Genomic DNA, 115343 nt, shown 5'->3' on the forward strand with positions numbered 1-115343 from the left:
TACTTGGGCGAGGACACGGCGCTGTGGAGGGAGTGGGACACGTGCGAGTTGGTCGCGACCGCGACCGAGAAGGTGCCGCTCTTGGTGGATCAGGGCACGGCCGACAACTTCCTCGACGCGCAGCTGCAGCCCGAGCGCCTCACGGCCGCGTGCGAGCGCGCGCAACACCCGCTGACGCTGCGCATGCAAGAGGGCTACGACCACAGCTACTACTTCATCAGCTCGTTCGTGGGCGACCACGTCGCGTTCCACGCGCAGCACCTGCGGGGCTGACCGTCTCGGGATGGACGCCGAGCGCGCCGTCGACTATGACGGTATCGGTGTCCACCGCACGAACCCACCAGCGAAGCACCCGCCACTCCGCATCCACTCGGCTCGCCGCCTCCCTCGCGGCCCTGACCCTCGCCTTGTGCGCGGGCTGCGGTGACGACGAAGCCAACCCCGCCGCGGCGCTCGGCGAACCCGACGTGTCCGGCTGGGACAGTACGGCGGCCCTCACCCTCTCCCCCGGCACGCCCCCGAGTGGCTTCGAAGACCTCGACGCCACCTACTACGACGGCGTCCCCTGCGGCCCGTTCGCGGAGACCGTCGTGGACCTCTTCGTGCCCACGGGTCTCACGGCCCCCGCCCCCCTGGTGCTGTTCTTCCATGGCGGCGGGTTCACCGGCGGCTCGCGCACCAACGCCTACGGGGGTAGCGTCGGCGACGACCTGCGCGCCCTGGTGGACGCGGGCGTCATCTACGGCACCGCCGACTACCGCCTGCTGCAAGAGCCCGACGCCGAGGGCGTGATCAAGCCCATGCACGACGGACAGGTGTGCCTGCAGTACCTGCGCCTGCACGCGGAGGAGCTGGGGCTGGACCCCACGCGCGTGGTGGTCATGGGCGTCTCGGCCGGCGCCGGCTTGAGCCTGTGGCTGGGCACGGCCAGCGAGCTCGCCGTCCGGAACCACCCGGAGCCCGTGCTGCGAGAGTCCACGCGGGTCAGCGGGGTGGTCGCGCTCGAGACGCAGGCCACGTACGACCTGGGGCGCTGGGACACCGACGTGTTCGTGGAGTACAACTTCGACCTCCTGGGCCTGGCCGCCGCCATCGGCCTCGACGGAAGGCTGCTCGCGTTCTACGGCATCACCGAGCTCGAGGACTTCGACTCGCCGGAGACGCTGCGCTACCGCGCCGCCGTCGACATGCTGGGCCTGATGAGCCACGACGACCCGCCGATCTTCGTACGCAACGAGAACACCCCCGTGTCGCGCCCGCTCACGCCCGACGTGGCGTTCCACCACCCGGACCACGCACGCGCCGTGCACGACCGCGCCGTCGAGGTGGGCGTCCCCGTGGTGGCGTACGCCCATGGGCGCGACCTGGTGGACCCGAGCGGCGAGACGGTGGTGGACTTCTCGCTGCGTGTGCTGGACGTCCAGGCCCCCTGAGGGGGCTCACGTCGCGGCCGCCGCGTGACCCGCGTCCGCATCGCAGCGCGCGACCAGCGCGCACGGCGCGTCGGTCACGGGCGCCGTGTGACCAGCGCGCCGTCGTGGATGCTGTCGCCGGGGTGGACGATGACCACGTCTCCCTCGTGCAGGCCACTCTGCACCTCGGCCGCGTCGGGGTTCTCGAGGCCCAGGGTGAGCGCGACCTTACGGGCCACGCCGTCGCGCACCACGTAGGCGGCCCACCCGTCACCGTCACGGAAGAGCGCGCTCGACGGAACGCGGAGCACGTCGTCCGCCGCGTCGACCTCGATGCGGGCTTCCACGCGGTAGCCGTCTGCCAGCCCGGCGCGCGCCTCGGGGGTGTCCTGCAGCTCGATCACCACGCGCACGCGCTGCTCCTCCACGCCCAGCGCGCTGCGCGTCGTGAACGCCGAGGGTTCCTTCACGCGCACCCGCCCGTGCAGGCTGCCCTCGCCGCCCCAGCGCACCAGCTCGACCGAGTCGCCGACCTCGACGGCGACGGCCTCCGTGGTGAGCACGTCCACGACCACCTCGAGCCGCCGGGGGTCGCCGATCTCGAGCAGCGGCTGACCCGCCTGCACCACGCCCGCGCTCTCGGCGAAGACGCGGAGTACCACGCCCTCCACGGGCGACAGCAACGGCAAGACGTCTCCGTCCGTGCCCTCACGGCTGAGGGAGGCACGCACCACGCGCACCTCGTGGTCGGCCACGCGCGCGGCGAAGCGGGCGCTCGATAGCGCCTCCTGGGCGCTCGTCGCTTCGTAGTGAGCGCGGTCCACGACGGCGCGCGCCACGCCGCCAGAGTTCACGAGGCCATCCACGCGGGCCTGCTCGCGCTCCGCGAACTGCGCGGCCGTCTCGGCGCGTGCGACCTCGGCCCGCACGCGCGCTTGGCTCGCGACCGCCGCGGCCAGGCTGGCCTCGGCCTGAGCCCGCGCACGGGGGTCCAAGAGGCCCACCTCCATGGCGTTCAGGTGCGCCACCACGTCGTCCGCGGCGACCGCGTCCCCGGGCTCGAGGGCGATGCGCGCGAGCGAGCCCGCGATGGGCGCCGACACGGTGTAGCGGTCGCTGACCCGCGTGCGCCCGTCGTCCTCGACCACGACCACCAGCCGCCCCTGCGTGACCAGCGCCGTATCGACGGGCTGTGGCTTGGGCTGCGAGGCCGTGTAGACGGCGGCCACGAAGCCTACGGCGAGCAGCGCGTAGACGAGGTAGCGGAGGTTGCGGCGGAGGCTTGCGCGTTCACTCATGGGGTCATTCCCTTGTCTTCAGCGTGCCGATCAGGTCGAGCGAGTCGAGCCGACGGCGGACGATGTAGCCCGCCACGAGCGAGGCCACCACAGTGACCACGGCGGCCGTGGCGTAGCTTCCGGAGTCGATCACGGCGGGCATGCGGAAGGCCTCGGGGTCCACGTTGGACATCATGCCGTCCAACATCTTGCGCCCCAGCCACAGCCCGAAGGGCAACGCGAGGCCCACCTGCAGCGTCAGCTCGCCCAGCAGCACCGCGCCGATCTCGGCCTTGGTGAACCCGAGGATGCGCATGGAGGCTAGGTCGCGCTGACGCGCGTTGAGCGTGATGCGCGCGTTGTTGTAGACCACGCCGATGGTGATGGCCGCCGCGAAGAGGGCGATGACCAGCGCAAACACGTCCATCGAGCGGCCGCTCTGCTCGGCGAACTGCCGGATGGCGCGCTTGGCATTGCCCGACGAGCCCACCAACGGCAGCTCGTCGACGCGCGCCTGGACGCTCCCTTCGAGGCGGGCGTCCACGGAGAGCAGGACCTGGTCGATGGTCACCGGCTCGCGCAGCAGGCGGTGCAGCTCCGCCAGGCTCATGTGGCCCGCCATGCCCATCGCCTCGCTCACCACGCCCGCGACCGGAATGTCGAGTGTGCGCCGCGCGCCCGTCAGCGTGCGCACCCGCACGTGCTCTCCCGGTGCCACGCCCAGGCGCTCGGCGAGGATGTCGGTCAGGATCACGCCGTGACGCGGGATGGGCTGCTCGTGCCCTGCCAGGTCACGCAGCGGCCGCAGCCGGTGCGGGTCGGGGTAGCCGTTGATGACCGCCGCCCGCATGCGCGGCCCGGCCTCGAAGCGCACGGGCAGGGCGCGCATCCCCTCCGCGCGTCGCACACCTTCGATCGCGCGGAACGTCGAGAGCTCGGCCTGCGGCACGGGCGAACGCAGGATCACGGTGAGGTCCTCGCGCTGCACGGCGGGCAGCATCTGGTCGATGAGCACCTTCATCGAGTCGGTGATGGACGCGCCAAGCACCAGCAGCCCGACGGAGAGGGCGATGCCCATCACGCTCAGCACGGTGCGCACGGGCTGCCGCACCAGCTCACGTGTGACCATCCGCAGCGAGGGCGACACCACGCGGCGCACCCACATGGGCAGCTGCTGTCCGCCGCGATAGGTGGGAGGCGTCGCGGGGCGCATCGCCTCGGCCGGGGTCATGCGCAGGATGCCGCGCACCGCGCCGAGCCCGCCCACGACACCGGACGCGAGCGCCGTCACGATGGCCATGCCGGCGATGTCCCGGGGGATGGCGAAGGCGAGGCGCGGCAGGTGATAGAAGCCGAGGTACAGCTCCGTCAGGAGGTCGCCCATCAGCGCGCCGAGCAGCAGGCCGAAGACCGCGCCCAGCGCGACGATCACGATCACCAGCTCGAGGTAGTGCCAGGCGATGCTCAGGTCGCGGTAGCCCACCGCCTTGAGGGTGGCGACGATGCCGCGCTGCAGCGCGACGATGCGCGCGAGCACCACGTTCAGCAGGAAGGCCGCCACGGCCAGGAACAGGAACGGCGCGAAGTTGGCCATGCCCTCGAGCTGCGTGAGCTCTTGGTCCAGGTAAAAGTGCGAGGGCTGGCGTGCGAGGCCGTAGGCGCCAGGCGTGCCGTAGGGGTCGAGCAGGCGGTCGACGGCGTCGATGACCGCGGCGGGGCTCTGGTGCGCCTGCAGCTCGAGCACCACGTCGTTGAAGGCCCCCTCGAGCCCCGTGACCGCTGCCAACGCAGGCCGCGGCATCCAGATGACCGCGAAGCGCGCGTCGTCGGGCGCGAAGCTGCCCGCCTGCACCGCGAAGACCCACTCCGGCGAGGTGCCGAGGCCGACGACGCGCAGCGTGCGCTCCTGCCCTTCGATCACGACCGTGAGCGGCGCCCCAGGATGAAGCCTATGCGCGTTCGCGAAGGCCTCGAGCAACAGCACCTCGTCGTCGTGCCCCGGGCGCGGACGTCGGCCGCGGACCAGCCGCACGGCGCCCAGCCGCGCGTCCCCGTCGCGCGGGATGGACACGGCGACTCCGTCGGCCGGGCTGCGCAGGCTCGGCATGGGGACACGCACGCTGGTGGTGATGCGCGTCTGCACGCGGCTCACGCCGGGCAGCTCCGTCAGGCGTGGGGTGACGCTCTCCGGTACGCGCTCGGCGCTCGCGAAGACGTCCCCCATGCGCTGCGCGCCGTAGTAGTGCGTGCGTGCGCTCACGAGCGCGCGGTGCGTCCCGGCCAAGCTGACGAAGGCGCTCACCCCGCAAGCGACCACGACCGCGATGGTGAGGATCGGCCCGCGCAGGTCGCGCAGGTCACGCAGCAGCTTGCGGTGCAGGGGACCGATCACGCGGCGCGTCCCTCCTGCCGTTCGCGCGCAGTCACCAGGACAGGTCCTCGGGGTTCACCTTCGCGAACCCGGTCTCGTTGGTCACCACCTGGCCGTCGGCCACCACGATGCGGCGGTCGGCGATGCTGGCCACGGGCGCGTTGTGCGTGATGATGGCCGTGGTGGTGCCCAGCTCGCGGTTGATCTCGCTCAGCACCGACAGCACGCGCACGCCCGTGTGCGAGTCGAGCGCGCCCGTGGGCTCGTCGCACAGGAGCACGTCGGGGCGCTTGGCGATGGCGCGCGCGATGGCCACGCGCTGCTGCTCGCCACCCGACAGCTGCGCGGGGAAGTGACCTGCGCGCTCGCGCAGCCCGACGCGCTCGAGGGCCTCGTCGGGGCTCATGGCGTGGTCCACCAGGTCGGTCACCAGCTCCACATTCTCGCGCGCCGTGAGGCTGGCCACCAGGTTGTAGAACTGGAACACGAAGCCCACGTGCTCGCGGCGGAAGCGAGTCAGCTCGCTCTGCGTCGCGCGGCTCAGGTCCTTGTCGCGGTAGCGGACCGTGCCCGCGGTGGGCGTGTCGAGCCCGCCCATGATGTTCAGCAGCGTGCTCTTGCCCGAGCCGCTTGCCCCCACCAGCACGGTCATCTCGCCCTCGTGGAGGTCCCAGTCCACCCCGCGTAGGGCGTGCACGTCCACCTCGCCCATGCGGTAGACCTTGGTGACGGCGCGCGCGCTCAGCACCACGCCGTCGGACGGTGCCTTCACAGGCGATGCGGCTCGGGGGCTCATGCGGCGTCTCCCTTGAGGTGTTCCTTGGCCAACGCGAGGAAGCGCTCGCGCGCGGTGGCATGGTCGACCACCGGACGCGGATAGTCACGCCCGAGCGTGACGCCCGCCTGCGAGAGCACGCCTTCGGGCGCCTCGCTGGGCGCGTGGATGTGCTTGCTGGGCATGCGGGCGAGCTCGGGCACGTAGCGGCGCACGTAGTCCCCCTCGGGGTCGAAGCGCGTCCCTTGCAGCGTGGGGTTGAACACGCGGAAGTACGGCTGGGCGTCACAGCCGCAGCCCGCGGACCACTGCCAGCCCGCGTTGTTCTGCGCCCAGTCGCCGTCGGTGAGGTACTTCAGGTAGTGCGCCTCGCCCGCGCGGTACGTGATGAGCAGGTGCTTCGTGAGGAAGCTGGCCGCGATCATGCGCGCGCGGTTGTGTACGTAGCCCTCGGTGAGCAGCTGCCGGGCCGCTGCGTCCACCACGGGGTAGCCCGTACGCCCCTCGGTCCACGCCTGCCACAGCGCGGGCGCTTGCTCGGGGGTCAGCCAGGGGAAGCCCACGAAGCCAGGCCGAAACGGCTCGCGCAGCAGCTCGGGCCGGTCCCACAGCGTGCTGTGTGCGAACTCGCGCCACAGCAGCTCACTCAGGAACTTCTGCCCGGGCTCGGTCTTGCCGTGGGCGCGCTCGATCTCGCTCCACACCTGCCGCACGGAGAGCGTGCCGAACTTGAGGTCCGCGGAGAGGCGGCTGGTGCCCGCCAGGTCCATGCGGTCGCGCTCCGCGGCGTAGCGCGCAGCCCCGTCCAGCCGGAACGCCCGCAGGCGCTGGTTGGCGGCGCGCTCGCCGCCACGCTGGAGGGCGTCGTTGTGCGTGAGGCCCAGCTCGGACAGCGTGGGCAGCGGCTCGCTCGCGACGGCGGCGAGGACGTCGGGGGGCACGGGAGGAAGCGTGCGGGGAGCCGGGATGGGCGCGCCAATCTGGGCCTCGCGATGGAACGCCCGCGCGAACTGGCTGTACACGGCGTAGGGCTTGCCGCCCTGCGTGCGGAGCGTGCCGGGCGGGATGAGGGTCTCGCCCTCGAACAGCTCGAAGCGGGGGCCGAGCGCGGCTGTGACGCGACGGTCGCGCTCGCGCGCAAACGGCTCCACCCAGCGCTGCGCCACCACGTGGTCGATGCGCAGCGCGTCGACCAGCCGTGGGACCACGTCGACGCTGCGTCCGCGCACGACCAGCAGCTGCGAGCCTCGGCGCGCCAGCTCGTCGGCCAGGCCGTGCAGCGACTCCACCAGGAACTGCGCGCGGTGCGGTAGCTGCTGCGCGCGCTCGGGCGCGAAGAAATACGGGTCCACCACGAAGAGGGGCACGACCTCCCCCGCCGCAGCCGCCCACGCGAGCGGTCCATGGTCGCTGACCCGCAGGTCCTTCCCGCGGAACCACACCAGTGTGCGCGTCGGCATGGAGCGGACACTACGCCACGAAGGAAGACTCGCAACCATCCCCGATCGAGGCTAATTTGGGCTCAGTTTCCAATCTCACTGGACACAAATCCCAGCTTGGGGTATCCCCACCTCGTCATGCCCCGCGAGGAGACCGTCCAAATCCGCCACCACAGCGTCGAGCTCGACGCTGTGGCCGTTGGCTTGGAGACGGCCAAGCTCCTCTTTGCGCACCTCGAGCCAGGCTCCGCCGAGGCACAGCACGCGGACCGCGCGCGAGAGATCTACGATCGCATCCGGAAGCTGGCGAGCGACGGCGAGGCGACGGCCACGTCCGAGCGCGCACGCGCCGACACCATGGCGGCCCCCGCGTTCAAGCCCGGCGAGAGCGGCGTGGCCACGAAGGTCCCGCGGCCCGGCTGAGCACGGGCTGTCCGCTCCTGGGCCTCATTCCGCCCCTTGGCCTCAGCAGGCGCCGCGCGCTCTTGGCGGGCCTCCTGTGCCCGTGCTCGTGATACTCGTTGGACGTGCACGAGCTCACCATGCAGACCTTCTGGGGCACGCCGCTGGCTTTGCTCCCCTCCGCGCTGTTGCTGAACTGGGTGGTGCAGCTGCGCGTCGCCGCGCTCTTCCGCGCACGCCGCGAGGGTGAGGCGGGTGCGGACGTGATGGCCCGCGCGCGCTTACTGCGGAAGGCGTGGCTCGCGTCCGGCTTCGCGGTGAGCGCGAGCGCCCTCGCCGCGCTCACCAGCGGGGTGTGCGTGGTGTTTCGTGTCGCGGGGCAGATGCCGCTGTTGGCCATGCAGGCGCTGGCGCTGCTCGCGATGATCTTCACCTCCGCAGCCGCCGCGGTGGAGGGCAGCGCGGCCCTGCGCGCGGTGGTGGAGGCGGAGCGCAGTGCGCCGCACGGCACGGAGCCGGACTGACGCCGCAGCGGGTGTGGCACGCTCACGCCGTGCTGTTCTCGCGTCCACGCGCTCGCCTGCGCACGCTGCTCTCGACACCCGACGAAGCCCACCGTGCGGACGCCGCGCTGCGGGAGGCAGACGCGAGCGCGCTCGCGGAGCTGGCTTGCGACGCCCGTGAGCCCTGGTGGCGGCGGCGCGCCTGTGCACGTGGGCTGACCGGGCGCGCGCCCGAGGCCGCCATGGACGCCATGTGGGAGCGCGTGGCCGACCCCAAGGACACCACCGAGCTGCGGGTGGCGCTGCTGGACGCGCTGGCGTCCACCTGGGGTGCGATGGAGCCGGCGCACGAGGCTCGCCGCGCGCGGGCGCTCGGGTGGCTGCGCGCGTGCACGCCCGAGTCGTCGCCCTACGGCCTGCACGAGGCCGTCGTGCGCGCGCGGGGGCAGCTGGGCGACCTCGAGGCGGCCGACGCGCTCGCAGAGCTGAGCTACGACCCCTGGCGTCACCGAGCGCTCGCCGGCGAGGAGGGCGTGGCCGCGTTGGTGGGCGTTCATGGGCTCGAGGCCGTGCTAACGCGCTGGGGTGCGGACGACCTCGCACAGATGATGCGCCGCGCGCCACAGGCTCGAGCGCGTCACCTGGCCGTGCGCCTGTGCGAAGGGACGGGCGCGCTCGTGGGGCTCGCCCCAGAGGCGGACCACACGGAGGCGCTGCTGCTCGCGCTCGAAGACCCCGCGCCCGCGGTGGCGGACCGCGCGCGACACGCCCTCCGCGCCCGAGCGGTCTCGGCAGACGTCCTCTGGGCGTTCGCCGATGTGCGCCGCGACGCGGTGGTACGCGCCGTCGCCGAGGCCCCACCACCACCACTCGTGGGGCCCGCTGCCGCGGCCGTCTCGGCGCTGGTGCTGCTGCACGATCGGGCTGCGATCGCGGACCACGACCGCAGCGAGGACGGGGCCGTGCAGAAGCGCGACGCCGAGCTCTACGACTGGCTCATGGAGACGGGTCAGCCGATCGTGCCCCTCCCTTCCATCCCTGAGCGCGTCCGCCACGCGGTGCTGCGCGAGTACCTCCCGGGGCAGCGCGAGACCGACCCCCGCTTCCTGCTCGAAGGCATCCTGCTGGCGGTCACGGGCGTCGAGGCCGACCACACCCTGATGCAGCTCGGCCGTGAGGCGCAGCGGGTCCTGCGGGACGCGGGCGTACCCGTCGGCGAGCCCACGCCGGTGGGCGCCGCGCGACAGCAAGGGTACGGCACGTACACGGAGCTCTCCGTCGACGACCGCACGCTCCTGGTGTGCGAGCTCGACCGCTTCGTCCGCTCGTGGGACGCCCTCCCCGACGCGGCCGCGCGTGCCCTCGAATCCGCAGGCTTCACCTTCATCGACGACGACCTGGCCGCGCGTGTGGTGCATGGCCTGCCCGTCTACTTCTTCGGGAGGCGCGAGCCGCTCAGAGTGCACGACCTGCTGTTCTACTGGCAGGACTGACGCCGCCTCACGGGCTGTCGCGCGTCGTGGCCCGCCCGCCGGCCGACCTCACGTGAACACGATCGCGGTCCCCTCGGCCACGCTCACGCGCGCGGCTTCCCACAGCGCAAGGAACACGGTGTGCTCGCGGTGGAAAGGGTTCTCCTCGTCCCAGCCAAGCGCATCGAGACGCGCCGCCTCCGCATCGCTCAGATCGGGGTCGAGCGTCACGCCGAGGTAAGGCGCGACAATGCGCAGCTCGCGCAGCAACCCTTGCGACGACCCGATCAGTCCGCCGCCCGGGACTCCACTGTCGGGCGAGGCAAACACGGGCTCGGCCAGATCGACGGGGACGTATACGCCCTCGGCGTCGGAGTGGCAGAGCAGGTGTGAAGCCAGCATCGCGGACTCGTCCTCCATGCGCTCATGGTCTTCGCTGGTGAGCTGCCCATTGGTCGGTGGCAGGTCGCTCGGCGCCGCGAGCGCCAGCACATAGGCTCGCCGCAGGAAGTGGATGAACGAATAGGGGAACGAGTCCGCGTGCGGTCGCAGGGTGACCTCGACGGCCTCCGGTTCCTCCCACGTGGGCAGCCGCTCGGCGCTCAACGCGCGGTTAACGTTTGCGAGCATGTGCTGTGCCCACTCATAGCCCTCTTCGTCGTTCTCTTTCATGTCGGCGAGGAAGCCGACCGCGATCGCGAGTCCCATACGGACACATCATGCCCGTGCCTGCCTTGGGAAGGCAATCCCGTGGGCCGCACGTCTGGCGCTCCACCGGCGGGCCTCGGCCCCTGCGCCGAGACGCGTCCTACGCGCCGTGCAGCTCGGCGGACAGCGGCGCTTCGGCGACGGCGCGCGCCTCACGCGCGGGCTGGACCAGGTCCGCCGCTTGGAGCGCTCCGCGCCGCGCATACACCGTGTTGAGGAAGTCGCGCACGGCGCGTAGCGTGTGGTGCCCGCGCACCGAACGGAAGATCTCGAACGCGTGCTGCGCGTCGGGGATCTCGGCGTAGCAGACCGGCGCGCGCGACACCTCACGCAGCGTCTCGCTGAAGCGGCGCCCCTCGCCTACGGGCACCAGCGAGTCGTGCGTGCCGTGCACCACCAACCAGGGCGGCGCGTCCGCGCGCACGCGGGCGATGGGCGAGGCGGCCTCGAAGAGCTCCGGTTGCTCGTGGCGCTTGGCCTTCAGCACGGTGCGCTCCACCAAGCCCTCGATGCCACGGTGCGGCCAGTGCCCGAAGCGGTTGGTCAGGTCGTACACGCCGTAGAACGTGACCGCCGCCTGCACGCGTGTGTCGGCCTCTTCGAAGCCCGGCTTGAAGGCGGGGTCGTCCCAGGTGAGCGCGGCGAGGGCCGCCAGGTGCGCGCCCGCCGAGTTGCCGCTGACCGCGACGAACGAGGCGTCCCCGCCGTACTCGTGTGCGTGCGCCTTGGCCCAGGCGATGCCGCGGTTCACGTCGGCGATGTGGTCCGGGAAGGTGGCGCGCGGGCTGAGGCGGTAATCCACGCTGATGCAGACCCAGCCCTCGGCGGCCATGCGGTTGAGCATGGGCAGCGCCTGGAACTCCTTGAAGCCCAGCACCCAGCCGCCGCCGTGCGCGAACACCAGCACGGGCGCGTTCGCGGGCCGGTCCTCGCGGTGGTAGATGTCGGCGCGCAGCTTGCGGCCGCCCACCTCGGCAAACACCACGTTGCGCACGCTGGTGACGCGGCGCTGCTTCATCTGGAACGGTAGCGCGTAGTGACGCAGGCGGACGGGGCCCAGGGTAGGCATGCCCGCGGCCGGATCCAGCGTGAGCGCGACGCCGTCTTCGTCCATGCTGGTCCCGGCGGCAAGCGTCCCATGGACCGCGCCGTGCGCCGCGTCGGCCGCGAGCGCCCCGCGCTGGTGCAGACGCATCAGCGAAGCCCACGAGACCAGACACACCAGCAGGGCCAGCCAGCCGGGCCACTGGTCGAGCGCCCCGTAGTAGACGAAGGCCATGGCCGCCGCGAACTGCCACAGCAGGTGGTGCGCGGCGAGCTCGACGGTGAGCCAGCCTGCGAAGAAGCACGCCGTGGCCCAGGCCGCGGGGCGGCTCGGCGGCCGGTACGCGTTGTAGGTGAACCACGCCCCGACGAGGCTCACGCTCAAGAAGGCCCAGCTCAGCGTGGGTGACATCTCCCCAAGCGTAGGGGTGAACCGGCGCGCGGGCTACCCGTCGCCACGCACTGTGCGATAGTCCCGACCCGATGCCCTTCGAGCCCGTCCGTTCCCCGGCCCGACCGCGCGTGCTGCGCGTGAGCGAGCTCAACCGCGCCGTGCGGCTGAGCCTCGAGGACCGCTTCGGCGACGTGTGGGTCGAAGGCGAGATCACGCAGGCCAAGCGCGCGCCCTCGGGGCACCTCTACTTCAACCTGAGCGACGAGCGCGACCCCGCCCAGGTGTCGTGCGTGATGTTCCGTAGCGACGCCGCCCGCACGCGCGCGACCATCCGCGACGGCGAGCGGGTGCGCGTGCGCGGCCAGCTGACCCTCTACGAGCCCCGCGGCAACTACCAGCTGATGGTGCGCATCGCGGTGCCCGCCGGAGACGGTGAGCTGCGCGCGCGCTTCGAGCTGCTGCGGCGCAAGCTGGCCAGCGAGGGGCTGCTGGACCCGCAACGCAAGCGCCCGCTGCCGCGCCTCCCGCGCACCGTGGGCGTGGTCACCAGCGGCAGCAGCGCCGCCTATCAGGACGTGCTGCGCGTGGCCGGCGAGCGCTGCCCCGTGCGCATCGTGCTGTCGGACTGTCGCGTGCAGGGCGCGGAGGCCCCGGGGTCCATCGTGCGCGCGCTCGCGCGGGTGCAGGCGGAGCCCGACGTGGACGTGGTCATCCTCACGCGCGGCGGTGGCTCGGCCGAGGACCTGTGGTCGTTCAACGACGAGCGCGTGGTGCGCGCGGTCGCCGCGTGCCGTGTGCCCATCGTGGTGGGCGTGGGGCACGAGACGGACGTGACGCTGGCGGAGCTGGTGGCCGATCAGCGCGCCGCCACGCCTTCGAACGCCGCCGAGCTGGTGGTGCCCGCGCGCGACGCGCTGCTGGCCGAGGTGGACGGCTGGCAGCGGCGCTTGATGCGCGCGCTCGAGGCGCGCCTGGACCGCGAGCGCCTGAAGCTGGAGCGCGCCGAGCGCAGGCTGCGCGACCCCCGCAGCGCCCTGGGGCACGCGGAGCGCACGCTGGCGGCGTATCACCGGCGCCTCGAGGACGCCGCGCGGAGGCCGCTCGCTGCGAGGCAGCGTGCGCTCGCCGAGCTGACCGCGCGCCTCGCGCCGCACGACCCCCGCCGCGCGCTCGAGCGGCAACGACGCGACTTCGAGGCGCTCGAGGCCGAGCTGCAGCGCCTGATGACGGCGAAGATCACCCAGGAGCGACGCGCAATCGACCTGCAGCGGGCTGCGCTCGGCCCCGCAGTGAAGCGCGTGCTCGGCGACGCGCAGCACACGCTGGCTCAGCACCTGACGGCGCTCGACGCGCTCTCGCCGCTGCGGGTGCTCTCGCGCGGCTACGCCATCGCCCAACGGGAAGACGGGCGCGCCCTGCGCGACGCAGACGACGTGTCCGTCGGCGACCGCATCTCCGTGCGCGTGGCGCGCGCGCGCCTGCAGGCCGAGGTGCGCGCGGTGCTGCGCGACGACCCGGACGCTCCCCTGCCCGAGAGAGAGACCCCATGACGGCCATCACGTCCGCCACCACGCTGCTCGGCATCTTCGGCTGGCCCGTGCAGCACTCCCGCTCCCCGCTCATGCACCACGCGGCCGCGCAGGCCCTCGGCCTGGACGTCGCGTACATGCCCTTCCCTGTCGCACCGGAGCGGCTGGGCGACGCCGTGCGCGGCATACGCGCCCTCGGGCTGCGCGGTGTGAACGTGACGCTCCCGCACAAGGAGCAGGTCATGGCGTTCTTGGACGACGTCCACCCCGACGCGCGCGCCATCGGCGCGGTGAACACGGTCATCCACGAGCCCGACGGAACGCTGCGCGGCGAGAACACGGACGCCCCTGGGCTCGTGCGCTCGCTCGAAGACGCGCACGTGCCACTGCAAGACGCACGCGTGCTGGTGCTGGGCGCAGGGGGAGCCGCGCGCGCCGCGGTCGTGGGCCTCGCGCGACGCGGTGCCGCCGAGGTGGTCGTGGTAGCCCGCCGTCGCGAGCAGGCCGACGCGCTGGCGGCCGACCTGAACCCTGCGCTGGACGGCCGCGTGCGTCCCCTCGGCGAGGACGACGACGCTGTGCGCGCTGCCTACCAGCAGACCTCGCTCTTGGTGCAAGCCACCAGCGCCACGCTGCACGGCCGACCCGACGCGCAGGCCTTCGCCGACGCGCTCCCGCTCGAGCTGCTGCCCGACGAGGCGCGTGTGGTCGACCTGGTCTATCAACCCCGCGAGACGACGGTCATGCGCCGCGCCGCAGCGCGCGGCCTCGTGTGCGTGGACGGGCTGGGCATGCTGGTGCACCAGGGCGCGCTCGCGTTCGAGCGCTGGACAGGGCACGCGCCGCCCGTGGACGTCATGCAGTGCGCCCTCGAAGCCTCACTGACATAGCCTCAGCGGGGAGATTCTGACATCCTGCGCCAACCAGCGAGCCGCCCCTCCCACGGCCCGCACAAGGATGCCTCGATGTTCGTGCGCTCTCCCCTGCCGACTGTTCTATTGCTCACGGCCAGCCTGTGCGGCGCCTCCCTCGCCTCGTGTGGCGACGGCGGCCCGGGGCCCGCGCCCTCCCTCGACTTCGGCACCTTCGACGCCACCATCGAGGCGTTCCTGACCGAGAACGAGCTCGACGGCGCGAACGTCATCGTCGTGCACCGCGACTGGGGCGTGCTGCACCAGCGTGCCTTCGGGACGTTCGCGCCCGACCGCATCTCGCTGCTCGCCTCTGCGAGTAAGATCATCTCGGCGGGCGTGCTGATGCGTCTCGACGACCTCGGCCTGGTGGACGTCGATGAGCCCATCGCCCAGGTGGGCGCGCAGCAGAACCCTGCGTGGATGCGCGAGCGCACGTTCACGCTCGCACAGATGCTCTCGAACAGCTCGGGCATGGTGGGGCTGATCGACAACCCCACGTACGAGCCGTACCTGTGCCAGTACAGCCTGCTCGGGACGCTGCAGGCGTGCGGGCGCAGCATCTACGAAGCGGACGACTCGGCCGACATCGCCCCGCCCGACACGCGCTTCCGTTACGGCGGGGGGCAGTGGCAACTGGCCGGCGCCATCGCCGAGATCGCGAGCGGGCAGACGTGGGCCGAGTTGGTGCACGACACCTACGTCGAGCCGTGCGAGCTCGGAACGCTGGCCTACACCAACCAGTTCGCGCAGGGCTTCGTCGAAGGAGGTGTGGACGCCGCGCTCAGCTATCCGGACTTCTTCACCGGGGACACGGCGACGCTCACGCCCACACGCAACCCGAGCATCGAGGGCGGTGGGTACACCACGGTCGCCGACTACGGCGAGATCCTGCTGATGCACCTGCGCGGGGGCGTGTGCAGCAACGGCCGCCGCGCGCTCAGCCGTGGCGCCGTCGCGCGCATGCAGGAGGACCGCATCGGCGAGGTCTACGACGGCGACACCATCGACCCGTCGCTGCCTGGCTACGGCTTCGGGTGGTGGGTGAGCCGCGAGGAGCCCGGCGTCGTGGCGGACCTCGGGGCCTACGGCGCGACCCCGTGGTTGGACACGGAGCGCGGCTATGGCGTGATGATCCTGCTCGAGGCCGAGGCCACCTTGGGCGCGGAGATCCGGGTGCTCACGGCCCCCATCCTGAACACGCTGTTCGACGAGGCGCGCTGAACGCGGCGCTCACTCCTCGTCGGCGAGCATCATGAGGCCGAGCGGCGCGCACTCGACCAGGCAGTCTCCGCATGTGTCCGTGCTGTCGAGGCAGGCGTCGCACTCGTTGATGGCGTTCTGCGACTGATCGACGCAGCTCTGGCGGCAGTCGCGCACGCCGAACTCGTCGCCGACGCAGTCTTCGACGTCGGTGCAGATGTCGGTGCAGTCGATGAACTCTTCGGCGCAGCCCGTGGTGTTCAGGGCGAGCAGGGCGATGATGAAGGGCAGTTTGGGCATGGATTCCTCGGGGACGAGTTACGTTCGGTCGGGTCACCTCGACCGCGACTGCCCCGAGCTAGTGCAGCCCGCGTGCCACCTTCGCAAATGGCGCCGCGAGACGGCGCGGCGCGCAGATGATCCGCAGTCTGTCCGCCAATCGCCGGTCTGATGCGGGGCAGGTTGCCCCACGAGGTGCGATACGACACCTCAGCGCGCGTGGAGCGCCCCCGATGACGCGACCATGCCCCCCTACCTTCGGACCCCACTCCCGTAGCATGGTCGTCCACGCGGCGCGCGGCGGCTAGTCGGGCGCGCAGGGGCCGTTGTGGGTCGGCATGGTGACCACGCGCGTCACACGGAACTCCTCGGCCTCTTCCAGCACCTCGACAAACAGCGTGTAGCGTGTCGTGCCATAGGCGTGCACTTCGATGCAGCGCGCCCCCCACTGCACGTGGGTGTGCACGGCCTGGAACGAGCGGCTGTCACGAGCGGCGTTCAACCCGGGGCTGCTCTCCCCGGGTTGCCCGTCGAGCACCGCGAGCGCGTCCCCGGCGGCACGCGTCCGCGCGGTCGGCGCCTCCTGACGTACCTCGTTCAAGAACGCGAGCGCCATGTCGGTCTCGGGCTGGGCGCGGTACTGCGCGAAGCCATACGCCACACCACCCACCACCGCGACGATCGCAGCGAGCCCTAGCAGGCGGTGCGCCATGGGCGCGGGTGGGAGCGCGTCGTCGTCCATACACCGAACAGGGTAGGACGGTTGCCCACCTCCACGCACTGAAATGATGATATTATCAGCACGTGAGCCCACGACCGTCCCGCGTAACGATCACGCCCGCCACGCCAGAGGAGCGTCCGAGTACGCGTCAGAGTGACGTGCACCTACTCGGCGCGGGGCGGCTGACCCCCAGCGCGCCACCCTTCGTGGGCGTGACGGCGGACGCCACGGTGTCTGCGCTGGTGCTACGCGGGCTCTTGACGGCCACCGAGCCGCTGGGCGTGCCGCGTGAGTCGCTGCTGGCGGTGGTCGACTGTGGCCTCGACAAGCTCGACGACCCCGACGCGCGCATCCCGCTGCGGGCCTTCCACGACGCGTGCAGCGTGGCGCTGCGGTTGAGCGGGGACCCCGCCCTCGGTCTGCGCTGGGCGGACAGCTCGAGCGCCACGTCGTTCGCGCCCCTGTCGAACCTCATCGCGCACAGCGCGAGCCTGCGGCAGGGGCTGTCGCTGCTCGCGCAGTACTTCCTGCTGCTCTCCGACCAGGGCAGCTACGAGGTGGTGCCCCACGGTGACCGTCTGCTGCTGCGCTGCGTGCCTGCGCTGGGTGAGGCGCCCGAGCTGCGGCGCTTCTCGGCCGAGCTCATCGTCGGGGGTTTCTGGCGGCTCTTTCACTGGTTCGGTGGGGCAGCGCGCCCTGCGCAGCCCTGCTTCGCGTACCCCGCGCCCGCCTACCGCGACGTGTACGACGGCTTCTTCGGGCAGGCCCCGACCTTCGAGGCGCCGTTCAGCGGCTTCGTGTTCGACGACGTGGTGCTGCAAGCCGCTTCGCCCCTGCGCGACGACGAGGTGCGCGCCGCTCTCGAGGAGGTGGCCGAGCGGCGCCTGCTGCGCGTGACCCAGAGCACGCCGTACGCGCTGCGCGTGCGCGACCTGCTGGTGCAAGACCCCGCGCCGCACCGCGTGGAGATGGAGAGCGTCGCGGGTTGGATGGAGCTCAGCGTACGCTCGCTGCGGAGGCGCCTTTCGGACGAAGGCATGAGCTACCAGGCCGTGCAGAACGAAGCCGCGGCGCTGGTCGCGGGACGCCTGCTGCGGAACACGCGCCGCACCATCGGTGACATCGCGTACGAGATGGGCTTCTCGGAGACCAGCGCGTTCCACCGCGCGTTCAAGCGCTGGACCGGGAAGACGCCGAGCGCCTACCGCGACGCCGAGCTGGGTCGGACGGCAGACGCCGAGCGCTCCGCCTGACGCGGGCGGACACACGGCAGCCGACGACGCGCTCTCTCGCGCGCCCTGCGGCGGGCGCGTGCGTACCGTGCGGCGCACGACCATGGTCGGCAGGTGCGCGGGCGTGGGCGGTCAACGTTTGGCCGAGGTCGGTCATTGGGGCGGCGCGCCACGTTCCTTACCGTCGGCGGCATGTCCACGCGTACCCCTGACACGTTCCAGACGCCCCTCCCCACACCGCTCGCACCCACCATCGGCGCCAGACAACACGCGCACCTGGTCGCGGGCGCGCTCGTGCTGAGCCTCGTCGTCCTCGGCGGCTGCGAAGGCGGACCTGGCGTCGGTGGCGAGCCCCCAGCCAGCTGGGGCGACGGGGGCACCGGCGCGCCCGTCGATGCGGCGAGCCCCGATGGAGCACCTTCCGCGCACCCGGACGCAGCCGCGCCCGCGCCGCACGTCCCGTCGTACGAAGACGCGTTCGAACGAGGCTTCGCGCGCTACGCGGGCACACCGCAGATGGAGGTCACGGACGTCACGCGCTTCGGGCTCGGCGCGGCCGCCATCGACGTGCACCACTTCTCGCCCGAGGACCGCGGCCCGAGCTGCATGTACGGCGACGAGTTCTTCGTGGAGACGCGCGAGGGCAGCTCGGACACGCTCATGATCTTCCTCCAGGGAGGCGGCGTGTGCCTGGACGAGATCTGCGCCGCCACGCCCTCGCCCATCCTATCGCTGCGCCTGTTCTCGGTGGCAGGCGTGCTCGGCATCGGGGGGTTGCTGGACCGCCGCAACTCCGAGAACCCCGTGCGCGACTTCGACGTGGTGAACGCCCCCTACTGCGACGGCTCGCTCTTCCTGGGCGACGTGGACCGCGTGCTCTCGGACGGAAACCCCGACAACGGCACCGAAGACATGGCCTTCCAGCGTGGGCTGCAGAACCTGACGGCCACGCTCGAGGTCGCGCACGAGCGCTTCCCGAACCCGCCGCGCATCGTGCTGGTGGGCTCCAGCGGGGGAGCCTACGGCGTGCTCGCGGGCACGGTGATGACGCGCTACTTCTACCCGGACACCCCGCTGCTGGTGCTCTCCGACTCGGGCGCGCCCATCGTCAACGGCGTCGACACCGACTTCATCCAGCGGGCGGTGGACCAGCTGAACGCGGCAGACATCCTCCCGCGCTCGTGCGAGGACTGCCTCGCCAACGGCCACACCACGGGCCTGCTCGAGTGGGCGCTGGGCTTCGACCGCAACCTGACGGTGGCGTACATGACGCACGCGCGCGACCACGTCATCGGCGAGTTCTTCATGGGCACCACCGCCGCGCAGTTCGAAGCTGCCGTGGTGGGCGAGACCGAGCGCCTGATGCGGCGCTTCCCGGGGCGCGTGTTCCGCTTCGTCATCCCCGGCAGCCGGCACACCCTCGCGATGGGCATGGACCACCTGTCGGAGGATCTCGTCGGCACCCTGCTGGGCGCCGTGGGCGGACTGGGCTTCGGCTTCGTCGGTGAGGACGTGAACAGCGAGGAGCTCTCCACCTGGGCGCTGGGCGGCATGAACGAGACGGGCCTCGACCCGAGCGGCCGCGCCTGGTCGGCGTACGCGTGGGTGCGCACGCTGCTCTCGGATCCGGTGAACACGCCGGACGTGCTGCAGCTCGAGTAGCGTTGCCCAGTCCCGCATCGGCGAGAAGTGGCAAGACCGAATGCGGGGGCTTCGCACAAGCTGGGGCTTCCGCGCATCCTCCTCTGTGCTCTAGGCTGAGGCATGCGCGCGCTGCTCCCCCACACCGGGTTCGCTGGGTTCGTCGCTCTCGTCGTGGTCGCGGCAGGCGCGCTCGGCTGCGCGGGGGACTCGGGCGCGGCGCGCGCGACCGTGCTCTTCGCCGAGCCGGACGAAGACGAGCCGACGTACGGAACGGCCCCGTTCCCAGGGGACCCGTGGCTGGACGCGGACGGACACATCGGCGCGCTGCCGGGGCTCGAAGCGATCATGCCGCGCGGTGCGGTCACGGCACGGCCCCTGCTCGCGACGCTGGACGGGTTCTCCACGCGACCTGCCGTGGAGGTGTTCGTCTCGGCGCCGATCGACCCCGCCTCGCTGCCCGAGGCGACGAGCAGCACGGACGACGCCCTGTTCGTGCTGGACGAGGACGGAGCGGCGCACCCGTTCGACTGGCGCTGGGACGAGGCGCGCATGCGCGTGGTGGGCTCGCCGCGCCCGGGCCACGTGCTGACGCCGGGCGGGCGCTACACGCTCGTGGTCACGCGCGGGCTGCGCGCTGCGGACGGTGCGCTCGCACCCGACGCGGGCTTCACGCGGCTGCTGACGATGTCCTCGCGCGCAGTGCCCGAGCGATACCAGACCACGCGCGCCGCGGCCGACGCGCTCATCGCGAACGGCTTCGCGCGCCGCGACCTGCTCGCCGTGATGGCCTTCCGCGTAGCGCACCACCGCGACGCCCTCTTGGCGGCACGCGCACAGCTGGAACAGCGCCCTGCGCCCACGCTGCGCTTCGACGACCCGGGCGTGGTGTTCGTGGGCAGCGCGGCGCTCGACGACGTGCTCGGCACACCCTCGCTGGACGCAGGAGGCGTGGACGAGGCGCAGGGCTGGGACAACCCGACGGGCATGGCGCACGCGAGCATCGCCGTGCTGGGCAGCGGGACGCTCACCACCACGCGCTTCCGACGCACGGACCTCGCGCCCCCGCTCGCCAACGACCCGCGCAGCGGCACCTTCGCGCTGGACGAGAGCGGCGAGCCCATCGTGCAGGACGGGGCCGACGTCATCCGCATCAGCGTTGCGCTTCCGTCGGCGCCCGCGCCCACGAGCGGGTACCCGGTGCTGCTCTACGGCCACGGCCTCGGCGCGTCGCGCACCCAGATGACCATGATGATGGAGACGGCCGCGCGTGCTGGCTACGCCACCATCGCCATCGACGCGTCCAGCCACGGGAGCCGCTACAGCGACGTGGACGTGGAGCGTGACCTGGCGCAGGCGCTCAGCGCGTTCACGGGCACGGCCACGGGACCGGACGGCTTCGGCGACGTCGAGGGCCTGCAGACCACGTTCCGGCTGTTCCACGAGTTCAGCAACATCCTCGCGATGCGCGACGAGATCGCCCAGACGGTCCTGGACTGGGGCTCGGTGGTGCGCATGATCCGCGACTCCTCGGTGGACCTCACGCCGCTGCTCGGGGGTGGACCAGGGCCAGCCCCCACGCTGGACGGGAGCCGCATCGTGTACTTCGGCGAGTCCTTCGGCGGCATCATCGGCGGGCTGCTCGCGGGGGTGGAGCCGCACCTGCGCGCCATCGTGCTGTGCGGCCCGGGCGGAGGCATCCTCGACCTGTCGGGCGCGCACGGGCCCACGCTCTCCGGCTTCCTCGCCTTCGCGCTGACCACCGTCTACCGCGCGAGCGGCGTGTTCGACCGCTTCCACCCGGTGGTCGCGCTGGGGAGCGCCATGCTGGACGGTGGCGACCCCATCAACTTCGCGCCGCTCGCGTTCGACCGCGCTGGGCTCGGCGCGATCGAGGGGCGCGCGCGCGACGTGGTCATCCTCGAGTCGGTGGGCGACGAGGTGCTCGCCAACGCGGGCACGGAGGGCCTGGCCGTGTCGTTCGGCCTGTCGCAGTTGGCGCCGGTGTACGAGCCCATCGCGGGCCTGCCGCCCGTGACCGGAACCGTGAGCGGCAACGCGCGCGGGCGCACCGGTCTCTTGCTGGCGTTCTCCCCCGCCACCCACGGCGAGGTGTGGAGCCGCACGGCGGTGACGCGCAAGTTCCTGCCGTTCGAGACGTACGACCTCTCGTTCGAGGCCCTTCCTGCGCCCGTGGCCGTGACCAACCCGCTGCCCGAGGTGCGCGCATTCCTCGAGGACCTGCTGCTACAGGCGCTGGCCCCCGAGCCCGTGACGCTCGAACACCCGGCACCCCCACAGCACGACTTCGACGACGACGGCGAGCCCGACGCGACGGACCCGACACCGTACGGGGGCTAGCAACCCCTTCGCGCCAGGCTACTCGGCGGTCACCTGAAAGAGGTCCTCGAGGCAAGCTGTGCCGTCCGGCTGGTACACCGTGGCGGTGTAGTCGGTGCCGTCCAATGTCCCGTCGACGAAGAACGAGTAGTACCAGGGCGGGCCCGCGGCGAGGTAGTCGTCCCAGAGCACCGGCAGCACGGCGAGCCGACCCGAGGTGGCGCTCTCGACGCCGACGACGTCGAACGTACCGACGGTGGTGTCGTCGTCCTCTCCGAAGGTCATGGTGCCGCCGAGGAGCCCATCCGGCTCGCGCGTGAGCGCCAGGGTGACGGGGCGGACGGCGCTCTGGCAGCGGAGCGTGCCGCTGAACGTGAGCGTCCCGTCGACCACGCGCGTGGCGCTCGATGGGTCTGGCGCAGTGGACGGCCTCGCGGAGGTCGAGAGCGAGATCGCCCCTCCGGCGAGCACGTTGTTGTCCCAGAGCGTGCCCTCCCGGAGCCGCCCACGCAGGGTCCCCGCCGCGGGGTCGTACGTCGCAGTGACGCCAAACATCGTGAGTCCCGGCGACTCCCCCACCCAACCGGCGGGCACCAACGCGACCTGTTGAGACTCGTCGTCGACCACTCCGACGACATCGTACGCGAGCGCCTGACCGAGCAGGTCAAAGCTCACGCGCCCTTCGAGAGCGCCACGCCGGTGGGTCAGCGCCACGTCGAGCTCGAGCGTCTGCCCCGAAAGCTCGGCCGTGCCGGTCCACGCGCTGGCTCCGTTCGGGAAGCCGGTACCGGTTCCGGAGCCGTCGTCGTCGGTGCAGCTCGCAACGGCCGAGGTGCAGAGGAGGAGGAGGAGATACGAGGTGTGCTTCATGGGCTCGATGAGCAGCGTCGTCGTCGCATGCCCCGCCGTCGATATGGGGATCGTCATATCGGCGCGCGGGTCGCGCGGGTCAGCTGTGTGAGCTGGCTGCCACCGTGAGCCTGAGTCGCGCCAGCTCTGGCACCACGCGCTCGGCGTGCTCCATCGGCAGGAAGTGGCTCGCGCCGGGCACGCGCACGACGCGGGCCTGCGGCAGCTTGCGGACCAGCTCGCGGCACGAGGAGGGGCGGCACGTGCTGCCGCGCTCACCCACCATGAGCGTGACCGGGCAGCCCAAGGCGGGCACACCACGCAGAGGGTCACGCGGCGTGAGCGCGAACGAACGTGCCTCCCAAGCGGGCGCGCACGCGAGGCGCACGCCGCGTGCATGGGAGGACTCGGGCAGGAACGCCCCTGCCACGTAGGCCTCCAAGAACTCCTGCGGCCACGTGGCGAACGCGCCCCTCCCCTCGTAGCGCGAGAGCGCCTCCGCTGCGTCACGGAAGTCGTTCTTGCGCCGCGCCGCGCCCAGCGCCAGCGGGTGCCGGTGCATCTGTCCGAGGCGCTGCATGAGCGCCACGAACGGGCGCGTGTACCAGGCCGGGATCACCGGCTCGAGCAGCAACAGCCCCGCCACCTTGTCCGGGCGCGCCGCCGCCGCGAGCAGGCTCACGGTGCCGCCCACGCTGTGCCCCGCGAGCAGCACCGGCGCTGCGCGCGCGTCGAGCCAGCTCAGCAGGTCGTCCACGTAGCACTGCCACGAGTCGAAGCGGCTCACGTCGCCGAGCGCGTGGCTCTCGCCATGGCCCCGTAGATCCACCGCGTGCACGTCCAGGTTACGCGGCACGCGCTCGAGCAGCGGCCGATACGTCGCGGCGTGGAAGCCCGTCGCGTGCGTGAAGTGCAGCACTGGGGCGTCGTCGCGCTCGGCAGGGCGCCGCAGGTAGTGCAGGCCGTGCCAGTCGTAGTCTTCGAAGCGTGCCGTGGTCAAAGGGCGTCCGCCCTTCTCACCTCAGGGCATGGTCAGGTGGGACAGGTCCACCGGGTCGGGCGTGGGCGTGGTGACGTAGTGTCCCACGTACTGCTGCTCGAGGCTCTGTCCAGACGTACCGGCGCGGGCACCCACGTGGCAGTTCGAGCAGTTCACCTCGTTCGAGTAGAAGGGCATGGGCCAGCGGAACACCCCCACCCCGTGGTCCCGACCCGACTCGTAGGTGCGCGTGGGGAGCACGGCGCGCAGCTCCTCGATGCGCTCGCGGAAGGGCCAGCCGCGCTCCACGGCCAGCGCGTCGGCGCGGTCGAGCGTGGCGCTCATGGCGTCGAAGTCGCCCGAGATGGCGTACAGCTCGGCCAACATCAGCAGCTGCCCGATGGGCTTGTGCGGCGCGATGCGCGAGGTCCAGTTGCACACGAAGGTGTCGCAGCCCTCGTTCAGATCGATGGCGTACTGCAGCGCGACGGGGTCGTCGATCATCCCGTAGGTGAAGGGCGCCGCCGCGCGACCCTCGCTGCCGGGGATGGTGACGAGCGCGGCCAGGTGGTCGATGCCCTCGGACGCGGGCCCCAGCATGAGCCCGCGCATGGCCGTGTTGTTGTGATAGAAGACCTGCGCCGGGAGGTGGTACGGCAGCGACTCGTGCACGCGGCTGGCGCCGCCGATGATCTGGTCGAGGTGCTGCAGCACCAAGCGCAGGTTCACGTTGTCGCCGCTGAACGACTGCGACACCTGGAACACGGCGCCAGCCGTACGCAGCAGCTCGAGGCGCGGGTCCGCCGCGGCGTTGGCCGCTTGGTAGTCGGCCACCTTCTGGTCCCACGCGGGGTACGCCTCGTGATCCGAGTTGGTGATCAGGTCCCAGAACTCCGCCTCCAGCGCGAGCTCGAGCTCGGCCCCCCACGCCTCGGGGTCTTCGACGCGCGTCACCGGCACCTCGCGCACGACGCCCACCTCGGTCGGCGCGCGCGGATCGGCCGAACCGTCTCCGCAGCTTAGGAGCCCGAGCAGCAGCAGCGCCGCTGCGCACCTTGCCGTTGACTTATTATCCATGTGGCTAATACTAGCCGAGGTCCCTGACGAGAGGCAAGCCCCCATGGAACGAACCGGATCCGAAGCCGCGCCGCACGCGCGCCTGGACGAAGAGCTGGACCTGGACCGCCTGGCCCACTGGCTGAACGAACGACTGGGGCTGCGGCTCGATGGCGCTGGGCTCGTGGTGTCCCGCTTTCGCGGCGGGCACTCGAACCGCACCTACGGCGTGATGGCCAACGCGGGGCGCTGGGTGCTGCGGCTACCGCCCACGGGCGCCGTGGCCCAGGGCGCACACGACGTGTCGCGTGAGTGCCGCGTGCTCTCAGCCGTCGCCCCCGAGCTGCCGCTCGCCCCGCGCGTGGTGGCCACCGAGGACGACAGCGCGGTGCTGGGCGCGCCCTTCTACCTGATGGAGCACCTGACGGGAACCATCGTCCGCAAGGACTTCCCCAAGGAGCACGCGCCGAGCGAGGCCGAGCGGGGGGACTACGCCAACGCGCTGCTCGACGGGCTGGTGGCCGTGCACGCGACCCCCACGGGTTCGCCCGCGCTGCGCGCCATCGGCAAGCACGAGGGCTACACGCAGCGGCAGCTCGAGGGCTGGCACGAGCGCTATCGCCACAGCCAGACGCGCGAGCTGCCGAAGGCCGAGGCGGCGCTGCGCTGGCTGGACGCACACCTCCCGCGCGAAGACGGCGACTGCCTGCTGCACAACGACTTCAAGTTCGACAACGTGGTGTTCGCGGAGGGCTCGGCGCGGCTGATCGGTGTGCTGGACTGGGAGCTCGCGACCCGCGGGCACCCGCTGATGGACCTCGGGACCTTCCTCGCCGCCTGGGTGGAGCCGAGCGACCCCGTGCCGCTGCAGCTCATGCGGCTGGGGCCCACCAACCTCCCCGGCATGCCCACGCGGCGGGCGCTGGCCGAGCGCTATGGGACGCTGACCAGGCGTGACGTGAGCGCCTATCGCGCCTTCTACGTGTTCGGGCTGATGAAGCTGGGTGTGGTCGCGCAGCAGCTCTACTTCCGGTACACGCGCGGCGAGACACGTGACCCCCGCCTGGCTGCGTTGGAGTACGGCATCCCCGCGCTGTTCGACTTCTGCGAGGCGCAGGTGCGCGCGGCGGAGGAGGCGTGAGCGACGCACCCGACGTGCTGGACGCGCACATTCACCTGTGGGACCCGTACCGCACCCCACGCGCCTCGAGCCCGTTCGTACGCGCGCTGGGGCGCCAGGAAGCGCTCATGCAGCGCGTGGTGCAGCGGCTGTCCCCGCCCGAGGCGCTCGCGTTCCTGGGCAACCCGCGCTTCGTGCTCAACCGCTACATGCCCACGGAGCACCGCGCGCGAGCGGGCGCGCGCCTGCGCGACTACGTGCACGTGGAAGCTGGCTACGTGGCGCTCCCTCCGCTGGGCGCAGCGCGGGAGAGCCGCTGGCTGCGGACGCTGCGCGACGGACCGCGCGGTGTCGTGGGCGCCGCCGACCTCACGTCTCGCTTCCTGCCGCAGCTGCTGGACGCACACCAGCGGGAGCACCCCGGCTTCCGTGGCGTGCGCGACAAGCTGGCCTTCTCCGAAGCGCCGGGCGTGAAGAGCTGGGCCGCGGCGCCCGCGCGGTGCGAGCGCCTCGCGTTTCGTCGTGGCTATGCGCTGCTCGGGGAGCGCGGGCTCAGCTTCGACGCGTTCGTGTACAGCCCTCAGCTGGACGAGCTGGCGCGGCTGGTGGAGGCCCACCCCGAGACCCCCGTCGTGCTGTGCCACCTGGGCACGCCCGTGGCGCTCGAGGGGCCCTTCGGCGGGCTGGGTGGCACCCGGGCGGCGCGGCACGAGGTTGCGACACGCTGGCGTGCCGGGCTCCAGCGCTTGGCTGCGTCGCCGCACGTGCGCGTGAAGCTCAGCGGCATGCTCATGCCCGTCGTCGGCTTCGGCTTTCATACGCGCCCCGCGCCGCCCAGCGCGAGCGAGCTGTACGAGCGTCTGGGTCCGCACCTGCGCTTCGCCCTCGAGACGTTCGGACCCGAGCGCTGCATGTTCGGGTCGAACTTCCCCATCGACGCGGTCTCCACCACCTACGACGCGCTGCTCGAAGCGCTGGAGCGGACCATGCGCGACATGGCGCTCGACCCCGACGCCCAGCGCGCCGTGCTGGCCGACACCGCGCGGCGCTTCTACCGGCTCTGAGCGGCGCCCGTGTCCGCAGGGACGCGCAGGATGCCGTCCAACACGATGGTGGCGATGGCCTCCGCGTAGCGCTCGACGTCGTCCGAAGGCGACGCGCCCCCGTCGTCCAGCGCGCGGTCGAGGGGGCTCATCGCGAACACCGCCGGCCCCCCCGTGAACACCAGGAAGAAGATGGCCTGCCACGGCGCGTCGCGCAGGGCCCCCTCCGCCTGGGCGTGCCGCACCATGCCGCGCGCCACCTGCACGAAGGCGCGCACGTGCCGGTCGACGATGTACTGCATGCGCTCGCCGCCCAGCGCGCTCTCGTGCATGAGCAGCGTGAGGTTGTCCGGGAACACCGCCGACAGCCGCACGTACTCCACGATCAGCGACCGCAGCCCCGCGCGCAGGTCGCGCGACGTGAGGGCGTGCTGGAGGCGCGCCGTGAGCTCGCGGTTCATGGAGCCGAAGCTGAAGTCGACCGTGGCCTCCCAGATCTGCTGCTTCGACCCGAAGTGGTGCCGCAGGAGCGCGTGGCTCACCCCCAGGCGGCGCGCGATGTCGCGGATACTGGCGGCCTCGAAGCCCGTGTCCGCGAACACACGCAGGGCCACCCGCAGGCACTCTTCGGTGTCAAGCGCGGGCGCCTCCCCGCTACGGGGGCGCCCGGGGCCTCGCGCGGCTTTCTTCTTGGCGGCCATCAGCGCGTGCAGCCTGTCCCGTGACACGCGCCCGCGCCAGGGCTGGCGCGCCACCACGAGACCGGCGCTCGAATCAGTACGGAACAGGCGGGCCCCGACACGTCACCGCGCCAGGGCCAGCGCGCGCGTCAGCGCAGCTCGGAGGACTTCAGCTCGAGCAGGTTGCGCGCCACGATGAGCAGCTGGATCTGCTGCGTGCCCTCGAAGATGTCGAGGATCTTGCTGTCGCGCGCCCACTTCTCGAGCAGCTCGGTCTCGCCGTAGCCGACGCCGCCGCACAGCTCCACGCAGCGCAGCGTGACCTCGTTGGCCGTGCGCCCCGCCTTGGCCTTGGCCATGGAGGCCTCGACCGAGTTGGGGATGCCGTTGTCCGCCATCCAGGCGGCCTTGATGGTGAGCAGGCGCGCCGCCTCGAGCTCGGCCTTCATGCGGTGCAGCTCGGCCGCCGCCGCGTGCTGTGTCCAGCGCGAGCCGCGCATGCGCGTGTCCACGCCCTGCGCCTTGAGGTACGTCTCGGTCACCTCGAGCGACGCGCGCGCCACGCCCAGCGCCATGGCGGCCACGATGGGGCGCGTGTTGTCGAAGGTCTGCATGACCCCGCCGAAGCCCTTCTTCGTGTCGATCTCGGGGCTGCCGAGGATGTTGTCCTTCGGGATGCGGCAGTCGTTGAACGACAGCACGGCCGTGTCGCTGGCGCGGATGCCCAGCTTCTTGTCCAGGCGCACCAGCGTCATGCCCGGCGAGCCCTGCGGCACGAAGAACGACTTGATGGCCGCGCGCCCGAGGTTGCGGTCGAGCGTGGCCCAGACCACCACGGCCGTGGCGCGCTCACCCGCGGTGACGAAGATCTTCTCGCCGTTGATGACCCACTCGTCGCCCTCGAGGCGCGCCGTGGTGCGCACCGCGGCGCTGTCGCTGCCGGCGCCGGGCTCGGTGATGGCCATGGCCGCCCACACCTGCCCCCAACGGGCCTTCTGCTCGGGCGTAGCCACGGCCGCGACGGCCGCGTTGCCGAGCCCCTGGCGCGGGATGCTGAGCGCGAGGCCCACGTCACCCCAGCACAGCTCCGTCATGCCCAGCACGGTGGACATGTTGGCGCCGTTGCGCACGGTCTTGTCGTTGGGGTCGCGCTTGCCCTGCTTCACGTTGCTGACGCCGCCGCCCGCGCCCGCCTCGCTGAAGCCGTCCATCACGGCGGCCAGCATGTCGAGCTCCTTCGGGTAGGCGTGCTCGGCGGTGTCGTACTTGCGCGAGATGGGGCGGAACACGGCCGACCCGACCACGTGCGCTTGTTCGATGAGGGGCTTGAGCTTGCTCGGGATTTCGAGGTTGATCATGGTCGCTCCTTCACGCGCTGAGCGCGCCCTCCAAGATGCCGACGGCGCGCAGGTGCCTGTACCAACGCTCGACGGGGTGGTCCTTGATGAAGCCGTGGCCGCCCAGCAGCTGGACGCCGTCGGTGCCCACCTTCATGGCCTTCTCGGCGCACAAGAGGCGCGCCAGGTACGTCTGCTCGGCGAAGTCGAGCCCCGCCGTCGCGCGGCTGGCGGCGCGCCACGTGAGCAGGCGCATGCTCTCGATCTCGATGGCCATGTCCGCCACCAGGAACGCCACCGACTGCCGGTGGCTGATGGGGGAGCCGAACGCCTCGCGGTCGTTGACGTACTCCTTCACGTAGTCGAGCACGGCCTGCGACTGGCCCACGCCGAGCGCACACAAGCCGATGCGGCAGAGGTCCAGCACGCGCCCGTGGTCGTACTTGTCGTCGCCCACCAGGTCGATGCCCTCGACGCTCACCTCGTGCAGGTGGAGGTTGCCCATGTCGGCGGCGCGCAAGCCCATGGAAGGCGCGGCCTCCACGGTGACGCCCGCCGCACCGCGGTCCACACGGAAGAGGCGCAGGGTGTCCTCCAGCTTGGCCGCCACGAGGAAGAAGCGCGCGCTCGAGATGAGCGGGACGTTGGTCTTGTGGCCCTTGAGGACGTAGCCGCTGCCCTTCTTGCGCGCGCGGGTGAGCGGCAGCGCGGGGTTCGACAGCGGCGTGCCCTCCATCAGCGCCAGCGCGGCGGGCGTGAACGTGTCGGCGTTGAACGCGGGGAGCCAGGCGGCGCGCTGCTCGTCGGTCGCTTGGTCCACGAGCGTGTTCACCACGCCCACGGGCGCCAGCAGCGCGAGCGCGAGGCCCATGTCGCCGCGGCCCAGCGCCTCGGCCACCAGCGCCGTGGTCATGACCGAGCGGTCACCGCCGCCGCCGAGCGCCTCGGGGATGGCCGCCTGCGCGAGGCCCAGGTCCGCGCCCACCGCGAGCACGTCCTCGGGCGGGGTGCACGCGTCGTCGGCCTCCTCGGCCATGGGCAGCAACAGGTCGTTCGACACGCGCTTGAGCGTGTCCAAGATCATCTGTTGGTCCTCGGTAGGGTTCAGGTCGAACGGCTGCTGCGGGGCGCGGGCCTTCGGCGCGGGGGCGCGCTTCTTCACGGCCTCCACCAGCTTGCCCGCGGCCACGACGCCCGTGCGCGCGCCGGCCTGCACCAAGCGCTGCGCTGGCTCGCGCAGGCCTCGCTCCTCCACCCAATCGGACGTGGCGACCTTCGTCAGCGCACGCAGGCTGCTGTCCATCGCTTGGCGGATCACTTTGTCTCGCATCGGCGTTCCTCGCTTCTGAATGGCGGTTCAGGGACTGGTAGCTTCCTCGTCCGCGCGAGACGCGTCAACCTCGGATGCAGACACGCCCGTCCACCGCCTCGGGTCGTGTACGCTGGGTGGCATGCGCTCCACCTCCCCGCTCTTCGTCGCGTGCTCACTCGGGCTCGCGCTCTCTGGCTGCCACGGCTCGTCCGCCCCCACCACGCCCGCGCTCGAGGACGAAGGCGCACCGCCACCCGCCGATCTGCTGGTCGCGCCCGCAGGCGCGTACGGGAGCGTCATCCTGCACGAAGGCGCGCCCTACCTGTTCGTGTCGTTCGCGTATGTGTACGAGGGCTCGGAGCCACCCGCGCCGGCCGGCCCCGCACCCGCCACGGTAGCCCTGCTGACCCCAGAGGGTTCGTGCACCGCACACGTGGGTGAGCCCGTCTCGCTGAGCACCGGCGAGTGCGAGACCTCCACCACCATCGCGCGGCCGCTCACGGGCTGCGCGGGTCCGGTCGCGCGCGTGGCCCGCGTCCAAGGCGCGTGGCCCGAGGGAGTGCGCTTCATGCCGCTCGACGAGCCCGAGAACCAGGCGTTCACGGCGGCGTCGGAACTGACGGCCCCACGGCACCGCGAGCAGGTTGCGGCGTGGATGGGCGAAGAGGCGATCGCGGGCCGTCCGCTGCAACAGGCCGTCAGCGCACACGCGCGCCTCGACGCCGGCGCAGATCAGCTGGAGACCTCGGCGGCGAGCTTCCTGGTGGGCCCGAGCGACCCCGAGTGCGACCAGCAGGTGGAGGGCCGTACGGCCAGCACACTACGGCGGGGCGGGCAGGTGATCCCCGTTCCGGATCTGGTGCAGTGGCAGGGGGTGGTCACGTATCGCGGCCACGTCGCGGGCATCCTGCTGGGAGCCCCGCACATGGCGTCGCTCGTCACGCTCGGCGCAGGCGGAACCCTGCGCGAGGAGTGGAACGAGCGCGTGTGGTCCGATAACGAGGAGTGCGGACCGTTCGGGTGGGCGCACATCGAGTACCCCTGCGGACCGTGACGGGTCGCCGCAGGTCACTCCACAGGTGCCGGGCAAGTGGCGTCGAGCTCCTCGAGCCCGGTCCCGGGCAGCTCGCCCAAGCCTTCCGTCAACATGGCGCTCCACCGCGTCAGCGCGTGCTCCTCGTCGGAGCTCAGCAGCAACAGCGCGCTCCCGAGGGTGGGCTGGTCCTCGGGCTCGGCCACCAGAAACCGCACATGGCGCGGGGGAGACAGCGCTGCGCCCACGGCGTCCAACGTGCGCATGAGCGCGAGCAGCCCCGCGGGCTGGTCGCAGGGGTAGACCGGCTCCCCTTCCAGCGCGTGACTCGGCAGTCGTAGCTCGGTCGCACCGACGAGCACGCAGGGGTCCCCCGCGCAGGTACCCACCCGCGCGTCGCGTAGACCGCTGAGCTGCAGGCGCGACGCCCACGCCGCTGGACCAACGCGCGTGTCGTCGCGGGCCGCAGTCTGCACCACGAGCGCCCGCGGCCCCAGGAAGAGCGGCACCTCGGCCGGCATCAAACGCATGAAGCGCTGCACCCGCGACCCGTGGATGGGCTCGAGCAGGCGCGCAGCCTCCAGCTCCGCGAACACCGGCTCCAACGCGCGCGCCTGCTCGGCGAACAGCTCGTGCTCCAGCATGACCCCGGCGAAGGCCTCGGCTTCCGCCTCGCTCATGTCGTCGAGGGGCTGCCACCCCGCGTCGCCCGAGCCGTCCCGGAGGACACCCACCACCACGAGCGCGGCGACGACCAGCAACGAGACGGGCACCCACATGGGCACCAGCAGCGAGGCCGGCGCGAGGGGCCCACCGCGCGAAGGCGGGTGCAGCGCGAGTCGGTTCCGGCAGCGCTGCGCGAAGCCCTCGTCCCCGCCGCGGGTCGAGAGGCGGAAGCGGCCGCCCTCGACAGACAGCGTGAGCGTGGCCCGCACCTTCGGAGAGCGTCGCGCCTCGTCGGCCAGCTCGTCGAGTACGGCCTGCGGGACCTGCCCCCGCACCTTCCGGACGCGCCCGTCGGCGATGTCGACCTGACCTCGCATGCGCGGCAGAGTCTGGGAGAGCAAGAGGGGATGGGCAAGCGCAGCGGACTCGGCTACCACTCGGGCCGTGGAGACCAGCTCAATCTACCTCACCTGTCCAGGCTGCGCGGCCACCACCCTGCTCGAGCGACGCGGCGACACCGTGCGCTGCGCCGCCTGCGGCTTCGACTACGGAGCGCTGCGCGCCGACACCACGGCCTACGAGCGCTTCGCGGTGGCCCGCATGCGGGAAGGCGTGGGCGGCAAGCTCGGCATCGCCGCCCTCCACCAGTGGACCTCCAGCGAGGGCGCGGCCGAGTCGGCAGCGTCCCTGCGCGCCCTGGCCGAGCGGAACGGCATCGCGCTTCCGGCGGGCAGGGGCGTCGACCCGGTGCTGCGCGCGGGCCTCGTGGGTGTGGTGCTCATCGTGGTGCTGGTGCTGGGCTCCGTCGGCTACTTCGCGGCCCAGGGCACGCCCTGACGAGCCCGGTGTCGTCCACGTGGCTCATGGGCAACGCGGAGCGCGGCGCCACGACCGCGACCACGATGTCGCTGGTCCGCGCAAAGCGGAGCTGCGAGCGAAGCTCTTCGCGCACGTGGGATACCGCTGACAACGTCCAGGTTCCATAGCGCGTATAGATCTCGCCGTAGTGGATGCTCGACAGGCCGTCCTCGACGACGTCGTCTTTCGTGAACCGACGTCCGCGCGTGAATTCGCCGATCTCGCCGAGCGCTTTGAACGGCACCCCGCCTGGGCAGTGCTTCGCGATGAGGTCGTGGATACGGCTCATGGCTTGTTCTTCGCCTCTAGGCGTCGGACGCCACTGTCGGTGGTCAACACCTTCATCTGCTGAATGGCGGTCTGGTTGAGAAGCGTGAGGCGCTGGCTCTGCGCCACGCCCTGGTGGATGAGGTGCGCGTTCAGCGCCTCCAGGTTGGCCAAGCACACGAGCTGCGCGACGTTGGCCTCATCGCGGATGTTGCCCTTGCTGCTGGGTTGGCCATCACGCCACTCCCGAGCCGTCTTGCCGAACAGGGCCACGTTCAGCAGGTCGGCTTCGCTCGCGTAGACCAGGGAGGCTTGCTGCGGGGTGACCTTGGGTGGAATGAGGTTCTGCTGGATGGCGTCGGTGTGGATGCGGTAGTTGATCTTGGTGAGGTTGCGGCCGACGTCCCAACCGAGCTGTTCGCGCTCTCCCTCCTTGAGGCGTTGGAACTCCTTGATGAGGTAGAGCTTGAACTCGACCGAGATCCAGGCCGCGAACTCGAACGCGATGTCTTTGTGGGCGTAGGTGCCGCCGTAGCGCCCGGCCTTGGAGGTGATGCCAACGGCGCCAGTGCGTTCTATCCACTGCTTGGGCGTGAGGGTGAAGCTGTTCAGCCCCGCTCGGAGTCTAATCCCGTCGAATTCGACGGGGTTGAAGAGGGGGTTGTTGAGCCGCTCCCAGATTCCTAGGAATTCCAGCGTGTTCCGGTTGCGAAGCCAGTTGCGGATTAGGTCGTCGGTGTGCTCGGCGTTCTTGTGACGAGCGATGTCGGTCAGCGAGATGTAGTCGTCTTCGGCGCCGGCCACGACCGAGACTGCGCGCCCCTGTACAGTGATCTGCCGCTTCTTGCTCACGCGGCACCTTCCAGGTCCGCCACGATGGCGTCAATCTCGGTGCGGAGACGCGACTGCCGCGCGACGATGCGGGCGATCTCGGCGTTGAGCTCGCGGATGTCTACCTCCTTGCGGGTATCCTCCCGCTCTACGTATGAGGAGACCGCGATGTTGTACGAGTTTTCCGCGATGACGGAGTGGGGAACGACTTTGGCGAAGTGGTCCACGTTCTGCCGGGCCACATACGCGTCCAACACCTTCGTGTGGTGCTCGGGGGCCAGGTGGTTCTTGTTGCCCACGCGCGTGAACTCAGCGCTCGCGTCGATGAAGAGGACGGCGTCGTCCTGCTTCGACTTCTTCAGCACGATGATGCAGGTGGCGATGGTGGCGCCGAAGAAGAGGTCTGGCGGGAGCTGGATGACGGCGTCCACGTAGTTGTTGTCGAGCAGATACTTGCGGATCTTCTGCTCTGCGCCGCTTCGATAGAGCACACCCGGGAACTCGACGATGGCGGCCGTGCCGTTCACCGCGAGCCACTTGAGGATGTGCATGGCAAAGGCGAGGTCGGCCTTGGACTTCGGGGCCAATACACCTGCCGGCGAGAAGCGCGGGTCGTTGATCAGCGTGGGGTTGGCGTCGCCCTCCCAGTTGATCGAGTAGGGGGGGTTGCTGACGATGGCTTCGAAGGGCTCGTCATCCCAGTGCTTCGGGTCGATCAGCGTGTCCCCATGAGCGATGTCGAACTTCTCGAAGTTGACGTCGTGCAGGAACATGTTGATGCGGGCCAGGTTGTAGGTGGTCAGGTTGATCTCCTGACCGTAGAACCCCTGCCGCACGTTCTCCTTGCCCAGCACCTTCACGAACTTCAGCAAGAGCGACCCGGAGCCGCACGCCGGGTCGTAGACCTTGTTCACCTCGGTCTTGCCGACGACCGTGATGCGCGCGAGCAGCTCGCTGACTTCTTGCGGCGTGAAGAATTCGCCCCCGGACTTCCCCGCGCTGGAGGCGTACATGGTCATCAGGTACTCGTAGGCGTCGCCGAACGCGTCGATGCTGTTGTCGGCGAAGTCGCCCAGCTTGAGGTCGCCGATGGCGTCGAGCAGCTTCACCAGCTTCTCGTTGCGCTTTGCGACAGTCGGCCCGAGCTTCTGGCTGTTCACATCAAGGTCATCGAACAGGCCCTGAATGTCCGCCTCGCTCTCGGTGCCTACCGCGGAGCCCTCGATGTTCTTGAACACCCGCTCCAGGGTCATGTTGAGGTTCTCGTCCTGGTCGGCGCGCTTGCGGACGTTGGCGAACAACTCAGAAGGAAGGATGTAGAAGCCTCGCTCGGCGACGGTCTCCCTGCGGCCGAGTTCGGCCTTCTTGTCCGAGATCGCGGCGTAGTTGAAGGTGCGGTCCCCAGCGGCGCGCTCCTGTTCGTTGACGTAGGCGGTCAGGTTCTCGGAGATGAAGCGGTAGAACAGCATGCCGAGGACGTAGGACTTGAAGTCCCAGCCATCCACCGAGCCACGTAGGTCGTTGGCGATACGCCAGATGGTCTTGTGTAGCTCGGCGCGCTGCGCGTCACGGGTGCTGGGCTGCATGGGGCTTTCGGGTAGGTGAGACGGGCCGCGAGTCTACGGGAAGACCCCATGGCTCGCGGCCATTTTCGACTCCGCGTCGGTGTCCTGACCGATGGAGCGCTCACGGCTCATGTGGACGAGTGCGGCAGCGCCACACAGGGGGGCAGCGCGGCGAGCCGCAGGTGAGCTCCACGAAGGAGTCGTCCTGGTGCACGGCTGACCGGTCCACACAGGTGGAGCGCCGCGCTCAGCCCGCGATCGGCAGGAACAGGCGCTGGATGGCGAGCTCGACGGCGTCGAAGGGCGCGATGCGCGCCACCGTCGTGTCGTCGTAGCTGCCCGCGAGGACCCAGCGTCCGTCCACGAGCTCGAACGCCTCGAGGGTGCGCGCATCCACGTCCACAATCCAGTAGTAGCCCACGCCGTGCTGCGCGTAGAGCGCGCGTTTGGTCACGCGGTCCCGCGCCGCCGTGCTGGGGGACAGCACCTCGCACACCCAGTCCGGAGTGACGTCGATCGGACGCAGCTCGCCAGGGTCCGGCAAGCGCTCGCGACGCCAGCCCGCGAGGTCGGGCCTCACGATGTCGTGCGCACCCAGCTGCACGTCGACCTCCACGAAGATCCACCAGCCCCCGGGCCCCCCGTGTCCGTCGTCGTCATCGTAGGCGCGGCCCACGAAGCTGCGCAGCGCGCCCTGGGCCTTCGAGTGCTTGGGGAGTGGTGCAGGAGCCGTGATGACCTGCCCCGCCAGCACCTCGGCGCGCACGTGGTCGGGGAGGCGCAGCAGGTCGTCGTACGTGGCGAGCTTGGCGACGGGCGCGGACACGCATCGAGCCTAGCACGGGGCCGTGCGTATCCGTCAGCTGCGCCGTGCCGAGCGTCCCCCACGCGAGGGCCGGTACAGGGCCGCCGAACAGCGAGACGAGCGCCGACGCCACAGCACGACCAGGCCAGCGACGAGGAGCGAGCCCAGCGCCCATCCTGTCGACGACCCTGTGGATGCAATCCCGCACGAGCCGCCGGCCAGCCTCCCCGGTGGCACGGGCAACCGACAAGCGCTCGTGCAGGTGCCGCCGTCCGCGCCGTTGTCCGGTCCCTCGTCGCACTCCTCGCCGTCGTCCAGCGCGCCGTCGCCACAACGTGCCGACGTTCGCCCCACGCAGCCCACGGCGCAGCGGCCCGGCATCCCGTTGTCGGGGCCGTCGTCGCAGAGCTCGCCCGCCGCCGCGTTCACCACCCCGTCGCCGCAGGCTGCCGGGCTGCAGTCCCCGTCGCACGCCTCGCTCGGCCCGCCCGTGTCGCAGGTCTCACCCGCCTCCACCACGCCGTTGCCACACACGCTCACCGTCGTGCCCGCGCAGTCCAGGGCGCAGCGGGTCGGCATGCCGTTGTTCGCGCCGTCGTCGCACACCTCGCTCGCCGTGGTGTTGAGCACGCCATCGCCGCACATCGCCATGCTGCAGTCGACGTTGCAGGTCGCGGACTCACCCGCCGTGTCGCAGTCTTCGCCGGCTTCGATGGTGCCGTTTCCACACGTCGCCGGTGTGGTCCCCATGCAGTTCGCGGCGCAGCGGGTCGGCAGGCCGTTGTCCGCGCCGTCGTCGCAGGTCTCCCCCGCGGCGGTGTTCACCACTGCGTCGCCGCACGAGACCATGGTGCAGTCCGCGTCACAGGTGGCGGTGGCCGTCCCGTCGTCGCAGCTCTCGCCCGCCTCCGCGACCGAGTTGCCGCAGGTGGGCGTGGTGATGCCGCCACAGTCCGCCGCGCACTCGTTTGGCATGCCGTTGTCGCCTCCGTCGTCACAGACTTCGCCAGCTTCGGTCACGCCGTTCCCACAGCTCGATGGGGTCAGCCCGCTGCAGGTGAGGTTGCACTGGTTCGGCTGCCCGTTGAGGGTACCGTCGTCGCAGGCGTCCACGCCCGTCTGCACCACGCCATCTCCGCAGCGCGCGCTCTCGCACGTGTTGCGGCACGCGTCCGTGTCGTCGTCGTTTCCATCGTCACAGTTCTCTCCGCGGTCGACCATGTTGTCTCCGCAGCACTCAGCGAGCGGATAGGACGGGACCGCCACGTCGCTCACGGTGAGCGTGAAGGGCTCGCCCGCTGCGGATGCCGCGTCGACGCGGATCACGAGCCGGCCGGCGCAGGCCACCATCTCGAAGGGCACGAGGCAGCTGTCCGGGCTGCTCCCGAGGAGCGTGCCACTCCCGTCGAACACGGCGATGCCAGCGGGAGCGCCAGACGTGCAAACCTGAATGCGCACGTTGCGCGCGCCCGCCAAGTCCACCGCCGCGAACACGTCTGGCGTGGCAAGGGCTCCATCATCGTCGCCATAGCAGGTGGTCGACGTGGAGTTGCGATGGGTGAACGTCCCCAACTGCGCGAGGGCGCCCAGCTCCACGGGCACCGCGAACGTGTCGCCGTCCAGGTAGCGCCAGAAGGTCTCCACCCTTGGCTGGTAGTACGCGCAGTTGGGAGAGCTCGTCAGCGTCCCGGTCACGAACCCGTGGTCGTGGGTAGTGCATGCGTGGCTCAGCCGGTAGTCGATGTTCGCGAACGGCGCCGCGTCGCAGCGCAGGTCGTCGTCGTCTATGGCGCCCACGCAGGTGCCGAACAGATAGCCTCCACAACAAAGCCCCGTCTCGTACGCACAGCGGGTGCCTTCGCAACCAACGCCCAGCAGCTGGTCAGCCGACTCGTCCTCCCACGCGTCGAGCCCGAGCTGCAGCCCGTCGGGGGTCGTCGTCGCGTAGACGCGGTTGAAGACGATCTCGTTCAGGTCGGACGACAGCGCGGGCGAGTCGAAGTCCTCGGTGTAGCAGCCGCTGCCCGCGCTCCAAGTCGCCCCGTTGAAACTCCCGACCTCGCGCGCACGCACGTAGTACGTGTGCTCGTCGGGCTGCCCAACCGCCCCGAAGAAGGCGAGGTCGGTGGCGGCGTGTGTCGTGTTGATCTCGCGCACGCGCACCTGCACCAGGATCGGACCGTCGCTGACTGTCTGCGCCCTGGTCTCGGATGGTGTCGCAAGGCCCCCCGCGAGCAACGCGAGAGCGACGAGCACGAACGAGGCTCGCCGCGTCGACGGCAGACCGAAAAGACTGGAGGCGAACGAGGTGCTCATGGGTTCCTTCCAGCGACGTGGAGCGCAAGCTCGAGTGCGCACGTCCACTTCGGGTGCATGGACGCCATGTGTTCATGTACGATACTTTGTGCACCCAGCGGAAACAATTGTGGCTTTAGAGGTTTCGATGTGTGTCGCTCCAGGGCGCTTCAGTCGCGGTGGTTGGGCGCCGACGCCGCTCGGAGGCGAGCGCTGAATGTTCCCATGTAGGCGCGCCCTGCGAGCCTCCTTGCAGCTCGCTTGGTCGCTCGCCGCAGTGGGGTGCCACATGCACGGTTCCGATGATGGTGTGTCACGCGCGCCCCACGCCCTCGGGTTCGCATCGGCCGCGTTCTTTCCGACGCACCATCACGTCGTGCCACCCACGGCGGACGACTGGGCATGGGCCTACTACCAACAAGCGGGCGGCGTCGCGCTCGGAGACGTGGACGGGGACGGCGCCGAGGATCTCTTCGCCTCGGGTGGCGTGGGCCCGCACAGCCTCTTCCGCAACAACGGCGACGGGACGTTCGCCGACTGGTCGCACGTCCTCCCCAGCGTCGTCGGGTTCGTCTCCAGCGCCACGTTTGCAGACATCGACGGTGATGGGGACGACGACCTGCTCCTGTCGCATCTCTTGGCGTCGCGAGGCTTGACCTTGTGGCGGAACGACGAGGGGGTGTTCGTGGACGTCACCGAGGAGGCCGGGCTGGGCGGATTCGTGACCGAAGCGGCTTGGAGCGTCACCTTTGCGGACGTCGATCACGACCAAGACCTCGACTTCTTCGTCGCGCAGTGGCTGCACTGGACGACCCCCGAACCCATCGTGAGTCCACACGTGTTCTGCAACGACGGGCGCGGCGCATTTCGAGACTGTTCGGCGTGGTCGGGGCTGAACCCATACTTCTCCGAGCAGGTGGACGCGAGCTTCACGGCGACCTTCGCGGACCTCGATGAAGACGGGGCTCCCGATCTGCTCCTCGCAGCGGACTACGGGAGGAGTCGCATCTTCCGTGGACTCGGAGACGGACGCTTCGGCGACTTCGCGACCTCGAGCGTGCTCTCTATCGATCTCGGGATGGGGTCCGTCGTGGACGACTTCGACGCGGATGGTCACCTCGACTGGTTCGTCACCGCGGTGCACTTCCCCGTCGGGGGCGGGAACGATAAAGGCAATCGGCTGATGCTCGGAGACGGTACGGGCCGTTTGGTCGACGTCACCAGCACATCAGGCGCGGGCGACGGCGGGTGGGGGTAGGCGGCCTGCGCGGCGGACTTCGATCTCGACGGAGACCGGGACGTGTTCCACGTCAACGGCTATCGAGCCCGGCCCTTCAACCCGCTCGCAGCGTTTGCCGTGACCGACGCGCAGCGCATGTTCCTGAACGACGGGCACGCGCACTTCACGGACGTCGCATCCCTCGTGGGGCTCTCGGACACGGCCCACACGACCTCGACGGTCTGCGCCGACCTCGACCTGGACGGTGACGTGGACATCGTGACCCTGGAGGTGGACGGGGTGCTGCGCGCCTACGAGAACACGCTCCGCTCCGACCGCCACTTCGTGGCGCTGGACCTCGAAGGCCGCTATCGCAACCGCGCGGCCGTCGGGGCACGAGTCGTGGTGCGTTCGCTGCATGGCGTGCAGGTTCGCGAGCGCCGCATCGACAACACCCACGCCTCTGGCGCCAGCCAGCGCCTGCACTTCGGTGTAGGCACCGCGACGAGCGTGGACGTGTCCGTGCGCTGGCCCGACGGCGCAGAGAGCCAGCACGAAGGCTTGCGCGTCGATCGCGTTCACTTGCTGAGACACCCAGCGCTCGCCCGCTGACCGACCCACCAGACTACGTGACGCGCTCGTCGAGGCCATGGCGTGGCGGGATCGCAAGCAGCTGCGCGTCCGGGTGGAGGCCGTCGAGGAAGGGTCTGCAGCGGCAATTGGCGCCCTCGACGAGGTCGAGTCCATCGCGCAGCGCGAGGCGCCACAGACCCTGGAGCAGCAGCGCTGACGCGACGTCGCGGTGAGCCACGAGCCGAGTGGTCGCTGGGCGCGCAGGGCTCGGCTGACGCGAAGGCGCGGCGGTGGGATCAGCGTCCAGGATTTTCCGACGCAGCGACGGACGTGTTGCGTCTAAGATGACGCGTGGCTGGAGTGGCTCATCGGGTTGCATGGTTCGGCATCGCGGGGACGCTCCTGTGCGCGGCCTGCGGACAGCACCCGCCGCCACGCCGCTACGAGCCGTGCGTGATGGAGTTCACGGCGCCCCAGACGTTGCCCGGCGACGAACCTCTCGGGCAGCCGCGCCCCACAGCCGCGCTCGAACACTCCACGGAGCACGGCTGGGCCGTGTTGGCGCAGGCGTTCGGCGACACGGACGGCAATGGTGAGGTCGCCCTTGTGTTCGAGCACCACGGGGCTCCCTTGGGCGACCGGCGTCACGCGGTGTACTTCGATGCACGCAACTCGGACGGCGCCAGGAGCGAAGCGCTGCTCGATGTGTCGCCTGCACGGACCCTGCTGGCATTCGAGTCCGATGGCGAAGCGTTCGTGGTGGACACGAGGACCGACGCGCACTGGACCCTGGGTCTCTTGGCCGAGCTGCCCGACTACATCCGCGAGCGGAAGCGAGGCCGCCGCGACGATGTCCGTTTCGTGGATGAGCGCCGCGTGGTGATGTGGACGGGCTCGCAGCGCCTCGAGTTGATCGACTTCCGGCTGAACGAGCACACCGTGCTCCTCGATCAGCCGGGCTGGCTCGCGACGCTCACGTTCCGCGCCGGATGGGTCGTGGTCGACCTGATGGATGCCCCGCCACCCGCGACGCTCGAGGAGGAATACCGGAGAGACGAGGCATTGTACGCGGCCTACGTTCGGGAGCACGGCACCCGTGCGTTCACGGCCACGACGCGCGAATCCCGCATTTGGGCGCGGGGTGGCATCGAGCCTCGAGCGAATCAACGCTGGGCCGTCCACGTGGCCACCGGCGTCCGCGTCTCCGCGGCAGGCAGCGCGCTCTGGCCCGCGGCGTGGGGTCTGGTCCGCTTGAGCGCCGACGGGCGGCTCGTGGTGGCAACGCTGGACGGCACGGAAGTCGTGGCCGCCACGGACTGCTTCGGCGAGGTGCTCGTCGTCCCCGGGGTCGTGCAGCCCGGCGTGGCCCACGAGTGCGGGCGGAACGGGGTCTGGTGGGTCGGTGTGCAGGGTGCGCCGCTGGAGGTGCGCACGGTCGTCCACGATCCCTCGCAGATTCGCACCGTCGAGGAAGCTCGCGCTCTCGTCGGGCAGACGACCGTCTGGGCGTTCAGGCCGGACGGGACCTACTTCGAGACCAGCGAGGGCGACTACGCGCAAGGCGAAAACGTCATGGTCGATCCCGAGAACGCGCGTGCATGGAGCATCACCTCCGCGCCGGGCTACGCGGCGCTCAACGTCGACCGACGCCCTGCACCCAATGGCTTCTCCTACGTGGACACGGTCGCGAGCAGCACCGGTGCGTTCTTTCGCGTCGACGACGTCTGGCGTAGCGCTTCGGCTCCTCGCGAAGAGAGGGCCTGCGTCCATGCAGACTACCTGGCGCGCGAGCTGTGGGGCCGCTGCATCCACCTCCCGTCTCGAATGGCCCAATCGTAGTCTGCGGCGACCGCCTCCGAGAGGTGCCCGAGCGTGACCTCCAGCGCGGCCGCCCAGGGTCTCGGGACCGTCGGCACGCGCACCTTGGTGCAGCTGTGCTTCGACCACCTGGCATGCGACCGCCCGCAGCTGCTCCGTGGCGCTGCCAATGGAGGGAGCCGCGTGATCGCGGAGCGTTGCGGCGTTCAGGTGGAAGGTCGGCTCGGGACTCCCTAAAGGGGAGATCCTAGGGCAGGCGAGGATAGATGACGACGTTCATCCCGAGCTGGACCCAGTCCTGCGCCAACCCCAGGTCGACATAGCGTCGCCCGTAGAGCTCGAGACCCAGCATGACCCCGCCGCCGAAGTGGACACGGAACCGCCCCTCGACGTCGCTGAGGTCACCGTCGCCGATGGGCGCGACCCGCACGCTCACCTCGTACCGCGGACCCGAGGCGTTCGCCCAGTTGCCCACGGCCACCCCGAACCCGCCGCGGAGCGTGAACGCGGAGTCCGTCGCGCTCGCGCGCGAAGCGCCGTCGGATCCCTGTCCACGTTGACCCAGAGGCCCGTCGCCTGAACGAACACGAGGGGAGCGACAAAAGCAACCTGCGCGCGGGCCTCGAGGAGCCCTGGAGGGTCATCCTGAACACGGGGCTTGGGGTCGATCGCGGCGGGCTGGTCGGTGATGAATGCGGTGACAGCTGTCGATGCGTGCGTGACGTCCACCCTGAAGATCGTCTCGGCGCCCTCTCTGCCGAGGCGTCGGAGGCCACCGGAACCGGATGTGCCTGTCCACCGTCAGAGCAAGCGCGCTGCCGCCCCCTGCCTCGTCGAGGCCCAACGGCGTGGCAAAGGTCCTGGTGAGCGCTGAGGGGGAGCCTGAACCCGACCACCCACCGTCGACGCAGGTAGTACGGGCTCCGGAGCAGCGCCGTGGTCGAGGCGGCCTGCTCGCGCTCCTGCGCCTCAGTCGGCTGCTCTCCGTGGCTTCCGCCTCGCGCGCGCGCCCGGCGGGCCTCGGCCTCGCGCTGGGAGCGTATGCGTTGCTGCTCAGCCCGACGGGCGTCGGCTTCGCGGCGAGCCTGGGCCTCACGCGCGGCCTCGCGCCGCCTAACCTGCGGTCGTAGCGCTCGCGGTGCACGTCTCACCGACGGGCTCGTGGTTCGCAGGGCAGCTGGACGCAATCCTGCGTATCGTCCGTCGGCCGCGACCCGTCTGGGGTAGCAGCACGTGATGCCATCCTGGGCGCGTCCGGCCGTAGCTGCAGGCGTCCAGCTGACATGTCTCTCCCCTGACGATGGAAGCCCGCTGACACGACGAGGGCACCCTGCGGCACACGCCCCTCCACGAACACCTGCTCCCCGCAGCAGCACGCCTGCTCGGGGCCCATGCGCGCCCCCGGCATGCAGGCGCGTGTCTGGACGCTGGCGCGCGGGTACGAGCCGTCCACCGGGACACAGCAGCCTGCGATGGGTCGAGCGTCTCGCCTGGCCCACAGTCTTGCTGCAGGTCTCGCGCCGTCGAGGGTGCCGGAGTCGAACGAGAGCGCCACGGCTGCGGCCACGCAGGCTGCGACGGGAGGACGTCGCGAACGCACGACGCTCGCGACGAGCGACTCATGGCGGAGTGCTCCCGCGCGGGTTCAGGAGGGTGGGCGTCAGTCACATGTCGCTCCAGTGATGGTGCGGTGGTCGGACCGCGGTGAGAGTTCACTAGGTGAGGCCGTCGCCGGATGCGTCAGCCACTCCGGGTCACTCGGGGCGCGCGGCAACGACGGGCGGCGGCCGCGCGGTGGGCATCGCGCTTGGCTCCGCCGGAGCCCGAAGGGCAGCGAGCGGCGAACCGCGGGGCGCGGTGCACGCGCCTCGATTCCCTGCATGCCGCCGGGTACACGCAGCGCTCCCACCCAGGTCATTGGCGCCGATGCAGCCGCAAGCCGACCACCTGGCAGCGGCTCCGCGGCACGCACGCGGCGCCATCCCAACGCTCCGCGTCGGTGCATGCGCACTTCCTGATCCGTCCCACGCGGTCTCGGGCGGCAGTGACATCGATCCTCGTCCCATGCGGCGCTGGCCCCGCACGGGGACGCACGCGGCGACGCGCGTGGACCGCTACCGGGGTCGCGATTCGACAGGAATACCCGACGTCGTCGACTGCGCGGTCGAGGCGCACTGCACCGCGTCCCCGTGACGGACGCGGCCGGCAGGGCACGCAGCCGCGGTCGCCCCAGCCGGACAGGAAGCGCGCTGGCGCAGCGGCAGCTCAGACGACAGGACCATCCCGGGTTGCAGCTCTCGAAGCGGAGGTCTGGTGGGCCGTCTGGCGTGGCGCGCACGTCGCGAGCATGGGCCAGCCTCTGGCGCGGGCTACGCCACGGCTGCTGCCGGGTTCTGCCGAAGGTGGTCGAGCAGCAGTCGCGCTGCGCGGCACGCGCCCCGGCGACGTGCACAGCCTGCCGCGTGAATCGCGACGTCGTGGCGGTTCGGGAAGATGCGCCACGCGTTGACGACGTCTCGGCTGCGCGTCGGCTGGGGAGCCGGCTGCCTGCGGAGGTCGGCTGCCGCGAGGTAGCGGTCGAAGCGCCGTCGCTGCGCAAGGAGGAGGGTAAGCTCAGTGACCATCGGGCGCTCGCGGGGGACCTCCGCAGCGCCGCCCCTCCGCGCTGTCGAGCGCGCCATCCGGTAGTAGACGATGACGACCAGCAACGCGGCCTCGGAGCGTCGGGGCCCGGTGCGCGCGCGGATGGCTCTCTGTCAGAGCATTCTGCGATCCTCACCGCGGCCCAGGTGCGCTCGCGCTCGCGCGACGCGCGACGCGGGCTTTTGGGCCCGCGCCGTCGCAAAACCCGGCAATCGCCGCAGCTAACACCATCGACACCAACACCCTGTTCAGGTCGCGTCTGGGTCATTGGCAGCCTCGTGCGTGGCAGACTCCAGGCAGTCTCGAGATACCGTCGAATGCTTCCGGCGGGGAGACCACGGAGCCGCATCCGCGACATGAAGCGCCAACTCTGGCGGACCGCACGGGTTCGTAGACGTAGGGTACCGAGTACCAAAAGACGGGGACGCGTGAACCAGTACGTGAGGGGAATCCAGAAGAGCGGACGCGCACGCTCCACGTAGCGGTCACCCTCCGACCGAACCGACGCCTCCCACTGATCGTTGCTCTCCCGAAAACGCACGCGATGTTCCCGGATGTCGTCGCGGCGCCGACGCTCCTCTTCACGGAGCCTCTCGATCGCTGCGAAGGCCGCGTGTCCATTCGAGGTCCCCAGCTGGCGGATCGTCGCCACCACACTCTTCATGGAGGTCCCCGAGCTCGCGGACGCGCGCGATCAAGCGCTGCCGGCGATACCCCGCTTCCGCCCGCACGCGTACGCCCACGCGCTCAACGAGTTCCGAACCGCGACGCGGCAGAAGAACGTTCGTTGTCCGAGATCCTCGCCTCGAGCGCGCGGGATCTGCGTCACCATTGAGCGATTCGGGCCTCGTGCACCATGGCGTGTGCGCGCGATTAGCTCGCGTGAGCGGGCCCTGACTCCGCTCACGTTGCGTGATGCACGGAGAATGGTTGCCCGGTCTGGGCGCGGATCTCGGTCGCGCTTCGGCCGCATTCGCAGAAATCCCCATTCAGGAGGTCCTGAATCGTCTGCCGCACTCGGCACGCAGAGCCCGGAGCGCGTCCTCCTTCGGACTTCTGCTCGCGTCGCGCGTTCGAGCCGACGGTGCTTCCGAGGCACTCGGCGATGTGACGGTTGCCTCCATCAGGTGGCGGTGGCGCTCTGCGCGCCTCGCCCTCGGTCCGCGACCTGCGCCGCTACTGGGGTGGTGCGGTGCGATATCACACCTCGTGATCGACAGGATGAATGCAACCACCATCTCCGAGACGGCGACGGTCGCCTGACGGAGCCGCGGCGTCGATGTTGGTCGCGTTCGGCACCGCCGCTTGCCGACGGCAACAAAGCGGGTGTGACGTGGGTTCGCGGTGCGTCGGGAAGCCGTCGTGGTGTGGGCGTCACGTCGGGCGGATGTCGTGGGGTGCCGAGGCGTCTCCCGGATCGTCCCGATGCCGCCGAACGACCATCCCCTGTTCGATTCTGACCGGGCCCAGAGCCGCCGGTTCAGTGGCGTTCACCTCCTGAGCGCGCCGACCAGCTGACGCGGCTCCCACCCCGGAGCACCTCGTACACCGCCTTCAGATGTTGCCGAACCGTATGGGCGCTGATGCCCGTCTCGGCCGCGATCTCTTTCGCCGTCGCGCCGAGCGCCGCATAGCGCGCCACCTCGATCTGGCGGGGACTCAGGTCTGCGAACGGCGAGCGCTAGAACGTCTCGCGTGCTGCAGCGCGACCAAGTAGCGTGTCTCACCACCAGCCAGCCGCGTCACCACGGCCTCCGGTCGTCGACAAGCCATCGCGAGTGGGCGTCCGCAGACCGCGCCGCGCCGCGGACGACCTCCACGAGCCGCCGCGCCTGACCGCGACGCAGCCACGCGGCGCCCTCCCTCGTTCGCGTGCTCGACCATCTGCTCGGGCGACAGAGCACGACGGAACCTGCGCTGCCTATGTCGCTTCGCACGGCCTCGAGCACTTGCAGCCGCGCGGGTGCAGTGCTGGCAGGACGTCGCGGTTCAGGGCTCCTAGCCCGCTGCGTGAACGGCCGGTCTGTCTCCCATGAACCAGAGCGTGGCGTAGCCCAGGAAGCGCGACCGTCGTAGAGCAGCACACGAGCCTGGTCCAGCTGACCGAGAGCGGGCCTCAGCGCGTGTAGTCTGCGCGGTACGTCTCTGCGCTGCTGCCGAGCGCAACTGACGACCGAGCGCACGGAGTTCCCCGGAAGCGGTTGATCTCGCGCCTTCCGGGCAGGCCAGGGGCCCACGTGGGGATCCTCGTACGCGGTACCCTCGAGCGCCCGTAGGTGCTGCTGATAGGCGCAGTCGGACTCGAACAGCGCTTCGGTGATCACGCGCGCGCCTGACGCGCAGACTGGAAACGCATCACGCCGATGGCGCCGACCCTTGCCACCCATGGAAGCGCGGAGAGCACCGCACCCTCGACTTCGCTCGCGTCCAGTGCCTCTGCATGCCCCTGATCCATCGTCCGCTCCACGCCGTACGTTCGCTGCGAAGTATCCCCGCGGCCGAAACAGGACCATCGCCGAATGGGGATGGTCCTGCGCGGCGCTGGCCGGAAGCCACCGGCTCACGCACCCCGCCCGCCGGCTGCTGCACGAACGGAGGAGTCCGATGAGCAGAGTACCCACCGAGGAGTATCGCGAGACGCCGCCACTGCGCGCCGCGCGCCTCTCGAGCTTCCGCGCGCACGCTCTCCGAGCGCCTGTTGCATGGGTCATTGCGTTGCGATCGCCAGCTGGTTGTTCGCTGTTCACGTGCCAGCGGTGGCTCAGCCGACGGGGTCCCTGAGCAGCCGACCCGAGCGCGGACGCCGAGGCCCGGGCCCATCACCGGCGGGACAGCTCGCGTTCGACCAGGGCGCTTCGAGAACGCGCTCGAGTCATTCCGGATGGCGTACGCACTTCGCAGCGACCTGAACGTTTCCACAACATCGCCAGCGCGGCCGACCGGCTGCGCCAGGACGCCGTCGCGCTGGTCGCGTTCGAGCGGTACCTCGAGCTTGTGCCCGATAGCCTGCACGGTCAGCGTCCGCGCGCGAATCGGACTCCTCCAGCGGTCCGTCGCCGACGCGAACCGCAGTGACGAGCCCGCGCCAACGCATCCCCCTTCGGTTTCGGAACGTCTCCTCAACCGGAACGAGCGTCGAGATGCCAATCGCGTCCGCTGTGGAGGTCGAGCCACGCGACCTCGCGCGACCGAGCTCGTGGCCCCTCACCCTGACCGTCATCGGTGCAGCGCTCACTGTCGGGGGCGGGATCGGGGCGTCGTTGGCACTCCACTGCGACGACGTCAGCGGGTGTTCCGGGGGTGGCGGCGGCATGGCAGTCGCCGTGATGGGTGGGTTGACCTTCCTGCCCGGGCTGGTGTGGACGATCGTTCGCCTCACCCAACGGCGAAGAGCGCAAACACTCGGTGGATTTCGGGCCGCGCCCCTCCTTGCGGCGCAGCGGATACGCGGCGGAACGTATGGCCTGACGCTGCGCCTCGATTTCTAGGCGTCCTCGAGCCCACGCCGCGCGCCGTGTCCACAACAACGCTCGCCACGGCGCGCGCCCGCGCGGTAGAGTCGCGCGCGTTGGCTACGACGATGACCATTCCGCCAGAGCTCGAGGCGCTCTCGCCCATCGGCGGGACGGACGCGGGCCGCTACTTCCTGTTGGAGCCCGACGTGATCGTGGCGCTCCCCCGGCCGGGGTACATCCAGTCGGGCGAGGGGGCCACACGCTCGCTGGTCGAGTTCGACCGCATCACGCGCGAAGCGGGCCGTCGCGCCGCCATCGTGGTGCTGGTGGACCGCGTCATGTCGCAGGACCCCGCGAGCCGTCGCGTGTGGTCGCAGCAGCGCCCCGACGAGACCCGCTGTGCGCAGGCGCTCGTGTGCGGCAACGTGCTGTCACGCGCCATCGGCTCCTTTTTTCTGGGGCTGAGCCGCGGGCCAGTGCCCACGCGCATGTTCGCGACCCTGCACGAAGCGCGCGTCTGGGCGCGTCAGATGGTGGAGACCCAGGGTGGACCCATCGCGTGACCAGAGCGCCCTCGACGCTGGAGCGCTCGAGGTCGTCAACGAGGTGCTCATCGCCGTGGCCAGCGGCCGCTTCGACGCGCGCGCGCCGCGCAGCTTCGACGGCAGCGCCATGGACGTGCTCGCGTTCATGGTGAACGCCACCGCCGAGGAGGTCGGGCTGCTGGTGGCCGAGCTCGAGCGCGAGCGCGAGGACCTGCGGCGCGCGCGGGACCAGCTGGTCCTCGCCGAGAAGCTGGCCGCGCTGGGGGAGCTCTCGGCCGGGGTGGCGCACGAGCTGAACCAGCCGCTGACGGTGATCCGCATGATCACGACGCTGCTCGAGCGTAAGCCCAACGCCACCATCGCGGAGTCCCGCGCCGACCTCGCCATCATCGCGGACGCGTCGCGGCGCATGGGCCGCATCGTCGACAGCGTGCGCGCCTTCGCGCGCGGCGGTTCGTTCACCATGGCGCGCGTGTGCCCCACCGCGCCCATCGAGGACGCCCTGGTGCTGGTCGACGAGGCCAACCGCCAGAGCGAGGTCGCCGTGCGAAAAGACTACGCCGCGGACCTCCCGGACGCGTGGGCCGACGCGGACCGGCTGCAGCAGGTGTTCGTCAACCTGTTCGTCAACGCGCGGCAGGCCCTCGAGGGTTCGCCGAGCGGGTCCGAGCGCGTCATCGACGTCGGCGTCCGCGCCACCCAAGCGCACATCGTGTACACGGTCGAGGACAACGGCCCCGGCGTCGCCAGCGAGCACGCGGACCGCGTCTTCGACCCGTTCTTCACCACCAAGCCCCCTGGGAGCGGGACGGGGCTGGGCCTGTCCGTGTCGCACGGCATCTGCGTCGACCACGGGGGGTCGCTGCACTTCGAGCCGCGCAGTCGGGGGGGCGCCCGGTTCATCGTCCACATCCCGCAGGCGCCCATGGAGGGCACTCCGTGAGCGACGGCGGCCTACGAGAGGAGACAGTCCTGGTCGTCGACGACGAACCGATGGTGCGGGACATCGTGGCGCGCGTGCTCGAGACGGTCTTCGCGCGGGTCCTGGTGGCCAGTGGGGGTGACGCAGCCATCGCGCACCTGAACGACCAGCGCGTCGACCTGCTGGTGACCGACCTGAAGATGCCGGGCGTCTCGGGCCTCGACGTGGCCCGCGCGGCCCTGGCCCGGGGCGTGCGCACGCGCGTCATCGCGATCAGCGGCTACGTGACCCCGGCCGACGAGGACGCGCTGGCTGCGCTGGGCGTCGACCTGCTGCGCAAACCGTTCGACGTCGACGCGCTCCTGACACGAGTGGAGCGGTTGCTCGACGCGCCCTGACCACGGCGTGCCCACGTCCCGGCCCCCGCCTGCATCCCGACCGTGGGAGCTTGTCGGTTCGCCATCTGCGTCTATCCTGCGCGGGTGCCGACCCGCCGCCCCCATGTACGCGCCGCTTCGACCGTCCTCTCGGTCGTCTGCGCTGCGCTCTCGATGGTGCCCGCCGCCCCCACGCGCGCGCAGCCGGCCACCGACCAGCCCGCGCCCGCGCAACCCGTGGTGACGCCGCCGCGTGTGCTCCGCGACGCGACCGCCGAGCTGCCCGCCGAGCAGTGGGCCCAGGTGCCCGCAGGGGCCACGGTGCTGCTGGAGCTGGTCATCGGCGCAGACGGCGCCGTGAGCGAGGCGCGCGTGCTCGAAGGCCTGTCGGAGACCCTGGACGCCGCGGCCGTCGCTGCGATCCAGCGGTTCGTGTTCGAGCCCGCGCGCCAGGACCTCGAGCCCATCGCGGTGCGCATCCGCTACGCCTTTGCGTTCGTGCCCCCGAGGACCGCGGGGGGCACCGTGTTGCCGCCCCTCGGCACCATCACCGGCGTGCTGCGCACCCACGAAGACGTCCCCGTGGCGGGCGCGCAGGTGCTGATCGTGAGCGCGGACGAGGCCGTCGTGCGGCGCGTCACCACGGGCGAGGACGGCGCGTTCACGTTCGACATGCTGCCCCCCGGTCTCTACGACGTGCGGGCCACCGCGCCGGGGGCCGAGGCGCTCGTGTTCCAAGAAGACGTCGTGGCGGACGAGGCCACCGAGCTGGTCTATCGCTTGCCCGCGCCGCCTCCACCGCCGGAAGACGATGACGACGACGTGGAGTTCGGCGCGGAGGCCGTGGTGGACCCGCCGCCGCGCGAGATCACCCGCCGCTCCATCCGAGGCGAGCAGCTGCGCACCATCCCCGGCACCGCGGGCGACGCGTTGCGCGCGGTCGAGATCCTGCCGGGCGTGGCGCGCCCCCCCTTCGGCGCCGGCGCGCTCATCGTGCGCGGCTCGGCCCCCGGTGACAGCGAGGTGTTCTTCGAGGGCGTCTCGGTGCCGCTGCTGTACCACTTCGGTGGCCTCAAGAGCGTCATCAACTCGCGCCTGCTCGAGGGCATCGACTTCTACCCGGGCAACTTCTCGTCGCGCTACGGCCGCCGCACGGGCGGTATCCTCGAGGTCAGCCTGCGGGACCCGGCCACGGACCGCTTCCACGGCATCATCGAGGCCAGCGCCATCGACCTCTCCATCATCGCCGAGGGGCCCATCACCGAGCACTTCAGCATCGCCGTGGCCGCGCGCCGCAGCTTGATCGACCTGGTGTTCGACTCGCTGGTGCCCGACGACATCGGCGTCGTGGCCGCACCCGTCTACTACGACTACCAGCTCTTCGCGACCTGGCGCCCGAACTCGCGCGACCGTCTGCGCATGCTCATCTACGGCTCCAGCGACCGCTTCGCGCTCAACATCGAGGACTCGTTCGGGGACGACCCGGCCGCGCGCGGCAACGCCAGCCTGACCACGCGCTTCTTCAACCACCAGTTCATCTGGGACCGCCAGGTGGACGCGGACACGGAGCAGGAGCTGGCCGTCACGTTCGGCCCCATCCAGGCGCGCTTCGGCATCGGCGACCTGGGCTTCGACGGACGCTTCCGCCAGATCTACTCGCGTTACGAACGGCGCATGCAGATCAACGAGCACGTGCGCCTGCTGGTCGGCAGCGACATCTTCCTGACGCCCGTCAAGCTCACCTACAACGGCCCGCAGCTGGGGCAGTCCGAGGGCGGCGGCACGGACGCGGGCCCGCTGGCCGGGCGCGAGACGGTCAACGTCGCCCTCGACACGGTGGTGGTGCGCCCAGGCTTCTACCTCGAGACCAACATCGACGCCGACCCGATGCGCTTCGTGGTGGGCGCTCGGGTGGACTACTTCGGCGAGATCAACCAGTGGGTCTTCAACCCGCGGCTGTCCGTGCTGGCCAGCGCGACGGACACGCTCAGCTTCAAGGTGGCCGCTGGGCTGTACAGCCAGCCGCCCGAGTTCAACGAGTCGAACGGCGCCATCGGCAACGACCAGCTGGAGCCCATTCACTCGGCGCACTTCGGCGCGGGCTTCGACTGGGGTTTCCACCCGGGCATGACGCTGGGCCTCGAGGGCTTCTACAAGCCCCTCTGGAACCGCGTGGTGGGCATCCAGGGCGGCGTCGAGCCGTACTTCCAGAACGGCGGCCGAGGCCGCATCTACGGCGCCGAGCTGAGCGCGCGCATCAACCCGGACCACGGCACGTACGTGGGCTACCTCAGCTACACGCTGTCGCGCAGCGAGCGCTTGGACCACCCCGAAGACCCGGATGACCAGTGGCGTTTGTTCGACTTCGACCAGACCCACATCCTGACGCTGTCGTTCACGTACAACCTGCCTCGCAACTGGAGCCTCGGCGGCACCGTGCGCATCGTCAGCGGCAACCCCAGCACGCCCATCATCGGCTCGGTCTACGACGCGATGAACGACGTCTACATCCCCATCGACGGGCGCACCAACTCGCAGCGCAACCCTCTCTTCCACCGCCTCGACGTGCGCGTGGAGAAGAAGTGGATCTGGGACTCGTTCATGCTGGCCTTCTTCCTGGACATCCAGAACGCGTACAACCAGCAGAACCAGGAGGGGCTCATCTACAACTTCGACTTCAGCCAGTCGACGGCCATCAACGGCCTGCCCATCATCCCCGCCATCGGCATCCGGGGGGAGCTGTGAGCATGACGCACCACACCCTGCGTTCCTCGGCGCAGCGCGCCTTCGTGTCCCTCGCCTGCCTGGGTCTGCTCCTGGGCTGCGGCGAGCAGCTGGACCCCGCCTCGCTGCTGAACAAGACCCGTCCGCTGGGCATCCGCTTCTCGGTGCAGGGCGAGCCCGCGCGCACGCGCCCGGCGGCGGACGAGACCCTCGACCTCACGCTGCTCATGGGACACGCGGCGGAAGAGCTGCCGGTCTCGTTCTTCGCCGTGTTCTGCGTGCCCGAGGACTCCACCCGCGGCGTCCCCTTCTGCGCCATCGACGACAGCGGCGAGCCCACCTTGGTCGGGGGCATCCGCTCCGGAGCGGACGTGCTCGGCGACCCGTCCTTCACGCTCGACATCCCGAGCGAGGAAGAGCTGGACGCGCTCGGCGTGCAAGAGACCCTGCTGCTGCTGGGCGCGGTCTGCCAGGGAAGGCTGGCCAACCTGACGGGCATCGCGAACCTGTTCGACGCGGACCCGGACAGCGTGAACCCCTGCAGCGACCCGGAGGACGACGGCGCGATCCTCTCCGGGCGAGTGACGCTGCTGCGCGGCGACGCCCAGAACAACGCCAACCCGGGCATCGCCTCCCTCACGCTGGACGGCGAGGCATGGGACAGCGTGCCCGCCGGGACCGACACGGGCACGGGTTGCGCGGGCATGGGCCTGCCCGAGGCGCGGCAGGGCGCCGAGCCGCTCGCCATCTTGCTGCGCCCCGCCGGGAACGCGCGCGAGAGCTACGACGCGGTGGTGGACGACGAGCTGATGGCGGTGCGCGAGTCGCTGCAGGTCACCTCGTTGGCGACGGCGGGCGAGATGCAGCGCACGTTCAGCTTCATCGACGAGGAGCGCGACGTGGTGAACGTCGAGTGGCTGCCTCCGGAGGACGGCACACCCGAGGACGGCGAGCGGGTGCGCTTCGAGTTCGTCATGCGCGACGGTCGCGGCGGCATCGACCGCGTCCGCCGGCAGGTCTGCCTCTTGCCCTGAGCGCTCGCGGCGTCCGACAGCGACAGGGCCGTGAGCCGCGGACGTGCTGCCGGCCGCTTGCGCCGCCTCAGCGGTCGATGCGGCGCAGGAGCGTGTCGAACTCGACGGTGCAGCGGCGGCGCGTGCCGTTCACGTTGGACATGTAGCTGCGCTGCCCGCGGCCCGTGAACGTCTCCCCGTTGAGGGTCAGGTCGAAGTGCGAGTCGCCGCGGTCCGGCCCGGTGACGCCCGCCTGCTGCGACACGCCCACCACGTGTCCGTCGGCCGTGATGCCCAGCTCCCAGGTGGGCCAGTAGGTCGAGTCCGGCAGCGCCATCTGCATGGTGGCGCTGTGCGGGATGCCGTTCACGGCCGCCACGTACGAGTTGACGTAGCCGGAGCCGCTGATGTCGCCGCAGGTGGCGCGGTCCAAGCGGTTCTGGAACACGTACAGGCCGGGCCCCAGGATGGACTGCGCCCCCGTCTGAGCGGACGCGCGCTGGTCGAACGCGCCGTGCTGCATGAGCAGGGCGCCCGTCAGGCAGCCGAGGAGGAAGACGATGAGGAGGTTCTTGCGCATGGGGAAGCCTACGGGTTGGATGCGGAAACGTTGCGGCGGTCAGGAGCGCGGCAAAGCGTAACAAGACACCGCGACATGAGTAGGATGCCCCATGCGCTCGCCGAAGACCCACACGACGTCCATCGCCACCCTTCTATTCGCGCTGAGCACGCCCGCCGCCGGGTGCGGCTGCAGCGGAGGTGGCGCGCCTGGTGGCGGCGAGAGCACCACCGCGACGCCTGGCGCAGCAGCCACCGAGGGGCCCTCCTCCCCACGCAACGTCGAACCCGAGCCGGCACCGGTGGACCCCCCGGCTGAAGGCGAAGAGAGCACCGAGGTCGCCCGGGTGTCCCCCGCGCTGCTGGCCTCGCGCCGGTGGTCGGGCGTGCTCGCGGCCTACCGGACCGACGACGGCGGGTTCCGCTACGCCGCGCTCGCGGGCTCGGAAGCGGACCGCGCCAGGCTCGCCGAGGCGGTCCAGGCGGTCGCCGACACCCGCCCCACCGACCTCGTCAGCCGCGACGCGGAGCTGGCCTTCTACCTGAACGCCTACAACATCCTCACGGTGAGCGCGGTGCTCGCGCGCTTCCCGATCGACAGCGTGATGAGCGTCCCGGGTTTCTTCGACGCCATCGAGCACGACGTGATGGGCACGCGCATGACCCTGAACGCGCTGGAGAACGACATCATCCGCGCCCGCTTCCACGAGCCGCGCATCCACTTCGCCGTGAACTGCGCGAGCGCGGGCTGCCCGTGGCTGGACGCGACCCCGTTCACGGCGGCCGAGCTGGACGCGACGCTCGGGCGGCTCACGCGCGCCTTCGTGGGCCGCACGACGACGGTGGATGCGCGTCGGCGACGCGTGGTGGTCAGCCAGCTGTTCGAGTGGTTCGCGGGGGACTTCGAGCCCGCAGGGGGCGTGCGGGCGTTCCTGGTGGCGCACACGGAGCACGAGCCGACGCGCGTGTTGGTCGCGGACGAGCGCAACCGCATCGCGTACTTCGAGTACGACTGGGCGCTGAACGCCCGACCGTGACCGGGAACCGGCGCTCGGCGCCCTACCCCAGCTGACGCAGCGCCTCTCGCTCCGAACGCGGCGCCTCGTCGCCGCAGAGGGTCAGCGCAGCCAATACGGCTCGGGTTGCTGGGCCCAGACTTCGGCCGCGCGGCTGAGGGTCCAGCCCCGGTAGGCCGACCCGTCCTCGGTCGCAGCGACCATGTTGCTCTGCGCCGTGATCAGCGCCGGGCCCCGTGCGTCCAGTCGGGTCGGGAAGAGGTTTCCCTTCACGCTGACGAGCTGTTCCCCTCGAAGCTGGCACAGGCCTCTGTCGGTCGTGCCGACCCAGACCTCGTCGTTCCACTTCGCCACGGACAGGAGGGTCCCGTGGTCGGCGGTCAGGCGGGGCGCCCATCCATTCACGCTGCCCTGCCAGAGCCCGCCCTCGTGCACCGCGTACATTTCGTCGGCGGACACTACGCAGATGTCACGAAAGCTGCCCATCGCGCTGGCCGGGATCGCTGCCCAAGTGACGCCATCCCAGCGTGCGATCAGGCCGCGGGCTCCTACGCAGTAGAGCAAGTCCGGGCTCGTCCCGTGGATCGCCAGGACCACGCCGGGGCTCGCGAGCGGGACCCAGTCGCTCCCATCGAAACGGAACATGGGGCTGTCGTGGCCACCGCCGTGCGCGAAGACGAGGGTGTCGTCGAGGCCCCCGACGCGTCGAACGATCCCACCCGTCCTGTGTCGCTCCCAACCGCCACCCCCTTGCGTGGGTGTGTCCGACCAGTGCATCTCATGGAACGCCGCGACGTAGAGCCGGCCCGAAGGAGATCGCCAGAGGTCGCGGTATCCGGGCGAGCTCTGAACCGCGTAGAACTTGCCGTCCGCTGCCCCGTGAACCACGAGCGCCTCGTAGGCGCCCTCGACGTCGGTCGTCTCGTCGTAGCGGCTCGTGAGCGCATGGCAGTCCGTGAGGGAGCGTCCGCTCGCAGTGAGCGATTCCAATCTCGATGGCCATCGCGACCTTGGTCAGAGGGCAACGTTGGTGGTCGGTGTCGGAGCTCGCACAAGGCAGCAAGCAGCCGATGGCCGACATTCCCAGAAGGTTCGCATGGTCCGCTTGCTTCGTCATGCGCGCCCACGACCGGGAGACGTTGTACGCTGCCCAGCATGGTTGACCACGCCGCCACGCTGAACGCCCTACTCCCTGCGGTCGACGCGTGGTTCGAGACCGAACACCGCGCCACCGCGCTGCTCTGCGACCGCGCGACGAAGAACGAAGGCAAGGCCCTGGCAGCGCCGCTGATGCTCCCCATGGAGGAGCGACCTGTCGACACGGAGTGGCTGGTCACCGGCATGTACGTACCCCTGATGGTCCCTCTCGCAGCAAGGGACCAGGTGCGAGAGGTCCTTCGCAAGCGCACCGTGCACCGCGTCGCGTTGCACAGCCACCCGGTGCTCGCACAGCTCGTCTACGCGTACGCCGATGAGCTCGTCTACTACCCGGAGCAGATCCACCGCCGTCTGACGTTCATCCGCTCCGACGAAGGTCTCCGGCTCGCGCAGAGCGCGGAGACGTGCGGCGGCTGCTACGGCACCGGCATCCCCAACGGTCACGAACCCAAAGGTGGCCCCTACCCGACCGACGGGCCGACGTGCACCGCGTGCGACGGCGAGGGCTTCCTCCACCACTATGGGCTGGTGATCCGAGAGGTATCGCCACCACAGGCCATCGTCCGCCTGGTGCCCCCGTCGGAGTGGCCCACGGTCGCCTTCTACGAGAGCGACCGATAGTCCCCACGGGCGGCACGACGCGTGGCACGGCCTTTCGCGCGACGGCGCGTCTGCCCTTGGACTTCCACCGCCCCATCGGCATACTGGCCGTGTCGCGCGCGGCTGCGCGCCAGGAGGGACGTTGGACCCACGGAACAAGGCACACGTTCGGAGGCTGATGTCGGTGGTGCTCGGCTGCGCAGCCCTCACGTTCGGCACCACCACCGCAGCGCAGGGGACCGGGGAGCTTCCCGAAGGCGCGGAGCCTCAGGACGAAGCACCCGGAGCGCCCCAACAGCCTCCGCCCGAGTCGGCCTCGTCGCTGGGGCAGTCGGCGCCAGGTGCGGAGCCGCTGGCGCGGGAAGGCTGGTCCACGCAGGGGGACACGCGTGACGGAGCAGAACAGCACGCAGCTGGCTGGGTGCTCTTCGAAGCCGCCATCCGCCAGCGCGCGGAGGGGAACCGGCGCGCAGCGCGTGCATTGCTGCAGCGGCTGCTGTCGGAACATCCCCGGCACCCTGCGGCCCCGCGCGCGCAGCGGCTCGTGGACGAGCTCGACGCGTCGTTGCGCGCGGAGCCCGGCGACACACCCGCGTCGCGTGGTCGCGAAGACCCCACCCTCTTGGCGCGGGCGGAGTTCGTCACGTCGCAGACGTTGCTGGGCACCACCTACGGCATCGTCCCGTGCGTGATCGGCGGCTGCCACAACGCGCGCTCGTGGGTCTTGGCCTCGCTCGCGGGTGCCGGCGCGGGCCTCGGCTTCTCGCTGCTCTACAGCCGCGACGGCATCACGCCCGGAGCGTCATACACCATGGACACCAGCGCGCTCTGGGGCGCGACCATGGGCTACTTGCTGACGGGGAGCCTGGGCTCGTTCTACGACGACTACGGCGGGTTCCGTGACGGGAACATCCTGGCGCTCGGCGTCCTGCTCGGGCAGCTGGGTGGCTTGGGGGTGGGGGCGCTGCTCAACGCCACGCTGCAACCCACGGCGGGCGAGGCGGCGCTCGCGTCGAGCACGGGCATGTGGTCCGCGACCCTGGTCACCCTGGTCGCCATCGCAGCGGCGGACGGCTTCTCCGACGCGGGCGTGCGTGGCCTGCACGGAGGGGTCGCGCTGTCCGCCCTCCTCGGCATGTCGCTCGGAGGGTACTTCGGCCACCGCGACGGCTTCACGCGCGGTCGCGTGCTGCTGATGGACCTCGGCGCGGCCGTGGGCGGTTCGCTCGCCGTCGCGCTCGGCTTCCTGTTCCGCGGAAACAACCTCACCGCAGAGGGTCTGCTGGTGGGGTCCGCCGCGGGCATCGTAGGAGGCTTCGTGCTCAGCGGCTTCATCACGCGGTCGCTGCGCGCCACACCGAGCGAGCACGTCAGCGTGCAGGTCGGTCCCACGCGTGGTGGAGCGCACGTGCAGCTCAGCGCGCGCTTCTGACTGCCAGTCGAGCCGTGCGGTTCCAGCTCGCGGGCCGAGCCCACGAGGGCGCGGCCCGGACGCTACGCCAGCTGACGCGCCACACGCAGTCCGCTCAGAGTCACGCCGGCGGTGGACTGCCCCGGGAACACCGAGTCGCCTACGAAGAGAACGTTGGGCAGCCCCGTGCGAGGCCCGCGCGCGCGAAACACCGAGGTCTGGGGGAAGCCCCCCACCATGCCTTCGGGACGCCGCGTGAAGCGCTGGAACGACACGGGCGTGCCCGTGAGCCGGAAGGTGACGCACTCCCGCAGGCCCGGCAGCGCGCGGCTGATGGCGTCCAGCATGGCCTCCGCGTACTGCTCCTTCCGGGCCTCGTAGGCGGCGGGGTCGGTGCGGTGCAGCGTCCACCAGGGCTCCGTCTGGGTGTGCGTGGACATGGTGGCGGGCAGCTCGCCGGCCGGTGCGCGCCCGGCGTCGTCGGCGCTGGCCATCGAGAAGAAGACCGAGTTCGTCTCGCCCAGCGGCTTGCTCGCGTCCACCACCACCTGGTGGTGCGTGGCGGCGTCCCCGAAGCGCTGGCGGAACCTCTGCTGGTCGATGCCCAGGTAGACCATGAACGCGCCGCCGGTGGGCGTGAGCGCGTGGTCCACGTCCCGCACCAAGGTGCGCGGAGCGCCCTCGCCCAGCAGTCGCCGCAAGGCCCACGGCGTGAGGTTGGCCAACAGCGCATCGCACGGTACGCGGAGGCCCTTCTTGGTGGTGACGGCCACGGCGCGCCCCGCCTGCAGCGCGATGCCGTTCACCTCCTGACGCAGCAGCACCTCGCCGCCGCTCGCGCGCACGGAGTCCATCAGGCTCTGCGCCAGCTGGCCGATGCCGCCGCGCACGTGGTTCACCCCGCGCCGTGGCAGATCGATGGCCGCGCTGCCGTACAGCGCGCTCACGTAGGGGCTGGTGGTCTGCGCCGAGATCAGCAGCTGCGCGTCCAGGAACGCATGGAACATGGGGTCCCCGGGCGGGGCGAGCGAGCCCAGCGTGCGTGTGAGGTAGGGCAGCAGTCCGATGTCCTCGAGGTTCACGGAGGACCCCAGCCGCAGCGCATCGGCCACGGACTCGGGCGGCCACGGGAAGGGGCGGCTCGACACCCGCCAGCTCACGTCGGCCAGCCGCTCCTGACGCCGCCAAAACGCCTCGGTGCCTGGGAAGTGCGCCTGCCGCTCCGCCTGCCAGCGCTCCTTGTCGGCCCACTGCGTCACAGCGCGACCGTCGGGCAGGTGCACCACCCAGGCCGGGTCCACCGGATGAACGGGCCATGCGATGCCCAGCAGCTCGCCCACGATGTGGTGCGGGCCCCCAGGCGCGAAGCCCCCCGCCAGCGTCGCCCCCGCGTCGAATCGGTAGCCGCGGTGAAAGAACGTGCCCGCGCAGCCCCCCGGATAGACGTGCGCCTCCAGCACCGTGACCCGCTTGCCCCACTTGGCCAGCAGCGCGGCTGCGGTCAGCCCGCCAATGCCCGCGCCGATGACCACGACATGCTCCGTCATGCGTGGCACGGTCGAGTGGACGCGGCGCGCGTTACGAGAGCGCCTCGAGCCGCTGACGTACGGCATGTTCGCTTGGGCTACTCGTCCAAGCCGGCGTGCTTCTTCACGTTCAGCGCCTTCCACTTCAGCCCTGGGCTCGCCTCGATGCGTCGCTGGAGCTCGCTGTCGGTGGTGAGCAGCGCCGCCTCGATCACGCCATGGCTATTGAGGCGCTCGAGAAAGCGGGCCTCATGCGCCAAAAGGGGGAGGACCGCGCCGAGCCGTGCGCGCGTCTCGTCGACGAGCGACGATGTCCACCGCTCGACCTCCTCATCCGCAGGCCGGATGTCCTGCCGCAGCATGGGCAAGAGCAGCCGCTTCACGTCAGAGGCCGTCGTCGTCACTTCGGAGGCCGAGACCGTCCTCCAGTCGACGCGATTGATGCCGCCGTAGACCACGAAGGCGAGGCGCAACTTGTCGCGGTCGAAGGTGTCGCGCGCGAGCAGCTCACGAGCGTCGAAGAGATCGCGGCTCGCACCGCGCGCGAGCAGCGCAGCGAGCTTCCCCGCCGCCAGCTCGTGGCGGTCGAGCAGATTGAGGCGCGTCACGCGGTCACCGAGGAACGGCTTGGAGTCGCATGGCGCAGCGTCCCAGAGCGGGACCCGGAGCATGTAGTTGACGTCGACCTCGATGATCGCCGGGCGCCCGAGCGCAGAGGTGTACGACAGCCGCCACTTGCCTCCGGCATGCTCACCCGGCGCGCGCTTCACGCTCAGACCGAGGCGAGACGCGACCTGTGCCAGCGCCGTGTCGAGCTTCGTGCGCTCGGCCATCATCGTCTCCCGATCCGCGCCACCAATGTAGTTCACGTCCACGTCGACCGACAGCCGGGGAAGGTCGAACACGAAGAGGTTGAGCGCCGTCCCGCCCTTCAACGCAACGCGCGGCCCCAGAAACGGGTGCCCGGCCATCAGGTTCAGCAGCCGGACCAGCATCGACACCTTCTCGAGCGAGTCGATGGGGAAGCCGGTGTCGCTCGCGGCGCGCTGGAGCTGTTCGCGTGTCAGCATCAGACCTCCTCCCAGCGCTCGTCGAGCACCCACTCGGGCACGATGAGGTTCCATGGGTGGACGAGCCGCCCGGGGTCGCGCGCCGTGTCCAGATAGCGCGCCTGTCTCGGTGCGCGCTCGGCCAGACGCGCGAGGTGGCCCTCCTCGACGAACAGACGTTCGCGCTGGGACGAGAGGAAGTAGCCCACGCGCGCTGCGGTGACCGCGGACTCGAGCGCGAGCGTGTAGGAGATCACAGCGTCGAGGTCGAAGAACTCGACCATCGCGAGCGAGCGAAAGATCTCCTCCCAGCCCCCTCCGAGCGCGGGCGAGTGAAGCACGTCGACCATCGCCCGCTCGCAGGAGCTGACCCGCACGATGCCACCGGCGCTCGGGACGCGCTCGACGCCTCCGCCCATGTCGGGGAGCTGGGCCACTGGCTCGGGCGGGCGGACGGGCACGTAGTCGACAGGCCCGAAGCGAAAGCCCCGCGCGGCGTAGGTCGTGAGGAACGTGACCTGGCTCCACATCGAGTACGCGCGCCCGTGGAACTGGAGGGCAGCGTGGTGACTGACGGCCGCGTCCGGCGCGGCCTTGGTCGCGACGAGGAACGGATCCACCGTCTCGGCCCGCGCTCCTGCCGGGGGCGTCACGTACAGGCCACGCCGGACCCGCGCGATGCGGCCGCTCGCGACGTGCTTGCGGAGCAAGCTGTCGACGGTCCGCGGGCTCGCGCTCGTGCGGCTCTGTGCGTACTCCTCGTGCGTGAACACGGGGTGTGTCTGGAAGAACTCTTCGGAGGACACGAGTGGACATTCCTTGCGGAAACACGCACACCGGGTACGTGGATAGGTGTATCTCGGCAACAGTACCCGCGGGCACGAGGAGTGTCCAGATGCCATCGAAACACGCACACCGGATGCGTGTTTTGGTAAATGACAGCAAGACATGACCGCCTGCCGCACCGCGCGTGGCGCACACCGTCCGCGGGTCGACACACGGGGAACGTGGTTCACGCCGCGCTGTCCACCACCCCCACGCCCGGCAGCCGCGCACTCGCTGGCGACCCGGGAAACAGCGCGCGCTCGGCCGCATACAGCGCGCGCAGCGTGGCCACGTCCACGCCCGCCTGCTCACGCAGCGTGCCAATGGGCACGTCCAGCTGCTGCTCGAGCGGCAGGCTGTCGATGCGCACGGCGGAGCGCGCCCCGGCCTGGTAGCCGAGGTCGAACACGAACAGGTCGGCCTCGCTCATGCGGTAGTGGCGCGGGTAGAGGCGCTTGGCGATGAGCTTGAACGTCTCGAGCAGCTCGCCGTCGATCGACGAGCTGGCTGCGCCCATCGTGTAGCCCACCACGAAGGCCTCGTCGGGACCGAGCAGCCCGCGACCGAGCAGCACATGGATGCAGTCGTGGCGATCGAGCGCCACGGCGCCCGGGAGCGCATAGGGCGAGGCGGGGTTCTCCACCAGCCGCACCAGCGAGTCGATCTCGTCGGGGCGGTTGGCGGGCAGGGTCGACACCACGCTGCCCAGCGTGCGTGGGTCCGGGTCGAAAAGGCCCGGCACCCAGCGCGCCGCCTCGTCTGGGAAGTCCAGCACCGGCAGTGGGGTGTCCATGCCCAACAGTCTAGCGAGACGGAGGGTGCGCCCGCCAACGCGCGGCCCCTCGGCGCCGCCGGCGCGTTCGTCCATGCCCGTGGCGCGTGTGTCCAAGTCCCCACGCGCGCCGAGCGCCACCCTGAGCGCATGACCCATCTCCCACTCTTCTCGCTCGTGATGGTCGCGATCATCACCATCGACTACCTGCTCGGCCCGACCGCCGAGTACCTCAACGCCTACGAGATCCTCCGCCGGAGCGTGCCGCTGCGGCTGCCCCAGGTGGCGGAGGGCTTCTTGCTCCGGCAAGAGACGCTGGGTTCCATCGCGCTCCCTGTAGGATGGGCACTCTCCGCGGTCGAAGCCGGGGTGGTGACGGTGCTGCTCGAGGCCGTCGGGCGCTTGGGGCTCCGTGCGTTCGGAGGTGCGTCGTGACGTTGGCGCGCGCACGCGTCGTGATCACGGGCGGCACGCGCGGCATCGGGCGCGCCCTCGCCGAGGCGCTGGTGCAGGAGGGCAGCGAGGTGCTGGTGTGCGGCCGCGACGACGCGGCCCTCGCCGCGGTGCGCCGAGACCTGGGTGTGCGGGCGCTGCGCTGCGACATCACCGACCCCGCCGACGTCGCGCGGCTGGCCGACGTGGTGCGCGCCGAGCTGTGCGGGGTCGACCTGCTCATCAATAACGCCGGGCGCCAAGTGGACCACGACGTCGTCGCGGGGCTCGACATGAGCGCGGCGCGCGACGAGGTCGCGGTGAACCTGCTGGCGCCCATCGCCGTGACCGCCGCGCTCATGCCCCTGCTGCTGGCGTCCCCGGACGCGGCGGTGGTGAACGTCAGCTCCGCGCTCGCCTTTGCGCCGGCCCCCCGCTCACCCGTGTACGCCGCGTCGAAGGCGGGCCTTGCGGCGTGGACGCACGCGCTGCGGGCGCAGCTGGAAGGAACGGCGGTGCGCGTGGTGGACGTGGTGCCACCGCTCGTCGCGACGGATATGACGGTCGGTCGTCACGAGGGTGCAGTGCAGCCCGAGGCTGTCGCGGCAGCCGTCGTGCGCGGCCTCACAAGACGCCGGACGCGCGTCGTCGTCGGCAAGGCGCGCGCGCTCGCCGCCATCCACCGCGTGTCGCCTGCCCTCGCCCGTCGGATGATGCGCGACCGCTGATAGACTGCCGCCGTGTCCGGGCGCATCAACATGGCCGTCGTGAAGCTCGTGCTGGACGGGATCCGTCGGGTCGCCCCCGAGGCGCTCGACGCGGCAGGAGAGCTCGCCACGTTGTGCGACGCGGACGGCGCGGGCGTCCCGCTCGAGCCGTATCGTGCGGTGTTGCAGGCCGTGAGCGATCACGCGGGCGACCTCACGCTGCTCCGCGCGGGTCACGCACCGGACACCCTCGTAGACCCCATCCTGTTCGTGCTGCTGAACAGCGAGACGCCCGCCCAGGTCATCGAGAAGGAGGCGCGGCTGGCGCGCTTCATCCACTCGCGGCACGTCGTCCGCGTCGTGGCGGTGCACCCGAACGGCGTCGAGCTGGAGCACGTGTCCACCGTGGACGACCCGCCGCGGCGCACCGAGGACCTGGCTGCGGCGGGTCAGCACGTGGCGCTGTTCGAGCAGATCGGGTGCCAGGGCCTTCGGCTCCAGCTGCCCGGGACCGAGGCCCCTGCGCGCTGGGTGTACCGTGCCGGCGGGTACGAAGCGCCCGCCGCGGGGTCCTGCGCGCGCTGGGTGTTCACATGGGACGCGCTGGTGCCGACGCGCCGCCCGATGCCCGGCCTCGACGCGCACCTGCTGGCGGGAGAGACGCGCCCCGAGCTTCTGGAGTCGACCGCGACGGTGGGGGCGGTCGAGCGCATCGCGCGCGCGGACCTGGGCCGCACGTGGACCCTCTCGGACGTGGCTGCGCGCCTCGGGCAGTCTCCCCGTACGCTGCAGCGCGCGCTGGCGGCCGAAGAGGCGCGCTTCTCCGACGTGCTCGATCGTGTGCGGGTCGACGCCGCCGCCCGGCTGCTGGAGACGAGCGCGCTGAGCGTGACGGAGATCGGCTACGTGTGCGGGTTCGCGGACACGTCCCACTTCAGCCGGCGCTTCAAGCAGCGTCGCGGGCGGTCACCGTCGGCCTATCGCAGCGAAGCCGACGGCCGTGGCCACGCTTGACCCACGAGCGCCTTTGGTGGTCTGGTGCGGGGCATGCGCGTCCCCCTGTGCTGGTGTGTGCTGTGCCTCGCCCTGACGGTCGCTGGCTGCGGAGACGACCCGAGCGAGCCGGAGGGCACCGCGAGCGCGCCCGAGAGCCCAGCCCCAGAAGCGCCCCGTCCAGACCCCGAGCCGAGCGAGCGGGCGCCCGACCGCCCAGTAGACGCGCCAGCTGCGCCAGCTGCGCCAGACGCGCCCGCCGAGCCCACGGGTGCCGACGCCGACGCGCCCCCTGGGACTGCCGCAGGGAACAGCCCCGAGGCGACGCCGGGCGGAGCCACGCCGGCCGACACCTCGGGCAACCCGTCCACCACCGCAGTGACCTCCACCGCGGACGCCACGGAGCCCCCAGGCGCGTGCACCCGCGTCAGCCGGGCCCCGCTCGAGGTCATGCCCGAGCGAGGAGCGCCTGGTCTCGCCGCACACGGCAGCAGCCTGCTCGTCGCGGGCTATCGTCACGAGGGCGAGCGCGAGTGGGTGCAGGTGATGAGCGTGGAAGGCGGGCGCGCACAGACCGAAGCCGAGCTACCCGTCGTGCCTCCGCTGACGCAGTCGCGTCACGCCGCGCCCGCGGTCCTGTTCGCTGGTGGGCGCACGGTGGTCGCATACACCGACGGGCGTGGGCGGCTGTTCGTGGCCACGCCCGGGCAGGCGCCGACGCAGGTGACCGAGCTCGCGGACATCCGCCTCTCGCCCACGCTCGCGACCGTCGCGGGGGGCGTGGCGGTGACCTTCACGGACTCGAGCGGCCCGACGCCGCGCGCCATCTTGGTGCGCCTCGGCGGGGACCTGCAGCGCGTCGCCCAGCACGTCCTGCACCCCGACTACATGGGCGGCACGGCACCGTTCCTGGTGCGTGAACCGGACGGCAGCGCGCACCGCGTGGCGTTCGCGGACCCACGCCGCGGGCTGTCGTCGCTGCTGCTGGCCGAGCTGGACCCGCAGGGCGCCCCACGTGGCGAGCCGCGCACCGTCTCGGTGGTCAGCCAGCTGAGCGATCCCGCGCGCGTGGTCATGGTGGACGCGCACGAGGCGTCGCGCCTGCACATCGGCTTCACCGCCGTGGACGCCCGTGGTGCGACCGCCGTGGGGCACCTCTTCAGCGACGGGCCCAGCAACCCGCGCCCGCTCATCCCGAACCGCGGCTACGGCATCCTCGACCTGGACGGCCTCGGGCTGCCCCACGGCGCGCTGTTCGTGGTGGACTCACCCCTCGGCGACCCGGACACGTCCCCACGCGAGCTGGTCGTGCGGCAGGTGAACGCCAACCAGTTCGGAGAGCCGCTCACCGTGCGCAGCCCGGACGGCACGGCGCGCGCGGGCCGGCTCGCGCGCGTGGCCGACGGCACCGTGATGGTGGCCTACACGGGCCTGCACGCGCTCTTCGTGGAGGCCCTGCGCTGCCCCGACCTCGCAACGCCTTGACCACACGGACATCGCTCCGCACGCTCAGCGGGTGAGTCGCATCACCGATCAGCTCGACGGCGCTGGCGCCCAGGACGACACCCCGCGTCGCGCACCACGTGCCGTCGTCGCCACCGACGCCACGGACGCCGAGGCCGTCTGGCATGCCCTGGCCGCGGGTGGTTCGCTCGACATGGCTGCCCGCGCGTCGGGGCCCGGGGGCGTGCGGGGCCTGCACGTGCCCGTCACGTCGCACGACGCGGCGGACGACACACACGTGCCCGAGGGCGCGCTCATGGGGAGCTACCGGGCGCACCCCGTGTTCGTGCCCGACATGCCCGCCGGGCGCGTGCTGCTGCATGCCCTGCGTCTGCTCGAGGAGGACGCGCTCTCGGACGTCACCGAGTCGGCTCGAAAAGACCTTTGCGCGGCCGCGCTCGGCCACGCGCTCGCGGAGGAGGCGCGCGGCGTGGCCTTCGATGCGCGCCTGAGCGAGGACGCGGTGGGCGCGTTCCTGGCGCGCACACCCGGGGCGTCGGCAGCAGACGAGCAGCTCCCCCCGCGCAGCACCCTGCCCCCGGTGGACGCGCTGCTGGTGCTGGACGCAGCGCAGGGCGCCGTCGTGACCACGCACGGAGGCCTCCCGCTGGTCGTGACGCGCGCGGATCGTCCCGCGCTGCTCGCGGTCGCCTCGGGCGAGCACAGCCACAGCGCGCACATCCTGGTGCGTGTGTTGGTGACCGTGCTGGATCTCGGCCAGGGCTTGCAGAGCGCCCTCGCGGGGCTGCCCGCCGAGGACGCCGCGCTGGCCATGCTGCTCGACGAGCGCGGCGTGTTCCAAGCGGCGGGCACCGGGGGCACCGAGGTCCACGTGCAGGGCTACGAGCGCGCCGAGGCGTCGTGATCGACCTCGAGGGCATGAACCCGCCGCAGCGCGAGGCGGTGCTCCACACGGAGGGCCCGTTGGTCGTGTTCGCGGGCGCGGGCAGCGGCAAGACGCGTGTCATCACGCACCGCGTGGCGCACCTCGTCGTGGACCACCAGGTCTACCCGTCGCGCATCCTCGCCGTGACCTTCACCAACAAGGCCGCCGGCGAGATGCGGCAGCGGCTGGAGCAGCTGGTGCCGGGGGGCGTGGGCGGCATGTGGGTGGGCACGTTCCACGCCCTCTGCGCGCGTCTCTTGCGACGTCACGCGGACGCGGTGGGGATCGCCAAGGACTTCACCATCTACGACGACCAGGACCAGCAGGCGATGATCAAGCGCGTGCTGAAGGCACTGGGACTGGACCCCAAGGAGCACAAGCCGAAGTCCCTGGCGAACCGCATCAACCGCGAGAAGCAAGAGCTGCGGGGCCCCGAGGCGGCGCGTAGCAACACGCTGCAGGACCGCATCCTGACCGACGTGTACGAGGCCTACGAGGCCGCCCTGCGGCGGGCGTCGGCGCTCGACTTCGGCGACCTGATCTACCAGACCGTGCGGGCGCTGGAGCGCGAGCCCGAGCTGCGTCGCGAGGTAGCCGGCAAGTTCCGCTACACCATGGTGGACGAGTTCCAGGACACCAACCACGCCCAGCTGCGGTTGGTGGACGCGCTGGTCTCCGTGCACGGCAACGTGTGCGTGGTGGGCGACGACGACCAGGGCATCTACCGTTGGCGCGGCGCGGACCGCCGCAACATCCTCGACTTCAACCGCCGCTACCCGACCGCGCGCGTCATCAAGCTGGAGCAGAACTACCGCTCCACGCAGCGCATCCTGCGCGCGGCCCACGACGTCATCTCGCGCAACGAGGACCGCGAGCCGAAGGAGCTGTTCACGGAGAACGAAGAGGGCAGCCTCGTGCGCCTGTACACGTGCTCCGACGCCAACGACGAGGCCAACACGCTCACGTACGACCTGCTCGCGCGCATGCGCGACGACGACGTGGACCTCGAGGACATGGCCGTGCTTTACCGCACGCACGCGCAGTCCCGGTCGCTGGAAGAGGCGCTGCGCGCCGTGAACCTGCCCTACCGCATCATCGGGGGTGTACGCTTCTACGACCGCGCCGAGGTGAAGGACCTGCTCGCCTACCTGCGCATGGTGCACAACCCAGAGGACGACGTGAGCGTCTTGCGCGTGCTCAACGTCCCCGCGCGCGGCATCGGCAAGACCAGCGAGGAGCGCATCATGGCGCTCTCGGCGGAGCACGGAGAAGGCGTCTACGCGGCGCTCCAGCGCATCGCTATGGACCCTGCGCTCTTGGGGCGCGCCGCCGCCAAGCGCGTGGGGGAGTTCGTGGCGCTGGTCGAGGGGCTGCGCAAGAGTCATCGGGACGGCGCGCCCCTCTACGACCTGGCCAGCCAGACGCTCGACAAGAGCGGCTACCTCGAGTCGCTGCGCGAGCAGGACAGCGCCGAGGCCGAGGCGCGCGTGGAGAACCTGGGCGAGCTCATGACCAGCGTGGCCGCGTTCCAACGCGAGGCGGAAGAGGCGACGCTGGCCGCGTTTCTGGAGCGCGTGGCGCTCGAGACGCAAGCCGACGAACACGGCCACGAGGCCAAGCTGACGCTGATGACTGTGCACGCCGCCAAGGGGCTCGAGTTCCCGGTGGTGTACGTGACGGGCCTCGAGGAGGGGCTCTTCCCGCGCCTGGACCCCACGTTCGGGGTCGACCAGGAGGAGCTCGAGGAAGAGCGCCGTCTGGCGTACGTGGCCTTCACGCGCGCCGAGGAGCAGCTGGTGCTGCTGCACGCGAGCGCGCGCATGACCTTTGGGCGCACCGAGGTGGCCATGCCGTCACGCTTCCTCGCGGACATCGCCGCAGACGACGTGCAGCGCAGCTTCGGGCTCGCCGGGCACGGGGGCTTCGCGAGCGCGGGGGGTGGGTTTGGCGCGGGCGGCGGATACGGCGCGGGCGGCGGACATGGCGCGGCCGGCAGATACGCAGGGGGAGGCGGGTACGGCGCGCGCGGCGGCGCGGGTCGACAGGGCGCGTGGGAAGAGGTCGCGCCACGTGGCGCGGGGCGGCAGGGTAGCGGGCGCAGCGGGGCGTGGGACGACGGACGGCAGGCGTCTTTCGGGTTCCGGCGCAGCGCGGGCGGTGGAGTTGGAGGCGCGGCACGTGGCGACGACGACGATCCGTACGCGAGCTTCCGTGCAGCGCGGTCGGCGCAGAGCGCCGAGAGCGGCCAGTCGTACCTGGACACCAGCGACGTCGACCTGGATCCCAGTGAGGCGCTGCGGCCGGGCGCCAAGGTGTTCCACCCGCGATTCGGGGTCGGGCGCGTGCGGGCCGTGGAGGGCAGCCACGACCCGGCCGTGACGGTCTACTTCGAGGCCTCGGGCGCCACCAAGAAGCTCAAGGCTTCGTTTCTGCGCCCGGCATAGACCGCGCGGCGTTCGCGCCGACCTGGCCGCTCCAACACGGGAGTCCGCGGTGTCTCGCGTGGACCACGCTCACTTCTCGCTACGGCCAGGCGCCGTGCACGAGCTCACCATCGACCATGGTCACGAGCACGCGCGCCGCGTGGATCTCGTGCAGCGGCACCTCGAAGATGTTGCCGCCGAGCACCACCAGGTCGGCCCGCTTCCCCACCTCCAGCGAGCCGATCTCGTCCTCCATGTGCAGCTGGTAGGCGGCATCGACCGTATAGCCACGGACCATCGCCTCGACGCTGACGCGCGAGCCGGGTCCGCCCAGGATGGGCGCGTTCGGCTCTCCGATGGCCTGCCGGGTCGCGCCGGCTTCGATGTTCCACAGAGGACTCATGGCGAAGAACTCCTCCCCGGTCGCGGGGAAGTCGCTGCCGAACGTCACGCGAGCGCCGGTCTCGAGGAGCTCCGAGATGCGGTACAGGCGCTGCACGCGCGCCTCGCCGATGACGAGGGCCTGCTCCGCGTAGTCCTCGGCGAACCAGTAGGGCGTGGTCTGCGCGGTGACGTCCAGCGCCGCGAAGCGTGGGACGTCCTCCACGGTGATCTGCTCCACGTGCGCGAGCGTGTGCCGTGTGTCGGCGCCTGGGTTCGCGGAGCGCGCCAGCGCGATGGCGTCGAGCGCCTGCCGCACCGTCCGGTCCCCGATGGCGTGGATGTGCAGGTCGATGCCCGCGCGGTCGGCCGCGACCACGAACGGGTTCAGGTCGGCCGGCTCGAGCAGCACGGCACCGGACGAATCGGGGACGTCCGTGTAGGGCGCGAGGTACGCGGCGGTGCGGGCCTCGGTCGTGCCGTCGTTGTGGATCTTGATCATGCCGACGTGCAGACGGTTCCCCGCGTACATCTCCCGCAGCTCCGCGAAGCGCGCGATGGCCCCTGCCACCTGGCTCGGGTGCTGAATCATGTGCGACGCGACGACACGGAAGCGCAGCGCGCCTCGCCGGTCGAGGTCGGCGGCGACCTCGAGCGCGTCGGGCTCGAACGACGACATCCCCGCGTCGTAGACGGTGGTGATGCCCACCGACGAGAAGACCGCGTAGACCAGGTTGTTGGGCCGCGCCGCCGCGGTGACGTCGTACGCCCCCAGGGCCGCGAGGTGCGGCATGTACGCCTGGCTCTCCACCAACCAGCCCGTCGGGCTCCCGTCGGGGTCGCGCTGATAGTAGTGCCTGCCGGGGATGGGGTCGGGGGTGCTCGCGTCGATGCCGAACGCTTCGAGCGCCGCGGTGTTCACCCACGCGCTGTGCCCGCCAGCGTCGATGAGGATCACGGGCCGGTCGCCGACCACACCATCGAGCAGCTCGGCGCGCGGCCCAGCCGGACCGAACGCGGTCTCGTCGAACCCGAAGCCCACCAGGAACGCACGGGTCGGGTTGTTCTCCGCGTAGGCTGCGACGCGCTCGAGCACTTCGGGAGGGCTCAGCTCGGACGTGAGGGTCAGGGCGTAGCTGAGCCCGGCCGCCTGGAACGGGTGCGCGTGAGTGTCGATGAACCCCGGCAGCACGAGCCGACCACCGAGGTCGACCACGTGCGTGCTGGGGCCCATGAAGCGGGACGCGTGCGCGTCGTCGCCGACATAGACGATGACCCCGTCCCGAACCGCGATGGCGCTCGCCAGCGGCCGAGCGTCTGCAACCGTGTGGATGTCGGCCCCCACGAGGATCAGGTCCGCCGGTGGTGCTGCATCGGCGCAGCCCAGCGACAAGAGGCAGAACCAGAGGGCACACCACCGACCGCCGAGGTGCGCTGCGCGCGCGATCGCAGGCAGGTGCGAGTCCTTGTCGTTCCGCATCGTTCCAGCTTGCCCGATACGGCGTCGTCCGTGTGAGCCCAAATGGAGACAGCGGCCTATCATGGGCCACGACGCCCGACCAACCCGAGGGCACGGCTTCCCGATCAGGGATCCCCAAGAACGAAACGCTCGACGCCCAGCGGAGACGAAGCCCCCATGCGCGCCGCGACCATCCACCACTACGGAGACGCCAGCAACCTTCGCATCGAGGAGCTGCCCACGCCCACCCCCAAGGGCTCCCAGCTGCTCGTCCGAGTGCGCTATGCCAGCGTCAACCCAGTGGACTGGAAGATGCGAGAAGGCAGGAACCGCTTGGTCCTGTGGGGAGGCTGGCCGAAAGTCCTGGGGCACGACTTCGCGGGCGAGGTGCTCGCGGCGGGGCCGCGCGTGAAGCGCTTCGCGGTGGGCGACGCCGTGTTCGGCATGCAGGGCCTGTCGATGGGCGCATATGCCACGCACATGCTCGTGTCCGAGCGTGTCGTCGCTGCGAAGCCACCCAGCCTCGGCTTCGAGGAAGCGGCGGCCCTGCCGATGGCCTCCCTCACAGCGCTCCAGGTGCTACGTGACATCGTGCGGCTCGAGGGCGGCCAGCGTCTGTTGGTGAACGGCGCCTCGGGCGGGGTGGGCAGCGCCGCCGTGCAGCTGGGGAAGATCCTGGGGGCCGAGGTGACGGGTGTGTGCAGCGCCCGCAACACGGAGCGGGTGCGTGCGCTGGGAGCCGACGCGGTGGTCGACTACCACGAGGTCGACTTCGCTGCGGGCGACACCCGCTATGACGTGGTCTTCGACTGCGTGGGCAACCGCTCGTTCGCCGACTCTCGAGCGGCGCTCACTTCGCGCGGTGTATTCGCGAGCGTCACCACCGCGCCAGGCCGGTTCGTCCTCAGCCGAGTGAGCAACCTGTTCCGCCGTCAGCGCGCCACGCAGATCCTCGTGGCGTTGCCGCGCGCACGCGACCTCGCCTACGTGGCGGAGCAGGTCGAGGAGGGCCGCTACCGCCCGGTGCTCGATCGGCGCTTCTCGCTGGAGGACATCCGCGCGGCCCACGAGTACAGCGAGTCTGGACGCGCGCGCGGGAAGATCACCATCGAGATGCCCACAGGAGAGACGTGACGGTCGGGCGGTCTCAGTAGCGCCAGCCGAGGCGGGCCTGAGCGAGGACGTAGCGGTCGAGCAGGCCGCCGACCACGTTGGCGTCGCCGGGCTCGGGGCGCAGGCGATACATGTAGCGCTGTGCTTCGAAGCCCACCGACACCTCGATGCCCTTGGGGAGCGCATACCCGAGATGCAGGCCTGACTCGAGCCCCCAACGGCGACCGTGCGGGAACCAGTCCGCCGAGTCGACGTCCCCCGCGTCGAAGATCATGCGCACGCCGATGTGCATGTTCAGGAAGAAGCCGAGGTCGAGGGCGACGCGGGCGGCGGTGTCCACGCGCAGGAAGCGGTAGTGCCGCGCGGGCACCGACGCGCGGTTGTCGACGTTCGGGAGCGCGATGGCGGAGCCGATGTTGAACACCTGCGACCCTCCGCCCAGCCCGACACTCGCGTCGATCCCGCGGTCGAGCAGGTGGTCACAGGCGATGCGGTACCGGAAGCCCGCGACGAGCTCACGTGAGCGCGTGGGGAACGTGCTGCCGTCCGCGCGCTGCGAGTCGAACGTGAGCATCTGGGCGTAGCGGAGCTCGACGCCCAACCCGCTCAGGACCCCGAAGTCGGCGCGCGCGAGGGGGTACAACGTGACGTAGCCGCCGAACGCCTTGGCGCTGTTCAGGCCGTAGGGCCGCATGAAGCCGTAGAGGTCGTCGTGGTACGTGAGGCGCTGGTACAGCATCCCCGCGATGCCACCGAGCTCGAGCAGCGCAGGCTCGACGCGACGCTCGGACACGGCGTCGTCCGCTGACGTGTCCAGCTCAGCGCTGCCCTCGACGGGAGTGGGCTGGCCGGCGTCTTCGGTCGGGGAAGCGGGCTGCGCTCCATCCTCGTCCGAAGCGGGTAGCTCACCCTCGCCGTCGCCCGCCGCGGCCCCCTCGGCGGCGATCTCCTCGCCCTCAGCCGCCTCCGCTTGGTGCTCGAGCTGCGCAGGGTGGTCTTGTCCCTCGTCCCAGTCCGGGTCTTCCAGCTGAGCGCGGGCCACCCCCGCGGTCGACAGCAGCGCGCCAAGCGCGAACGCGAAGATGTGGCTCCGTGGCCGACGCAAAGCGGCGTTCATGGCGTACCTCCATCGTCCGTCCCGAGGTCGGCGGCGTTCATGTCCGCCGTGCCGACATCCGCCACGCCCGCGTCGAGCAGCTGGTGCCGACGCGCCTGCTCGCGCACCCAGTCGCGCACGCACGCGATCTCCGCTTGGTCGAGGTAGCCCACGAGCGGCATGCGGTCGCCGCAGCCCTCGCGTGGGGTGCCCTCGAGCTTCTCGAGCAGGAAGCTGTCGTCTGGGCGCGCCGGGTTGATGCGCATCAGCCCGTCACACTGCGTGGACATCGTTCCCACGATGCGCAAACCAGGGTCGGGCGACACCAGGTCGAGCTCTGCCGCAGGGTCGTCGGTCTCGTTGCCGTGGCACGTACCCGTGCCGCAGCGCTGGCGGAACATGTCCTCCACGTCGAGGTTGATGCGACACTCCGGCGCTGGACCGAACTGCTCGGCGTCGTCGATGGAGCCAACGCACCCGCCCACGAGCAGCGCCAGCGGAGCGAGCACGGAGAGGGGGCGAGTAGCGCACCGCAGGGCGCGCGCCGCCGAGCGGACGGTGGCGGCGAGCGGAGCGCGCGCTGGGGGGACTTGGGGGACTCTCGGCAGCATGAAGGAAGAGCTCGTGGCAGGGGCCGCGGGGGCGTGAAGTGGCGACATGGGTATCACCTTCCGCCCCCCCGACGGAAGCGTGTTCGACCCGTTTCGGCTACTCGGTGACCGCGTCGTCGGGCCGCAGCACGAAGGCGGTGACGCCATGGACCGTCATGGCCGTCGAGAGCTGCTCGCAGCTGCCGATGTCGTTGGGGACCAGATCGGCCAGGTTCCGGAGCGCGCGCGCGGCGATTGGCATGATTGCCTCGCCGCCGGGGATCTCCGCCAAGAGGTCGTCGATGAGGGTCTGCACTGGCACGGCGCCGCCCAACGTGCCCGTCACCTCGCCGGTGTCGGCGTCGAAGTCGATGGACAGGCGGCCGGCAAAGATGGGCAGGTTGAAGCGCTGGGCGAGCACCGCCACGGGCAGCACGGTCTCGAACGAGGACGCGTCCATGTGGCCGTCCACGATGCGCTGGCGCCGCATCTCGACCGAGGCGGTACCCTCCTTGATGTCGAACGACTGGCCGGGGACCAGCAGACCGTCGTTGCCGACGTCGGTGGGTCCTTCACCAAAGTGCAGGCGCACGGTGACGTCGTCGTCGTTGTCGAAGCTGTCGATGCCCTCGAACTCGAGCAGGATGAGCAACGAGCCCTCGTTGATGGCCCCCTGAATCAGCGCTGCCGGATCACCCCCGAACAGGGACAGCGTGGGTCCGAAGAGGGACAGCTGGTTGTCGATGCCAGGCACCCCGTTGGGGTCCGTGAAGTCGACCTTGTTGCACGTCTCGGGCGCTGGCATGTCATCGACGCGGTCGTCCAGGTTCAGGCCGACGACGGACCCGTCCTCCGCCGCGTTCGCCACGAGCGCGACCTCCGCCAACACCACCGAGTGGGTGATCCCTGTGCTCCCCTCGCCATCGCAAGAGGCGCAGAGCAGCGTTGACGCGGCCAGCCCAAGAGAGAGCGCGCCCCGACGCACGCGGGACGGCCGCTCCGACATCGCGGTGCGCATGATCAGACCTCGATGGCAGACAGGCCGGTGGTGGTGCGCGCGGCGCCCACGCCCCAGTCGGCAGCGTTGATGCCCATGGCGCGAATGAGCGACAGGATGACCTGGCTCGCGTTCTCGCCGTTGCCCCTGTGGTGCAGGCCCATCTTGATCTTGTTGCACGCGCTGCCCGCGAGCAGCAGCGGATAGTTCTCGATGCTGTGATCACGCCCACGCGAGCAGTCGGTGGTGCCCAGGCAGACCATGTTGTCCAGCAGGCGGCCGTCACCCTCTTGCACGCTGGCCAGCTTGCCCACGAAGTAGGCCAGCTGGTCCATGATGGACACCAGGATGCCGTCCACCTGCGGCTGGTTCCCCGGCTCGTTGTGCGTGAGGTTGTGGTGCTCCATCGTGGTGTTGGGGAACCAGATGTTCGACACCGGGCCCGAGAACATCACGCTGAACACGCGGGTCTGATCGCAGGCGAGCGCGTAGGTGAGGATGTCGGCCACGGCGCGGTGCTTGGCGAACATCTGCTCGCGCCCGTTGACGTCCGGGTACTCCATGAGCGGCACCTCGGCCATCATGCACGACGCGAGGTCGGGCGGGTCCTCCTCCAAGCGCTCGAGCTGGAGCTCCAGCTCGCGCACGTTGGTGAAGTGCTGATCGAGGCGGGCCTTGTCGTGCGAGCCGAGCCGCGACTCGAGCCGCATGATGTCATCCTGCACGGCCGAGAGCACGCTACGGCGCAGCGCCCAACGTGGGTCGATGATGGGCTCCTCGCCCGGGAGCGTGAAGCCCTCCCCGAAGATGCGCTGGTAGAGCGCGATGGGGTTGGACTCGACGGGGTTGTCGTTGTTGGGCCCGTTGACGCTGAACGAGCGCACGCCGCGTTGCACGCCCGCCTCGATGGAGCGGAAGCGCGTGGCCCCGCCGATCTCGTTGCGGACGCGGACGTCGACGCTGGGCGACTCGAACGTGGTCTGTCCGTTGACGGCCAAAGGATGCCCCGCCAAGAGGCCAGCGGGACCCGCGAAGTGCGCCTCGAGGTTCTCGCCGAAGACCTTCATGCCCGACACCACGGTGATGTCGTTGCCGAGGCCGGCGTCCGCGAACGGCTGCAGCTCGTGGCTCATGGCGAAGTTGCGGCCCGTCTCGACGGGGAACCAGCGCTCGGGGATGACGCCGTTGCCCCAGATCCACCAACCGAAGCGGCGCGGCAGGGCCGACCCGTCGGCGAGGGCCGTGCCGTTGTCGTTCAAGAAGATGTCCAGCAAGGGCAGGCTGACGCCCACGGCGGCGCCGCCCAGCATGCCCTTCAGCATGGTGCGACGGTCGAGCAGGCGCTTGGGTCGAATGAGAGCCATCAGAGTTCCTCCATCGCCACGGCGACACGCGGACCGCGTGAGGTCCGGAAGCCTTGGCTCATCGCAATGGACACGAGCAGCTCCTTCACGCGGTAGCCAGCCGCGGCGAAGAGCTCGGTCAGCTCGTCGAGCTGGATCTGTTCCGTGCGCTCGGGCACGTGGCCGGTCGCGTACTTGTAGAGGTTGCGGGTGAAGCACGACGGAAGGTCGGGGTGGTCGTGCAGCAGCGTGCCGAGAGCCACCGCGTCGGCGAAGGGGACACCGTCCAGATCGCTGCTCGGATCGATGATGGCGCCCGCCTCGAGGCGGCGATACCGGCCAAGCGCATCGAAGTTCTCGAAGCCGAGGCCGATGGGGTCCATCACGGAGTGGCAGCTCGCGCAGACGGGGTTCTCACGATGCTCCGCGAGGCGCTCGCGCAGCGTGGTGGCCGTGACGGAGGGCTCTGGGATGGAGGTGTCGACGTCCGCTGGAGGCGGCGGGATGACCCCGCACAGGAGCGCTACGCGCACGAACTTTCCGCGCGACGTGGCGGAGGTCGCGGTCGCGTGGCTGTGGAGCGCGAGGAACGAAGCCTGCGTGAGGATGCCTGCGCGCGGGGAGTCGTCCGGGTAGGTGTACGGCGCGAAGCCGTCACGCGCGGGCGTGGGCACGCTGTAGATGGAGGCCATCTTTCGGTTCAGGAACGTGGTGCGCGTGGTGAAGATGTCGCGGTAGTCGCCCTCCTCCTCGAACACGTTGTTCTCGATGGTGAGCAGCGTCTCTTCGCGCGCGCTCGGGCCGACGTCGCCGTCGATGTGCACGAACACCTCGGGGTCCTTCACGAGCGTCGTCAGCTTGTCCAGCTCGAACAGCTCCGTGAAGAAAGCGCGCAGACCCTCCCGCGCGCGCGGGTCGTCGATCATGCGGCGCACCTGCGCCTCGAGCAGCGCATCGTCCACCAGCTCGCCCGCTTCGGCGGCCGCGAGCAGCGTGTCGTCCGGCGTGGAGTTCCACAGGAAGTAGCTGAGGCGCGACGCCATCTCGATGCTGGAGTAGCGCAGGGGCGGGCTGTCCTCGGACGCGCTCGGGTCCGGCTCGCCGAGCTCCACCCGATAGAGGAAGGCCGGCGCGGTGAGCAGCCCGACGAGGCCGAATTCGAGTCCGTCGTAGAAGTCCGTCAGCGTCACGGCCGCCGTGCGCGAGACGTCCACGAGCGGGTCGAGCTCCTCGTCGGACAACGTGCGACGCCACAAGCGCTGGCCGTACTCGGCGAGGAACTCGCGGGCGCACGCGTCGTCGGTCATCCCCGCGGGGGAACACGGCATGAGCGCGTCACGGTCCGCGCCGGCCTCGAGCACCTGCGCCGCGACGGTGGTGGCCATCGTCTCGTAGAGCTCCGTGCCACGCGCCGAGATGCCACCGTAGCCAGCTCCGACTGCGTAGGAGCCGCTCACGCGGTTGTCGACCTCGAGCGGACCGGCCACGACGACCTGCTCGCCGAACACATCGACCACGGTGTTGCGATATTGCTCCTGGGTCAGGCGCAGCAGCGCGGAGTCGGCAGCAACGAAGTCGGGGGGAGGGAGCGGGGGATCGGGGCGGACGTCGTCGGCGGGGGCGCCGCCGATGACGCCAGACGTCTCGCAGGCGGCGAGCAAGAACGCTCCCAGCAGCGCGACGGCTTGGTGAGTTCTGAGTGGACGCATGAAACCTCGGGGGGGCTGCGCGAAAGATAGCAGCCCTTCCCCCGCGTGGCCCCACTTAATTCCGGATTATCGGTCAGTTTCCCGATGGCACTGCGGCCAGGGCCGCGTCCCAAGTGGCACTCGATGCCAACATCTTTTGGAACTGGATGACGAGCGGGGGCATCGAGGCCGCCACCACCCCCACCAGCTTCCCTTCGCGCCCGAAGATCGCGCAGAACTTCTCCTCCGACGGCGATCCGGCGGCGAAGACCACCTCGTCGTCCCCCCGGGGCCGCCCTGCTCCCTGGAGCTTCACACCGAACTGATCGGACCAGAAGCTGGGAACGTGGGAGTACGGGGCGGCGCCGTCCCCGTTGAGCAGATGGTCCACGACGGCGCGGGCCCCCTCCACCGCGTTGCTCCAGTGCTCCAGGCGCATGGACTCTTCGAAGAGGGGGTTCCAGAACCGGGCCACGTCGCCCAGCGCGTACACACCCTCCGCAGCACGACAGTGCGCGTCGGTCACGACCCCATCCGAAAGCGTCAGCCCGGACTCGGCGAGCCACTCGACGTTCGGGACGGCGCCGATGCCCACGACACAGACTTCCGCGGCGACCACCTCCCCGCTGCCCACGCGCACACCGCTGAGCACGGGGCCTGCATCCGAGGCACGACTCTCGAAGCCCGCGACCTCCACGGAGCAGCGCACGTCGACGCCGTGCGCCTGCATGCGCGCGCCCAACGCCTCGCCCAGCGTGCGGCCTAGGCCACGCACGAGGGGCGCCTCGAGGGCCTCGAGCACGGTGACCTCGCAGCCCAATGCACGCGCCGTGCTGGCCACCTCGGCGCCAATGAAGCCCGCCCCCACCACGCAGACGCGCGGCCGGGTCGCGAGCGCCGCCTTCACCGCGCGCGCGTCGTCGAGGGTGCGCAGCGTGAAGAGGCCAGCGAGCTCTGGCTGCGCGGGGAGTCGGCGCGCGCGCGCCCCCGTGGCCACCACCACGGCGTCGTACGGAAGCACGCGTCCGCTCTGCAGCTGCACCTCGCGCGCGGCGACGTCCAGGTGGGTGGCCCGTTCGCCCAGGCACAGGTCGAGCCCCAGCTCGTCGTACGGCTTGCGACGCAACGCGAGCTGCCCCTCCTCGAACGTCCCCTGCAGCAGCTGCTTCGACAGCGGTGGGCGGTCGTAGGGCAGGTGTGGCTCGTCGCCCACCAGCGTGAGCTTCCCGGCGAAGCCCTTGCGGCGCAGCAGCTCGGCCGTGCGCAGCCCTGCCAACGAAGCCCCCACGATCACCACGCTGTCCGGCATCGACGCTCCTCACTTCCAATGCGCTGGCCCTGGCGAGCGCGTTGCGGTACAAAGTGAAACATGTTCTAGTTGCCCGCGCGGAGCAAGTCGACGCGCGGTGCCCACAGCCGGAGAGTCCCACCATGAAGATCGTTTTCGATGCCGACGCCTGCGCGTGCCATGGCCAGTGTGCCAGCGCCGCGCCCGAGCTCTTTGCCTTTGACGACTTGGGGCACCTCAAGGTGCTGATCGAGGAGCCGCCCGAGGATCTGTGGGAGGCCGCCGAGGACGCTGCCGATGTCTGCCCGGTGCAGGCCATCACGCTGGTGCGCTGAGATCCCATGAGCGGCGACCGAGCGCAGATGCGTGCTCCGATGCGAGCTCCGATGCGAGCTCCGATGGAGGAGCGCAGCTTCGACGTGGTGGTGATGGGCAGCGGCGGAGGCGGCCTGCTGGCCGCGCTGACCGTCGCGCGCGCGGGCGGGTCCGTCTGCCTGGTGGAGAAGGCCTCCACCATCGGGGGCACCACGGCCGTGTCGGGCGGGGTCATCTGGGTCCCCGGAAACCACCGCATGGCCGAGGCCGGCGTGACGGACACGCGCGAGGCAGCGCTCACCTACATGACGCGCATCGCCGACGGTCGCGCCCCCCAGGCGCTGATCGAGCGCTACCTGGACGCCGCGCCCGAGATGGTGCGCTACGTGGAGGACGCCACCGAGGTCCGCTTCACGGCGATGCCCACCTATCCGGACTATCACCCCGAGTTCCCCGGGGGCAAAACGGGCGGCCGCTCGCTCGACAACGGCCTGTTCGACACCACCACGCTCGGAGAGTGGCAGCCGAAGCTGCGCAAGAACCCCATCACGGGGCGCATGCCCATCAGCATCCCGGAGGCCATGGGCTGGGGCGTGTTCTGGAACCCGTTCGGCGCGCCGTACCAAGAGGTCGCCGCGCGCGCCAAGGCGGGCATCGTGCACGGGGGCGCGGGGCTGTGCGGCAAGCTGCTGAAGGCGCTGTTGGCCGCCGGCGTGGAGCCGCTGCTGGAGACTCCGGGTGAGCGCCTGGTCGTCGAGGACGAGCGCGTGGTGGGGCTCGAGGTCACGCACGCGGGAGCGCCGCTGCGACTGATGGCGCGCCGTGGGGTCATCCTGGCCAGCGGTGGGTTCGAGTGGAGCGAGACGTACCGCAAGGCGTTCCTGCCGCTGGAGCTCACGCACCCCGTCAGCCCGCCGCAGAACACGGGCGACGGGCTGCGCATGGCCATGAGCGTCGGGGCCGAGCTGGGCAACATGGGCGAGGCCTGGTGGACGCCCGCCGTAGCGCTCCCGGGCGAGACGTACGACGGCGCGCCGCTCTACCGCAGCGAGTTCTCCGTGCGCTGCCTGCCGCACAGCGTGCTGGTCAACCGCAAGGGGCAGCGCTTCACCAACGAGTCGCACAACTACAACGACATGACCAAGCCGTACTTCCACCACGACCCGGTGGCGTACGACCGTCCGAACGTGCCGGCCTGGTTGATCGTGGACCAACAGTACCTGGACAAGTACGTGCTCATCACCGCGGTCAAGGGGCGCCCCCTGCCCGACTGGCTCGTGGTGGCCGACTCGCTCGCGGAGCTGGCCGAGAAGACCGGGGTGGACGCGGCTGGCCTGACCGCCACCATCGAGCGCTTCAACGGCTTCGCGCGGGCTGGTGTGGACCCGGACTTCCGGCGCGGGGAGAGCGCCTTCGACCAGTTCTACGGGGACCCGAGGCAGCGCGAACAGGGCGGCAACCCCAGCCTGGGCACGCTCGAGCGCGCGCCGTTCTACGCGGTGCAGCTGCACCCGGGGGCGATGGGCACCAAGGGCGGTCCGAAGACCGACGTGGACGGGCGGGTGCTGCGCGCCGAGGGCGGCGTGGTGCCGGGCCTCTACGCGGTCGGCAACGCGGCGGCGAGCGTCGCGGGGCCAGGCTACCCGGGCGCGGGCATGACCATCGGGGCGTCCATGACCTTCGGGTACCTCGCGGCCAAGCACGCTATGTTGCCCGCATGATTCGACGCTTCGACGCCGCCCTCGCGCGGCACCAGGACCGGGCCTACGCGCTGCTGCGCTTCGTGGCCGGGTTCATGTTCACGTTCCACGGCGTGCAGAAGATCTTCGGGCTGCTGACCGAGCGCCCCTCACCACCCGTCGGCTCCCAGCTGTGGGTGGGAGGGCTCATCGAGCTGGTGTGCGGAGCGCTGGTGGCCGTGGGCGCGTTCACCCGCCCCGCAGCGTTCCTCGCGAGCGGCACCATGGCCGTGGCCTACGCGCAGTTCCACTGGAGCTTCGCGTTCGACCAGAACTTCTTCCCCGTGGTGAACCGCGGAGAGCTGGCGGCGCTGTACGCGGTCGTGCTGCTGTACATCGCGTGTCGCGGGCCCGGGCATGTCTCGGTCGACGGGCTGCGCAAGCAGGCGGGCTGAGCACGCGGGCTTCGCCAGTCTCGAGACGTGACGCCCGGTGAGCGGGACGTCCTGTCCGAACCGATCGCCTGCTCGCGGGGCAGCGCCGCACCGGTGGGGCTTGCTCGCCTGCGCGGTCCTGAGGCTTGACGCACCGCGGTCCGGACCATAGCGTTTGGGCATGCGCGCTCGCGTCACCACCACGACCACCACCCCCTCGGGGTGTGCGGTCGTGCGCGCGAGCTAGCGTTTCTCACCACGACCCAACACCCCGCCGCTGGCCGGGGTGCCGTCGTGCGCGTCGCTCCGTCCATGTGGCCCGAAAGGACCGGAGCCCATGCTCGAAGCACACGATCACCGCAGCCTCGCCGAACGCCTCGACCTCTTCCACTTCGAGGACGACGCCCCCGCCATGGTCTACTGGCACCCCAACGGCTGGCTCATGTACCAGCAGCTGAAGCACGCCGTGCGCGAGAACCTGGCCGCGTCCGGGTATCGCGAGGTGTGCACGCCCCAGGTGCTCCGAAGACCCGTGTGGGAAGCGAGCGGTCACTGGCATCACTTCCGACAAGGCATGTTCCAGCTCGCGAGCGAGAACGAGGCGACGGCCGCCGCGCTCAAGCCGGTGAGCTGCCCGGGGCACGTGCAGATCGTGCGGCGCGCCCTGCCCTCCTACCGTGAGCTGCCGCTGCGCCTCGCGGAGTTCGGGGTGGTGCATCGCGACGAGCCGAGCGGCACGCTGCACGGCCTGCTGCGGCTGCGCCAGTTCACACAGGACGATGGCCACGTGTTCTGCACGCCGGCGCAGGCCCCCCACGAGGTGGCGCGCTTCCTCCGCTCGGTGGGCCCCTTCTACGCGGCGTTCGGCTTCGAGCGGATCTCGGTCGGGCTCTCGACGCGGCCGCCCGAGAGGTTCGGCGAGGACGCCCTGTGGGACGCGGCCGAAGCGGTGCTCGCGAACGTCTTGGACGAGCTGGGCATGCCCTACGTGCTCCAACCCGGAGAGGGCGCGTTCTACGGACCCAAGATCGAATTCGTCCTGACGGACCGCGCGGGGCGCCGTTGGCAGTGCGGGACGATCCAGTACGACTTCTCCATGCCTGAGCGCTTCGATCTCCGCTACGTCACGTCCGATGGCGCGCGTGTTGCGCCCGTCATGCTGCACCGCGCCCTGTTCGGCAGCCTGGAGCGCTTCTTGGGGATCCTGCTCGAGCACCATGGCCCGAACCTCCCGGCGTGGCTGGCCCCGACGCAGGTGCGCGTGCTCCCCGTGGCGGACGCTCACGCGCCCTACGCGCAAGCGCTCGTGGACCGCTTGCGTCGCGCAAAGCTGCGCGTCGACGTGGACGCGGACGACTCGGTCCCACGACGCGTGCTGCGTGCCCATGACGACGCCGTCCCGCACGTGCTGGTGGTCGGGTCGCGTGAGGTCGCGAGCGAGACGGTGTCCATTCGTCACGCCGGCGAGCAGCGTGTGTTACCCATCGTCGAGGCGGAGAGCGTGTTGGTGGTTGCCTGCGCGCGCCCCAAGTTCGATGTAGCAGCGGGGACACGCGGTGGAGGGCGTGAACCTCAGCGCACGCCCAGCGCGTGCTCCACGAAGGTGTAGAAGCGCACGTAGCGCGCGATGGTGTCGCTCAGCCTCCGGCCCGCGCCGTGCCCCTGCTCGCGCTCCATGTAGAACAGCACGGGGTTCTCCGACGTATTGCTCACCTGCAGGCGCGCGGCGAACTTCGTGCTGTGGCCCCAGTAGACGCGGCTGTCGTGGTCGGCGGTCTCGATCAGCGTGGCTGGCAGCGAAACACGCTCGGGGACGCGGTGGTACGGGCTGTAGGCGCGCAGCACGGCGAACCCCTCGGCCGTGTCGCTGCTCATGTACTCGGGCTCCCAGATCTCCGCGGGCGGAAAGTGCTGGTAGCGCAGCATGTCGTAGAGGCCCACGTACGACACCACGGCGCCCATGTAGTCGGGGACGCGCGTGAGCATCGCGCCCATCAGGAGGCCCCCGTTGCTCCCCCCCGTGATGGCGATGCGCGCTGGGCGGCTGATACCGCTCTCGCGCAGGTGGCGCAGGCACGCCTCGAAGTCTTCGAACACGCGCTCCTTGTTCTCGCGGCTGCCGGCGCGGTGCCAGTCCTCCCCCAGCTCACCGCCCCCTCGTAGGTTCGCCACCGCATAGACGCCCCCGCGCTCGAGCCAGTAGAGCAGGTTGCGCTGGAAGCCCGGCAGCAGGGACACGTTGAAGCCGCCGTAGCCGTACAAGATGGTCGGGTTCTCGCTGTTCCGCTGGAGCCCGCGACGGTAGAGGAGCTGGAGCGGCACCTGCGTCCCGTCGGCCGAGGTCACCTGCACCACCTCGAACACGAGGCTCGAAACGTCGACGTCGGCTGTGACGCGCACCGTGGCGCTGGGCTCGGCGGCCCCGTCGTCCAGGCTGAACAGGACGGGTGGCGTGCGGTACCCGCTGAACGAGAAGACGGCGTGGTGCCCCGCGCGGTCGCTGCTCAGCTCGCCCAGCTCGCCCCCGGCTGGCAGCGGGATGCGCGTGCGCGCGTCTGCGTTCGTGGTGAGGCCGCCGAGGTCGTCGTCGTTCACCAACGGCGCGCGCTCGAGGACGGTCTCGAGCCCGCGCGTGTACGCGAGCAGCAACGCGTCGCCGAGCTCCGCGAACGAGTCGAGCACGCCGTCCGACTCGGGCACGGTCACCGTCCAGCGCGCGCGGTCCGCGAGGGCTGACGTGCCGAGCATCAGGGGGGTGCTCAGCACGCGATAGCGCGGCGCGTCCCAGTTGCTGACGACCAGCACGTGCGCCCCGTGCACCAGCGCGGCGCTGCGGGCCGTCTCGCCGACCATCAGCGGCGTCACGTCCTCGGGGCGGTCGTCCGCGCCGCGCCGCGCGACCCACACGTCGTTCGCCGACCAGCCGCGCGAGATGGCGAGCACCAGGTGCTGTCCGTCGGCCTGCACGCTCACGCTGGGGAAGTGCGTGGGGTCGTCCGCCTCGAACACCAGCGGGTCCGTGGTGGGGTCGTCGCCCAACCGGTGGCGGTACGCTCGGGAGCCGTAGGTGTCCACGCGCGCGGGGTCGTCGTGAGGGAAGTCTGCCTCGTGCTCTGCGGGGTAGCGCGTGTAGTAGAAGCCGCTGTCGTCCCCCAGCCACGAGACGCGGCTCCACTTGGCGTGCGCGATGCTGTCGGGCAGCAGCTCACGCCGGGTGAGGTCCAGCACGCGTAGCGTCGAGCGCTCGTCCCCGTTCTGCGACACGCCGAACACCACGAAGCGGCCGCCCGGCGACAAGTACGTGTAGTCGATGGACGCGCGCTCCCCGAACGTCTCCGCCCGCAGCACGGCGTCCCCATCGGTCTGCCAACTCGGGGCGCGCGCGACGTAGTAGGCCCCCTGCTCCTCTGCTCCCGCGCGCCGGTAGTAGAACAGCGTGTCGCCCTCGAGCTGCGGCTCGCCCAGCGCGTCGATGGACAGCAGCTCCCGCAAGCGCTCCCGACGCTCGGGCCGTTCCAGAGGCGCCAACACCGCCCGCGTGTACGCGTTCTGCGCCTCCACCCAGCGCGTCGTCTCCGGGCTCTCCACCTCGAGCGATCGGAAGGGGTCCCGCACCGGCACCCCGTGCAGCTCCTCCACCACCTCCCCCGCGCGCGCCGCCTCGTTCAGCGCCGCCAACTCCGCCTGCTGCGGGCTCACGACAGGCCCCCGCCCACACCCGAGCGCAACCAGCACCGTGAGGACACCCACCCCGGGGAAACCCACCCGGACTCCGGGGACACCCACCCGGACTCCGGGGACACCCACCCGGACTCCGGGGACACCCACCCGGACTCCGGGGACACCCACCCGGGCTCCGGGGACACCCACCCGGACTCCGGGGACACCCACCCGAGCGGGTGGCGCCGCGTACGGCTGGGGTTCAAGCTCGCTGGCATGGCGCGCGCACTGATGATGATGGCTGGAGTGCATGGGTTCCTGGCGGTAGCGCTGGGCGCGTTCGGGGCGCACGGCCTGCGGTCGTCGATGGAGGCGCTCGAAGACGGCGCCAAGCGCCTCGAGTGGTGGGGCACCGCAGCGCAGTATCACCTGATCCACGCGCTGGCGATCGGCCTCGCCGCCGTGCTCGTGGCCCGCGCGCCTGGGCCAGGCGCCGTGGCGGGCGTCGCGTTCTCGGTTGGCTGCCTGCTGTTCTCCGGCAGCCTCTACACCATGACGCTGACAGGGGTCCGCGCGCTCGGAGCCGTCACGCCCCTCGGCGGCCTCGCCTTTCTGGTGGGCTGGGGCGCGGTCGCGCTGGCGGGCTGGCAGCTGAGCTGAGTTCGCTATACCTTGAGCGCCCCATGACGCACCCCTTCGACCCCATCGCGGCCGCCCAATACGTGAACTTCACCACGTTCCGAAAGAACGGTGAGCGCAAGGCCACGCCCATCTGGATCGCGGTCAGCGAAGGCCGCGCCTACATCTGGAGCCAGCGCAACACGTGGAAGATCAAGCGCGTCGCGGCGAACCCCGCGTGTGAGCTCACGCCGTGCAACGTCACGGGCTCGAAGAACACTGGCCCCACCGTGGCCGGCAAGGCACGCCTGTTGCAGCCAGGCGAGACCGCCGTCGCCAAGCACGCCTTCAAGAAGAAGTACGGCCTGAGCTTCATCGCGGGCGAGTTCTTCGGCCGCATCAAGCCCGGTTCGGACCACGTGTACGTGGAGATCACCCCCGCCTGAGCACGCGGGAGCGTGGACGTCAGGTGACCGGCGCCGGTCGGGTTCGCGGCCACGATGGAACTGCACATGTCCGACGCATCCGTCGTTGACAGCGTTCGCGCCCCCCTTATACTCCCGCTCCCGTTGCCGATGTAGCTCAGATGGCTAGAGCGGGCGTTTCATACGCGCTAGGTCAGTGGTTCGATTCCACTCATCGGCACCACCCAGACCCCTGCCCTTCGGGCGGGGGTTTTCTCTTTCGGCCCCGCGTGTTCCCCGTGGCCCCGCACGCGGCGAGGCACCACGCGTTAGTGCCCGCCTCCGCCCTTCACCCCCTTTGACGGGCGGGTCGACGTCGGTTCTCCTGCGTCAGATCAACACCACGTCCGAGACGTCCAACGCCTCCTGCGCGACCACGCTGCGCGTCTCCTCCTCGCGCTTGACCGCGACGTCGTACAGCTCCGTCAACAGCGTGGGGTGCTTGCGAATGGCCGCCTGGAAGCGGTCCCGCGTGAGCTCGAGCGCGATGGTGGTGTGGGTCGCGACCACCGTGGCCGTCGCGGGGCGACGCAACACCAGCGAGATCTCGCCGACCACGTCGCCCGGCCCGAGCTCGGCGAGCACGATGCTGTCCCCGTCCGAGTCCTGGCCCGTGACGCTGACCCCACCGCTGGCGATCAGGAACAGCCCGGCGGCCTCGTCGCCCTCGCTCAGCAACACCTCGCCGCGCTCGAACGTGCGTGTGCCGAAGAGATCCATGATCTCGTCTCGCTCGTCGACCCCGACGGCACCGAGGATGGCGCTCGAGCGCACCAGGTTGGCGAGCATGCGCGTTCGGCAGAATTCGCCCAGCTGCTCGCCGATGGCCGGTGTGTGCTCGGCCAGCTCCTCCAGCGTCTCCCGGCGGACGGCCAGTAGCTGAGAGGCCTCGATCGTGCGGACCAACGCAGCGCGTGGGGCATCGCTGACCAAGGCCATCTCCCCAAAGATCGCTCCGGGTCCGAGATGCGCCAGGGCCACGACCTCACCGTCCTCCTGGCGCGCCACCTCGAGTAAACCACGCACCACGACGTACGCCTCGGCGCCCTCCGTATTCTGCTCGATGACCTCTTCGCCCCGGGGCACGTCACGCAGCTCGAAAGCCTCGAGGAGCACCCGCAGCGCATCGGGAGCCAATGCCGAGAAGAGCGGGAGCTCGGGCACCTTGCCCGGTGGGACGGGGTCGGGCGCAGCCGCGACGTCCAACAAGATCTCCTCGGCAAGATCCAGCAACGCATCCCCAGACGCCGACAGCAAGTTGGGCGCGATGGTCTTGCGCGTCGGCAGCGGGGGCGGCGCCGGTGACACGTCGGCCAGCCGCTCGCTCCCTTGTCCGAACGCCGCCGCGATACGCTCGAATGCTTGCGCGGTGCCAGGTTCGCCTGCTTGGGCGTCGAGCGCGGCCGCGGTCGCGCCGGGCAGGTCGCCGCGGTTGACCAGCTGAACCACCAACCGCTGGTGCGCGCGGGCGGCCGCATCGCGACGCCCACGCTCCCCGAGGACACGAGCGGCGAGCGCGAGGGCGGAGAGGTCGAGGGGCTCGGCGCCCAGCGAGGCCAGGGCGGACCGCAGGGCCCCCTCGTCGTCACCAGAGAAGAGCACGGCGTAGGCGTTGGCCGAGTCGGCAGGGGAGGCTTGGCTCATGCCGCCGAACATACCAGACAACACGCGACATGGTTCAGTCGCTGTGGATGCCGGACAGCGCCACACGGGCGCGACGCAGCTCCTCCCGCAGGGTGAGCTCCTTCACGACCCCAACCGCCGCATTGCGACGGAGGAACGCGCCGAGGTGCACGCGCGCTTCGCGGATGTCGCCTACGTGGTACGCGATCATTCCGAGGAGAAAGCGACCGTATCCGTCGGCGTTTGGAGAGGCCCTGAGCGACTCGACCGTACGTCGGATGTTGCGCGCGGGCTTACCCGAGTCCAGGCGCACGTAGAGGGCGTGCGCGCGCAGCAACGCCCGGTCACGCTGGGCGCTGCGCATCGCCTTGGTGAGCGTGGCCAGCGCCCCGTCGGCGTCACCCATGTGATGCTGCACGGTGGCGAGCCCCCAGAGCTGGAAGCTTCGTCGTTCGACGGGTGCTGTGCGAGCCGCCCGACGCTGCATCAAGATCGCTTCATGGATCTCGCCCAGCGCGAACAGCGCGCGGCTGGCGTCGTGCCAGAGAATGTCCTCGAGGGGTCCGAGCCGGGCAGCCCGGATGGCGACGTCTGCTGCCTGACGTAGTTGACGAAGCTCGACGTGCGAGACGTAGAGCTGCCGCAGCAACAGGACCTTGGTATCTCCCGTGACGCTCGTGTGCTCGGCGAGCCCACGCTCGGCCGCCCGCTTGCGCAGCTCCGGTCCACGCGCACGGAGAGCGGCGAGCAGGGCTTGCTCCGGGGTGTCATCCGGAGGGGGCGCAGAGGGGCGGAGGGTCGGCATGGTTGATACGTGTGTCCACAAGTGTAGCACACCCGATGTCACGTGCAATTCAGCATTATTTTCGAGTAGATGCAGACCTTTATCCACAGCCACTCCACTTCCTGCGTGAGACCCTGTTGATGAACCCGGGAGCGCCCTTGGAGGTGAAAGCTCGCAGAGCGTCGAGCGCGCATCACTCGGGCACCTGCGCGAGCACGGCCACGACCCCGGGTGTCGCCAGGAACCGCGCCTTGGCGGTGTCCCCGCGGAGGTGGTCGACCTGGGTGTCGATCACGGTCCGCGCGGCGTGCCAAGCCGCGCGTGCGCGCTCCATGTCGCCCAGGCGCTCGAAGGCGCGCGCCAGCATGACGCGCGCCGTGGGGGGACGCTGCACCGATACCTTCGCGTCCAGACGGGCGACGGCCGCCTGCGCTGCCACGAGCGCGTCCTCGGCGGCTCCCCGCGACGCACGCAGCCATGCCAACAGGGCGAGGGCTTCCACCTCGAGGCTAACGAAGTCGTGTGCCAGGCAGAGCACCCGCGCCTCCTCGGCCGCCTCTTCAGCGCTTGCTGGAAAAGTGTCTGGGTTGGCCGCCCCTGCAGCGACCAGCGAGCGGGCCGTCAGGAGCCGCTCGCGGGCGGCCAGGTAGGGACCGTGAGCGGCGATGTGGACACGCAGCTGGTCGAGGACCACCGCGGCTCTCTCGACCTCGCCTCGCTGGAGGTGGAGCTCGACCATGGCGCACTGCGCTTCCTTCCGCGCGGGCGTGGTCTCGGCCGAGACCATCGCGCCCAGTACGTAGTGCGAGTGTGTGAGGAACTCCGCGGCCCGTTCGGCCTCCCCGAGGGTGTCGTAGTAGAGCGCGAGCAGGGCCAGCTTGCGACCTAGGCGCAACCGGTCGCCTGTCTCCCGATCGAAGCTGAGCGACGCGCGGGTTACCGCGACGGCGTCCTGGAAGCTCCCGACGCAGCTCAAGGCGTTGCCGAGGTGATCGAGCGCCAGCGCTTCATGTCGCTTGATCCCGAGTCGACGGAACACCACGGTGGCCTCTGCGTATGCCTCGAGGGCCTTGCGGGCGTGCCCGCCGCGTTCGAGCAAGATGCCCTTCTGGACCAGCACGAGCCCCCGGGCAGGCAGGAACTCCGGGAGCACCCCCGCACGCGACAGGGCCTCGTCACACAGGCGGAGAGCGCGCGCCGAGGCGCCTCGGTCACGGGCGACCTCTGCCAGCATGCGCACAGTATCGATCTCGGCACCGCGGTCACCTTCCGCCACGGCTCGCGACCGAGCGTGCTCGAGGTCCCGCTCGGCGCGCTCCAGCTCTCCGTGGTCGATCTCGAAGCGCGCGCGCCGGTTCAGCGCGAAGGCCCGGAGGGTCTTGGGCACGTCAGGGGACAACGAGAGGCGGTCCAACGCGTCGAGCTCCCGCCGCTGCTCGTCACGCTGCCCGAGGAAGCGCAGGATCCGCTCGCGACCCGCGTGTGCAGCGAACTGCCCCTCGGGGTCGTCCGCGAAGAGCGCCAGGGCCCGCGCATAGAGACCTAGCGCGCTGGCGTTCGCGAAGACGGCGCTGGCGAGCTCTGCGGCCTCGAGGTACGCGTGAGCCGCGGCGCCTGGCTGCCCGGCGTGCTCCAGGTGATGTGCGATGCGGGCCGCCGGGGCGTCGGGCACCGACTGGAAGTAGTCGGCCACGTGACGGTGCATGCGTCGACGGTCCTCGGGTTCGGCGCCTTCGTAGGCCACCTGACGCACCACGCCGCTGGCAAAGGACAGGGTACCGTTCGGGCGACGCACCAAGAAGCCACGCTCGAGCAGCTCTTGAATGGCGCCCTGGACGTCGCTGCCTGCGATCACCACCAGCTGCCGCTCTTCCAGCCCTGCCCCAGCCACCGCCAGCCAACGCAGGGCGCGGCGCGTCGACTCCTCCAGCTCGTCCAGCCGGGCCGCCACCACCCCCTCGAGGGAGCTGGGCAGCGAGATCGGGATCGCGGAATCTCGGATGACACATGCGCGTCCACGAGTATCATCCACGACTCTCACGACACCGCGCTCCAGCAGGGCGTCCGACAGCTCCTGAATGTGGAACGGGTTGCCGCCCGCCCGTTCGACGATCGCGTGCAAGACGTCGGGGGGCACGTCGGCGCCGCGGAAACAGCGACGGACGATCTCGTCGCGCTCGTCCCCCTCGAGCTCGCTCAGCTCGATCACGGGCACACCGCGCAGGGCCGCTGCGGTGCGCGCTTCGGGGCGCGTGGCCATGAGGATGAGCACCGGGCTGTGGTGGACGCCTTGGCTCATGGTGCGCAGCAAGTCGAGCGACGCGCTGTCCGCCCACTGCAACGAGTCCAGCCAGACCACGATGGGCCCGCCCTTCGCGAGGTGCCGAAGCAGCAGCTCGATGGCGTGTACGACCTCGCGCGTGCGCTCTTCGTGGCTGCTCTCGAGGGCGCGCTCATCGGCGCTGCCGAGCAGCGTGAGCACACCGCGTTCGATCAGGTCGCGGCGGTCTCGGTCGATCACCACGGCCTGCAGGGCGGCGCGGATCTGTTCTCGCACCTGAGAGACCGGCGCGTCGTCCGAGACGAAGAAGATGTCGCGGATCAGGGTAGCCAGGCTCGAGAAGGGGACGTCGCTGGTACCGAAGCCACACTCCGTCGAGAGGATGCCCGGCATGGGGTCGAGGGAGTCGAGCGCGGCCGAGACGAGCGCCGACTTTCCAACGCCCAGCTCGCCCACCACGGCAGCGAAGACCGCGCGCCCGGTGGCCTCGGCTTCCCGATACAGCCCCCGGATGGTCTCCTGCTCGGCGACCCGCCCCACCAACCCCTCGGAGCCGAGGCTGTGGCGCGTGTCCACCGCCCGCTCCTCGCGGGATCGCGCGCCGAGCGCCCGATAGGCCCGGGTGCGCGTGCCGTCCTCTACGACGATGTCCTCGAACTCGCTCTCGTTCACCCGGAAGTCACGCCGAACCAGCCGGAACACGTCACTCGTGATACGCACGGAGCCCGCGTTGCCCTCGTTCGCCAGCCGCTCGGCGACGGCCAACGCCGCTTCGACTGGCGCATAGCGAAGCAGACGTCCCGCTCCGTCGCGCACCGTGGTGACGATCCCGGACGACACCGCGAGTGAGGCGGTGATGGGCGCAAAGAGGTCTGCCGAGAGACCGTGCAGCGCCTCCACCACGTCGAACGCGAGCGAGACTCCACGCAGCGCGTCCTGAGGGGTCGTGCGGCCGAGGCCGATCACATATCGAAAATGAGACTTCTCGGCGCCATCCTCCCACGAGAGCACGGCGTCGTTTTTGTAGGCCAGGTCGGCCAGGATCCGCGCGGCCGCGTGGTCCACGCTCGGCAGCTGGCCGGGATCGGTGAGGGCGCTCCCGTCCCGCACGCGCCCAGCCACCACCACCACCCGGCGTCGCTCACGCAGCTCGCGCTCCATGGCGAGCGAGCCCGCGTTCACCGTGAATCCCGCGAAGGTCATCGCGTCGCGCACGCGAGGGTCCTCCACGCTGGCGTGCGCGCGCGGGACGAGGCGCAGGAGGTGCTGCTCGAGGGCCTCGGCGTCCCACAGTACGGGCGACCCGTGCAGGAACTGCGCAAGCGAGCTGCCCAGAGAGCGGGCGGTCTGGAAGCGCTGCTCGGGGTCCGGGTGCAGGGCCCGCCGCACGATGCGGTCCAGCGCCTCGGGCACGGCCGCGTCCACGTCGCGTGGGAAGGTCACGCGCCCCTCACGTGCTGGCTCGAGGGCCTCGACGCCCTGCAGGCCCGGGTACATCGGGCGCCCCATCAGCAGCTCCGCCAGCAGCACGCCCAGGGAGTACACATCGCTGCGACGGTCCACGGGCAGCCCCTTCGCCTGCTCCGGCGACATGTAGCTGAATTTGCCTTTGATGACGCCGTCGTCCTCGGACACCAGCTTGGCCTTCGCGATGCCGAAGTCCGCGACCTTGACGATGCCGTCGTAGCCCAAGAGGACGTTCTGCGGGGACACGTCGCGGTGGACGATGTCCATGGACTCGCCCACGCTGTCGCGTCGCTTGTGCGCGTAGTCGAGCCCCTTGGTCACCTCGTGGACGATGTAGGCGGACAATCCGTACGGCAGCTTCTCCCCGGCGCGCTTGGCGGCCGCGCTGAGGCGCCCCAGGTCGATGCCATCCACGAACTCCATCGCCAGGAGGAACTCCCCCTCCACTCGGTCGAAGGTGTAGACCTGCACGATGTTCGGGTGGTTGAGGCGCGTGGCGACCTTGGCCTCGTCGACGAACATGCTCAGGAAGTGCTCGTTGCGGGCGAACTGCGGGAGCACGCGCTTGACCACCAGGACCTTCTCGATGCCCTCGGCGCCCGTGGTCTTGGCCAGGAACACCTCGGCCATGCCGCCCTTGCCCAGGCGACGCAGCACGCGGTAGCGGCCGAGGGACACGGGCGGCGGAGCGTTCGAGGTCACGGCGGCGGGATGATAGGCCCGCCGTGCACCCGGGATCAATCTCGGTGGCCCGACGGGCGCTCCACGGTCGTCGGAGGAGCCCAGCGCGGGACCCTGCTGGCCATCCAGATCCGCGCCCTAGCGAGCGGTCGACGCGGCGCTCGCCGGCTCGCGGGTGAGCGCGCCCCCTTCGAGGCGCATCACGAGCCGCCGCGTGTCGCGGTCCAGGTGCACCGTCTCGCGCAGGATACGCTCGCCGTCCGTGCCGAGCCCCAGCACCACCACCAGCGTCGCGTCGGTCGGGCGCAGCTCCTCGCGCTCGTCGCGCGCGAAGGCGAGCCGCAGGGCACCCTCGTCGAGGTCCGCCAGGGTCAGGGCGTGGATGCCGTGAGTTTGCCCGTTCAACTGGACGGGCTCGAAGCGCTCGGGCGCGTCGGGGTAGGCCACGGTCATCTGCAGCACGTCGTCCGGGTGGGCCCACGTGAGCGCGGCGAAGAGCGCCGGGGGCGAGCGCAGCGCCCCCGAGTGACGCTGCCGGCGGAGCACCGCCGCGTCGAGGGCCGGGTCGTTGGCCTCCGCGCGGAGGAGCGCGAGGCGCACCCGGGTCCAGGCCTGAGCCACCGCCGCGGCCCCCTCGTCAGCGGCTCCATCGGCCGCCTCGGCCACGCGCTGCTCGAGCCGCAGGGCCTCGTCGACGCGTCCGGCGTCGGCGGCTGCGCGCGCCAGCAGCAAGAAGACCTCCTCGTCCCCCTGACGCAGCTGGGCCAGGGCGCGGTACTCGCGGTAGGCGTCGTCGGGCCACGCGTGAGCGCGGTAGAGGTCCCCGAGCCGTCGGCGCGCCCATGGGTCGAGGGGCGCGCGCTCGACGATCTCGCTGAACACGCGGCGGGCCTCGTCGGGACGCTCCTGCCGCAGCCAGAACTCGCCCACGGCGGTGCGCACGGCGGCGTCCGCGAGGGGGTCGGCCCGCAACGCCCAGGCCAGGCGCCGCGCCTCGGGCAGGTTGTTGGTCTCCTCCAGGAGCTGGAGCAGGCGCAGCCGCAGGTCGAGCTCGTCCGGGGCGATCTCCAGCCAGCGCCGCACCAGGCGCAGCTTGGCGGCGGGGCTCCCCGCGCGTCGGTAGAGACGGTCGAAGACGCTCCAGTCGATGTTCTGGTCGTCGAGCCCCAGCAGCCGACGGGCCAGCTCCACCTCGCGGGCGCTGCCGAGCGAGCGCAGCACCACGGCGCGCAGGTAGCTTCCCGCAGCGCTGTTGGCCGAGAACGCCGCCGCGAGCTGCACGCGCTGCGCGCCGACGTGGGCGAGCATCATGTCGAGCAGCACGCGGCGCGCGCGGAAGTCGCCGAGCTCGCACTGGCCGAGGGCCTCCCGATAAACGGAGAGCGCTCCACCCACGCCGCCGCTGGCCGCGAGCCGCTCGCGCCACAGGTTGCGGCGCACCGCGAGGTCCTGGCGCGACGCGTCGCTGCAGGTGCGGCGCGTGCCGATGGCGCGGTCGGGTGCGTTGAACACGTAGGTGTGCTCGACGCGGATGGTGCGGCCCTCGGTGTTGGGGAAGCGCAGCCCCCGGACCTCCTGCACCACGCACAGGTCCACGTCGGATTCGTCCAGCGTGGAGCGCACCAGCGTGGCGCTCTCGACCGCGCCCGTGCCGTCGACCGACACCGCGACCGTCACGGACCCCTCGAGGTCCGGGCGCACCAGCAGCTTGCGCTCGTAACACGCGTTGGGTCCCCGGGCGCCCTGCCGCAGCACGCGTCCGACCGCGGCCTGCGCATAGCCCCCATCCGTCGTTGGAGCCGGCTCGGCCTCGCCTGCGCTGGCGCCGCTCGACACGCGCGGCACCCAGGTGCGCTCCGCAGCCTGCGTCTCCACCACGGGCGAGGCAGCCGCAGCGCGTCGACGCCAGCCTGCGTCCTCGGCGTGGACGGACGGACCGCGTCCCCCCAAGTGCCAGCTGAACTCGAGGGGGTTGAGATCGAAGTCCTGCACCAAGCCGAAGGTGTGCCCCTTGCCTCCCCCCACGACCAGCGCGTTCCACGGCGTGAGCAGGTCGTAGGTGAGCCCGATGGCCACGAGAGCCTCGCGGCCCGCGTTCTCGTCCAGCAGCTCGTCCAGGCGCGCGCTGGCCCAGCGGCGCCGGATGTCGGGCGCGGTGACGCTGCTGGCGCTCAGCTCGAGCGTCTGGTCGAACTCCACGCCGTCCCGCGCGCCCCGGACGCGAACGGTCGTGGGCACGTCGTCCACCAAGCGTCCGAAGAGGCGCAAACGTCCGCTGTCGGGCACGGTCAAGCGCCCCCGCGGGTAGACACGCTCCACGCCTTCGCCCAGGTCGACCTCGACCCCGCGCAGCATCGGGCGCGCCGCGTCGGTGAGGGTGGCGAGCACGGCGCCCGCCAGGTCTTCCCGGGCGTGGACGGTGCGCGCCGACGAGGTCCCCATCACCGCGCGCAGCAGGTCGATGTTCGCGTCGTCTCCGAGGCCGAGCGCAAAGAAGCGCGGCGCGCGCGGCAGGCTATCCAGCGCTGCGCGGATGCTGGTCGCGTCGAGCGCACCTGTCGTCGGGCGTCCGTCGCCCAGGTAGAGCACGGCCGCACGGGGTGCACCCTCGAGCGCGCCCGCCGCGCCACGCAGCATGGTGCCGAGGTCGGTCGCCCCGCCCAGCTGCGCCGTGCCCAGCGCCGAAAGCAGGCGCTCGCCGTGCTCGGAGCTGGCCTCGGCGAGGCCGCCCGCGTCGCCCTCGGGCGCGCGCGTCACCAGGTCCCCGAAGCGCAGCGCCACGCGGTCGGTGGGCGCCAGCTGCTGCAGCACGTGCTCCACCACCCCGCGGGCCAGCTCCAGCTCCTCTGGCTCGGTGCCCCCCGAGGTGTCCACCAGCAGCACGAGGGACAGCGGCACCTCCTCGCCCGTCGGAGCCAGGTCGTGCGTGGGGATGTCCACGGCGACGAAGGTCTCGTCGGGCATGCGCTCCCCCGTGAGCGGGTCGAGCTCACCGGTCTGCGCCCGGTAGGTGTAGATGTGGGGAGCCTGCGCCACCTCCGTGGTCTCGGCCGGGTCCATGATGTCGAGCGTGAAGTCCGCACGTGGGCGGAAGTCGCTGCGGCGCAGGACCACGCGCCCCCCCTCGGTGAGCGCGCCCATCCCGGCGCGGGTCGTCGCCCCGCTCGACGCCCCCAGGTCGACCGCCAGGTGCAGCTCGCCCACCAGCGGGGGCTCGCCGCTCGCGCGCATCGGATACACGTACGTGCGCGTCCCGCCGGTGCGCATGAGCCACTGCGTGTAGGCCACCTTCACCCGCACGACCTCGCCCGGCGAGACTGGGTAGACGCGCGCGCGGACGCGCTGGGGACCGTCGTAGGAGAGTCGCGCGGACGCCATGTGGGGCGGCACATAGGGGAGCGTGTAGCCGTCGCCCATCGGCAGCTGCTCGACCGCCGAGGCCACGAAGCCCGCGCCCTGATCCACCTCGAAGCCCTCGACCACCGCCCCCTCGGGCAGGCGCAGACGGTACTCGGCCTCGAGCGCGTCGTCGTATCCGTTGAAGAACGTCTGCACGACCTCGGTGCGGGCCAGCTCGCCATCGAGCGAGACCTGGACCTCGTGCGAGCGCATGCTCAGGGGTCGGCGAGCGACCCCGCGCTCGTCGAGACGGCGGCCCGCGAGCTGCCCGATGTAGCCTGCCTCGGGCGGCGGACGCGGGCTCGGGTCGGCGAGGCCGCCTGTCCAGTCGTCCCAGAGCGCGGCAGGGGCGACCTCGGCAGCGCTCGCGGTCAACACCAGCGTCTCGCCTTGGGCGATGCGTCCCTCTCCGCCCGACGCGCGGTACACGACCTCGCCGCTGGCGCAGTACACCTCGGTGCGCTCGGCGGTGACCTGCACAGCCATCGCGCCGTTCTGCACGCTGACGGTGCCGCTCGGGGACTCGACGTCGAGCCCCTGATCGACGCGCGCGTCGACGAAGACGCGCCCCGACAGGACGTTCACCCCGCCGAGGGTCACGCTCATGCGCGTGCCGCGGTCGAGCAGGAACCACGGGCCTGCGTCGTGGGTGAAGGTGGCGCGTGCGCCCTCGGGGGTCGCCAACGTCGCCCCCGTCTCGACACGCGCCGGGGCACGCGCCGTGGTGTCGTGCCCCTCACGGCTCAGGGTGACTGCACCTCGCACGGGCTCCACGAGACCCACCGTCGCGGCGGGGGGCGGCGCGCTCCCACCACACGCAGCGAGCACGGCGACCAGGGTGAGCGAGAGGCGCGCGGGCGCGGCGGTGCGGCGGCGGGACTTGGGCACGGACTGCAGCATGACGTGGGGGTGTTCTGGTGCGGGATGGAACGCAGAGGACGCGCGGGCGGCGCCGAGGGTCGGTGCCGAGCGCAGACGGCGCTCGGGGCGGGTGCGGCTCATGGTCAGCGCTTCGTTCGGGCGGTGCTGGGCGCGGGTGCGGTTCATGGTCAGCGCCTCCCCGTGCTGCTGTTGCTCGGTGTGGGGGTGGCCTCACTCAGGGTGTCGCCCGCGATGGTGAAGCCGTAGGCGCGCTGGTCGCCCTCGAAGCGCAGGCTGCGCACCTCGACGCGCTCGTCGTCCGCCCCCTCGCGCCAGACGACCACGAGCTTGGCCTCGACCGCGGTCAGGTGTCGCTCGCCCTGGCGGCGAACCTCCAGACGATAGGTGCCATCCTCGGCCTCGCGCACATCGAAGGCCTCGATGCCGTACTCGGGGGTGATGTCGGTCGGGCGCGTGAGCCCCAGGCCGGGGTAGCTCGCCCACAGACCCACGTTCGCATCGGGGTGCGACCACACGAGCGACGCGCGCAGCGGCGAGGCTTGGCCCATGACGCCGCTGCGGCGCATGCGCGCGACGAGGGCCGCGAGACCGTCGGCGTCGTTGGCCGCATGCGCGGCGGCGCGCAGCTCGGCGAAGCGCACGGAGGACCACAGGAGCGCGGTGCGCGCGAGGCCCACCGCGTCACCAGGCTGACCCGTCTGCGCCAGCGCTTGCTCGAGGCGCAGCGCTTCATCCACGCGCCCTGCGCCAGCCGCCGCTTGGGCGAGCAACAGGTTGACGCTGGTGTCGTCAGGGCGGATGGCCGCGAGGGTCTGGTACTGCCGGTACGCTTCGTCGAACCAGCCGTGGGCGCGGTAGAGGTCGCCCAGGCGGCGGCGCGCTAGCTCGTCGCGCGGCGCGAACTCGACGATCTCACTGAACACGCGACGCGCCTCGGCCTCGTCCTCGAGGCGCAGATAGAACTCGCCGATGGCGGTGCGCACCCCGGCGTCGGCCAGGGGGCTCTGGCGCATGGTGCGGGCCAGGCGACGCGCCTCGGCGCGCTGTCCGGTGCGCTCGAGCAGCTCGAGCAGCTGCAGCTGCAGCTCCATGTGGGTGGGGAACTGCGCGATCAGCCGACGCAGCACGCGCACCTTGGCGGCGTCGTTGGCGGCACCCGCCATCGCGCGGTCGATCATCTCTTGGTCCACGTTCGAACCAAAGGTGCGGCGCACCAGGCGCAGGTCCTCGGCCGACCGCACGCGGCGCACGATGGCGTTGCGGAAGTAGCCGCGCAGGCTGGAGCTGGTGGACGCGGTGTAGAGCGAGATCATCGCGGGGACGTTGCCCGCTCGGCTGAGCATCAGGTCCAGCAGTCGGCGACGCTCGGTCCAGCTGCGCGCCTCGCAGTGCGCGACGGCCTGCTGGTAAACCTGCAGCCACGCGTAGGCGTTGCTGCGGGCTCCCAGGCGCTCTCGCCACAGCTCGACGCGGTCGTCCAGGGAGGCGCGCGACGCGTCGGAGCAGCGGCTGCGCTCGTGGCGCGGCTGCGTGTCGATGGTGACGCGGGTGGTGATGGTGGTGCGTCCACCCGCGTGGTTCATGGCCACGCCCGTGTCAGCGAGCGCCTCGGAGTCTTCAGCCCGGTCGTCGTAGCGCGCGCTTCGCTGTTGGGTGGCGTCGCCCAAGGCGTCGAGCACGTCCGCCGCCTGGTTGCGGCTGCGCTCCGAGCCCGACGCGCTGCGCCGTACGTCACGCTCCTGAACCGGGCCCTGGGAGGCCGCTCGGGAGCGCATGGGCCGTGGCGCGTTCATGGGGCGCGCCTCGCCGCCGCTGCCGCCGCTGCCGTGCCCGATGGTGCCGATGTTGCCCATCCCAAGGGTGCCCTCGCCCATGCCGCCACCGCCGCGACCCGTGCCCGTGATCCCATAGGTACCGGGGGGCGGAGGCGCCTCGTCCCCTGCCAAGCTGCCGAGCGCGCCAGCCATCGCGGCTGCCTCGGCGGGCTGCGCCTCCTCACGGGCCATCCGCCCGTAGCCGGCGGCGTCGTCAGCGGGCGCTTCGGGCTCCGGCGAGGGAGCCGCGGGGACCGGCACGGTGGAGGGCGCGGCGACCACGGGCGCTGGCGAACCGGACTGCGAGTGGGAGCCGGCCCACTGGCCAGGGGGCTCGCTGGGGGAGTCGGCCGACTCCGACTCCTCCATGCTCGGCTCGGGGTAGGTCGCGCTCGTCCCCTCGGGCGAAGCGTCCAGGCTGCAGCCTGCCAGCGCGAACGGGAACAAGAGGGGGTTCGTGGTCGCGGCGTGCGCGTACTGCACGTCGCCCATCAGCTCGCGCGCGCTCGGGCCGAGCTGGCTCAGCTCCTGCTCGCTCGGCACGTAGAAGCTGGTGAAGGGCGTGATCAGCCCGTAGCGGGTGCCGAGGTCGGCGATCTCCTGCCGCCCCTCTCCCGACAGCAAGAGCTGGTGCAGGCGCTCTTGGGCCCAGCGCAGGCGGAGGTCGCCGCTGTCCGAGATGGTCTGGGTCTCGACCTCGAAGGTGCGCTCGAAGGGCTGACCGTGGAGCTCGCCGCGCACGGTCACGGACGTGGGCGGCGTGCCGTCGACACGCCCCACGATGCTGAGCGGTTCGCCGAGCACGACGTCCACTGGGCGCCGCGGGAACTGCTGCTCGATGCCCGCGCCCAGCTCCACCTCGACGCGCTGGGCGACGGGGCGGCGGGCGTGGCCCAGCACCTCGAGCGCCACACGGGCCCCCTCCGCGCGTGTCTCCACGCGACGCGAGAGACCGGAGCCGCGGGTCAGGGTCTCCAGCAGGCCGAGCTCGGCGTCGGCGCCCACCGCGACGGCGTAGGCGCGCAGCGGGCGGGGCAAGCGCGCGACCCGCTCGAGCAGCGCGTCGGCTTCCAGCTCGCCCACCGTGGGGGCGCCGTCACCCACGTAGACCACGACGCCAGGGCGCTGCGGGTCCAGGAGCGCGGCGGCTGCGGCGAGCGTGGCGCCCAGGTCGCTGGCGCCGCCACTCGGGACGCGGGCGAGGCCGTCCAGCAAGGTCTCGACGCGCTCCCGGCTGGCAGGTCCGAGGGCGACGGGCTCGTCGGTGACGGCGCGCAGCCCCAGGTCGCTGGCCACGATGGCGACGCGGTCGTCCGCGGAGAGGTGCGCGGCGAGCGCCTCGATCACGCCGCGGCCCAGCTCGAGCTGCGTCGACTCCGTCGCGGCGGAGACGTCGGCCACCAGCACGAGATCCAGGCCCGGGGGCGTGGTGTTGGCGCCGTCCGCGGTCGCGAGGTCGCGCGGGAGAACGAGGGGCAGGTACCAGTAGTCGCTCTCGGGCTCCTGGGCGATGGGGCCCGCCGAGGGGTCACGCGCGGGCGCCTGGTGCTCGGCGCGATAGGCGAGGCGGCCACGGGGCGTGTCCTCACCGTCCACGAGCTCGAGGAACAGGTCGCTGCGGGGACGGAAGTCGCTGCGGCGCAGCACGACGCGGCCGTCTTCCACGCGCGCCCCGTGACCCGCGCGCACGGACCCGGCCAGGGCCTCGCGGAGGTCGGCCGAGAACTCGAACTCGGAGACCAGCGGGGCATCGCCACCTGCGCCCATGGGGAAGCGGTAGACGCGCGGCTGGTCGGCGCCGGGGCGCCGCAGCCACTCCACGTAGCGGATGGCGATGCGCCGCGTAGCGCCCGGCTGAATGGGGTAGATGCGCGCGCGGTAGCGACCCGGCGCGTCCCACTCGAGCAAGGCCGGGTCCAGGGTGGAGCCGCGGTACACCTGCTGCTGGTACTGACGCGCCGCCTGCGCCTTCTCCTTGATGTAGCCGTCGACCAGCCGGCCCCGGCGGTCCACGGCGAAGCGCTGCAGCACGGCCTGCTCGGGCACGGAGATGCGGTACAGGCCCTCGACCATCTCACTGGCGGGGTTGAAGAACTCCTGCTCCACCTCGGTGACGGCCAGGTCCCCCTCGATGCGCACGTGCACGCTCAGGCGCCGGACCACCAGAGGCCAGCGTGCGAGGCCCACCTCGTCGGGGACACGCGCTTCGAGGACACCCACCCCAGCGCCCTGCTCACGCGCTCCGCCTGGCTCGGCGAGGCCGCCCGTCCAGTCCTCCCAGAGCGTCGCCGGGACGGGCGCGTCGGCCGCTTGAGTGTAGCGCTCGCCGGTCCCGACGGCGCCGGGATGCTCACCGTTCGGAGCCGCGTAGGTGACGTCCCCGCGCACCACGTATACGTTGCGCGCCGGGGTGTTCTCGAGGGACACGGCGGCGTCGCTCAGGTGCAGCTCCATGCCCTCCGTTTCAGTCCCGAAGCGGACGGTCAGGGCGTCCTCCGCGGCCACCTCCACGTAAACGCGGCCGCCATCGACGGTCAGCGTGCCCTCGGCGTCCACCGCCAGCCGAGCGCCGGCGGCCGCCAGCACGCGCGGACCCGCGTCCAGCTCCACCCAGGCGACACCGTCTTGGGGGACACCCAGCTCTTGCCCGGGCGCGAGGCGCAGCGAGGTGGGTGTCCCCTCACCCAGGGACCCACGCACCGCACGCGCCGTCGCGACGGTGTCATGGGTGTCCTCGGGACCACCACCACAGGCCGCGGTGAGCAGCAGGGTCAGCGCCAGGACGCCAGCCGGCCTTGGGAGGCTCCCCGTCCGGGGCAGGTCCCGCCATGCGAGAGGCTTCAGCGAGGGCCGACGCGGGTGACGAACGACCGAGGAGAGGGCGCGGCTGAGCGACATGGAACTCCAGAGGGGCGAGCAAGCGGTCCGAGAGGGGCGACCACGAAGAGGGCTGACGCCCCGGAACGAGAGAAGTTCCGACGCGCGTGGCGCCGGATTCCTTGGCTCGCTCTCCCAGACCCACCAGACGCCTGGGAGCTTCGTCGACGACGTCAGCGTCCCACGCGTGTGGGGAGCGAGGGAAGCCCCGCGTTCGGAGGGCTCGCCCCAGGTGCGGGGCGCGGTCCCAGCGGTCCCAGGACACCCATCCCGCGGGCGCGGTCCCAGGACACCCATCCCGCGGGCGCGGTCCCAGCGGTCCCAGCGGTCCCAGGACACCCATCCCGCGGGCGCGGTCCCAGCGGTCCCAGGACACCCATCCCGCGGGCGCGGTGTGGGTGTCCCCACGCTGTCAGGACTGGCGACCCAAGAGGGCGCGGACCCGGGGATGGAGGAACAGCTCCTCCGTAGGCAACCGCCGAAGCGCGCCTAGGAGGATCGCACGCCGCGCAGTTGGCCCGGCGTCGCGGGGCACGAAGCACCAGCGCTGGGCGCCGACGCGCGCGAGGCCACCCGACGAGGCCTCGGGGAGCGTCTCCTCACGCACGGTGACGCCGACCTTCTCGAGGGCGAGCGTGAGCGCCTCGATATCCGCGCGCAGCGTCTCGTCGGCGTCGTCACGGGCCGTCACCCCCGCAGGATGCGCCCGGAGTCACCCCACGTCGACGGCGATACGCGCACGCGCACGCCTCACGCGCGCCGCTACGGTTGCCCGCCGTCCACACGAATACGCGTGCGAGGGACTTCCTCGTCCCACTCGTCGGACCAACCGGGGTAGTGCACGCGACAGGTCTCGCCGTAGGGCGGCGCCTCGAGGATCTCGGCGCGGTACCAGCGCCCGCGCCACTCCACGTGCACGGCGAGCCCGACCGGCAGGTCCGTGTCGGGGGTGGGTGTCCATCCGCCGGGGTCGTCGGAGCTGCCCATGTTGCCATCCGCCCCCTCGGCGCCCGGGTGCTGGACGAACACCTCCGGGAGATCCGTCCCCTCATCGCTGGCCTGGGGCAGGCGGATGCGTGTCGTGTCGACCGACTCGTCCCATTCGTCGGACCAACCGTCGTAGTGGATGCGGTACATCCCGTCGGGCTGCTGGCCGAGGATGGTCGCCGCGTACCACGATCCTCGCCACTCGACCTGGACCGCCTGTCCCTGGGCGTATGCGGCGGGCACGGTCTGCACAGCGACGGTGGACCCACTCGACGAAGCCCCACCCGAGGCGCCGCAGCCCGACCCGAGCAGATGGGCGACACAGACGATCAGAGCGCCGCTGCGCGCCCCCGCGAAGGACCACCGAGGTAGGAACATGAGCGCCATGCTGCCATGTACGCCGCTTCCGTGGTCTCCCTCCCTCGAACGTGCTCCGGCGTACGCGCGCCAAGCCGCCCCAGCCGCTCGAGGATCCGCTGCTACAGCGGGGTCAACACCACCACCGGCAGCTGCCGCTCCGTGCGCGTCTGATAGCGCTTCCACATCGGGTTCACCGTTGCCCCGAGTTCCCACAGGCGCACGCGCTCCTCGCCCTCTGCAAGCGACGCACGCGCACGCAACGAGCGGCGACCGACCCGCACGTCCGCGATGGGATCCACCTGAAGGTTCTTCCACCACTGCGGGTCGCGCCGCGCCGCGCCGTCCGAGCCGACCACCACATATCGGCCTCCGTCCTCGAAGTACACGAGCGGGGTACTGCGTGGGAGCCCGGTCTTGCGCCCCCTCACCGTGAGCAACAACATGGGCAGCCCCGCCCAGGCCCCGAGGCGCCCACCGCTGCGCTCATAGAGGACAGCATGCGCCTGGAACCCAGCCTTGAGGACGCGCGCACGCAGATGACGGAGCTTGGAAGCCATTGGCGGGACCTTAGCGCTTTGTGACACTGTGTGCAGGTGCCGCCTGCCCTGTCCGAGCGCTCTCGTCGCATCCTGTTCGCTGCCGTCACGGAGTACATCGCGACCGGCGAGCCCGTCGCCTCGCGTCGGTTGCAGAAGGCGTACGAGATCGAGCTGTCCCCCGCGACCATCCGCAACGTGCTCTCGGATCTCGAAGAGGCGGGCTACTTGGTGCAGCCGCACACGAGCTCGGGGCGCGTACCTTCGGAGGCCGGCTTTCGCGCGTTCGTGGACGCGCTGGTGAGCATGCGAGCGGTCTCCACCGCACACCGACGCGCCGTCGGGCGTGCGCTCGGGGCGTTGGGACCCAACGACGACTTGGTCCAAGAGGCGGGTGAGCTGCTCAGCTCGCTCACTGGCGCGGTGTCGGTCATCACGCGGCCGAAGCCAGAGGAAGAGGAGCTGGACCAGCTGCGCTTCATGCTGCTGCGCGCGGGGCAAGTGCTGGCTGTCCTCGTGACGCGGGCGGGGACCGTCCAGAACCGCGTGCTGGCGTTGCCCGAGGGCGTCGACGCGAGCGAGCTCGAGCGGCTCAACAACTACCTGGGCGAGCACGCGCCGGGGAAGTCGCTCCGTCAGCTGCGTGACTTCCTGGCGGCGCGTCAGGACGATCGGCGCGACGAGTACGACGCCCTGCGCGGGCACGCGAGCGCTCTGATCGAGGCGGCCGCCGACAGCGCCCCCAGCGCGCTTTCGACCGTGGTGATCGAAGGACAGCAGCGCCTGTTCGACCGGCCCGAGTTCGGCGACGCCGCAAAGATCCGAGGATACCTGCGCGCCTTCGAAGACCGCGAGCGGCTGCTGAGCCTGTTGGACGAGACGATCGCCGCGGGCGGCGTCCAAGTGCTGATTGGCGCCGAGGCGAACCTGCACCCCGTGGAGGACATCTCACTCATTGCGACGCGCTACGAGGCGGGGCAGCGCGCACACGGAACGCTAGGTGTGGTGGGGCCTACGCGCATGGACTACGCGCAGGTCGTCCCCTTGGTGCGCTACACCGCCAGCTTCGTGAGCGAGCGCCTGGGAGGCGGTCGAGACGAGCGCGTGGAACGCGTGGAGCGGGAAGCGCGCGAGGGACGCGACGACCAGGGGTCAGTCGCAGGCGACGAGCGAGGGGGGAGCGACGACCACGAGGGACGCACCACGGGTGATGGGCGAGGCGCTCGCGAAGGGCGTGCAGAACCTAGGCGGGACGGGTCGAGCGGGCCCCACGAGGACGGGCACCGACGGTGATCGTAGCCGCGCCGTTCCTGCCCGTCCGCGGGGTGCTGTTCGTGTGCGCCCACAACTCCGCGCGCAGCCCCATGGCCGAGGCGCTCGCGCGGGCGCGCTTGCCGGAGACGGTCCACGTGACGAGCGCTGGACGGGACCCGAGCGCTGGCGTGCACCCCCTGGCCGTCGAGACCCTGCGCGAGGAGGATCGCCTCGACATCCGCAGCCACCGACCGCGACAGCTCAGCACCGTCGACCTGTCGCGGGTGGACCTCGTGATCTCGCTTGCGGGCCGCGACATCCTCTCCGACCTCCCCCGCGGGCTCGAACGGCTACACTGGGACACGGAGGACCCCACCCTGATCGGCTACGACCTGCGCCGGGACGTCCTGCTGGACCGCTTTCGGGACGTCCGAGACTCCCTCGTTCGACGCATCGGGCAGCTCGTCAGTCGCGGCCACGAGAGCTTCGGCCCGCCAGGTCTGCGCTGAGCTTCGCGGGACACCCATTCGGCCTGGGGACACCCATTCGGCCTGGGGACACCCATCCCGCCCGGGGACACCCATCCCGCCCGGGGACACCCATCCCGCCTGGGGACACCCGTCCCGCCCGGGGACACCCATCCATTCCGCTCTTGTGAATGAACGCTCAGTCAGTACCCTGCTCGGATGTACTCACCGCGCGGTGAGCTTCCGAGGAGCGAGCGATGATCGAGTGGAGCGAACAACACAAGCAGATCCGGTCCATGGTGCGGCGCTTCGTCGAGACCGAGATCGTCCCGCAGATCGACGAGCTGGAGCACGGGGACACGCCGCCGTACGAGGTCCTGCGCAAGATGCTGAAGACGTTCGGCATCGGCGACATGGCGAAGGGAAAGTTTCTCGCGGAACTCGAGCGCAAGAAGAAGGGTGAGGTACGCGAGAAGAAGGAGCGCGAGGGTTTCCACGGTCCCTCCGCAGACGCGATGGCGATGCAGCTGATCCCCATCGTCGAGCTCTGCCGCCACAGCCCGGGCATGGTGACCGCCCTCGGGGTCAGCATCGGGCTCACGGCAGGCGCCATCGAGCGCAAGGGAACCCTCGCACAGCAAGAAGAGTTCGTGCCGCCGCTGCTCACGCTGGAGAAGGTCGGCGCCTGGGCCATCACGGAGCCGGGCAGCGGCTCCGACGCGTTCGGCTCCATGCGCGCCAGCGCCCGCCGCGACGGAGACGACTACATCCTGAATGGCAGCAAGACGTTCATCACGAACGGGCCGTACGCGGACACCATCGTGTTCATCTGCCGGCTCGAGGGCGCCGCAGGGCCCGATGGCGAGCTACCCATCGTCAGCTTCATCCTCGACCGCGGCATGAAGGGGCTCGAGCAGAGCAAGCCGCTCCGCAAGATGGGGATGCACAGCTCACCCACAGGGCAGCTGTTCCTCGACGACGTGCGGGTCCCCAAGTCGCGCGTGCTTGGCGAGAGCGAGGAAGGCGGGGCCCGCAAGAGCGCGAAAGACACGTTCGGGAGCGAGCGCACCGGGGTCGCGGCGATGTCCCTCGGCATCATCGAGCGCTGCCTCGAGCTGTGTAAGGAGTACGCCAAGACCCGCGTGCAGTTCGGCAAAGCCATCGGCGAGTTCCAGCTGATCCAGCTCAAGCTCGCCAAGATGGAGGTGGCCCGCATGAACGTGCAGAACCTCGTCTTCCGGCAGATCGAGCTCGCGGGGCACGGGAAGCACATGAACCTCGCTGAAGCATCCGCAGCCAAGCTGTACTGCGCGCAGAGCGCGATGGAGGTGTGCCTCGAGGCCGTCCAGCTATTCGGCGGGAACGGGTACATGGCCGAGTACCGCGTGGAGCAGCTGTGCAGAGACGCAAAAGTGCTTCAGATCTACGGAGGAACCGACGAGATTCAGATCTCTCAGATCGCTCGCTCGATGCTGAGGGACGCGTAGTCCCCGCGAACCGCCGCGCACAACGCTTGCTATTGGCGAGCAAAGGTCGCATTTTCGGGCGTCGTCGTGGCCTCTTGGGCGCTTCGCGAACTTGACCTGTACACGCGTGAACCGCAGTATGGTCCCCCCCCTGTAAGTGAGCGTCTCGAGGTACTGACCGATCATGGCCGAACAGCGATATCGCGTAGTAGAGCGCTTAGCCGCTGGTGGCATGGCCGAGGTGTTCGTCGGCGACGCCATGAGCGTGCAGGGCTTCAAGAAGCGCGTGGCGATCAAGCGCGTCTTGCCGCACCTGGCGTCCAACGAGAACTTCATCGGGATGTTCCTGGACGAGGCCCGCCTCGGGGCGCGCATGAACCACGCGAACATCGTGTCGGTCATGGATATCGGCGCGGCCGACAACACCTACTTCATCGTGATGGAGTACGTGGACGGGGCGAACCTCAAGACCATCATCGAGGTGCTGCTCAAGCAGGGGCGCACCGTACCGATGAAGGAGGCCGTCTACATCGCGATGGAGGCCAGCCGCGGCCTCAGCTACGCGCACGAGCTGTGCGACGACGAGGGCAATGACCTCGACATCGTGCACCGCGACATCTCCCCGCCGAACATCCTCATCAGCAAGCGCGGTGAGGTGAAGGTCACCGACTTCGGCCTCGCGAAGGCGAGCACACAGCTGGAGAAGACCGACCCGGGCGTGGTGAAGGGCAAGTTCAGCTACCTGGCGCCCGAGGCCGCCGTGGGCGACGCGGTCGATGAGCGTGCGGACATCTTCGCGCTGGGCATCGTGCTTTGGGAGATGATCGCGGGGCGGCGCCTGTTCCTGGGCGACTCGGACTACCAGACCGTCAAGCTGGTGCAGCAGGCGCAGGTGCCGAGCTTGTCCGCGATCAACCCCGAGGCCGACGAGGCGCTCGAGCGTGTGCTGGCGAAGGCGTTGGCGAAGAACCCTGCTGACCGCTACCAGACGGCGCGCGAGATGAGCGACGCGCTGGCGGGTTTCCTGTTCAGCCACCAGCTGAAGGTCACCTCCTACGACATCGCCGCCCTCGTGAAAAACGCCGTCGAGAACGAGGACAAGCCGCGCGCAGCTGTCGGGCAACAGTCGATCATCGACAAGCTCATCCAGGAAGAGCTCGTGCGCTTCACCTCGCTCGGTGGCGACGGAGGTGGGGCAGGACACGCGCTGGACATGGACGACGACATGGGGGGCGCGCAGCCTCTCGATGCGGGCTCGTTCGAGGATCCGTCCTCCTGGTTCAGCGACGACGGGGATGGTGCGGGGTTCGGGTTCGGGGAGGGCGCCGGAGCCGAGGGCGCAGCCCCGCTGCCGGGCTGGCGTGAGTCTGGCGTGGACGACGGAATCGCCAAGCTGGAATCGCAGAACGTGGACCTCGATGCGGTGGCCGGTGTGAGAAGCGCAGGCGGGTCGAACGGGGGTTCGAGCAGCAGCACGGGCGGAGGGACACCCACGACGACGGCTCCGCGCGATGCCTCGGACTCCTCGCCCTCGAGGACACCCACAGCGGCGGGAGCTCCGGAGGCTGCGTCGGGGGGGTCAGGCAAGTGGATGCTCGTGGCGCTACTCGTCGTCGCCGTTGGCGGTGCAGCTGCGTTCCTCATGACACAGTCCTGAGCCAGGCCGTCAGCCTGCCTGACGGACTTTGGGCCTGGCGGGCGGGCCGGGGACACCCATCTGCTTGGGCCTGGCGGGCCTGCCGGGGACACCCATCTGCTTGGGCCGGCCGGGGACACCCATCTGCGGGCCAGGCGCGTGGGCCTGCCGGGGACACCCATCTGCTTGCCTTCCGGGCCGGGCCCCCACTCAGCGTACCTCGCGTAGCCGCCGCCCGAGGCGTCGCTGCTCACGTCGACTCAGCGTCTGGGTGCCGAACCGCGCTGCGACGTAGGCTTCAGTGATGGCCTGGACGACATCCGCACCGGGGTGACCACGTTGCGCTATCAACTCCATGTGTTGGATGGGTGTCCTCGCAGCGGGTCGTGGCACGCCGACGCGCGCCAACCGCCGCTCGAGCGACTGGTACAGCGCACGGGCACGCGCGGCGTCCTCGGACAGCGTGCCCTGCCCGGACGTGCGTCCACGGCGCAAGACCAGCGCCCCGACGAGGAGGACGCCAAGCAGGCACGCCGCCGCGATTGCCCCCCGCGACCGCCCCCCGTGCAACGCGACGCCAAGCTGCGACTCGTCGTCCCCTCCCGTGGCCGCCCTCGGGCCGAGGACACCCAACTCGCGCAGGAACGCTCCGATCGCGCGGAGTCCGTCCACTTGGGCGCGTAGGTCATAGCCCACGACGCGCCTTTGCCAGGCGGTCCGGAGGGCGTCGAGCACGTCCATCACCGGTGACAGGAACGCTGACTGTGCTGGTCCGTTGTCCGCCCGCACCGCTGGTGTGGGGTCCAGAGTGCGCCAGTCTCCATCGATGTGGGCCTCCACCCAGCTATGGGCGTCGCCGTTCCGGACGGCGTAGTAGCCGCCGAAGCGGTTGAACTCACCGCCGACGAAGCCGGTCACGCTCCTTGTCGGGACACCCACCGTCCGGAGCATGATGGCCATGGCGCTCGAGAAGTACTCGCAGTGGCCCGCGCGCGCCTCGAACAGGAACACGTGGAGCGGGTCTTGGCCCGCGGTGTCCGGCTGGACGAGACTGTACGAGAACTCCCCCGATGACCGCAGGTAGTCGCGCACGCGCACGGCCATCTCGGACGTCGAGCGCGCCCCGCTCACCACCTCTCGTGTCAGCGCCGCGATGCGCTCGTGCCCCTCTGGCACCTGCAGGTAGGCCTCGCGTTCTAGCGCGCTGAGCTCCCGGGGCCGAGCAGGCGCGTCCCAGGTGGTTGGCGCGCGCTCCCAGACGGCCTCGTCGGGGGCAGTCACCGCATCGTACGCCAGGGGGAGGCCATCTGGCTCGAGGTAGCGTAGGTCGAGCCCGCTCCGAAGCTCCAGCCGACGGTACACCACCACACCGTTGGAGACGCGGGCGCTGACGTCGACTGCCACGGCTCGTTCGGGGAGGAACACGACGGGATCGTCCAAGGGGTCCACCAAGACGCTGAGATGGGTGTCCCCGGCATCCGGCCGCCGGCGAAGCAGCACGCGCTCTCCGATGTCGACGACACGCTCCTGGTCGTCGAGTTGCCGCGACCAGTGACCGGCCTCGTAGTGGTCGAACGAGGTCCCGCGCATGCGAAACGCGCGGTACGGAGCGGGGGACGCAGACAGGTGCTGCGGAGTGATGCGCATCACAACGGTCGGGTCATCGCGGATGACACCGAAGCCGCCCAGCTGGATGTCCCCGCCAAAGCCCACGACACTGGACGGATCCCCGTCGCCCAAAGAGAGGAATCCGAGTCCCACCCGCGGGAAGAGCAGGAAGAAGAAGGCCGTGACGAAGAACAGCGGTAGCGAGAGCAACGCCGTTCCCGCCAAGAAGCCGCTCCCCACGAGCGGCCGCTGAAGCCAGACCTGGGCCTCCGGTGACGGGCCATCCGTGATCGTCGCACCGGGCAACGCATATTGGGTTTCCAGCTCCCCGCGGAGGTGGTTGAGCGCCAGGATCCAAGGCGTGATCACCACATAGAGGAGAAAGATCAGCGCGTAGTCGAGCCCGTTCGAGAGGATGGTCGCCGCCAGTAGGTGGATGATGGCCAAGACCGCGATGTGCTGGTGGTCGAGCGCCCCGCGACGGTGATAGAGGCGCGACACTTGGAGGACACCCACGAACTCCACAGAGAGCGTGAGGATGGATGTCCCCGAAAACCCGCGCGCCACTTGGAGGACACCCACCGCCGCCATCAGGGCGGTGACCGCCCGCGACCAACGGACGGGGAGGAACCGCCGCTCGTCGACGAACCAGCTCGCGACCACGAGGACACCCATCACGAGGATCAAGGGGGGCTGCAGGGTGTCCCCAAGGGTCAGCGCGAAGAGGCCGATGCTGGCCACGAGATAGGTAACGAGCTTGTGGAGCCGAAGGAAGCTCATGCGGCGTGCTCCGGCCGAGAGGGCGGTGGCGACCCCGGGAGGCGACCTGGACCGGGCGCCACGCCCGAGACGTCGACCGCGACGCGCAGCGTGAAGCCGTCCCGCATCCGCGGCGACGATGCCGGGGCCCGATGTGCGAACTCCGGACGCGACTGGGACCGGTCGGTAGTGGGCGGATCGAGCGACGCGAGGGGGTCCGCTGCGAATGGCGCGAGCAGCGCCAAGAACCGAAGGAGGGGGTCGGCACTTGCGCCAGCGTCGACCCGCACACTCGCCGAGTGTTCGCATCGAATTGCGACAGAAATCCCCTGTGCCAGCGAGGCTACGGCGAGGGACGCGCACTCGGAGACGGCGTGCTCGAAGGCCGCTTCCCACTTGTCCCGTGCATGAGCGGCGCTGGGAGGGCGCTCGTCCAGCAGAAGCGTCAGGGTCCGGTCCGCGTCGGCGGCCCGCTCACGCGACACGAGGCGGCCCTGACTCGCGCTACGCCGCCAGTGGATGTCCCGGGATTCGTCCGAAGGGCGGTGGGGCCTGAGTCCGAGCGTGTCATGCCCGAAACCTCGCCGCGGGCTACTATCCACCATGCCACGCGCGTCCGTGGGTAGCCTCGGGGGTGCGACCTCGCGGACCGCCGGAAACACCAACACCTGTTCCGCTGTGGCCCTGCGGCTGACCTTCTCGATGAGCCCAAAGGGGTAGCGGGTGGCCACCAACAGCATCCCGAGCGAGTGGACACCCCGGCGGAGTGGGGTGAGTGAGGTCGACACGGTCACGTGCGCGCGAGCGGGGACCCGGACGACGTATGTGCCGCGGCCGGTGAAGGCTCCCACTGCAGATGGGTGTCCTCTGGAGGACGTCCCGGATGGGTGTCCTCTGGACGCCTCCTGGGCGGCCTCCTCGTTGGGTGGGTGTCCTCTGGCGACCTCCTCTCTGGCGACCTCCTCGCGGATGTCCAGCGAGAGACTCGGAAGGTACCGCTTGGTGTTCACCAGCCTGACCTCGATGGAGTGCGCGACCCCGACGTACAAGCGCGGCGGAAGCCTCCGGTGGGCTTGCAGCTGGTACAGCGCCAGGTCGCTGAGGGTGCCGCTCACGAGCAGTAGGCTGAGCAGCAGCCCGAGGATGAGGTAGAGCAAGTTGTTGCCCGTGTTGACAGCCGCGATGCCCACTCCGAAGGTGACGAAGACATAGCCCTTCCCCTGACGAGTGAGCGAGAAGCGCTGACGCCGGCGGCCGATGCGGCTCATAGCGGCACGGGTAGAGAGTGCAGCAGCTCGCGAATCACCCCCTCTGCCAGCGTGCGGTCGAGGGGGTCGCCCGTGGTGCGCACGCGGTGAGCCAGGACAGGGACGGCCAGCGCATGAACGTCATCAGGCGTCGCATAGCCGCGAGACTGCACCAAGGCATGCGCTCGGACCGCACGTTCGAAGGCGAGGGCCGCGCGTGTACTCGCGCCGAGCGTCAGCCGCGGCGTGTTGCGTGTTGCGATGACTAGCTCGTGCACGTAGGCGACGATTGCGTCATCGACCCTCACCGCGTCGACGCACGCTCGCGCCGCGGCGAGCTGCTCCAGCGACCAGCAGCGAGAGAGCGCCGCGACGGGGTCCCCGGCGCCACGCTCGCGCAGGAGGGCGCGCTCGACCTCGGGGGCGGGGTAGCCAATCCGGAGCCGGACCAAGAAGCGGTCGAGCTGCGACTCGGGGAGAGGATATGTACCGTAGAAGTCGTCCGGGTTCTGGGTGGCGACGACGAAGAACGGCTCCTCCAGGCGATGCGTCTGACCCTCGATGGAGACCTGTCGTTCATCCATCACCTCCAGCAAGGCGGACTGCGTCTTGGGGGTGGTACGGTTGATCTCGTCGGCTAGGAGAAGCTGCGTGAAGACGGGCCCCGGACGAAACTGGAACGTCCCCGCCACTGGGTCGTACACGTTACCCCCGAGCACGTCGGCTGGCATCAGGTCGCTGGTGAACTGCAGGCGACGAAACTCGACCCCCAATGACGAGGCCAGGGCTCGAGCGAGCGTGGTCTTTCCCACGCCGGGGACATCCTCGATGAGCACATGCCCGCCAGCCAGGAGTGCCGTCACCGCCAACTCCACGACATCCGCCTTTCCACGGAGCACCGCGCCAACATGAGCTACCAGCAGCTGGGTAGCCCGCGCAGCCACCATGACCTCGGCCTCGGCCTCGGCCTCGGACGACGCGCGCAGCGACGTACGTCGTCCGGTGGCGAGTGGGGAAGACGAGGCCGATGGCGGGACTAGCGGCGGGACCGACGGCGAGGAATGCGAGGACACCCAGGCAGACTACTACCCGCAGCGCCGGGTCATTCCTGGTTTTGTGTGCGTCGGAGAGGCGAGGGGCGCAGCTGTGCGTGAAGCGGCGCAGCGTGACTGTCCGGGTGGGCTCTCTCTGACTCCAGCTCGAACCCGCCACCCCCAGGCCCGCGCAACGCGGTCCCGTGAACCTTGCTCCCAACGCGCGCTTGGTGGACCATGTCGCGGTCCGGAATGCCGGCGCCCCCACCCTGTTCCCGAAGGTACTCATGCGCATCTCCCTCTCCGACGTTTCGCTGAACCAGGCCCAGGTCGACATCCTCGTCGTGGGGGTCCGCTCGAACAACCCGAAGAAGGACGAGATGCTCGACAAGATCGAGAAGGCCGCAGGAGGCACTCTCGTCGCGCGAGCCATCAAGGACGAGGGCTTCGAGGGCAAGGCTGGCCAGACGTTGAAGCTGGCTGTGGGCGGGCGGCTCAAGGCGGGTTGGGTCTTGCTGGTGGGGCTGGACGGAAAGCCGACGGCCGAAGACGCGCGGTCGCTCGGCCTGCGCGCGGTACGTGCGGCGAGGCAGCAGAAGAGCGTCGCCATCGTTCTGCCCCAAGACACACCAGAAGAAGCTCGGCTCGCCGTAGAGGGCCTCCTCGGGGCTGCTTACCGCTACGAGAGCTACAAGACGGGCAGCAGGAAGACCAAAGGCGGGCTCAAGAGCGCTCTGCTGCTGACGGCGGACAAGAAGCGGGCCGAGATGCGCGACGCGCTCAAGCATGGGCGGGCCATCGGAGAGGCGGTCAACCTCGCGCGTGATCTCGTCAACGGGCCGCCAAACGACATGAACCCGGTCGCGCTGGCGCAAGCGGCAAAGAGCGCATGTGATGTTGCGGCGGCAGAAATTGGGAACGGCAGCCTCACCTGCAAGGTTCACGACGAGAAGTGGATCGCCAAAGAGCGGATGGCCCTGTTTCTTGCGGTAAACGCTGGAGGGACGACGCCGCCTAGGGTCGCGCACCTCACGTACAAGCCCGCCGGCGCCAAGAAGAAGGTCGTATTCGTGGGCAAGGGACTCACCTTCGATGCGGGTGGGCTCTGCATCAAACCGGCAGGCTCGATGGTCGACATGAAGTGCGACATGGCTGGGGCCGCCGTCACGGTCGCCGTCGTCATCGCGGCCGCACGAATGGGGTTGCCCGTGGAGGTCCACGGCATCATCGGCACCACCGAGAACCTCTTGGGGGCGTCCGCCTACCGGCCGAGCGACGTCTACACGTCACGAGAAGGCAAGACGGTCGAGATCATCAACACGGACGCCGAGGGGCGCCTCGTTCTGGCCGACGTGCTGCACTGGGCCAGTGAGCTCGAGCCGGACTACATGATCGACCATGCCACGCTGACGGGAGCATGCATGATCGCGCTCGGCAACTACCGCGCCGGACTGTACGGGAACGACGACGACTTCGCAGAAGCCTATCTGGAAGCGGCGCGAGCGAGCGGCGAAGCCTACTGGCGCATGCCCCTCGACGCCGACCTCAAGCCGTCGCTG

The 115343-nt window shown here is 70.7% G+C and carries 93 protein-coding genes and 1 tRNA gene (2 of these 94 running past the window's edge); 48 read left to right on the forward strand and 46 right to left on the reverse strand.

The window, feature by feature from the left end; genetic code table 11:
- Positions 1–273: the 3' portion of an S-formylglutathione hydrolase gene (gene fghA, locus H6726_00900; protein MCB9656177.1), read on the forward strand. Its footprint begins 558 nt before the window's first position; only the last 273 of its 831 coding nucleotides appear in the window; the start codon falls outside the window, past its left edge; the stop codon is at positions 271–273.
- Positions 274–320: 47 nt separating this feature from the next.
- Positions 321–1433, forward strand: coding sequence for an alpha/beta hydrolase fold domain-containing protein (locus tag H6726_00905; GenBank protein ID MCB9656178.1), 1113 nt, complete (start codon positions 321–323; stop codon positions 1431–1433).
- Positions 1434–1507: 74 nt separating this feature from the next.
- On the opposite strand, the gene H6726_00910 is transcribed toward H6726_00905, so the two are convergent.
- From H6726_00910 to H6726_00925, 4 genes are read right to left on the reverse strand one after another with little or no spacing between them, the layout of a single operon-like run.
- Positions 1508–2710: an HlyD family efflux transporter periplasmic adaptor subunit gene (locus H6726_00910; protein ID MCB9656179.1), complete on the reverse strand. Its 1203-nt coding sequence runs from the start codon at positions 2708–2710 to the stop codon at positions 1508–1510.
- Between the two features lie 4 nt (positions 2711–2714).
- Positions 2715–5081, reverse strand: a complete 2367-nt coding sequence (locus tag H6726_00915) for an ABC transporter permease (protein ID MCB9656180.1) — start codon at positions 5079–5081, stop codon at positions 2715–2717.
- 31 nt (positions 5082–5112) lie between these two features.
- Positions 5113–5856: an ABC transporter ATP-binding protein gene (locus H6726_00920; protein MCB9656181.1), complete on the reverse strand. Its 744-nt coding sequence runs from the start codon at positions 5854–5856 to the stop codon at positions 5113–5115.
- Complete coding sequence (locus H6726_00925; protein ID MCB9656182.1) at positions 5853–7295, reverse strand: deoxyribodipyrimidine photo-lyase; 1443 nt, start codon at positions 7293–7295, stop codon at positions 5853–5855. The genes H6726_00920 and H6726_00925 overlap by 4 nt, the downstream gene beginning before the upstream one ends.
- A gap of 117 nt (positions 7296–7412) precedes the next feature.
- On the opposite strand from H6726_00925, the gene H6726_00930 reads away from it, so the two are divergent.
- The 3 genes from H6726_00930 (at position 7413) to H6726_00940 (ending at position 9672) form a co-directional block, all read left to right on the forward strand.
- The gene (locus H6726_00930; protein ID MCB9656183.1) at positions 7413–7697 is read left to right on the forward strand and encodes a hypothetical protein; all 285 of its coding nucleotides are present in this window, start codon (positions 7413–7415) and stop codon (positions 7695–7697) included.
- 104 nt (positions 7698–7801) lie between these two features.
- The gene (locus H6726_00935) at positions 7802–8200 is read left to right on the forward strand and encodes a hypothetical protein (GenBank protein MCB9656184.1); all 399 of its coding nucleotides are present in this window, start codon (positions 7802–7804) and stop codon (positions 8198–8200) included.
- A 29-nt stretch (positions 8201–8229) separates the two neighbouring features.
- On the forward strand, positions 8230–9672 hold the full coding sequence (locus H6726_00940; protein ID MCB9656185.1) for a hypothetical protein: 1443 nt from the start codon (positions 8230–8232) through the stop codon (positions 9670–9672).
- A 48-nt stretch (positions 9673–9720) separates the two neighbouring features.
- Here the strand turns inward: H6726_00940 and H6726_00945 are convergent, their stop codons facing one another.
- Together H6726_00945 and H6726_00950 are read right to left on the reverse strand one after the other, a co-directional pair.
- Complete coding sequence (locus H6726_00945; protein ID MCB9656186.1) at positions 9721–10359, reverse strand: hypothetical protein; 639 nt, start codon at positions 10357–10359, stop codon at positions 9721–9723.
- 100 nt (positions 10360–10459) lie between these two features.
- Positions 10460–11815 (reverse strand): alpha/beta hydrolase, encoded by a 1356-nt coding sequence (locus H6726_00950; protein ID MCB9656187.1) that lies wholly within the window; start codon positions 11813–11815, stop codon positions 10460–10462.
- 71 nt (positions 11816–11886) lie between these two features.
- Here H6726_00950 and xseA point away from each other — a divergent pair, with 71 nt between their 5' ends.
- From xseA to H6726_00965, 3 genes are all read left to right on the forward strand, one after another.
- Positions 11887–13347: an exodeoxyribonuclease VII large subunit gene (xseA, locus tag H6726_00955; protein MCB9656188.1), complete on the forward strand. Its 1461-nt coding sequence runs from the start codon at positions 11887–11889 to the stop codon at positions 13345–13347.
- Entirely contained in the window at positions 13344–14216 is an 873-nt protein-coding gene (locus tag H6726_00960) for a shikimate dehydrogenase (GenBank protein MCB9656189.1), read from the forward strand. The genes xseA and H6726_00960 overlap by 4 nt, the downstream gene beginning before the upstream one ends.
- A 75-nt stretch (positions 14217–14291) precedes the next feature.
- Entirely contained in the window at positions 14292–15461 is a 1170-nt protein-coding gene (locus H6726_00965) for a beta-lactamase family protein (GenBank protein MCB9656190.1), read from the forward strand.
- A gap of 9 nt (positions 15462–15470) precedes the next feature.
- Here the strand turns inward: H6726_00965 and H6726_00970 are convergent, their stop codons facing one another.
- Entirely contained in the window at positions 15471–15740 is a 270-nt protein-coding gene (locus tag H6726_00970) for a hypothetical protein (GenBank protein MCB9656191.1), read from the reverse strand.
- A gap of 283 nt (positions 15741–16023) precedes the next feature.
- Positions 16024–16461, reverse strand: a complete 438-nt coding sequence (locus H6726_00975; protein MCB9656192.1) for a hypothetical protein — start codon at positions 16459–16461, stop codon at positions 16024–16026.
- Positions 16462–16523: 62 nt separating this feature from the next.
- Here H6726_00975 and H6726_00980 point away from each other — a divergent pair, with 62 nt between their 5' ends.
- From H6726_00980 to H6726_00990, 3 genes are all read left to right on the forward strand, one after another.
- On the forward strand, positions 16524–17693 hold the full coding sequence (locus tag H6726_00980; GenBank protein MCB9656193.1) for an AraC family transcriptional regulator: 1170 nt from the start codon (positions 16524–16526) through the stop codon (positions 17691–17693).
- A gap of 171 nt (positions 17694–17864) precedes the next feature.
- On the forward strand, positions 17865–19334 hold the full coding sequence (locus H6726_00985) for a hypothetical protein (protein ID MCB9656194.1): 1470 nt from the start codon (positions 17865–17867) through the stop codon (positions 19332–19334).
- Between the two features lie 102 nt (positions 19335–19436).
- On the forward strand, positions 19437–21674 hold the full coding sequence (locus tag H6726_00990; protein MCB9656195.1) for a hypothetical protein: 2238 nt from the start codon (positions 19437–19439) through the stop codon (positions 21672–21674).
- 18 nt (positions 21675–21692) lie between these two features.
- Here the strand turns inward: H6726_00990 and H6726_00995 are convergent, their stop codons facing one another.
- From H6726_00995 to H6726_01005, 3 genes are all read right to left on the reverse strand, one after another.
- On the reverse strand, positions 21693–22523 hold the full coding sequence (locus H6726_00995) for a hypothetical protein (GenBank protein ID MCB9656196.1): 831 nt from the start codon (positions 22521–22523) through the stop codon (positions 21693–21695).
- 79 nt (positions 22524–22602) lie between these two features.
- A complete protein-coding gene (locus H6726_01000) occupies positions 22603–23502 on the reverse strand; it encodes an alpha/beta hydrolase (GenBank protein MCB9656197.1) in 900 nt (299 codons plus the stop codon).
- A 21-nt stretch (positions 23503–23523) separates the two neighbouring features.
- Positions 23524–24558 carry a hypothetical protein gene (locus H6726_01005; protein ID MCB9656198.1) on the reverse strand — a complete coding sequence of 345 codons (1035 nt, stop codon included), beginning with the start codon at positions 24556–24558 and terminating at the stop codon, positions 23524–23526.
- A gap of 43 nt (positions 24559–24601) precedes the next feature.
- On the opposite strand from H6726_01005, the gene H6726_01010 reads away from it, so the two are divergent.
- On the forward strand, positions 24602–25678 hold the full coding sequence (locus H6726_01010; protein MCB9656199.1) for a phosphotransferase family protein: 1077 nt from the start codon (positions 24602–24604) through the stop codon (positions 25676–25678).
- On the forward strand, positions 25675–26721 hold the full coding sequence (locus H6726_01015; GenBank protein MCB9656200.1) for an amidohydrolase family protein: 1047 nt from the start codon (positions 25675–25677) through the stop codon (positions 26719–26721). Before H6726_01010 ends, H6726_01015 begins: the two co-directional genes overlap by 4 nt.
- Here H6726_01015 and H6726_01020 read toward each other — a convergent pair.
- The 3 genes from H6726_01020 to H6726_01030 form a co-directional block, all read right to left on the reverse strand.
- Positions 26709–27401, reverse strand: a complete 693-nt coding sequence (locus H6726_01020) for a TetR/AcrR family transcriptional regulator (GenBank protein ID MCB9656201.1) — start codon at positions 27399–27401, stop codon at positions 26709–26711. The genes H6726_01015 and H6726_01020 overlap by 13 nt on opposite strands.
- 128 nt (positions 27402–27529) lie before the next feature.
- Positions 27530–28738, reverse strand: coding sequence for an acyl-CoA dehydrogenase family protein (locus H6726_01025; GenBank protein ID MCB9656202.1), 1209 nt, complete (start codon positions 28736–28738; stop codon positions 27530–27532).
- Between the two features lie 10 nt (positions 28739–28748).
- Positions 28749–30020, reverse strand: a complete 1272-nt coding sequence (locus H6726_01030; GenBank protein MCB9656203.1) for an acyl-CoA dehydrogenase family protein — start codon at positions 30018–30020, stop codon at positions 28749–28751.
- Positions 30021–30168: 148 nt separating this feature from the next.
- Between H6726_01030 and H6726_01035 the strand changes: the two genes are divergently transcribed.
- Complete coding sequence (locus H6726_01035) at positions 30169–31083, forward strand: hypothetical protein (protein MCB9656204.1); 915 nt, start codon at positions 30169–30171, stop codon at positions 31081–31083.
- A gap of 14 nt (positions 31084–31097) precedes the next feature.
- Here the strand turns inward: H6726_01035 and H6726_01040 are convergent, their stop codons facing one another.
- Positions 31098–32105 carry a hypothetical protein gene (locus tag H6726_01040; protein MCB9656205.1) on the reverse strand — a complete coding sequence of 336 codons (1008 nt, stop codon included), beginning with the start codon at positions 32103–32105 and terminating at the stop codon, positions 31098–31100.
- Between the two features lie 67 nt (positions 32106–32172).
- Here H6726_01040 and H6726_01045 point away from each other — a divergent pair, with 67 nt between their 5' ends.
- Positions 32173–32565, forward strand: a complete 393-nt coding sequence (locus H6726_01045) for a hypothetical protein (GenBank protein ID MCB9656206.1) — start codon at positions 32173–32175, stop codon at positions 32563–32565.
- A gap of 306 nt (positions 32566–32871) precedes the next feature.
- Here the strand turns inward: H6726_01045 and H6726_01050 are convergent, their stop codons facing one another.
- The 4 genes from H6726_01050 to H6726_01065 form a co-directional block, all read right to left on the reverse strand.
- Positions 32872–33705, reverse strand: coding sequence for a KilA-N domain-containing protein (locus H6726_01050; protein MCB9656207.1), 834 nt, complete (start codon positions 33703–33705; stop codon positions 32872–32874).
- Entirely contained in the window at positions 33702–35270 is a 1569-nt protein-coding gene (locus H6726_01055) for a type I restriction-modification system subunit M (GenBank protein MCB9656208.1), read from the reverse strand. Before H6726_01055 ends, H6726_01050 begins: the two co-directional genes overlap by 4 nt.
- 226 nt (positions 35271–35496) lie before the next feature.
- Entirely contained in the window at positions 35497–36075 is a 579-nt protein-coding gene (locus H6726_01060) for a Uma2 family endonuclease (GenBank protein ID MCB9656209.1), read from the reverse strand.
- Positions 36076–36108: 33 nt separating this feature from the next.
- On the reverse strand, positions 36109–38370 hold the full coding sequence (locus tag H6726_01065) for a hypothetical protein (protein MCB9656210.1): 2262 nt from the start codon (positions 38368–38370) through the stop codon (positions 36109–36111).
- A 268-nt stretch (positions 38371–38638) separates the two neighbouring features.
- Here H6726_01065 and H6726_01070 point away from each other — a divergent pair, with 268 nt between their 5' ends.
- The 5 genes from H6726_01070 (at position 38639) to H6726_01090 (ending at position 42196) form a co-directional block, all read left to right on the forward strand.
- Complete coding sequence (locus H6726_01070) at positions 38639–39607, forward strand: VCBS repeat-containing protein (protein MCB9656211.1); 969 nt, start codon at positions 38639–38641, stop codon at positions 39605–39607.
- Positions 39608–39649: 42 nt separating this feature from the next.
- Positions 39650–40180, forward strand: coding sequence for a CRTAC1 family protein (locus H6726_01075; GenBank protein MCB9656212.1), 531 nt, complete (start codon positions 39650–39652; stop codon positions 40178–40180).
- A 37-nt stretch (positions 40181–40217) separates the two neighbouring features.
- The gene (locus tag H6726_01080; GenBank protein ID MCB9656213.1) at positions 40218–40358 is read left to right on the forward strand and encodes a hypothetical protein; all 141 of its coding nucleotides are present in this window, start codon (positions 40218–40220) and stop codon (positions 40356–40358) included.
- A gap of 143 nt (positions 40359–40501) precedes the next feature.
- A complete protein-coding gene (locus H6726_01085; GenBank protein MCB9656214.1) occupies positions 40502–41980 on the forward strand; it encodes a hypothetical protein in 1479 nt (492 codons plus the stop codon).
- A 33-nt stretch (positions 41981–42013) separates the two neighbouring features.
- Entirely contained in the window at positions 42014–42196 is a 183-nt protein-coding gene (locus H6726_01090; protein ID MCB9656215.1) for a hypothetical protein, read from the forward strand.
- A 10-nt stretch (positions 42197–42206) separates the two neighbouring features.
- On the opposite strand, the gene H6726_01095 is transcribed toward H6726_01090, so the two are convergent.
- Positions 42207–42434: a hypothetical protein gene (locus H6726_01095; protein MCB9656216.1), complete on the reverse strand. Its 228-nt coding sequence runs from the start codon at positions 42432–42434 to the stop codon at positions 42207–42209.
- A gap of 388 nt (positions 42435–42822) precedes the next feature.
- Here H6726_01095 and H6726_01100 point away from each other — a divergent pair, with 388 nt between their 5' ends.
- Positions 42823–43089: a hypothetical protein gene (locus H6726_01100; protein ID MCB9656217.1), complete on the forward strand. Its 267-nt coding sequence runs from the start codon at positions 42823–42825 to the stop codon at positions 43087–43089.
- 2993 nt (positions 43090–46082) lie between these two features.
- Here the strand turns inward: H6726_01100 and H6726_01105 are convergent.
- Positions 46083–46244: a hypothetical protein gene (locus H6726_01105; protein MCB9656218.1), complete on the reverse strand. Its 162-nt coding sequence runs from the start codon at positions 46242–46244 to the stop codon at positions 46083–46085.
- Between the two features lie 1938 nt (positions 46245–48182).
- Between H6726_01105 and H6726_01110 the strand changes: the two genes are divergently transcribed.
- The 5 genes from H6726_01110 (at position 48183) to H6726_01130 (ending at position 53659) form a co-directional block, all read left to right on the forward strand.
- Positions 48183–48620, forward strand: a complete 438-nt coding sequence (locus H6726_01110) for a hypothetical protein (GenBank protein ID MCB9656219.1) — start codon at positions 48183–48185, stop codon at positions 48618–48620.
- Positions 48604–49545 (forward strand): hypothetical protein, encoded by a 942-nt coding sequence (locus H6726_01115; protein MCB9656220.1) that lies wholly within the window; start codon positions 48604–48606, stop codon positions 49543–49545. Before H6726_01110 ends, H6726_01115 begins: the two co-directional genes overlap by 17 nt.
- The gene (locus H6726_01120) at positions 49542–49922 is read left to right on the forward strand and encodes a response regulator (GenBank protein ID MCB9656221.1); all 381 of its coding nucleotides are present in this window, start codon (positions 49542–49544) and stop codon (positions 49920–49922) included. Before H6726_01115 ends, H6726_01120 begins: the two co-directional genes overlap by 4 nt.
- Before the next feature lie 84 nt (positions 49923–50006).
- Entirely contained in the window at positions 50007–52646 is a 2640-nt protein-coding gene (locus tag H6726_01125; protein ID MCB9656222.1) for a TonB-dependent receptor, read from the forward strand.
- A 2-nt stretch (positions 52647–52648) separates the two neighbouring features.
- Entirely contained in the window at positions 52649–53659 is a 1011-nt protein-coding gene (locus H6726_01130; protein ID MCB9656223.1) for a hypothetical protein, read from the forward strand.
- A 67-nt stretch (positions 53660–53726) separates the two neighbouring features.
- On the opposite strand, the gene H6726_01135 is transcribed toward H6726_01130, so the two are convergent.
- The gene (locus tag H6726_01135) at positions 53727–54218 is read right to left on the reverse strand and encodes a hypothetical protein (GenBank protein MCB9656224.1); all 492 of its coding nucleotides are present in this window, start codon (positions 54216–54218) and stop codon (positions 53727–53729) included.
- Positions 54219–54309: 91 nt separating this feature from the next.
- Here H6726_01135 and H6726_01140 point away from each other — a divergent pair, with 91 nt between their 5' ends.
- Positions 54310–55233: a DUF547 domain-containing protein gene (locus tag H6726_01140; GenBank protein ID MCB9656225.1), complete on the forward strand. Its 924-nt coding sequence runs from the start codon at positions 54310–54312 to the stop codon at positions 55231–55233.
- Positions 55234–55314: 81 nt separating this feature from the next.
- Here the strand turns inward: H6726_01140 and H6726_01145 are convergent, their stop codons facing one another.
- Complete coding sequence (locus H6726_01145) at positions 55315–56202, reverse strand: hypothetical protein (GenBank protein MCB9656226.1); 888 nt, start codon at positions 56200–56202, stop codon at positions 55315–55317.
- A 165-nt stretch (positions 56203–56367) separates the two neighbouring features.
- On the opposite strand from H6726_01145, the gene H6726_01150 reads away from it, so the two are divergent.
- Together H6726_01150 and H6726_01155 are read left to right on the forward strand one after the other, a co-directional pair.
- On the forward strand, positions 56368–56991 hold the full coding sequence (locus H6726_01150; GenBank protein MCB9656227.1) for a hypothetical protein: 624 nt from the start codon (positions 56368–56370) through the stop codon (positions 56989–56991).
- Between the two features lie 157 nt (positions 56992–57148).
- The gene (locus H6726_01155) at positions 57149–58402 is read left to right on the forward strand and encodes a hypothetical protein (GenBank protein ID MCB9656228.1); all 1254 of its coding nucleotides are present in this window, start codon (positions 57149–57151) and stop codon (positions 58400–58402) included.
- A gap of 62 nt (positions 58403–58464) precedes the next feature.
- Here the strand turns inward: H6726_01155 and H6726_01160 are convergent, their stop codons facing one another.
- The 4 genes from H6726_01160 to H6726_01175 form a co-directional block, all read right to left on the reverse strand.
- Complete coding sequence (locus H6726_01160) at positions 58465–59928, reverse strand: FAD-dependent oxidoreductase (GenBank protein ID MCB9656229.1); 1464 nt, start codon at positions 59926–59928, stop codon at positions 58465–58467.
- Between the two features lie 77 nt (positions 59929–60005).
- Complete coding sequence (locus tag H6726_01165; protein MCB9656230.1) at positions 60006–60977, reverse strand: nucleotidyl transferase AbiEii/AbiGii toxin family protein; 972 nt, start codon at positions 60975–60977, stop codon at positions 60006–60008.
- Entirely contained in the window at positions 60977–61762 is a 786-nt protein-coding gene (locus H6726_01170) for a transcriptional regulator (protein MCB9656231.1), read from the reverse strand. Before H6726_01170 ends, H6726_01165 begins: the two co-directional genes overlap by 1 nt.
- A gap of 206 nt (positions 61763–61968) precedes the next feature.
- Positions 61969–62574, reverse strand: coding sequence for a hypothetical protein (locus H6726_01175; protein MCB9656232.1), 606 nt, complete (start codon positions 62572–62574; stop codon positions 61969–61971).
- Between the two features lie 129 nt (positions 62575–62703).
- Here H6726_01175 and H6726_01180 point away from each other — a divergent pair, with 129 nt between their 5' ends.
- From H6726_01180 to H6726_01205, 6 genes are read left to right on the forward strand one after another with little or no spacing between them, the layout of a single operon-like run.
- Positions 62704–62988 carry a hypothetical protein gene (locus H6726_01180; protein MCB9656233.1) on the forward strand — a complete coding sequence of 95 codons (285 nt, stop codon included), beginning with the start codon at positions 62704–62706 and terminating at the stop codon, positions 62986–62988.
- A complete protein-coding gene (locus H6726_01185; GenBank protein MCB9656234.1) occupies positions 62985–63713 on the forward strand; it encodes an SDR family NAD(P)-dependent oxidoreductase in 729 nt (242 codons plus the stop codon). The genes H6726_01180 and H6726_01185 overlap by 4 nt, the downstream gene beginning before the upstream one ends.
- 12 nt (positions 63714–63725) lie before the next feature.
- Positions 63726–64706, forward strand: coding sequence for a helix-turn-helix transcriptional regulator (locus tag H6726_01190; protein ID MCB9656235.1), 981 nt, complete (start codon positions 63726–63728; stop codon positions 64704–64706).
- Between the two features lie 33 nt (positions 64707–64739).
- Positions 64740–66170 (forward strand): hypothetical protein, encoded by a 1431-nt coding sequence (locus H6726_01195; protein ID MCB9656236.1) that lies wholly within the window; start codon positions 64740–64742, stop codon positions 66168–66170.
- Positions 66171–66201: 31 nt separating this feature from the next.
- Positions 66202–67053, forward strand: coding sequence for a hypothetical protein (locus tag H6726_01200; GenBank protein ID MCB9656237.1), 852 nt, complete (start codon positions 66202–66204; stop codon positions 67051–67053).
- On the forward strand, positions 67050–69518 hold the full coding sequence (locus tag H6726_01205) for a UvrD-helicase domain-containing protein (GenBank protein MCB9656238.1): 2469 nt from the start codon (positions 67050–67052) through the stop codon (positions 69516–69518). Before H6726_01200 ends, H6726_01205 begins: the two co-directional genes overlap by 4 nt.
- 79 nt (positions 69519–69597) lie before the next feature.
- Here the strand turns inward: H6726_01205 and H6726_01210 are convergent, their stop codons facing one another.
- Positions 69598–71358: an amidohydrolase gene (locus H6726_01210; protein ID MCB9656239.1), complete on the reverse strand. Its 1761-nt coding sequence runs from the start codon at positions 71356–71358 to the stop codon at positions 69598–69600.
- A 156-nt stretch (positions 71359–71514) separates the two neighbouring features.
- Here H6726_01210 and H6726_01215 point away from each other — a divergent pair, with 156 nt between their 5' ends.
- The gene (locus H6726_01215; protein MCB9656240.1) at positions 71515–72471 is read left to right on the forward strand and encodes an NAD(P)-dependent alcohol dehydrogenase; all 957 of its coding nucleotides are present in this window, start codon (positions 71515–71517) and stop codon (positions 72469–72471) included.
- Between the two features lie 13 nt (positions 72472–72484).
- On the opposite strand, the gene H6726_01220 is transcribed toward H6726_01215, so the two are convergent.
- The 6 genes from H6726_01220 to H6726_01245 all read right to left on the reverse strand — a co-directional run bounded on the left by H6726_01220 (position 72485) and on the right by H6726_01245 (position 79473).
- Positions 72485–73567 carry a hypothetical protein gene (locus H6726_01220; GenBank protein ID MCB9656241.1) on the reverse strand — a complete coding sequence of 361 codons (1083 nt, stop codon included), beginning with the start codon at positions 73565–73567 and terminating at the stop codon, positions 72485–72487.
- Positions 73564–74055 (reverse strand): hypothetical protein, encoded by a 492-nt coding sequence (locus tag H6726_01225; GenBank protein MCB9656242.1) that lies wholly within the window; start codon positions 74053–74055, stop codon positions 73564–73566. Before H6726_01225 ends, H6726_01220 begins: the two co-directional genes overlap by 4 nt.
- Before the next feature lie 199 nt (positions 74056–74254).
- The gene (locus tag H6726_01230) at positions 74255–75154 is read right to left on the reverse strand and encodes a hypothetical protein (protein ID MCB9656243.1); all 900 of its coding nucleotides are present in this window, start codon (positions 75152–75154) and stop codon (positions 74255–74257) included.
- A 2-nt stretch (positions 75155–75156) separates the two neighbouring features.
- Complete coding sequence (locus H6726_01235) at positions 75157–76497, reverse strand: DUF1552 domain-containing protein (GenBank protein MCB9656244.1); 1341 nt, start codon at positions 76495–76497, stop codon at positions 75157–75159.
- Positions 76497–78185, reverse strand: coding sequence for a DUF1592 domain-containing protein (locus tag H6726_01240; GenBank protein MCB9656245.1), 1689 nt, complete (start codon positions 78183–78185; stop codon positions 76497–76499). The genes H6726_01235 and H6726_01240 overlap by 1 nt, the downstream gene beginning before the upstream one ends.
- A gap of 73 nt (positions 78186–78258) precedes the next feature.
- Positions 78259–79473: an FAD-dependent oxidoreductase gene (locus tag H6726_01245; protein ID MCB9656246.1), complete on the reverse strand. Its 1215-nt coding sequence runs from the start codon at positions 79471–79473 to the stop codon at positions 78259–78261.
- 122 nt (positions 79474–79595) lie between these two features.
- Here H6726_01245 and H6726_01250 point away from each other — a divergent pair, with 122 nt between their 5' ends.
- From H6726_01250 to thrS, 4 genes are all read left to right on the forward strand, one after another.
- The gene (locus H6726_01250) at positions 79596–79787 is read left to right on the forward strand and encodes a ferredoxin (GenBank protein ID MCB9656247.1); all 192 of its coding nucleotides are present in this window, start codon (positions 79596–79598) and stop codon (positions 79785–79787) included.
- Positions 79788–79838: 51 nt separating this feature from the next.
- Positions 79839–81488, forward strand: a complete 1650-nt coding sequence (locus H6726_01255) for an FAD-dependent oxidoreductase (protein ID MCB9656248.1) — start codon at positions 79839–79841, stop codon at positions 81486–81488.
- Entirely contained in the window at positions 81485–81901 is a 417-nt protein-coding gene (locus H6726_01260) for a DoxX family protein (protein MCB9656249.1), read from the forward strand. Before H6726_01255 ends, H6726_01260 begins: the two co-directional genes overlap by 4 nt.
- A gap of 316 nt (positions 81902–82217) precedes the next feature.
- Positions 82218–83489 (forward strand): threonine--tRNA ligase, encoded by a 1272-nt coding sequence (gene thrS, locus H6726_01265; GenBank protein ID MCB9656250.1) that lies wholly within the window; start codon positions 82218–82220, stop codon positions 83487–83489.
- Here thrS and H6726_01270 read toward each other — a convergent pair.
- Complete coding sequence (locus H6726_01270) at positions 83453–85645, reverse strand: S9 family peptidase (GenBank protein MCB9656251.1); 2193 nt, start codon at positions 85643–85645, stop codon at positions 83453–83455. The genes thrS and H6726_01270 overlap by 37 nt on opposite strands.
- Positions 85646–85816: 171 nt before the next feature.
- Between H6726_01270 and H6726_01275 the strand changes: the two genes are divergently transcribed.
- The 3 genes from H6726_01275 (at position 85817) to H6726_01285 (ending at position 86806) form a co-directional block, all read left to right on the forward strand.
- Complete coding sequence (locus H6726_01275) at positions 85817–86200, forward strand: DUF423 domain-containing protein (GenBank protein ID MCB9656252.1); 384 nt, start codon at positions 85817–85819, stop codon at positions 86198–86200.
- Between the two features lie 23 nt (positions 86201–86223).
- A complete protein-coding gene (locus H6726_01280) occupies positions 86224–86604 on the forward strand; it encodes a PPOX class F420-dependent oxidoreductase (protein MCB9656253.1) in 381 nt (126 codons plus the stop codon).
- A gap of 125 nt (positions 86605–86729) precedes the next feature.
- A tRNA-Met gene (locus H6726_01285) sits at positions 86730–86806 on the forward strand.
- 146 nt (positions 86807–86952) lie between these two features.
- On the opposite strand, the gene H6726_01290 is transcribed toward H6726_01285, so the two are convergent.
- The 8 genes from H6726_01290 to H6726_01325 form a co-directional block, all read right to left on the reverse strand.
- Positions 86953–88266, reverse strand: coding sequence for a cyclic nucleotide-binding domain-containing protein (locus tag H6726_01290; protein MCB9656254.1), 1314 nt, complete (start codon positions 88264–88266; stop codon positions 86953–86955).
- A 34-nt stretch (positions 88267–88300) separates the two neighbouring features.
- On the reverse strand, positions 88301–89050 hold the full coding sequence (locus H6726_01295; protein ID MCB9656255.1) for a hypothetical protein: 750 nt from the start codon (positions 89048–89050) through the stop codon (positions 88301–88303).
- 172 nt (positions 89051–89222) lie between these two features.
- Entirely contained in the window at positions 89223–93479 is a 4257-nt protein-coding gene (locus tag H6726_01300; GenBank protein ID MCB9656256.1) for a protein kinase, read from the reverse strand.
- A gap of 117 nt (positions 93480–93596) precedes the next feature.
- Positions 93597–97904, reverse strand: a complete 4308-nt coding sequence (locus H6726_01305; GenBank protein ID MCB9656257.1) for an AgmX/PglI C-terminal domain-containing protein — start codon at positions 97902–97904, stop codon at positions 93597–93599.
- Positions 97905–97906: 2 nt separating this feature from the next.
- On the reverse strand, positions 97907–102451 hold the full coding sequence (locus H6726_01310) for a hypothetical protein (GenBank protein MCB9656258.1): 4545 nt from the start codon (positions 102449–102451) through the stop codon (positions 97907–97909).
- A gap of 391 nt (positions 102452–102842) precedes the next feature.
- On the reverse strand, positions 102843–103121 hold the full coding sequence (locus tag H6726_01315; protein ID MCB9656259.1) for a hypothetical protein: 279 nt from the start codon (positions 103119–103121) through the stop codon (positions 102843–102845).
- Positions 103122–103192: 71 nt separating this feature from the next.
- On the reverse strand, positions 103193–103795 hold the full coding sequence (locus H6726_01320) for a hypothetical protein (GenBank protein ID MCB9656260.1): 603 nt from the start codon (positions 103793–103795) through the stop codon (positions 103193–103195).
- A 101-nt stretch (positions 103796–103896) separates the two neighbouring features.
- On the reverse strand, positions 103897–104334 hold the full coding sequence (locus tag H6726_01325; GenBank protein ID MCB9656261.1) for a nitroreductase family deazaflavin-dependent oxidoreductase: 438 nt from the start codon (positions 104332–104334) through the stop codon (positions 103897–103899).
- A 36-nt stretch (positions 104335–104370) separates the two neighbouring features.
- Here H6726_01325 and hrcA point away from each other — a divergent pair, with 36 nt between their 5' ends.
- The 4 genes from hrcA (at position 104371) to H6726_01345 (ending at position 109157) form a co-directional block, all read left to right on the forward strand.
- Positions 104371–105606, forward strand: a complete 1236-nt coding sequence (gene hrcA / locus H6726_01330; protein MCB9656262.1) for a heat-inducible transcription repressor HrcA — start codon at positions 104371–104373, stop codon at positions 105604–105606.
- Entirely contained in the window at positions 105603–106076 is a 474-nt protein-coding gene (locus tag H6726_01335) for an arsenate reductase (GenBank protein ID MCB9656263.1), read from the forward strand. The genes hrcA and H6726_01335 overlap by 4 nt, the downstream gene beginning before the upstream one ends.
- Before the next feature lie 215 nt (positions 106077–106291).
- Positions 106292–107521 carry an acyl-CoA dehydrogenase family protein gene (locus H6726_01340; protein ID MCB9656264.1) on the forward strand — a complete coding sequence of 410 codons (1230 nt, stop codon included), beginning with the start codon at positions 106292–106294 and terminating at the stop codon, positions 107519–107521.
- A 163-nt stretch (positions 107522–107684) separates the two neighbouring features.
- Entirely contained in the window at positions 107685–109157 is a 1473-nt protein-coding gene (locus tag H6726_01345; GenBank protein MCB9656265.1) for a serine/threonine protein kinase, read from the forward strand.
- Positions 109158–109346: 189 nt separating this feature from the next.
- Here H6726_01345 and H6726_01350 read toward each other — a convergent pair whose 3' ends face one another.
- Genes H6726_01350 through H6726_01360 form a run of 3 tightly spaced genes read right to left on the reverse strand, consistent with a single transcriptional unit; the run spans position 109347 to position 113697 of the window.
- Complete coding sequence (locus H6726_01350; GenBank protein MCB9656266.1) at positions 109347–111524, reverse strand: DUF3488 domain-containing protein; 2178 nt, start codon at positions 111522–111524, stop codon at positions 109347–109349.
- Positions 111521–112771, reverse strand: coding sequence for a DUF58 domain-containing protein (locus tag H6726_01355; protein ID MCB9656267.1), 1251 nt, complete (start codon positions 112769–112771; stop codon positions 111521–111523). The genes H6726_01350 and H6726_01355 overlap by 4 nt, the downstream gene beginning before the upstream one ends.
- A complete protein-coding gene (locus H6726_01360; GenBank protein ID MCB9656268.1) occupies positions 112768–113697 on the reverse strand; it encodes a MoxR family ATPase in 930 nt (309 codons plus the stop codon). Before H6726_01360 ends, H6726_01355 begins: the two co-directional genes overlap by 4 nt.
- A gap of 374 nt (positions 113698–114071) precedes the next feature.
- Between H6726_01360 and H6726_01365 the strand changes: the two genes are divergently transcribed.
- Positions 114072–115343: the 5' portion of a leucyl aminopeptidase gene (locus H6726_01365; protein MCB9656269.1), read on the forward strand. Its footprint extends 252 nt past the window's final position; 1272 of the gene's 1524 nt are visible here — the first part of the coding sequence; it begins with the start codon at positions 114072–114074; its stop codon lies off the right edge, out of view.

The sequence above is a fragment of the Sandaracinaceae bacterium genome (assembly GCA_020633055.1).
In the GTDB taxonomy this organism is placed as follows: domain Bacteria; phylum Myxococcota_A; class Polyangia; order Polyangiales; family Houyiibacteriaceae; genus JADJJE01.

Coding starts and splice junctions, on each gene's coding strand:
- H6726_01240 (MCB9656245.1), bottom strand. CDS start 78,185: ATGCGTCCACTCAGAACTCACCAAGCCGTCGCGCTGCTGGGAGCGTTC.
- H6726_01035 (MCB9656204.1), top strand. CDS start 30,169: ATGCGCTCCACCTCCCCGCTCTTCGTCGCGTGCTCACTCGGGCTCGCG.
- H6726_01295 (MCB9656255.1), bottom strand. CDS start 89,050: ATGCCGACCCTCCGCCCCTCTGCGCCCCCTCCGGATGACACCCCGGAG.
- H6726_01040 (MCB9656205.1), bottom strand. CDS start 32,105: ATGCGAGGTCAGGTCGACATCGCCGACGGGCGCGTCCGGAAGGTGCGG.
- H6726_01245 (MCB9656246.1), bottom strand. CDS start 79,473: ATGCCGGACAGCGTGGTGATCGTGGGGGCTTCGTTGGCAGGGCTGCGC.
- H6726_01360 (MCB9656268.1), bottom strand. CDS start 113,697: ATGGTGGCTGCGCGGGCTACCCAGCTGCTGGTAGCTCATGTTGGCGCG.
- H6726_01070 (MCB9656211.1), top strand. CDS start 38,639: ATGCACGGTTCCGATGATGGTGTGTCACGCGCGCCCCACGCCCTCGGG.
- H6726_01025 (MCB9656202.1), bottom strand. CDS start 28,738: ATGATCAACCTCGAAATCCCGAGCAAGCTCAAGCCCCTCATCGAACAA.
- H6726_01005 (MCB9656198.1), bottom strand. CDS start 24,558: ATGGATAATAAGTCAACGGCAAGGTGCGCAGCGGCGCTGCTGCTGCTC.
- H6726_01195 (MCB9656236.1), top strand. CDS start 64,740: ATGCGCGTCCCCCTGTGCTGGTGTGTGCTGTGCCTCGCCCTGACGGTC.
- H6726_01175 (MCB9656232.1), bottom strand. CDS start 62,574: ATGGACACCCCACTGCCGGTGCTGGACTTCCCAGACGAGGCGGCGCGC.
- H6726_01055 (MCB9656208.1), bottom strand. CDS start 35,270: ATGCAGCCCAGCACCCGTGACGCGCAGCGCGCCGAGCTACACAAGACC.
- H6726_00965 (MCB9656190.1), top strand. CDS start 14,292: ATGTTCGTGCGCTCTCCCCTGCCGACTGTTCTATTGCTCACGGCCAGC.
- H6726_01355 (MCB9656267.1), bottom strand. CDS start 112,771: ATGAGCCGCATCGGCCGCCGGCGTCAGCGCTTCTCGCTCACTCGTCAG.
- H6726_01165 (MCB9656230.1), bottom strand. CDS start 60,977: ATGCTGACACGCGAACAGCTCCAGCGCGCCGCGAGCGACACCGGCTTC.
- H6726_00995 (MCB9656196.1), bottom strand. CDS start 22,523: ATGAAGCACACCTCGTATCTCCTCCTCCTCCTCTGCACCTCGGCCGTT.
- H6726_01260 (MCB9656249.1), top strand. CDS start 81,485: ATGATTCGACGCTTCGACGCCGCCCTCGCGCGGCACCAGGACCGGGCC.
- xseA (MCB9656188.1), top strand. CDS start 11,887: ATGCCCTTCGAGCCCGTCCGTTCCCCGGCCCGACCGCGCGTGCTGCGC.
- H6726_01065 (MCB9656210.1), bottom strand. CDS start 38,370: ATGAGCACCTCGTTCGCCTCCAGTCTTTTCGGTCTGCCGTCGACGCGG.
- H6726_01310 (MCB9656258.1), bottom strand. CDS start 102,451: ATGTCGCTCAGCCGCGCCCTCTCCTCGGTCGTTCGTCACCCGCGTCGG.
- H6726_00975 (MCB9656192.1), bottom strand. CDS start 16,461: ATGGACGACGACGCGCTCCCACCCGCGCCCATGGCGCACCGCCTGCTA.
- H6726_01325 (MCB9656261.1), bottom strand. CDS start 104,334: ATGGCTTCCAAGCTCCGTCATCTGCGTGCGCGCGTCCTCAAGGCTGGG.
- H6726_01155 (MCB9656228.1), top strand. CDS start 57,149: ATGTCGGTGGTGCTCGGCTGCGCAGCCCTCACGTTCGGCACCACCACC.
- H6726_01280 (MCB9656253.1), top strand. CDS start 86,224: ATGACGCACCCCTTCGACCCCATCGCGGCCGCCCAATACGTGAACTTC.
- H6726_00950 (MCB9656187.1), bottom strand. CDS start 11,815: ATGTCACCCACGCTGAGCTGGGCCTTCTTGAGCGTGAGCCTCGTCGGG.
- H6726_01210 (MCB9656239.1), bottom strand. CDS start 71,358: ATGCGGAACGACAAGGACTCGCACCTGCCTGCGATCGCGCGCGCAGCG.
- H6726_01250 (MCB9656247.1), top strand. CDS start 79,596: ATGAAGATCGTTTTCGATGCCGACGCCTGCGCGTGCCATGGCCAGTGT.
- H6726_01020 (MCB9656201.1), bottom strand. CDS start 27,401: ATGGCCGCCAAGAAGAAAGCCGCGCGAGGCCCCGGGCGCCCCCGTAGC.
- H6726_01010 (MCB9656199.1), top strand. CDS start 24,602: ATGGAACGAACCGGATCCGAAGCCGCGCCGCACGCGCGCCTGGACGAA.
- H6726_01230 (MCB9656243.1), bottom strand. CDS start 75,154: ATGCGCACCGCGATGTCGGAGCGGCCGTCCCGCGTGCGTCGGGGCGCG.
- H6726_00910 (MCB9656179.1), bottom strand. CDS start 2,710: ATGAGTGAACGCGCAAGCCTCCGCCGCAACCTCCGCTACCTCGTCTAC.
- H6726_01340 (MCB9656264.1), top strand. CDS start 106,292: ATGATCGAGTGGAGCGAACAACACAAGCAGATCCGGTCCATGGTGCGG.
- H6726_00920 (MCB9656181.1), bottom strand. CDS start 5,856: ATGAGCCCCCGAGCCGCATCGCCTGTGAAGGCACCGTCCGACGGCGTG.
- H6726_01180 (MCB9656233.1), top strand. CDS start 62,704: ATGACCCATCTCCCACTCTTCTCGCTCGTGATGGTCGCGATCATCACC.
- thrS (MCB9656250.1), top strand. CDS start 82,218: ATGCTCGAAGCACACGATCACCGCAGCCTCGCCGAACGCCTCGACCTC.
- H6726_01290 (MCB9656254.1), bottom strand. CDS start 88,266: ATGAGCCAAGCCTCCCCTGCCGACTCGGCCAACGCCTACGCCGTGCTC.
- H6726_01220 (MCB9656241.1), bottom strand. CDS start 73,567: ATGAACGCCGCTTTGCGTCGGCCACGGAGCCACATCTTCGCGTTCGCG.
- H6726_01345 (MCB9656265.1), top strand. CDS start 107,685: ATGGCCGAACAGCGATATCGCGTAGTAGAGCGCTTAGCCGCTGGTGGC.
- H6726_01235 (MCB9656244.1), bottom strand. CDS start 76,497: ATGGCTCTCATTCGACCCAAGCGCCTGCTCGACCGTCGCACCATGCTG.
- H6726_00925 (MCB9656182.1), bottom strand. CDS start 7,295: ATGCCGACGCGCACACTGGTGTGGTTCCGCGGGAAGGACCTGCGGGTC.
- H6726_00985 (MCB9656194.1), top strand. CDS start 17,865: ATGTCCACGCGTACCCCTGACACGTTCCAGACGCCCCTCCCCACACCG.
- H6726_01255 (MCB9656248.1), top strand. CDS start 79,839: ATGCGAGCTCCGATGGAGGAGCGCAGCTTCGACGTGGTGGTGATGGGC.
- H6726_01135 (MCB9656224.1), bottom strand. CDS start 54,218: ATGCGCAAGAACCTCCTCATCGTCTTCCTCCTCGGCTGCCTGACGGGC.
- H6726_00930 (MCB9656183.1), top strand. CDS start 7,413: ATGCCCCGCGAGGAGACCGTCCAAATCCGCCACCACAGCGTCGAGCTC.
- H6726_01110 (MCB9656219.1), top strand. CDS start 48,183: ATGACCATTCCGCCAGAGCTCGAGGCGCTCTCGCCCATCGGCGGGACG.
- H6726_00960 (MCB9656189.1), top strand. CDS start 13,344: ATGACGGCCATCACGTCCGCCACCACGCTGCTCGGCATCTTCGGCTGG.
- H6726_01140 (MCB9656225.1), top strand. CDS start 54,310: ATGCGCTCGCCGAAGACCCACACGACGTCCATCGCCACCCTTCTATTC.
- H6726_01275 (MCB9656252.1), top strand. CDS start 85,817: ATGGCGCGCGCACTGATGATGATGGCTGGAGTGCATGGGTTCCTGGCG.
- H6726_00990 (MCB9656195.1), top strand. CDS start 19,437: ATGCGCGCGCTGCTCCCCCACACCGGGTTCGCTGGGTTCGTCGCTCTC.
- H6726_01030 (MCB9656203.1), bottom strand. CDS start 30,020: ATGGACAGCAGCCTGCGTGCGCTGACGAAGGTCGCCACGTCCGATTGG.
- H6726_01320 (MCB9656260.1), bottom strand. CDS start 103,795: ATGTTCCTACCTCGGTGGTCCTTCGCGGGGGCGCGCAGCGGCGCTCTG.
- H6726_01215 (MCB9656240.1), top strand. CDS start 71,515: ATGCGCGCCGCGACCATCCACCACTACGGAGACGCCAGCAACCTTCGC.
- H6726_01350 (MCB9656266.1), bottom strand. CDS start 111,524: ATGAGCTTCCTTCGGCTCCACAAGCTCGTTACCTATCTCGTGGCCAGC.
- H6726_00970 (MCB9656191.1), bottom strand. CDS start 15,740: ATGCCCAAACTGCCCTTCATCATCGCCCTGCTCGCCCTGAACACCACG.
- H6726_01150 (MCB9656227.1), top strand. CDS start 56,368: ATGGTTGACCACGCCGCCACGCTGAACGCCCTACTCCCTGCGGTCGAC.
- H6726_01080 (MCB9656213.1), top strand. CDS start 40,218: ATGGCGTGGCGGGATCGCAAGCAGCTGCGCGTCCGGGTGGAGGCCGTC.
- H6726_00945 (MCB9656186.1), bottom strand. CDS start 10,359: ATGGGACTCGCGATCGCGGTCGGCTTCCTCGCCGACATGAAAGAGAAC.
- H6726_01130 (MCB9656223.1), top strand. CDS start 52,649: ATGACGCACCACACCCTGCGTTCCTCGGCGCAGCGCGCCTTCGTGTCC.
- H6726_01160 (MCB9656229.1), bottom strand. CDS start 59,928: ATGACGGAGCATGTCGTGGTCATCGGCGCGGGCATTGGCGGGCTGACC.
- H6726_01305 (MCB9656257.1), bottom strand. CDS start 97,904: ATGAACCGCACCCGCGCCCAGCACCGCCCGAACGAAGCGCTGACCATG.